This is a genomic window from Acinetobacter sp. Li1LvA2 (assembly GCF_056156705.1).
Genome location: NZ_JBSICF010000002.1, coordinates 230,686 through 346,028, shown reverse-complemented (window position 1 = coordinate 346,028; position 115,343 = coordinate 230,686). Strand labels below are relative to the sequence as shown.

The following is a 115,343-nucleotide window of genomic DNA, read 5'->3' as shown; positions in this document are numbered from 1 at the left end:
GGCATCGACCCTCAAATCATTGCTTTAGCTGAGTTGTATGTGTCACAAATTAACGGCTGTGCTTACTGCTGCGCTTTTCATGCTCAGGAATTAAGAGATATGGGAGTAAGCCAAGAAGTCATTGATAAAATTCCGGGCTATAAACATTCGAATGCCTTTTCAAAGAAACAACATCTTGCTCTTGAACTTGCGGAGGCAGTCACTTTTCTATCTGACAAAATTGAAACTGTAAAAGCTCATTTAACTGAATATTTTAGTGACAGAGAGATTGTAGAGTTAACGACCAGCATTTCGCTCATGGGGGCTTTAAACCGGCTTAGAATCACTTTAGGTGATAAAAGTTAATCTATTCACCTCCTATATGAAAAAAGCCCTAATTATTTGGGGCTTTTAATGATTTTTGAGAAAGTTTAATAAAAATTGAAGCACTATTTTGACGATAAAAATAACTTCTTTTCGATTGCACGACGATTCACCAGCCCTTGCAACCGCTTACCGCCAGCATTAATCCAAACATCAAACTGGTTAGCAGCTTCTTTATAATTACCTAAATTTAAATTTTTGAGTAAGGTCGAGTTTTTAAAAGCCCCGACTCCAATGTTATAAGCTAAAGAGACTAATGCATCGAATTGATTCTGTTTTAAAGGCACAGTTACCGAACTATTTATTGCATGTTCAAATATCTTTAAATCATGCTGCATATAAGCTTTAGCCTGTTCAAGTGTGCATCGGTCTCCTTCACTTACACGCTGACCATTAGGATACCGCGTCGTGCCATATCCAATAGTCCATACCCCAGTACCATCGTCATAAGCACTAAGTTTTAATCCTTCAAAATTACAAATTAGGTTTACACCTTCCAAGCTAAGAGACATCTCATCAACAGCGACACCTATCAATTCATCGCCATGATCAATTGCTGTAGCAATCTGATCCGCTGCTGCATCTTGCTGAGACTTAGCAGTAAAAAATTTGCGGAGATAATCCAATATTTTTTGCATTTAATGCCCTGTTATTTACTTTTTCTCTGTAACCCAAAGCGTAATATACCCTTGAACTACAGGCTGCCCATCCGCTCTATAAGCATTAACTTTTACTTGCATATCTCCAACTTTCCACTCGTCATCAATTGTTGCTACTAACTTAATATCAGAATCTGCCTTCGCTACATAATTTACGCTCATACCTTTAGGTAACCATCTTAAATGTTGAGGTACTGATGCTTCAGCTAATACACCCATGACAAATTCCAGCCCATTACATATGGCAATAACGTGTACAGTTCCGATATGATTTTCGATTGATTTATTTTTTTTGATTGAAGCTTCGCACACGTTCAAATCTAATTTTTGAATCATTGGATTTACAGTCTGAAAATATGGAGCCACTCGGCTAACAACTTTTGATAATAGTGTTAATCCGCCCGGTACATTTTTCAAAGTCTTAAATGCGAGCAGAATATCATTGACCGGTGGAAGTGCTTTATTTTTGATTTTGTTGGTAAATGTAGAAATATAAATACTCATAGTTTTACTTCAATTCGAGAATTAATCATTCAATAAATATATATGTACCTACTTCTACACTCATTGCTTAGTTCTCAATTTTTTGAGTCATTAATGATAATGATTAAATAACCTCGAACGTAGCGTACTGTTTGACTAGAAATCCCAAATATTAAAAATGCCCAATATTGAATTGGGCTTTAAATTATTCTTCAATTTCGATGGGATCACCATCTTCAGGGCGAATGTGACGCTCACCATCATCGGCCGGATCTACACTCGAGCCATCTTTGGTGATGCTGTTATATAACTCATCCTCTTTTTTATCATCGATAAATTCTTCATCGGCAAAATCGAGAGGCTCTTCATCATCGTCAAAATTTAAGGGTTTTTCTTCATCTATCATGAGATTCATCCTCTACTTAACTTGTGTCTTTCCATGCTTAAATAATTAATGGCTACATTCAACCCTAAACAATCATCATTTGTGTAACTGACACTTTAGGATACGTTTTAGTTTTTGGTATTTTCAAGATGGTTCAAAATACTACTAATTTTTAAAAGCAAGTAACCAAAAAGTAGCCCATTAAATATAATGAAAAGACCGACTGTAACCATTTCTTTAGACCAGACTTGAATAATGTCTAAATTATCATTTCTTGTTTCAACTTGCCCATATGACAAAATAAAGGCTATTCCCAAAACAATTCCAAATAAAATTATGCCCCATGCGACAATTGAGGTAGCCTTACTTTCACTATGGGGTTTGCTTACTTGACTCATACTTTTTCATGTCACATTTTAGGACTCATATCAATTTTTTATATTAATTTAAGGCCTATTTAAAGTTTTGTTTATGTTATGTTTTGATAGCAATGTAAGTAATCTTTATATTTTGTTTACCTCTCCATCAACTGTCTTATTTTCAATTTAAGATAATATGTTGCTTTTAATTTTGAAAGAAATCTATATACAATTTTAACTAACTACCTCCGCTGTTTTATAAAATAAAAGAGCAAATTTATATACATTAATAGTTTTAAATTTGCTCCCCATGCTGAAGAAGAACTTACTTATTTAACCTGAAATTTCATATTGAATTTTCTTGCTTGCTTTCTTACTTCAGGGTTTGAAGGCAAAGCAAATGGGCTTGCACGCCAGATTGCCTTTTCAATACTTGTTTTAAATTTTTGTTCTTCTTTATCTAAAAAGATGATTTGCTCAATTTCTCCACTGTCAGTTAAAAATACTTTAACGCTTGCACTCATACCAGCTGAAGACGCTGGAATATCCCATATTTTATAAATTTTCTTTTGATATTGCTTTTTATATTTTTCAGCTTCTGAAGTAATTTTATTATCTGTAACTTGAACAGGTGCAACCTGTTTATGGCCAGTCGCACACCCAACTAATAAAAATAAAGAAGCAATAATAGTGAATTTTTTCATTTAAAATACCTTTTTTCAATAATTAAAATTTAACAGTTTAAATTTAAAAAAACCACCCGAAGGCGGTATTAATCACTGATTATCCCTAGCCAGCAAAGGTAGTAGGTCATCCCGATCTACCTTTGTTTAAATTAATTTTTTATTTTTCTTTAAAAAGGGACTTCGTAACGAAAATTCATATTTGAATTTTCTGGCACATTATAGACATCTTGATCAGTAAAAATTCCATGTTCAGGTGTTTTAAAACTATTAAATGCCTTATTGACTGGAACATTTGGAGCGTTATTTAAATAGTTTTCTTGAGAATTATATGGAGATGAAGCACAGCCAATCAGCCCAAAACCTAATAAAGATATAAGTAGAAATGTCTTCATAAATTTTGACTACCGTTATAAAAGCCACACAACTTAACAAATTGAACAGCTATTGTCACACCGAAACTATTTAGCAATACTTAACAATAATTTTATAAAACTCGCATTAATAAAATGAGTAACTCTATTTAAATCATATAAAATCCATACACCTGGACCATATAACTTTTAAAAACTGGATGTATTAAATAAAGCCTACAGCTCTTAATCTACCCTCGACTTATAACGAATGATCTATTAATTAACGCTTAGATTTTGAGGACGAACATGCGCCTACATTTTATTGTTCATGAAGATTTTGAAGCACCCGGTGCATATGAAATATGGGCTCAAAATAATGACTTCAAAATTACATATTCAAGAGTATATTTAAATGAAGCTTTGCCATCTTCTGCTGAAGATATAGATTTTCTTATTGTGATGGGTGGTCCACAAGATCCAGATACGAGCCCAGAGATGTGCCCTCACTTTAATTCATTAGCTGAACAATCAATTATTAAAAAAGCGATTGAAGCAAATAAAGTAGTTATTGGGGTATGTTTAGGATCTCAATTGATTGGCCAAGCTTTAGGGGCCAAATTTGAGCATAGCCCTGAAAGAGAAATTGGCAAATTTCCAATTATGCTTACAGAATATGGCATAACAAACTCCAAGTTTTCACACTTAGGAAAAATGACCGAAGTTGGTCATTGGCATAATGATATGCCGGGTTTAACTCCCGACGCAAAAATCATTGCTTTTAGTGCAGGTTGTCCAAGACAAATTATTGAATATTCAAAATTAGTGTATGGATTGCAATGTCACATGGAATTAACTACAGAAGTTGTTGAATTGCTGATTCAACACTCAGAAGCCGAGTTAAATCAGGCTCAACATTATAAATTCGTGAATAGTCGTGAAGAATTACGGAATCACAATTACCAAGAGATGAATCAAAACCTCTTTATTTTTCTGGATAAACTGAAAGAAGCATACTCAAAACAACATTAAAAAAATGAGTGTAAAAAGCCTTCTCAACTTGGCTTTTACACTCGTCTATAGATCTTATTATTTACTAGATGATCAAATCCACTCAAAATTTAATCTCCAAAAAAATCAACTTTAATGTTACAATACAGTGATTTACTCAATTTCAATTGGACTTCAAAAGAAATGAATAGATTGTTATTAATTTTTTTATCTTTAAATATTAGTCTTTTTTCTCCCGTAGCTTTTTCTGAAACAAACACATTTCAAATGAAACAAGAATATACCCCTCCTAACTTTAACCAGCATAAGAGCATGCTTGCAGTAAACGCAAATTCTCAAGAACATAAATTTAATGGGCAACCAAAAGAGTTTTCTAATTCTGGTACTAATCATCAAAATGTAGATTTTTTTGAAATTGCAAAACAATATCAGGAAAAGGAAACTAAGCCGTCTTACTCTACTGAAGAAACAGTCAATATGAGTGATCATGAGCGAAGTCTTTACTACATTAGAAATCATGATAATGTTGGCATTCAAAGAGAAATTAATGGTCAGCAGTTTAAGTCGCTAAGACAACAGCGCGATAAAGGCGTGATTTCAAATGATGTATATAAAGAAAAAGTCTACAAAATCTTAAGCCAACCTTCTTTTAGATAATTTAGAAGCCCTCACCAGAGGGCTTTTCTTTAAGCATTAAAGTTTTCGCAAATTTAAGCGAGCATCGACATAAAATATTCTAATAACTTATCTCTTTCATCGATCTTATCTTCACTTAAAAGCTGAACCATTGCCCCATCAATCACAAATAAAAACATGTAGGCGTCTTCAAGTGTAGCGGTAACTTTTACGGTTAAAATCAGCTTATAAATTTCTTTAATGAACCAATTTCGATAGTCAATGACGACCTTATAGGCGGTGGGATAAAGCTTTTCAATTTCAAAAATGGCTTTAAACTGCAAATGGTAAAACCCTTCTAAATCAGCATGTAAAAAGAAAATTTTCTTTAATTTATCGAAAACCATAAGTTCACGGTACGAATGAATAATAGAAAATACCTCGTCTTTTAACGCATCTTTTTGAAAAGTCAGACACATTTCAATAAGTTTTGCTTTAGATGGAAAGCAGTTGTAAAAAGTGGCTTTTGGAATTTGGGCCTCACTAACAATTCGGTCAATCCCGATGTAAAACCCATATTGATTAAATAAGTCTTTTGCTGTGTGGAGCACTCTCAGTGCTCTAAATGAAGCTTCTAAATTTGGCATATTTGTACTATTTAAAATAAATTTTTGTTGTATATAAAGCAGATAGAAATGCCATCACTCTTAAAATGAGCGCTAAAAACAGGCATACGAAAACGACACAAAAGTGGTGTGCTCGCCTATCTCAGGTTTTATTGTTTCTATAATTTTTTAGTCGTAATGATCTAAAGGTGTAGAAAACCTATAGTCGATTAAACCGTTTTAAAAACTGTTTAAATGGTATGAATAGAGAGAATTTGGCAAAGGCCAAGAAATAAGAAGAATTAGTACGCATAGCGGACTCCTAGATGAAATAGAAGTTCTGCCAAATCACTGCTAAATGATTATGGTGGCAGAACGAAGAAGGGTTAGCAGACCAGTCATCTAGGAACCGGCACGCCCGAGGGCGTCCCTCCTCCGTCCTACCGCTACGAAGGGAGACGAACGAGTTCGACACCAAAAAATTGCTCTTTTGATGTCCTAGATGAAAACGGTCTGCTAAAACCGACTGGCAATGTGGCCAGCAGGCAAAGAATAATCGGAGAGGTTTAGGGTGTCAATGTGATATTGGCTAGAAAACGGTTAAATAATTATTGTTTTTCATTAGATTAGAGTATTTAATTATTTAGTAAAAAACTCATTATTAGCTCATCTTTAATTAATATGAACCACTACTTAATAATATATTTCATCAACTACTTTAAAATAAGGATAATTATGTTAGACCTAGACGAAATGAATGGGAATTTTTTTAATTTTGATCATGTAGATACATTCAAGCTAGAACATGATCCTATAATGAATTGCTACAACCTTGTTTTGATTCTATCTAAGGATCTACATGATCTTTCAGCCCCAAAATTCACTGTATGCTTTAACCATATTTCAGATTTAAGTCTCAATGATAGTTTTAGAAATAATTCTCAACAATTCCCTTCTTTAATTATCGAAAAGCATAAAAATCAGTGGGATAATGTTAATTATGAAATCAGACAAGTGGAAGATGAAGACTTAAGTTTCAAATGCAAGAGTTTTACTGCTTTCTTAACTTAATCTCTTATTGGTTCCGCAAAGAACACTGTTTAAGCATACTTACTAAAACAGTGCTCTTTATTCTCTTATATATTTACTCTTTTACTTATTAGACATATTCATCATTTTAGAATGATCCATATTCATCATCTGTGAATGGTCCATTTCGCCCATTTTTGAGTGATCCATTTGAGACATATCTGCCATGTTGCCATGCTCATGATGCATCTGGTCTTGTTGCCCTTTTTCATCATTGTTCATGCTACACGGTTTAGTACATTTTTCTTGCGCTTTAGCGTTTGCCTTGATTTCCGCATTGGTAGCCACTGTTTGCTTAGCATCTGCTGCCCAAGACTGGGTTCCAGTGATTAATGCTCCAACACACATAAGCGTTGTTAAACTACGACGAAATAAGATTTTCATTTTCTAGTCCAAAATTAACTTTATATAAATACCATATAGGCTTCGGGCGGACATCTAGGTGACCTGAAAATGACATTTTTGTAATCTACGTCGAATCATGTATTTATAACGTTATTATATTCTAAATGAATGATATGAGATTTTTTATAAATGAGAATCTTATTGGTTGAAGATGAAATAAAAACAGGTGATTACCTTAAACAAGGTCTATCTGAAGCTGGATATATTACCGACTGGGTCACCGATGGATTATCGGGTAAACATCAAGCTCTTTTAGAAGAATATGACTTAATTATTCTGGATGTAATGTTACCGAAGTTAGATGGTTGGAATATCATTAACGATATAAGGAAAAGCGGCAAAACCATGCCTATTCTTTTCCTTTCAGCTCGTGATCAAATTGAAGACAGGGTTAAAGGTTTAGAACTCGGAGCAGATGATTATCTGGTCAAACCTTTTGCTTTTGCGGAGCTGCTTGCCAGAATAAAAAGCCTACTCCGTCGTGGGCAACAAAAAGAAGATAGCAATCTTATTACGATTGCCGATCTTGAACTTGATTTGCGTAAGCGTCGTGTTACTCGAGCTGGTCAACGTATTGACTTAACCGCTAAAGAGTTTGCATTGATGGAACTATTCATGCGAAGACGTGGAGAAATTTTACCTCGAACGCTCATTGCCTCTCAAATATGGGATATGAATTTTGATAGTGATACCAATGTTGTAGAAGTCGCTATTAAACGCTTAAGAAATAAAATTGATAGTAATTTCACTCCTAAGCTGATCCAGAACATACGTGGAATGGGGTATGTTTTAGAGGTTGAAGATGCCGAATAAACTGTTTAATGCGATCAGTTTTCGTATTGCAATTATTTTCTCTTTCTCTACTGTTCTTATCTTAATGATTATGGGATTGGTCATTCACCAACTCGTCATGCATCATTTTGAAACTCAAGATAGAACTCAATTAGAAGGAAAAATTCAACTTGTAGAAAACTTGCTTGAACAGAATTATCAAAACCCATCTGAATTAAACGTATATTTAAAAGATGCCTTAGTGGGACATCATGATTTAATCGTGCAAATAGAGCGGCCAACTGGTCAAATTATTTTTAGCTCAGCGCCTACCGTGCTTAACAGCAAAACATTAGTAAAATCTAAACATGGCCTGTGGCTTGAGTGGAAAGTTAAAAATAAAATATATCATGGCTTAGTTTATAAAAAGTCTTTTGATCAAAACACTGCTATTCCATCAGCTCGAATTATTGTGGGTATTGATACATCGGAACACCTACATTTTCTAAATGATTTTAGACGTCAGCTCTTATATATCGGCGTTATCGGTACAATTTGTTTGATGCTGTTGGGTTGGGTTGCTGCTTGGCGAGGACTCCGTCCAGTTCAAAAAATGGCAAAGGTTGCCGAAGGTATTTCAGCTCAGCATCTTTCCGAGCGGTTAGAAGTCGACAACACACCAACTGAACTAAGATCACTAGCTATCGCATTTAACGATATGTTAGATCGACTAGAAACAGCGGTAGGAAAACTCTCGGATTTTTCATCTGATCTTGCTCACGAAATTAGAACACCGATTAATAACTTGATGACTCAAACCCAAGTTTGTTTATCGCGTAACCGAGATATCTCAACCTATCAAGAAATTCTATTTTCTAACTTGGAAGAGTTTGAACGTTTAGCCCGAATGGTCTCCGACATGCTATTTCTTGCGAAGGCTGAACACGGCTTACGTATAGCAAACTTACAGCAAGTGAATTTAGTCGAAGAAGTCTCTGCATTATTTGATTTTTATGATGCTATTGCTGCTGAAAAAGGAATGTCACTACAACAAACTGGCCTAGGTTACGTCGAAGGTGACCCTTCGATGTTACGCCGAGCACTTAGCAATCTTTTATCAAATGCAATTAAATATGGAAAATCAGATTCGGTCATCAAAATTAAATGCCAACAGAACATTGATACAACTGTACTCACAATTCAAAATGAAAGCTCGCCCCTATCACAAGAGCAACTCTCTCGATTGTTTGATCGTTTTTACCGTACCGATGCATCCAGACAGCGAGTTGAAGAAGGCACAGGTTTGGGCCTAGCAATTACCAAATCTATTCTTGATGTACATGGCGCTACAATTCAAGCTAGCTACGCTGAGGGACAAATAATTTTTAAAATTATATTTAAAAAATAACTCTATTTCTGATTTCGCGTATTCATTCAAATATTGAATTGAAGTATGTAAGTGGTCTAACTAGAAAATATTACCAAAACAAAAATAGCTTTAATGGCTGCTGCATGCTGAAATTTTAAAAATGACAAAAATGTAATTTTGAAGTCATCCCCCCGTTTCTCTCTATCTTGAATAATAGATCTACAAAGCGTGTGACCATTAAAGCACGTTCTTTATTTTAATTTGGTCATGACTGAATCAAATATTCGTTTTACGAGGATAACAACATGAAGTTTTTTCACAATAAGATGACTGCTCTACGAAACGTTTTAGTAGGAGCGACTCTAGTTGTTGCTGCTTCAAATGTATTCGCACATGTCAGCCTTGAAAGCGCAAGCCCCAGCATTAATGCTGTAGTCGTAAGCCAACCTAAAAATATAACGCTTAATTTTGGTGGCGAAGTTATGTTAATGAACGTCAAGTTACTTGATGCTCAACGTACAGATATCCCTTTAAATTACCAAGTCAGTCATGATTTAAAAAAATCATTTAAATTCGCTGTACCTAACCTGAAGAAAGGAAAATATACCGTAGTCTGGACCACAATGGGAGCCGATGGTCATAACATGAGTGGCGAATACAACTTCACAATTAAATAAACCAGAAAAATAAAAAATCATGATCAACATGCTATTTGCTTTATAGCATGTTGACCTAACTAGAGAAAAAATATGATTTCTGAAATTTGGATATATGCCACATGGTTAATTAAAGTCTTTTTATATCTAGGCGTCTCTTTTGTTATTGGGGGTGCTTTCTGCTATTTCTTGCTTGGTCACTATGTAGAAATTAAAAGAATTATTATCAAATACATCACTATCGGTGCAGGGTTAGGACTAATCTCAAGTGTTTTGGGTTTCTTTATTCTGATTGGTAGTTTTGCCAATACTGGCCTTTCAGGCATGTGGAATAGTAATTATATAACCATACTCATAAGTACCCCTACTGGGCATGCCCATATCATTCGATCAATCGGTTTTCTGCTTTTATTGTTCTTGATGCTCATAAAATTAAGCAGTGGAACTAGCCAGATTTCTAAAATTGAAGGAACAATTTTCGCGCTACTATTAACGCCCATTGTTTTCAGTTTTTCTCAATTAGGTCATGTCACCAATTTACCCTTATTTGCCCAAATTTTACTGTCAACACATGTATTGGCAATGTCTTTATGGATGGGGTCGCTCTACCCGCTATGGAAAACAAGCAAAATAATTAAGGGCTTACCTTTAAAAGAGCGTATGCATCTTTTTGGAAAGATTGCAGCCGTTATTGTCGGAACCTTACTTGCCTGCGGTGCCAGTATTGCCCTGCTTTTGCTTAAAGATTTCAATACGTTGCTCAATACTTCTTATGGTCACGGATTCATTATAAAACTACTTTTTATTCTAGGTATTTTGCTGCTAGCTGCCTTTAACAAATGGTATTTCACCCCTCGCTTACAATATTCAAAATTTGCAAATCAGTTGGGTTATGCCATTTTATTTGAAATGACTTTAGGCCTAGCTATTCTTTTAACCACTAGCTACATCACAACTGTCGTTGGTATTGAATAAAGAGGAAATCTATAACAGATCAGCCTCTATTTAGGATAGTTTTAAATTTAATCATTATAGAGTGAAATCAATAATGATTAAAATTCAAACTACAATTTAGTAATTCAACTTTATTAGATAATATTATTATTTATATAATGTATGTAATTCGAACCATCAAACAATTAAATTTTTCATTAGCCTATTAAACATACAGAGTAAAATCTGTAATATAATGCTAATAAGAAAAAATCGGTAAAATTTAAATAATAATAATTAGTAACTATATATATTAAAAACCAGTTATTTTTGAGTATATCTAACGAATCCAAAAAGAATATTTTAAAGGCCGAGCCTAAATATTTTGATAAATTATGCAATATACAGATCTGTCTGTATAAACATATACCCTTCTTAAATATATTATACTTTAGTCTAATGTTTTTGTGGCGAAATAAAAATAAGATGTCGGCTGGGTAACGAGTGAATAAATAATTACACCCAAAATATCATTAATAAATCAGGAACATAACAATGACTTCGCCTTTAATGAATAATTACCTTAACTTTGCTTCTGGGATTGCCCATCAGCAGTATTTGCCAGCTGAAGAAGGTATTCTTAGAGCATTTAACGATGGTTGCACCCATTGGTATGTGGATGGAAGTTTACATGGGGAAATGGTTCCAGACTGGTCTTCTGAACGAATCGAAAATCTAAATAGCTTAATCAAAAAATATAATGTACAACCTATTTTCCATGGTAACTTCAAAGCACCATTAGGTAGCGATGTTGATTATTTACGAGAAGCAGCCGTTGTATATGTTAAAAAAGAAATTGATATTGCCGCAAAAATTGGGGCACCTTTAGTTATTCACGGTGGTGGTATTGTAGAACCAAAGAAAATTGTATTGGCTAAACAAAAAGCTCTCGATAACTATATTTTATCTGTTAAAGAATTAGCTGAATATGCAGCTGAAAAATCAGTTGATATTTATTTAGAGAATTTATCAAATTATAAAAACTATCGCCCTTTCCATTATGTATTTACTCACATGGAAGAATACGATTATGTTTTTAATAAAATTGATCATAAAAATGTCTATTTCTTCTTAGATGCAGGACACGCAAATGTGGGTGAAGGTGACCCAGTTGCTGTGGTAGACAAATACCATGACAAAATTAAAGGTATTTCTTTTAGCAATAATAATGGTGAACAAGATCAACACTTTAGTATTGGTCGCGGTACTGTAAATTATTCTGACTTTATCGAAACAATTAACCGCCACAATTGGAAAGGTCTTGTTGCCTTTGAGGTGAGAGACAAAACTACTTTAGATTCAGTTAAAGAATTGGCAAGCGCATAAAACTAAAAGCCTTCTGAGGGACATCAGAAGGCTTTTTTAATTTAAATAATTCATTTTTAAAAGGATATATTAAGTGAGTGGTTTACTAGTTTTCATAACAATTGCCTTTCTTACGCTATCTAGCCCAGGCCCTGGCGTTTTATTTACAGTTACAAACTCAATCAATTACGGAGTTCGTACAGCCCTATTTGGAATTATTGGGTTAATTATTGGCATGTTTGTCATTGCGGTCATTTCGGCGAGTGGAGTGGGTTTAATCATTACCAGTAATCCCACTATTTTTACTGTATTAAAATTTGTTGGTGCATTTTATTTAATGTATCTAGGCTATAAAAACTTTGTAAAAACATCACCTTCTCAAGATTTATTAGACACTGAAAAAAGTGAAAAAGCGGTAAGTAAATCTAAATTATTCTATCAAGGATTATTCGCGTCACTTCTTAACCCAAAAACGATTGTTTTCTTTATTGCCTTATTTCCACAATTTATTGATATAAAAGAAAAAATAATAAACCAATTTTTAATACTTTCTTTAACTTTTTGCCTAATCGGGTTCTTAATTCATTTGGTATACGCTAATTTTTCTTCAATTTTTAAAGAAAAAATGCTGTCTGGAAATAACTTTGCCAGATTAAATAAAATCAGTGGCTGTATCTTTTTTATTCTCGCTGTTTTACTGATTACTCAATAAATGAAAAAACAGTTATAAACGCTTTTAAGCTAAAAGCGTTTATCCTTTAAAGTATTTCCGCACTCATCCGACGTCTGTTCTACAAATTTAAGCTTGAAGAGATTGCTGATTTAATCTGGATTGAATCAGCAATCTATATGCCCTGCTTTATAAACCTATTGTTTTAATTTAATTTTATTTAATGTCATACATAAAACTTTTTTATCGGCCTCCTTAAGTTGAGGATGCTGTACAGACCACATATAGCTACAGCTATGAGGTGCTTTGTTATTATTTTTTTTAAGTTCATAGGCAATATTTTTTAAAAGCTCAGTATTTAGTGTACTAATTTTTAAACGTACTTCGGCTAAATCTTGCGGTTTCCAATTGGTTTCTGGACTCGACAACCAGTCTGCGCGATATCGGTACTGAATTGCTTTGGCAACATTCATTTGAGTCACAATAAATGGCTTAACTGTTTCACTATTTAGGCCAAAAGAATCAGCTTCAGAAAGTGATTGATCAAGAACTTTCTTTTCTTGAGTTAAATCTTCAATCGGCAAATGCTGTTCTGCTTTATAACCCGCGACATCTTTCATATAAGATAAACGCTCGTTAATTAAACGAGCAGTTTGATCATATTCATATGCTTGCGCTAATAAAGAAACACACATGAAAACTGCCAACGTACAAACCACTTTAACAGCTGGCTGAGCACTCTTAATTTTTGTCATGTAAATACCTATCGAAATTATTGTTCTGTCGTCATTCCAGATCAGTACTGTATTTTAACAACATGCGAAAGTAAAATTTCAAGATAGGCTGAGTTCTTGGCTCCACGCCGAATCAGGCTGCTGATAGATATGTTGGCACACTTGCTTAACAGATGAAATAAAATGCTGGCTCTGTCCATCCCATTTTTCAACCATGCAATAGCTAATATGAATGCCTTTAGGATGAAACTCTCTAGCTAATGACTGCGCTAAAGCACGAATACCCGCAAACATGCTCTGGCTTAACACATCATAATGAGTCGAGTTGTTAAATGGCGCGCCAAGAAAAATAACAGTGCCCCGCTGCTGCTTTAACATCGGCTTAATCACAGCTTGCGCCACACTCACCGCACTTAAACCTGTGGTCTGCCAATTGTGTTCAATCTCTTCTAAAGATAAAGCCTCAATATTGGGCGAAGATGAAAAATTCGGCTGAAACACACAGAGTTCAATTGTATGTCTTTGATTGGAAATATAACGCACCAAGCTTTTTAAATGATCTGCATTTACTAAGTTCAAATGAACTGCTGTTACGCCATCGTTGATGGAGTGAACTTGGATTTTTTGCACAGCTGAATCATGCACAACTTGATAAAGGTGTAATGGAAATTGTGCGTTTTTATCTAGAACTACAAAATCACGCTCGATTAGATGTAAATCATGACCAGCAACGACAACACAGCCCTGCTTTTTTTGAAATCTCTGACATATTTTTTTTAGCATTTTCGTCTCTCTCAAAATTTTTCTTGGTAAGGGCGTAAATCGAGTTCATGTGTCCAAAGCTTCGGCGTTTGTTGGTAAAGCATCCAATAGTTTTCTGCAATGGCATCAATATTGAGGCCACCTGTGCCACGTGTAAGTCGGGCTAACCGCCCCAGACCAAATAATGCTTTATTTACCCTATCGCCATCGACCATTCCATCAATAATCACATGAGCAATATGTATGCCTTGTGATTTATAAATTTGAGCTAGATTGAGTGCATAAGCCCGCAAAGCTGATTTACTCATGGTAAAAGCTGCGAAAAAAGGTTTCCCTCGCAAAGAAGCGCTCGCACCTGTAAAAATAAGCGTACCGTGGTTTTGATCTTTAAAGATTTTCAGACAGCTTTGAGAAACTAAATAAGCTGATAAAAAAGTGGATTGCCACATTTGCGTAAAAAATGACAGTGGACTTCTTAAAAAGATTGAGGGAATATTTCCCCCCACATTATGAATGACAGCAGTAATACGCTCATTTTGACTAGTGATTGTGTCAAACAAAGCTTGTACTTGTTTTATATCCTCTGCATCTAGGCGAAATGCAACTGCGTCTCCACCTTTCGAATGAATTTCGGCAGCCACTGCTTCAATTTTCTGGAAAGTACGCCCAGCGACATAAACTTTTAAACCTTCTTTTGCAAAGCGATGGCAGACTGCTGCGCCAATACCTTGTAATGCCCCAACGCCAATGACAACTGCACAATCTAATTTTTTATCTGGTGTTGCTAATGTCATGGTCATTTCACCCTGTTTGTTTTTTATACCATAAAGCAATAAACGGACGATCCAAAATTTCTTTACTAAATTTTTTGCTTGTGCGTACCACTTCACCAAGTTGAGCGACCACAGCAATGTCGGCAATGGTCTGAGAGTCTCCAACTAGCCATTCACTTTGCGATAAAACTTGTTCGATACGGTCGAGGTGTCTTCTAAACTCTGCTTCAACATTTTCAGCTTTCATTCGACCTAGACCTTGAAAGAAAAGCTGTGTTTTTAACTCGGCTAAAATAAATCCTTTTACCATTGGTCTTTCATACGCTGGGCGGCCTACGCTGCTAATACGAATGGCTTCTTTTAGAGCTTCTGGGTCATTTACGCGTAAATAGACTTCAAAGAAATAAAGAGATTCATCTGCCCAGTCTTCCCACAGCTCTGCAAGTGCTTTTTGGCTTGGATCTTCTGGATAAAGCCGTGGTGTATCTGGATAAGTTTCTTCTAGATAGCGGGCAATTCGAGTACTGTCTTGAATCCGCTGTCCATTATGGTCAATTACAGGTACCTTGCCCACTTTACTGAGTAAAGGAACTTTAGCCCCCAGAATGCCGTTATAGTTCACTGTTTCAAATGAGATTCCTTTAAATTTCAAAATTCTTGAAACTTTCTGACAAAATGGGGAAATTTCCCATTGATGCAAAATAATATCCGACATTAGTTCACCTTTATTTTAATTGCCTATTTAGCCAACTAGTTCTTTTTTAGAACTAATCAATAAATATACAGAATGTATTTTTAAATCAAACCATTTTTAATGACGAATAAGTTTTAAAATGCCAAAATTAATTGATTTATATCATTTTATGTTTAGCCATTTTTAATGAATATAATTGAAATTACGCGGAACCATGCGACTAAAATAGAACCGCGTATATTTGATAAATTAATAAGTCACCGTAACAACAACACTATCAGAATAAGTGCCTGGTGTACTTGCAATGGAAGTACCTTGCGGAATTTTTCCATAGACTGGCGTAGTTTGAGCGCTACCTGTTCCTGTGCCAGACACTCCACCCGCCCCTCCAACATTAGTCACGCCTCCTGTAGCATCCCAAACCGTACTATAGTTGGAGTCTTTATATAACTGGTAGGGAATAAATTCATTATTGCTATTAATCATACGTCTAAATCCACCCGCTATACGATTGTTTCCATCTCCTAAATAAATGCTATATGGCGTTCCATAATTACAAGTCGAATTTACAGCTCCTTGTGCTGTGTAATCACGCTTGGTTAGGCTAATATCATTTATATTGCCGAAATCTACAGTCGAGGTCGAGTTTAATTGGCACAGACTTGGAACCACAAAATTTGCTGTTAGCAGTGTATCGCCTGAATCCCAGCCACCAAGTAAATCACCACATGACAAACCCAAAAGATCCATATCCCAATACAACCGAACCGAAGCCGTATATGTTCCTTTAGGATAGGCAATGAGTGATCCCGTTCGAGCTGGTACTTTCACATTTACTGAGTAACTCACAATATTATTTGATGCGATTGTTGCTACTGGTCCATACCACACATTAGAGGTTAGATTATTGGTAGAAGACCCCGCTCCACCTACAATTCCGGTTACCGTGTAAGGTAATGAAACATTGTTAATTGCATTTGTGGTTCCCGTAAATACGGTTTTCATACACATGAAATTAGAAATCTGGGGAAGTCCTAAATTCGTGCAAGTAATTGTGCCTGAAAGGTTTACAGTTGCATCACTATTAATATTTGCTGCAGTGTAGGTAAAAGTACTATTAGTAGTTCCGCTTACTGTACAAGCAGCATGTGCTGGACTAAAAAAAGCATAAACGAGATAAAATAAGCAAATGCCTATAAAGTATTTTAAAGACAATGAAAATTTCTTATAGCTCTCTATTTGAGCCTTATTCATAATATTTAATGACATATATAAGGTCCCAATTTCTTAGTTGAGTACTGATTACTGTTATATGTGAAGTCAACTTGGCATGAGCCATGATCCAAAAGATCGACTTCAAGTTTATTTTGCTTTAATAGGTTTGGAATAAATACTTCACCGTCGTAGCCAACTACACCATCTTGCTGACCATTAATATGAACCGTATAACCTGGTAATAACGGTGAATTGTTTGCATCAACAAGTTTGACTAATCCAGAAATGACCTGATGAGCACCAAAGTCAATAAGACCACCTTGGCGATAACCCACCACTGTTTTCTGATCTGTAGACTTCACGCTCCAATTCAAAGGTAGATACGATGGATCTAAATAAATATGGTTTTCCTTATATGGCATGAGGCTTGGAATCAGAAATCTTCCAGAATTATCGGTTACGCCTAAATTTACCCCGCCATTTATAATCTGACTCTTCGGCCCAGCATTGGTCACAACTGCATAGCCCTCACCAATTTCATTAGCCGCAAAAATTCGCCCTGCTGCCGCAACCAATGATCCTGTGGCTGAAAGTGCAACTTGGTCGTTATCCCCAATTCGGTTGTATCGACCAGTTAGGTAAGCTGCACGAGCACGGTAAGAAGCATAGACCGATGCATTGTTTTGATTCGCATCCTGATCGCGCTCAACATAACCTCCCCATCCAAATGAACCGATTTGTGGTTCTGATAAGCCGAATATTTCTTGACGGTAACTCAGCCTGCCACCATCATTAGATACACTTGTAATCGCATTGATTCGGGTAGATGGTGTATAACGCAGCGCAAAGTAAATGCCATAGTCTTTTTGGTGTTCATAATCTTTATACGCTGATGCATAAAAGCCCCAGTTTTTGTTCAGGCTTCCGCTTAAATTGGCAGACACTAATTTATTAGAGTTGTCGCTATATTTGATCTGGTTATAGCCCAGATAAGCACCATAGCCTGCGTAAAAATTATAGTTAATGCCTGCCCTAAAAATCTCATCTGCCAGCGCACTGTAGCTCAGATAGTTCTGTGGTTCAGGAGTCATCTGGTTATCTTTTAAATATCGAACTTGAGACACACGGGCAAGGTCAAAGTAATTATCAAACACTTTGCGGTAGCTGGTATTAAACGAAATATTCTTACTAATGCGTCCTTCTAAACCCACTAGAGCAGAATAACCGTTTTCATCTTTATACTGACTCGCTGCAATATCAGCATTAATCACCCCAAAACCAAACAGGTTCTTGGCAAAACCAGTGCCTAGATTTGATAGGCCATCTGTTGAAGCCTCTGCACCACCGCTTAAGGTCAGCGAGTTGCTGTAGCCATATCGAATCGCACCCGAAGCAAAAGTGGCATCATCATAATCGTTGGAAAACAGTCCGTAGTTATAGCGTGGAACACCGACATCTACTGAGAATTCGTTAATGCCTTTTGCCAAAATTTTGGATGAAAAATAGTAAGCCTGTTTGGTAATGCTCTGCTGACCCGTTGCATCGGTGGTCACAAGTGTGACTTCATTACCTGAAATAAACGGGAGCTGTTTAATGTCAAATGGACCTGATGGCACAAGGCCTGAATAAATCTTTTGTTGGTTAACGTATAAATCTAAAGTTGAAGGAAGTGCGGCTGAGCCAGAAAATTGTGGGAATGCTGAAGTGACAATATCACCTCGTTGAGTATAAGCACTCGACCATTGAAAACCCGCCAAACGTATACTGCTACCCCAGTCAGAACTATTGGAAATAAAGTCCCCTAAGGTATATATCCTGATCTTTTCTGGATCTACGTACTGCCACTTACTCTCCAAGCGCACCCATTTTTCATGGCTATAACTCGTTTCATTACTACCGTTGTATAAAACACCCGAAGAAAAGTTACCGATTGCGCTGTTAAAGATCCCTTCTGCCGAACCTGAAAAAACATTCTCATCATTGGTTACGGTGTTATACAGACTGTAGTTCAGAATAGCCGCGTTTAAGGGCTTCATTTTCAGCAAATGTTGGCTAGTAGCCTGCTGGCCGCTTAAATCGACTGAGTAACCCGTCAACATGTTCGATGGAACTTGTAAATTTAGAGCCTGTTCATTCTCTAGATATTTGAACCGGATTCCTTTTAGTTCATTAATACACAACCATTCGCTATCAGGAATGTACTCATCCATTTTCACTCTTAAAGTTTTTAAGGCACCTGAACGAATATATAGTTTTCCATCCTTAGATTGCTTCGCAGCAACTAAGTCTTCAGAGGCATTAGAATTAATAGAAACATTTAAAAATAATTTAATGAAATTAACATCTTGATCCTGCTCATTCGTCTCTAATTGTGTATATTTATTATTACTACCAACAGATTTAGGAACACTGGGAACTGCAGTATTCGTATGATCTTGTAACTGTTCGGCAAAAGAATATGCAGGAAAATACGTAACACATAAGACACCTATAATGTATTTCATATAAGCCTCTTAAAGTGTGGTTTTCTTACCATTAACTGTTAGAGATACGCTGTATTTATGATTTGGTTGATAGGTAAAGTTACTAATCGAGTAACTTCGCGATTGCTCCGCAAGGATATAACCATTTACGGTATTTACTTTAATGGGGTAACTTTTATTCGCTGTTGTATCAACAAGCATTAAATTATTTAAAAGTGCATGCCGATTTCCAATATTACTAATATTTAAGGAAGGTGCTTCCTGATTTGTATCAATTTTCCAATTCAATTTGGTAATGGCATCTTTATTGACTACAAATACGGGTAAGGATGAGCGCAGTAATACATTTACGCCCTGAGCGGCTTTACGGCTATCAACTGGTTTTGGTAGCTCATCGATAATAATACGATAAGTTTTTTCACCAGAAACAGGTGCTGGATTAATTCTGACTACACGTAAGTTATAAGAATCATTAGACTGTAATTTTAAAAATGGTGGACTAATGGCAATCTCATCTGTAGGTGTTAACTGATCTTGTCCATTTTTTTGAGTCCATTCAAATACGCGAATCTGCAAATCAGTACTTTCATTTGACTGGTTATATAAACTAATTGAAGCAGCATTTTGATTACTTAATATTTCTACATTCACAGGCGAAAGACGGATTGTCGCGGCGTTAATAGAGCTAGATAAAGATAAGAATAATCCCGTAATAATAAAAATATTTTTTTTCATAATTTGCTCAAATATGACTTTTTAATGTATTAGCCCTTTTAAAAGGGCTAATGTATTTTTAATTCATACAAATTAATAAGTTACTGTTACAGTTACACTATCAACATAACTACCTGCGCTTGGCAAAGTTGTACCAGCAGGAATACGGCCATAGACGTTCACTGTCTGAACATTACCAGTCGCAGTCCCACTGTAGGCAGTCGTTGCAATACCTATTGCAGTGGCACGTCCTGTGTCTGAGAAAAGGTTGTAAGGAATATATTCATCGCTAGTGGCTCCACCGATCATACGTCGTTGGGTTGATAAAACATTTTGACCACCATCAAATGACAAAGTCCATGGCACAGTATTATTACAAAGGACTTTAATTGAGGTACCACCTGTCGTGGTGGTATCAGCATCGACATTACTAGTCAGTGAACTTAAAGTACCGAAGTCTAAAACTGCATTTGTTGTCGTTCCGGTTGCAGAGGTATTTAAGACACAACTATTCGTTACGGTTGCCTTAACAGTTAATGTACCGGTTGCTGTAGCTGCATGTGCTGCATTGAGAGAAAATACTCCCGCAACAACTGCTGATAAATAAAAAAAAGTCTTTTTCATGGCCAAAACCTTTTAAACTAAATTGTCGAATTAATAGATATAAAAAATTTAACCCTTATTCTTACAATCATTTTTATTTGACTGCTTTTTTAAAGCTTATTTTTTTATCTACTTTTCATCATAATACATAAAAATAAATAAAATGCATGTTCACGTTATTATTTTTATTTCCAATCGATAAAACAAAGTTACCTAAACTTCCCCTATGGATACAAAAAAACAATATTTACAAAACCTAAATATATGATTAAACTTATTTTAATAAAATTATTAGAAAAAATATTAAGTTAAATTTAAATAAATATTACAGGATTCAGCTCATCTTAAAAAATTAGATACTATTTCTTAATTTATTTATTTTTATATTATTTATCTCTTTAATTTTCATTTTATATTATTTCTTAAAGGTACATCTTCAAAAAACTATTAAATATTATAATTTATACAACAACAAAATGATAAAATTTAGAGCTACACATGAACTACAACAACGATAGTTTTGTTTATTTTAAGCGTTAAATAGCTATTAAATATATAAAAAACAAAGGCCTCTTAAGAAGCCTTTATTTAGTAAATTTAAATAATTAAACGCTTAACATACTATTTAAAGTTTCAGAAACGTTTTTCGATTTCACTTTAGGTTGCAATGCTTGTAAAGCCTGTTGCACGTGAGTACGTTGCGGTTCCGCAAGTGTGTACCAACGTGACAATACCTGTAACAGACGTGAACCTAAAATTGGGTTCTTTTCATCAAGATATTGTGCAAGGTTAATAAAGTGAGCTACACCAAAGCCCCAAGTGTTTTCAGGGTTATTTGATAACCCTCCACTTACCGCGCGAATACGGTTTGGAGTTGTTAAATCATAGTCAGGATGTTGAGTCAGGTACTCGATTGTTTCTGCTGTCGCATGTGGGTTTGCTGCCTGAATCATGAACCATTGATCTAAAGATAAAGCTTCATCTTTAAAACGGTCATAGAAATCAGCAAGTACATCTTGAGCTTGAGGTGCATTTTGCCAAACCAATACACGTAACGCCCCTAAGCGTTCAGACATATTACCAGTGTTTTGATATTGCACGTGTGCAAGTTCAAATGCAGTTTGATCGCCCTGTCGAGCCATCATCATCAGCATAATGTTCTTTAATGCACGCACCCCCATTGCCAAAGAAAATTCTTTTTGCAGATCTGGGTCAAGTGTAAGGTAAGTATCTTTCCAGAATGAACCTAACTCTTGTGCCAAACGATTCAGCAAGGCTTCACGTTTGACATGAATATCAGATGGTGCATAGTTCTGATCAATACGACTACCCAAATAACCTTCACTTGGTACATCAAACAAACGCGATGCTAAAAGCGGGTCACGACCCACTAACTCAGGTAAAGTGCTTTGAATCGCTTGAATGTAAGCATCTGCTGAATGGTCTTCTAGCAAGATACGTTCAAGCAAGGTTTGGGTGGCTTGCCACTGGTTAAAACCATTCGTTTCGTGCTGAATTAAGAATGCTAATTCTTCATCGGTATAATCAAACACAAGATTTACAGGCGCAGAGAAATTACGAAGTAGAGACACCACTGGTTGCTCAGTCACGCCAGTAAATTCAATGCTTGCCTCATCTTGATCGAACAAGTAAACGCCATCTTTAACATCGTTTACGAATAGGCTCTCACTGTGCAATGTATATTGCTCACCTGTTTTCGCATTAAATAAAGCTAAAGCCACAGGAATTGGAACAGCTTTTAAATTTGGGTATTTAGGATGTGCTTTCAGGCTTTGTTTAAAGCTTAAACGGTAAGTTTGTGCTGCTGCATCATATTCACCTTTTGCTTCAAGCTTTGGTGTACCTGGTTGGTTATACCAAGTTAAGAATGCAGATAAATCTACGCCAGAACCCGCTGTTAAAGCAGCAACCCAGTCTTCTACAGTCACGGCTTGGCCATCATGACGGCGGAAATATTCGTCGGTTCCTTGACGGTATTTTTCTTTACCCAACAAAGTCGACATCATGCGGTTAATTTCCGCACCTTTTTCATAGACTGTCGCTGTATAGAAGTTATTAATTTCTACAAAGTGGTCTGGACGTGGCGGATGCGACAATGGACCTGCATCTTCGGGGAACTGATGAGATTTAAGCACAGCGACATCATCAATACGTTGAACCGCAGCAGATTGTAAATCTTCTGAGAAAGATTGATCACGGAATACCGTTAAACCTTCTTTTAAGCAAAGTTGGAACCAGTCACGGCAAGTAATACGGTTCCCTGTCCAGTTATGGAAATATTCATGGGCAATCACAGACTGAACACGCATAATTGCTGCGTCAGTTGTGTATTCTTCATCAGCAAGTACACATGACGTATTAAAGATATTTAAACCTTTATTTTCCATTGCACCCATGTTGAATTGGCTTACCGCAACAATCATATAATTGTCGAGGTCATAGGCACGGCCATAGTGTTCTTCATCCCAACGCATAGAATGCTTTAATGCTTCCATTGCGATATGGCATTTTGGAATGTCTTTCTCAATCGCATAGATTTCTAAAGCAACATCACGCCCTTCAGACGTCGTATAACGATCTTTAAGAACAGCTAAATCACCAATGACACAAGCAAATAAATAGCTTGGTTTTTTAGTCGGGTCTTGCCAGATCGCAAAGTGACGGTTTTCGCCAACTTCACCTGTTTCTAGCAAATTACCATTGGCAAGTAACACTGGATATTTTTTGTCTGCTTCTACACGTGTAGTAAAGACTGAAAGTACGTCTGGACGGTCTGGATAGAACGTAATTTTGCGGAAACCTTCTGGTTCGTTTTGGGTTACAAACAACTCATCGGCTTTATATAAACCTTCTAATTGAGTATTGGTTTCAGGATGAATAATGACTTGTGTTTGTAAAATGACTTCAGCTGGTGCGTTAGTGATCACCAATTGCTCACTATCGAGTGAATATTGTGCAGAAGTAAGAATTTGTCCATTTAACTGAACAGATTGCAACTCAAGATCACGACCAAGTAAAACCAGATCGCCTTCAGTTTGGCGCTTCATCACCAATGTTGAATCAACAATTGTTTTATCGTCATATACTTGAATATCAAGATTAATTGATTCAACTAAAAACGCAGGTTTTTGATAATCTTTTAAATAAACTGTTTGATCTGCCTGAACTGGAGGCTGCGCCGCAATATTCATCTTTATTCCTTATATACTCGTCTAAAACGGCAGTATGAGTCGCCATGAAATATCATACGCCAAGTCATACATACTGTATTTGCTTACCTTTATAAAATTAATGGGACTTCATTGATACATTTCAAATTAGAATCTGGTTTTATTAGCACAGATTAGACCAAATTTACGATAATCGTTGTTTATATAAGCAATCTATACAATAAAAATAAAACACCTTTAGCTTTTAACATTTTTTAGAGTCAGCTTACATTTTGGGCATGGTTCTTGCCTATTTAAATAGACCAATATGGGTATTTCAATAAGAGCAAGAGGTGTCAATATGGAATTAAAAGCACATTTTCATCGTTTAGAAAATATTAAAGCGATTCATGATTTACACGCAGCAGGACTCGATCACAATGTGATTGCAGTGTTCTTAACTGCGGAAGGTATCTCTATGACGACTCAGGAGGTTAGCTCCATTGTGAATACTTACGATGCACTAGGCAAAGTAAAATTACCAAGTAAAAAAGTACAGGCACTTATTAATGCCAAAAAACTTGGACAGAATGATGAGAATTTGCCGTGCCCTGTTTAATCAACAATTTAACTCGAGATGAAGACCTAAAATTCTCACATAGATTTTAGGTCTTTTTATTTTGACAACAAACGGAACTTGCAATCTCAGCCATACACTGTACGGCTGTGTATAATAGCCCCATCATTTTTCATTTTATGTTCGGAGCAAAATGGCCTTACAAATTCTACAGAAACAACTGGATGAAAGTAGCCATTGTCCTCTCTGCCAAGCTTCAATGTACTGGGTAAATGCCGAGCAATTTGAACAAGACGTTCAATTTCATGAATGCAGTCATTGTCAGCATCGCGTATTTAAAGATGAAAGAATGACTTGCCACTGTGATCAGTGTACAAAACAACGTAAAAAGCTTGTACAACAAACCCGCTTACAAGAACAACGCCAATTTAAGTCAAAAGAGCAGCCACAACGCAGTCTGGAACAGCTTAGCTTCTTACATAAACTTTTCTTGCTGAGTCTTTTAGATGAATATGCGCGTGAAGAGATTACTCATGATGAATATATTCATTGGGACAAAGTTAAATACCATCACATCACCCCTAACTGGATGTTTCAGAGCTATTTAATTAAACAGTTGCATAAAGATGGAATTTTGAATGCAAATGATCAAACTGATGATCCACAGTGTTTTCACTTAAATATTCGTTTAGATGGTTATAGCGATCCAAGTTTATTTAGTGTGGCTCAACAGCTACGCAACTGGTTTTATGAAAATTTAAGTGCAGGAATTCCTTTTCGCAGTGCAGACGAAGTGAAAGACGTACTTTTTCAAGTGCTCTATCAAGAAATTATCCAGTTTATGCAGTTCTATTGTCGAACTTGGGGAATCCAAATTGCGGGCAATACAAATTTTCAAAGCTTTTGTTATCGTTTAATGGATTCACTCGCAATTGGACAGATTTATTATCTAGTACAGACTGCGCTCGAATATCTTTATAAGCAAAAAGCCCTACAGCCCCGTAATGATAAATTTATTAACACCAACTTATTAAAGAAAACTTTAGAACAATATCGCGAGAGAGCATTAACTGAGAAGTGGGAAACTTCCATGCTACCTCGTCCCCACAATATTCCTTATAGTAAAATGAGCTACATTCTATTGAACCGTTTCTTAGGTTATGACGAACAGATATTTGTACAACCTGTATGGAAAGCATGGCGAAAAATTGAACCACGTTTAAACTTTTATTCTGTCAAACGTTGTATGCATTGTGGTTCAAATGATTTAACCGTTGATTATGATGCGGCAGATTATGTTTCTTTGATTTGCCAAAAATGTAAGCATCAAGATCACTATTTTACCCACTAAATCTATATCACTTTAGCTGACTAGGGATAATAATATGACATCGACATCTAGTTTGATTGAACAAGTCATTGAAGCTTGGCAAAACATGCAGGCAAAAACGCCTCTTGTGCAATGTATTACCAATAGCGTTGCGGCTAACTATACAGCCAATGTGTTACTCGCTTCTGGTGCTTCACCTGCCATGATTGATAATCCTTATGAAGCAGAAAGTTTTACTAAAATTTCATCAGCTTTAAGCATTAATTTAGGTACTCCCACCTCAGAGCAAATGCAAGCTATGCAAATTTCTGCAAAAACGGCGCAAATGAGTAATATTCCCTGGGTGCTTGATCCTGTGGGCTATGGGCCAGTTTTAGCTTGGCGCAGTCAAATGACAGATGAACTTTTACAGTTTAAGCCGAGCGTTATTCGTGGTAATGCTTCAGAAATCAGTACACTTGCAGGTAATCAAGTTCAATCTAAAGGTGTTGATAGTACCCTAAGCAGTGATGATGCCTATCGACAAGCTTACGCGCTATTAGTACATACCGACTGTATCGCAATTTCAGGTGAATCAGATTACATTTTATCTAAAGAACTAGATGTCGTTATCCAAGTTAACGGTGGAAGTCCCTTACAACCTAAAATTACAGCAACTGGTTGTGCTTTAGGTGCATTAATCGCTGCATATAGTGCGGTAACGACTCCAACCATTGCAGCGCTTTCAGCCCACGTACATTTTGCAATTGCGGGTAAACTTGCTGCCAATCAGGCACAAACCATGGGAAGTTTTAGTACCATTTTTATGGACTATATCCATATGTTAGATGCCAATTTGATTGAGCAATATGCAAATATAAAGCTATTAGGTTTAAAGGCATAACCGCAAGTTATGCCTGTGTCCCACTACTCTTATTTTAAAAGTAAGTAGATATCTGTAATAAGATCACACTCTTTCACATCATGCACAAAGTTATGATAGTGAAAGAAAACTGGATATTCCCCTGCTTCTTCGGGTTGCTCAGGTAACCAGTTTCTAAAGATGTAATAAACACTATCTTTAATCTGGTCGTGACTACCCAAATGTCTTACAGTCGCATAACGACCTGCAGGAATTTCACCTGTTTGTACGCCGTAACTATTTTCGGGTACAGCCTTTTCAATTGAACCAGCAATATCAAATCGAAAATCATCAGACGGAGTCTGTTCAGGGTCAGCAAACGGAATACCATAAGTTCTAGACTTGTTCACAGGCGATAAACCTGTTTCTTTGCGCCAAGCAATAAAACGTGCAGCAGTTTCAAAGACTTTATCTGGACTGCCTAAATGAGACAGATAGGCAATCTTTTCAGCAGAACGCTCAACAATATTTACATTCATTTTTAGCTCACTCTTTGGAAGTGTAAAAACAAACTTCTGGTGCCAAGATTCCCAGTCCGGTTTATCTCTAAAAGCTCGAGGAGTTTGATCAAATGAACGCTTAAATGCACGAGTAAATGCCTCTGGACTGTCAAATCCTGCATGCAATGCAATCTGAATAATCTTAAGATCAGGTTCAAAAGCCAATTGAAAAGAGGCCCGCTTTAAACGAGAAAGTTGAATAAACTTCATCACATTTAAACCAATATGAATGGCAAAAATACGATGAAAATGAAACTTAGATAAAGCCGCAATCTGGCTCAATCGGTCAACATCTAAATCTTCATCTAAATGTCTTTGAATATAATCGCAAACCAGTTGCAGCTTTTGTATATATACAGCCATACATTTATGTCTGTTCATTCGATAGCACTACTTTTACATAGTGCTGATCTCTATTCTTGATCGAAATTGCGATTTTTAGTGTTATACAACTTGCTTGAAATAGTCTTCTCTTGGCATATCGACAAGCTCAACGCACAATTGAATTTCATTATTAAACTCTTGTTGTAAATAATTTTTATTGCTGAGTGCCGTTAATAGCTGATCGCCAATGAGCTGTTTTTGTTCAGCAGTTCTTCCAGACAAAATATAAACTTTTACATGAATATAAGCTTGATCAGCTCCTAAGCCAATCAGGAAAACCTCGTCTTTACGCGCACGGCTTTTAATGTCTTCTGGACTAAATAGCTCTGTCTCAATCAGTGTGGTATTAATTTCTTCAAGTAATTGTTTTGCGTTTAATCCAGTTAAATTATCTGAATAATCAACTACAACGTGCGGCATAGCCACCTCAATTTATGTAATAAGTAATTAAGCCAATTAAACTTTACTCAATAAATAATAAAGCTAATCGAACCTGATCATATCCCATTCGTGGACTAGTTGCTTCAACGATTGGTCTTAGTTTGATCGAACCGTCATCAGAAAAATGATCTGGATTTTGACGTTTTTTCAGCTTCTTATAAATTTTACGAATTTCTTCGACCACTTCTTCACCCGGATGGGCAACCGAAATATCTAGCTTTTGTTCTTTATGAAGTCGGGCCAAATGATTAATGATGGTTGCTGGTGTCAGACCACGCTCATGCGCGATGTCTTCAATTTCATAGCCTTCTTCAAACAACGCACGTGTCTCGTCTAACGTTGCCGTAGCGTAATTTTGCTTTCCACCTTTTGCGAGTTTCTTCTCATTACGAGAAATCTCAGTTTCATTTAAGGTGCCACCACAGTGACGAATAAAGGCTTTGTGCTGAGCAGTTAAATCTACATCTGCAAAGTTGTCTTCAGCTTCTTTAGAAAGTTCCTGGAAACGACGATCAGCTTTTACAGCCAGACTGTCTAACTCTAAAGCTTGCTCGTTAATTCCTAATAACTTAAGACCTGTTAAAGATTTTAAACGCGACAATGCTACATAACCCTGACCTTTTTCGAAGGTATTCGTGAGGTTAATTTCAGCAGCTTCTAAAGTCATGCCTTGGCTTTTATGAATAGTAATTGCCCACGCTAAACGAAGTGGAATTTGCTGAAAACTTGCAATCACTTTACCGGCTTCGTTTTCAACTGACCATGTTTCAGGAGCAACCAGCAAAGTCGTGCCATCAGTTAGTTTTACCTTTGGCAGTAACCCGTTTTCATCATCTTCCTCAAAGCCAATAACTTCGCCTAAACTCCCGTTGATATAACCCATATCAAAGTTGTTTTTAACAAACATGACTTTTGCATGCTTTTTCAGTGTGAGTTCTTCTGGCGCACGAACTGAAGATTTCAAAGTTTCTAATAATTTTTCATTACCATCTAAAACGGCATTGAATTGATGTCCGTCATTATCAATTTCATTTAAGTGCTGATAATTGATATTGTCGACATCCATATTGTGCGTATAAAGACGAGTAAAGGTCTCACCAATATCATGCGAGCGTGATTGACGCAGTGCTTGTAAATGATCTGATTGAATATTCTGCGCACGAATGGCATTTAAAATCTGATTAAGAATTTCATCATCTTGACGGTGTTGTTCCGTTAAATAACATACGCGAAATTTGGCTTCGACCCATGCATCAGACATAAAACAGAACTTGTCACGGTTGGCTTCACTATTACGTCCAACGGGTGGCAACTGAAAGAAATCTCCAGCCACAATGACTTGAATACCGCCAAAAGCTTCATCACTTTCTTTAAAATATTTTAAAACCTGATTGACCAGATTAAGCTGCTTAGCATGCAGCATCGAAATTTCATCGATGACGAGAACTTGCGCATTTTCAAGATGTTCCTTGAGATATTTACGCTCTTTCATACGTTTTAGGTCATCGTCAGTTAACTGATCTTTAATGCCAATGCCCGCCCATGTATGAATGGTCATGCCGTTCATATGTGTTGCAGCAATACCTGTAGATGCCGTAATTGCCACAGGCACTTTACGTGCTTTTAGGTATTGGATGTACTGATTAAGTGTATAGGTTTTCCCTGCACCAGCCGAACCGGTTAAAAAGACATTTTCACCTGCTTTAAGCAGTTTAAGCGCAGTTTCCTGTTTCATAATCTCATAAGTACATCTTCAACAGCCCATAGCTTAACGACTTTCCCGAAAAAATTAAACGAATGCGCCAGAATTTCTGTAAAATACTTATAAATCAATAGCTAACAATAAAATAATATTTGGTAGGTTTTTGGTAGGTAGGAAAATAATCTTCACATCACAATACTAAGGCCATGGTGAGGCTCACCTGTAATAACAAACAATGGATTTATGGAAGAAGGAATCACTCCATGGCTTTTAAAAATATTGCAGATCAAACAAACGGTTTTTATATTCCATGCGTATCACTCTTTGGACCAGGATGTGCTAAAGAAATTGGTACAAAGGCACAAAACCTCGGCGCAAAAAAAGCATTAATTGTGACCGATGAAGGCTTGTTTAAATTTGGTGTCGCAGATCTTATCGCAAACTATTTAACTGAAGCAGGCGTTGCGAGCCATATTTTCCCGGGTGCAGAACCTAACCCAACCGATATTAATGTTCATAACGGTGTAAATGCCTATAACGAAAATGGCTGTGACTTTATTGTCTCTCTAGGTGGCGGTTCATCTCATGACTGTGCAAAAGGGATTGGATTAGTCACTGCTGGTGGTGGCCATATTCGTGACTATGAAGGCATCGATAAAAGCAAAGTTCCAATGACGCCGCTGATTGCAGTCAACACAACGGCTGGTACTGCATCTGAAATGACCCGTTTCTGTATTATTACCAATACAGACACTCACGTAAAAATGGCGATTGTTGACTGGCGTTGTACCCCTCTTATTGCCATTGATGACCCGAAACTCATGATTGCAAAACCAGCTGGTTTAACAGCGGCAACGGGTATGGATGCGTTAACTCATGCAGTTGAAGCGTATGTTTCTACGGCGGCTAACCCAATTACCGATGCGTGTGCAGAAAAAGCGATTACGATGATTAGCCAGTGGCTCCAACCTGCTGTCGCAAATGGTGAAAACATTGAAGCGCGTGATGCAATGAGCTATGCACAGTACTTGGCTGGTATGGCATTTAACAACGCATCTTTAGGTTATGTTCACGCAATGGCTCACCAGTTGGGCGGTTTTTACAACCTACCTCACGGCGTATGTAATGCAATCTTGTTACCACACGTGTGTGAATTTAACTTAATTGCTTGCCCAGATCGTTACGCAAAAATCGCGGAGTTAATGGGTGTAAGAACTCACGGATTAACAGTAATGGAAGCTGCATATGCTGCAATTGATGCCATTCGTAAACTATCTTCATCGATTGGTATTCCATCTGGTTTAACAGAGCTTGGTGTGAAAACCGAAGACCTTGCAGTGATGGCAGATAATGCTCAAAAAGATGCGTGTATGTTGACCAACCCTCGTAAAGCAAACCATGCTCAAGTTGTGGAGATTTTTAAAGCAGCACTTTAATCCTGATGTAATAGCTTGTCCCTCTAGTAAGTCAAATCCCTCCGACCGGTGACTTACTTTTTTAGGGAATACTTAGCTCCAGCGGTATTCCCTTTTTTTAAAACCTATATTCCAACCTTCTCTAAACCTGATTGACAATTCGCCCATTTCATTGAAGGATACTCTGCATGTCTTAATTACAATAGCTCGATAAAAATGAATACATCTTCAGCTAATCAAACTTATGTTCCAGATATTTTAGGTACTGGCTACGAACAGGTAACACTCAACTTTCCTAATGATTACGAAGGAAAAGTTGTAGCTACCTTAGTGCGTAAAAAGGCCGCTCAATCGACTCAAAAAGCCGTGCTATATATTCATGGTTTTTTAGATTATTTCTTTCAAACCGAAATGGCTGAGCAATTCAATGCACATGGTTATGACTTCTACGCACTCGACTTAAGAAAATATGGTCGCTCAAAGCTGCCTCATCAAATTTTTTATAATGTGCTTGATTTAAATGAATACGATGCCGAAATTACACAAGCATTAGAGATTATTGGCAAAGAACAGCACACTCAAGTCTTGCTTGCAGGGCATTCGACTGGCGGTTTGACAGCAACACTTTATGCTGCCCATAACCCAAACCATCCTCTGATTAAAGCGCTTTGGGCAAATAGTCCGTTTTACGATTTTAATTTAAGTTTGGTCGAGAAAAAATTGGGTATCCCTGTACTCAGTCGAGTAGGAAAATATCTGCCAAAAGTTAAATTCCCAAGTCAATTAAACAAATGGTACACCGCGAGCCTTCACAAACAGCTCAAGGGCGAATGGGACTTTAATCTGGACTGGAAACCGACCTCTGCCCCTACTGTTCAACTCAGCTTTCTACATGCGATTCATACAGCACAAAAAGAAATACATCGCGGGGTTAAACTCAATGTTCCCGCACTCATCATGCATTCCCACCAAACTAAAAACCCTAAAAAATGGGGAGCAGATGCGACTCAAAGCGATGTAATTTTAGACGTTAAAGACATTGAAAAATTTGGTAAAAAAATCAAAGGCGATGTCTCTGTTGTCTCTATTCATAATGGATTGCATGATTTAGTGCTTTCGGCCCAGCCAGTACGAGAACAAGTCTATCAACAATTGTTTCAATGGCTGGATCAAAAAATCACTTAACTGAGCTTAGGTGAGTCAAGGTATTTCATCAGCAATTGATGCGCAGGATGTTCGCTCGGAACTAACTCCATAAGACGTTCTACCGCATCGATTGCTTCAGGGAAATGAGCTAAATGCTTGAGTAATAAATCCGTTTCTTGCGTTTTAAAAATCGCATCACTTAAACGTGATTCAAGGCAGTCACGCCATGCGCACAAAAACGGACTTTCAGTTTTTGCCAGAAATACACCTGTGTAAAGCTGCAAAGCCGAGGCTGCATATCCCGCATCCAGTGCTTGTTCAGCTTGTAAAAAATCAGCTTCAACATGCACCAGCAAACGATATGGACGTGAACCAAGTAAACCACCCAAAATATCTCGTAGTTGAGACATTTCAGCTTTAAGCGTACCCATACTGACTTTACGTTCGCCATAGAGCGCCTGATAAAGATGCTCTAAAGTTAAACCATGTGGACATAACGCTAATATGGTTAAAATTTCAATTTGACGCGGTGTTAATAACAAACTTTTGCCATTAAATTTAACTTGTGGCGTCGAAAATGCACGAATATGTAATTGCTGGCGCTGCTGCTCAAGTAGGGCTGACTGAATAATGGATGCACAACGTTCAGCAGCCAATATTCCTAAACTATTATGATTCTTCCAAGTAGTCGACAAATCAACGACACCAAGGGTTTGTTTTGAGTATGGATCAATAATCGGTGCGGCATAGCAAACCCACTCATGAATCGATTCCATATAATGTTCATTTGAAAAAACACAGCTTGATTGTTGAGTTTTTAAAGATAAAGCCAAGGCATTTGTGCCTACAAATTCTTCACGCCACTGACCACCCTGCACAAAATGTACACGTTCAGCAGCACTTTGCATTTGTGCACTTGGGGCAGTCCAGATAATCGTACTGCCAATGTCACCGACAGCAATCACCATTGAAGATTGCTCTGCAATATGACGTAAATCGTTGGCACATTGGCTTAAAGCCATATCTAAAGCATTTTGTGAAGCAGATTTTTTTTCGACTAAAGGAGCCGCAAAACGCTCTTTAGGAATCGCGGCAGAAGCTGATCGTTCCCATGAGCTTGCAATACTTTGGCCGAGTTTGGCAGCATTCTGAGGAGAGAGACTATTTTGCGTGCGCAGTTGATCAATCAACGTCCGTTGCTGCAATAAATCCTTTTTTGTGAACATTTGTAAATTCCTTATATATCCACATTTCTATTCCAACCTTTCTCCAACCTTCTTCTTTATATCCTAATTATACAAAGTACGAAAGTACCTACTGACAGGGTTCTTGTTAGTCTTTAGTCCTAAAAAGCAAAGGAATATTTATATGCGCTATATCGATCCAAATCAACCAGGCTCAAAAGTTCAATTTAAATCACAATACGAAAATTTTATTGGCGGTGAATGGGTAGCACCTGTAAAAGGTGCATATTTTGACAATGTATCTCCTGTTGACGGAAAAGCTTTTACACGTATTCCACGCTCTAGTGCCGAAGATATTGAGCTCGCTCTAGATGCAGCGCACAAAGCAAAAGCAACTTGGAATAAAGCATCACCAACAGTACGCTCAAATATACTTTTAAAAATTGCTGATCGTTTAGAAGCAAATCTTGAAATGCTTGCTGTTGCAGAAACTTGGGATAACGGTAAAGCTGTACGTGAAACGTTAGCAGCTGACCTTCCACTTGCGATTGACCATTTCCGTTATTTCGCTGGATGTATTCGTGCTCAAGAAGGTGGCATCTCTGAAATTGATGAAGATACCATTGCGTATCACTTCCATGAACCACTCGGCGTAGTTGGTCAAATCATTCCATGGAACTTCCCAATTTTGATGGCAGCATGGAAACTTGCACCTGCTTTAGCTGCTGGTAACTGCGTTGTGATTAAGCCAGCTGAGCAAACTCCAGTGGGCATTTTGTTGGTGGCTGAACTCATCCAAGATATTTTACCACCAGGTGTACTTAATATTGTTAATGGTTTCGGTTCAGAAGTCGGCCGACCTTTAGCGACAAACGCACGTATTGCCAAAATCGCGTTCACAGGTTCAACTCAAACTGGACAAATGGTGATGCAATATGCGACCGAAAATATTATTCCAGTCACATTAGAACTTGGCGGTAAATCACCAAACCTTTTCTTTGAAGATATCATGGATAAAGAAGATGACTTCCTAGAGAAAACGCTTGAAGGTTTTGCCATGTTTGCCTTAAACCAAGGTGAAGTATGTACTTGCCCTTCTCGTGCTTTAGTACAAGAAAGTATTGCTGATCAGTTCTTGGAAATGGCTGTCGAGCGCGTAAAACGTATCAAAACGGGTCACCCACTTGATACTGAAACAATGATTGGTGCTCAAGCATCTCTACAACAACAAGAGAAAATCTTACGTTGTATTAACACTGGTCGTGAAGAAGGTGCAGAACTCTTACTTGGTGGTAGTGGCCGTAAAGAAGTAGGCGATGGTTACTATGTTGATCCAACTATTTTTAAAGGTCACAATGGCATGCAAGTTTTCCAAGAAGAAATTTTTGGACCTGTACTTGCTGTAACAACGTTCAAAGACTTTGACGATGCAATTAAAATTGCCAATGACACCATGTATGGTTTAGGTGCAGGTGTTTGGTCACGTTCAGCTCACATTTCTTATCGTGCTGGTCGTGCTATTGAAGCTGGCCGTGTTTGGACAAACTGCTACAACATCTACCCTGCACATGCTGCATTTGGTGGCTACAAGAAGTCTGGTATTGGCCGTGAAAACCATAAGATGATGCTAGATCATTATCAACAAACTAAAAACTTGTTGGTGAGTTATTCAACTAAACCAATGGGCTTCTTCTAAGTTTCGCACCAAGTTGATACCAAACTATCAACACTAGAAAGAAGTAAGATGACTAATTATATAAGAAGCCAGTAATTTAGATTGCTGGCTTCTTTGTATGGTGCCAATAAGCTTGCATTTTTATCATTTGGAATAAAAAAGCTCCATCTACTCACTGAAGTTCTTCATTTAGGCACTGCTTTTGCATTGATAAATACAAACCCACTCGCAGGAGTATTGTATGAATCAACCAGAAACAGCTTCCGTCATTTCTTCAAGCACAGAAGTCTCATCAGCAGAATATTTTGCTCAGCGTCAACTCAAACAAGGTACGGTTGGTTGGTTACTCCTGATTGGTTTAGGCGTTGCTTATGTGATATCGGGTGATTTTGCTGGCTGGAACTTCGGCATAGCCCAAGGTGGTTGGGGTGGCATGTTTATTGCCACTGCACTCGCTGCAATCATGTATCTATGCCTATGTCTTTCTATGTCAGAAATGTCCACCATGATGCCGACAGCAGGTGGTGGTTATAGTTTTGCACGTGCTGCTTTTGGCCCTTTTGGGGGCTATTTAACAGGCACAGCCATTTTAATTGAATACGCAATTGCTCCTGCGGCGATTGCCGTATTTATTGGAGGTTATTGTGAATCTCTATTTGGCATTAATGGTTGGATGATTTACCTCGCCTGCTACGCCATATTTATGGGCATACATCTGAAAGGTGCTGGCGAAGCCTTAAAAATCATGTTCGCAATTACCCTTGTCGCAGCAGTTGCTCTGGTTGTGTTTATTGTCGCAATGATTCCACATTTTAATACACAAAATTTATTAGATATTCCAGTTGGTACAGGTGTAGGCGCAAGCAGTTTTCTACCTCATGGCTATTTAGGCATTTGGGCCGCTGTTCCTTTTGCAATCTGGTTTTTCCTTGCAGTTGAAGGTGTGCCATTAGCGGCCGAAGAAGCGAAAGATCCAGCTAAATCTCTCCCACGCGGTTTGATCGGTGCAATGCTCATCTTAACGGCGTTTGCCATGCTCATTTTATTCTTGGGTGCAGGTGCAGCAGGTGCAAGTACTTTGCAAAACTCAGGTGCTCCTCTCGTCGATGCTCTGGTTAAAGTTTATGGCACCAATACTTGGCTTGCGACCTTTGTAAACTTTGTGGGTTTAGCAGGTTTAATCGCAAGTTTCTTTTCAATTATCTATGCTTATTCCCGTCAAATCTTTGCACTCTCTCGTGCTGGTTACTTACCTACTTCACTCTCTTTAACCAATAAAAATAAAGCCCCTTATCTTGCGATTATTATTCCGGGCATTATTGGGTTCTTACTTTCACTGACCAAAGAAGGCGATTCACTGATTTTAATCGCGGTTTTTGGTGCAACCATTTCTTATGTGTTGATTCTCTTATCCCACATCAAACTACGCCTATCTAAACCCGACATGCCTCGTCCTTATAAAACTCCCGGAGGAATCGTTACTTCAAGTATTGCCTTAATCCTAGCAGTCGCTGCTGTAGTTGCAGGCTTTGTTGTTAATCCAAAAGTTTGGTTTATTGCTGCCGCTATTTATGTCGCATTTATTGCTTACTTTTTACTCTATAGCCGTTATCATTTAGTTAAAGGTACGCCAGAAGAAGAGTTTGCAAATATTAAAGTGGCAGAACAAGAACTATAAAAAAGGATGCAAGTATGAGTTATCGCAATATTATCGCCAATCAACAGTATCACTTTGCTGACTTGAAGACCTTGATGGCAAAAGCAACACCGTTACGTTCTGGCGATGAATTAGCCGGTGTAGCGGCCAGAGACGCAACCGAACATGTTGCGGCACAAATGACTTTGGCCGATGTACCGCTTAAAACCTTTTTAAATGAAGTTGTGGTCGATTACGAAACTGATGAAATTACACGACTGATTATTGATGAACATGATCAGGCTGCCTTTGCCCCTATTTCACACTTTACAGTAGGCGATTTTCGAAACTGGTTACTTGGAGAAGAAGCCACTGCTCAAAGCTTAAAAGCATTAGCTTCGGGTTTGACTCCAGAAATGGTAGCTGCTGTCAGCAAAATTATGCGCAATCAAGATTTGATTTACGTGGCCAGCAAATGTGAAGTAGTCACCCAATTTCGTAACACAATTGGTTTAAAAGGCCATCTTTCTACCCGTTTACAACCGAACCATCCTACCGATGATGTGCTTGGGATTTCTGCCAGTATTTTAGATGGTTTAATGTATGGCAATGGTGATGCCGTGATTGGCATTAACCCAGCGACGGATAACCTGCATAATTTGTCAGAGCTACTGAAATTGCTTGATCATGTGATTCAGGAATATCAGATTCCGACACAATCTTGTGTACTTACCCATATCAGCTCAGGTATTCAACTGGCTGAAAAAAATGTGCCAATTGATTTAATGTTTCAGTCAATCGCTGGCACCCAACTGGCTAATGAAGGTTTTGGAATTTCACTCGATTTACTACAAGAAGGATATGAAGCCACGCTCGCACTCAAGCGTGGAACCATTGGACAAAATGTTATGTACTTTGAAACGGGTCAAGGCAGTGCCTTATCCAGCAATGCACATCACGGCGTTGATCAGCAAACATTAGAAACACGTGCTTATGCAGTGGCCCGTAAATACAATCCGCTTTTAGTGAATACAGTCGTTGGCTTTATTGGTCCCGAATATCTTTTTAACGGTAAACAAATTATACGTGCAGGACTAGAAGACCACTTCTGCGGCAAGTTGCTTGGTGTGCCAATGGGTTGCGACATTTGTTACACCAACCATGCCGATGCCGACCAGAATGATATGGATGTTCTACTTACCTTATTTGGCGCCGCAGGTATTAACTTTATTATGGGAATTCCGGGTTCAGACGATGTCATGCTCAATTATCAAACGACCTCGTTTCATGATGCCCTCTATTTAAGACAACTCCTCGGTTTAAAACCCGCTCCTGAGTTTTCAGCTTGGCTTGAACAGCAAGGTATTTTTAAACAACAAAACTCTCAAATCTGTTGGGCAGACCATATGCCTGACCAATTCTCTCGTCTGCTCATGAACTAGGGAGAACGCCATGAAACTGAACCGTGATATTCAATACCCTTCCTCTACTCATCAAGATCAGTGGGAAAAACTTAAACAGTTTACTGATGCCCGCATTGCTCTGGGCCGTGCGGGTTGTAGTATCCCAACACGGGCCTTACTTGAGTTCCAATTGTCGCATGCGCAAGCAAAAGATGCGGTTTATCAAACTCTGGATGTTTTCTATTTATCAGAGCAATTAGCACAAAGGCAGTTGCAAAGTCTTCATGTTCAAAGCAATGCTCCTAATAAGGAAATTTACCTCAAACGTCCAGATTTGGGGCGCCAGCTTTCAACCCCATCAAAAGGTGCCTTAAATAAGAAATATGCAGAAGAGCCTCAACAATATGACGTTTGTATTGTTGTAGGTGACGGTCTCTCTGCAAGAGCGATTGAAGCGAATGCTATTCCATTCATTACAGAGCTAAATGAACAAATTCAGCAAGAAAACTGGAACCTCGCACCAATTGTACTTGCCACAGGCAGTCGGGTTGCTTTAGGTGATGAGGTTGCTGAGATCTTTAAGGCATCCATGCTTGTGATGCTGATTGGTGAGCGCCCAGGTTTAAGCTCTCCTGACAGTATGGGAATTTACTACACATGGAATGCATATTCAGGCTGTATTGATGCTAAGCGTAATTGTATTTCTAATGTCCGCTCTGCAGGCTTAAGTATTCCAGTTGCGGTACAACGTTTAATGACATTAATGAAAAAATCAAAACAGCTCGGCTTTTCAGGAGTTAATTTAAAAGATGAACATCAACTTTCAGATATAGGTCTTGAGGGAACTCAAAAGCTATTATTTTAAACAGTAGAATATGTTTAGGGATTTATTGATAAATAGATAATCCTTTGCATAACAACATCATTTTAACGAAAAATATCAATTTTCAGGTATTGACGATTTATACAGATATTTTCTTCTTTATATTTATCGCTATACTCCACCTATTGATCTTCTATGAATCATTTGTATGAGCACAACAAACGCCTTCCCAAAAACTATTTATGCCATTCAGCATCTTGCTTTCGAAGACTTAGGTTCATTAGAAGATGTCTTTTATCAACTCGGATTTCGTGTCCGTTATTTTGAGGCAGGTGTTGATGATTTAACCCCTGCTTTTTCACATGAAGGTTTAACTATTATTTTAGGCGGTCCAATCGGAGTTTATGAAACTGACGATTATCCATTCTTAAAAGATGAAATCACTTTACTCAAACAACGTTTAGCAGCTGACAAGCCTACACTTGGTATTTGCCTAGGTGCACAGCTTATTGCTCATGCACTTGGCGCAAAAGTATATGCAGGACATCAAAAAGAAATTGGCTGGGGACCACTGAGCTTAAGCTTACGCGCTAATCAGGTTTTATCTGGTTTGCTTAACAATGTTCATGTTCTACATTGGCATGGCGACACTTTTGATCTTCCTGAAAATGCGGTGTTATTAGCAAGTTCCGATGTTTACACCAATCAGGCATTTGAAGTTGGTAATAATATTCTGGCCTTGCAGTTCCACATTGAAACGACTGAAGAACATTTTGAAAAATGGCTCATTGGTCATACATGTGAACTTCGCCATGCCAATATTTCAATTCCAAAACTTCGCGAAGAAAATCAGCAATATGCTCAAAACCTTGAACATGCTGCTTTTGATGTTATTCAAAAATTTCTTAAACGAATTGGATATAGTGGTTAATCGCTTTTTTATTACTACAAATAAGTTTAAATGCTTTTTTATTAACCAAAAGGTAGAATAATAATCTATCTTTTGGAACATTTTATATTAAATTAAGTGTACTGCTTCACTCTACTTTTCTTCACAAATATAAATAGTTAATCATTATGGAAATCCTGAAATTTATTAAAAGCTTTAATACGGTTAATACCTATTTATCGCTAGCATCTATTCTTCTTATAATCATTGTTCTTTATTTCTACGTGGTTAATCCGGCTTAGCTTATTTGCCAAAGCACCATAAAGCATAATATATGTAAGAAAATAGATATAAAAAAGCCCAACTGAGTTGGGCTTTTTTATATCTGCTATTTGCTCAAAAACATTTTACGCGTCTTATTTTTTCTCAGGCTTAAAGCTATCTTTTAAATCGAGAATACGATTAAACACTGGTTTTTCAGGTGAATGATCGTGTTGATCAGCAACAAAATAACCTTCGCGTTCAAATTGGAAACGATCTTCTGGATTCGCTTGTGCCAAAGCAGGTTCAATTACAGCTTCTAACAGTTGTAATGAATCCGGATTTAAGTTCGCCAAGAAATCATCACCTGTTTCAGGATCTGCTTCCGTGAACAAACGATCATAAATACGTACTTCAGCAGGAATACCTTTTGTTGCAGATACCCAGTGAATTACGCCTTTCACTTTACGGCCTTCAGGGTTTTTACCTAAGGTTTCTGGGTCAATTGAACATTTAAGCTCAATGACTTCACCATTAGCATCCTTAATAACTTCATCACATTTAATGACATAAGCATGGCGTAAACGCACTTCACCGTCAGGAACTAAACGCTTGAAACCTTTTGGTGGTACTTCTTCAAAGTCTTTACGGTCAATATAGATTTCCTTAGTTAAAGGAATCACACGGTCACCCATATCCACGTTTGGATGGCGAGCATGTGTAAGATCCATATCTTCTGGTAAATTAGTTAAAGTCACTTTAAGTGGACTTAAAACAGCCATTCCACGCGCAGCTGTATTTTCCAAAGATTGACGAATACAGAACTCAAGCATTGCAACATCTACAATACCGTCAGTTTTAGACACGCCTACACGCTTACAAAACTCACGTAAGCCTTCTGGTGTGAAACCACGACGACGCATACCCACTACAGTCGGCATACGCGGGTCATCCCAACCATTCACATGACCACCTTCCACCAATTTACGTAATTTACGTTTTGATGTAATGGTATAATCCACATTTAAACGTGAAGATTCATACTGATGTGGAACCGCTTGGGATTTTACCTTTTCTACAATCCAGTCATAAAACGGACGGTGATCTTGGAACTCTAATGTACAAAGGGAATGAGTAATCCCCTCGATCGCATCAGACAATGGATGAGCATAGTCATACATTGGATAGATTTTCCATTTATCACCTGTTTGGTGATGTTCTGAATGCAATACACGGTATAAAATTGGATCACGCATGTGTACGTTTGGACTTGCCATATCAATTTTGGCACGTAAAACAGCTTCACCCTCTTTAAATTCGCCACTACGCATTTTTTCAAAACGCGCAAGGTTCTCTTCAACAGATGCATCACGGTATGGTGAGTTTTTACCCGGTTCAACAAAACTACCGCGGTTTAACTTAATTTCTTCTGGTGATTGTAAATCAACATAAGCATCGCCTTGTTCAATAAGTTGAACAGCCCATGCATATAATTGATCAAAATAACCCGATGCATAGCGCGGTTCACCATTCCAGTTAAAACCAAGCCATTTCACATCATTAGCAATACCGTCAACATACTCTTGTTCTTCAGCATCCGGGTTTGTATCGTCAAAACGTAAATTACATAACCCATCAAATTCTTCAGCTACACCAAAGTTTAGGCAAATTGCTTTTACATGACCAATATGTAAATAGCCATTTGGTTCTGGTGGAAAACGCGTTACGATCTGCTTTGCACGCCCAGCAGCCAAGTCTTCTGTAATGACTTGGCGAACGAAATCTAAGCCAGCCTGTTGTTCTTGCTGCGCAGAATCGACAGAGGCATGAGTATTCGGTGTCGGGTTATTTGGCAGGCTCGAGACAACATCATTAGGCTTCATAGTGTATCAATCACTTCTTTGTAGATAAAATTTCGAAAAATTTAAACGCTATCTTCATTTTTCACAAAGATTTTAACGTTTTTTACTTGCCTTGTAGTTTACAGTTTGCTTATGCTTCTCTCAACCAAAAACCCATGGTCATAAGCCCATGTTTAGGAGATTAATGTAATGAGTTTTCCTCAAGTCGAATTAAACACCAATAAAGGTCGTATTGTTCTTGAACTGAATGCTGAAAAAGCACCTAAAACAGTAGCAAACTTTTTAGAATATGTACGTGACGGTTTTTATGACGGCGTTATTTTCCACCGCGTCATTGATGGTTTCATGATCCAAGGTGGCGGTATGGATGAAAACTTCAAAGAAAAAGCGACACGCGATTCAATTGAAAACGAAGCTGATAACGGTTTAAGCAACGACGAAGGTACGATTGCAATGGCGCGTACTCAAGCTCCTCACTCAGCGTCTGCTCAATTCTTCATCAATGTAAAAAATAACTCTTTCTTGAACCATACTTCTAAAACTGCTCAAGGTTGGGGTTATGCTGTATTTGGTAAAGTTGTTGAAGGTTTAGATGTTGTTGAAGCGATCAAAGGTGTTCGCACTGGCAACCGCGGTTATCACGCTGACGTTCCTTTAGAAAATGTAGTAATCGAATCTGCTAAAATTATTTCTGAATAATTTTAGGATAAAGCTGTGACTTATCTGTTTATCTCAGATTTACATTTGTCACCTGAACACCCTCGACTCGTTCGAGGGTTTTTAGACTTATTGGTGCATTACGAGCATAAAAATACTCAACTCTACATCTTAGGCGACTGGTTTAATGCCTGGATTGGAGATGACTATTTAGCACCATGGCTTGATGAAATTGTTGAGGCCTTAAAAGACTTTAATCAAAAAGGGAATCAGGTCTACTTTCAAGTCGGTAATCGTGATTTTGCGCTTAATCAAGTTTTCCTCAATAAATTTAATGGCGTCTTACTCCCTGACATTTATTCCCTCAATATCGCAGGACATCAATATCGTCTAGAACACGGCGATGCATTATGTACAGATGATATTTCTTATCAAAGATTTAAAAAGATTATTCGAAATCCGCTCTTAGTTGCTCTTTTACGCCGGACTCCTCTCAGTTTTCGCACTAAACTAGTGAATGGCTTTCGCAAAAGAAGCTCCGCTGATAAACAACAAAAAAGCTATGAAATTATGGATGTAAATGAACAAGCTGTTATTTCTGCTTTAGAAGATGTAGATATACTGATTCATGGGCATACTCATCGCCCTTCAATTCATCAGGTACAAGCTAAACAACGAATTGTTCTTGGCGATTGGCGTGAAGACCAGGCTTATATTTTGGAAATTGATCCATCCTCAAATACGCAACAGCTCGAATTGATTGTCTGGAGTTATTAACTAGAAATTAGTCACTTTTTATTTCAACCTTCAATTCTTTAATTTTTTTATTTAAATCAGAATCGTAAATCACACACATGCTGGCAATAAATATAAATTTCCAGTTTATATGTGCATGATCGTGATACTCAATGTATAAAATAAGAAGACTCAATACAAATGTAAGAATAATAAAGGCTTTAACAATTCTAATTTCTCGCAGCTTACTCTTTGCATTTGTTGGCATTAAATCAATCATTTTCAATAAATTACTAAACTTTTATATAAACATTATATTTCTTTATCAAATTACATAGGAAATGTTTTTGAATAAAATAGCGTATGATGGCAAAGATTAAATTCTCTCAATTGCCATAAGATTGATATGGAGCACACCTATGGACCTATTGAATTCTGTTAAAAGTCGCTATACAACAAAAGCGTATGATTCTGAAAAGAAAATTCCTCAAGAAAAAATTAATAAATTATTAGAAATTTTACGTTTTACCCCTTCTTCAGTAAATATTCAGCCTTGGCATTTCGTAGTTGCAGATAATCAGGCAGCTAAAGAGCGAATTGCAAAAGCCTTAACAGGTAAATATGCCTACAACGCTCCAAAAGTACTCGAATCATCACACACACTTATATTTTGCACAAGAACAGATATTTCAGCTGAATACTTAAATCAATTGCTTGAGCAAGATGATTTGAGTGGTCGTTTTAAAGATGAAAAAGCAAAGCTCGGTCAAAAAGATACTCGCCATGGCTATGTTGAATTCTATCGAAATGAGCAGAAAAATTTATTTGGGTGGATGGAAAATCAAACATTTATTGCTTTAGGGCAACTACTTTTTGCTGCGGGTTTAGAAGGAATTGATGCAACGCCAATGGGCGGCTTTGATGAAGATATTTTAAATACTGAGCTTGGGTTAACTGAAAAAGGCCTGCGTAGTTCAGTCATTGTTTCTCTAGGTTATCGCAGTGAAAACGATTTCAATGCCAAATTACCTAAATCACGCCTACCAGATGAAGTTATTTTTACCTATTTATAAAATGAAAATGGTTCAAGAGATTCAACTCTCTTGAACTATAAACTCATTGCCCGAGCTAAACAAAGTACGCCACTGATCCCCAATAAAATACCCAAAGTGGTAGACCATTTTAATTTTTCTTTATATAAAAGAACGCCACTTGCAATTCCTAATAACACAACGAGAATATTCATACTTGCAAAAACAATTGCAGGTGAATTCTTTAAAAGGATATGAGCCTTCACATATAAAGCAATATTTGAAAAATTAAGCACACCTAATACTAATCCAGCGATAGCACTTTTAAGCTGCCATTTTTGGGTTTTCTGCACCAATAAATATGAAATTGATAATATAAAAGATGTAATAAAAATAAGATTCAACGTGAGGGTAAATTGAAGACCTAAACTACTCGTATATTTTAAGAGAATGTCTACCGCGGCATATCCACACCAAACACTTAATAGAGCAACAACTGCTTTTCGAGATTGATGATTCGAAGAAGTATTCATTTGTCCAAATAAGACGAGTAAGACTGCAAAAACTCCTAGACCTATTCCCCACAGCTTTAATGCATTAAATTGCTCATTAAAAATGAAATAAGCTGCGAGTAAAGAAAGTACCACGGAAAGTCGTTGTGCAACCTCAGTTTTAACAATTCCTGCATATTCTAATGATTTAGCTAAACATAGAAAAATACTGGGCAAAATCATTCCTAATGCAACAATTAACCACCAAGGTGTCTTTTCTATTGAAATATGTTGAATATCTGGCTGAAACCACCAAAAGCAAAGAAGACTTGCACTCGCATAATTCCATGCAATCATTTGTAGCGGCTGGTAACCTTTTTTCTTTAAATTTTTTAATAGGATGGACACCAAAACACTACTTAAAGCAGCAGCTAATATTAATAGCATCGATTAAAACTCTATTTATTTAGATATATCAGCCATAATGATCAAATTACGACTGATGTTGAATTAAATATTTTAAATTAATTTATAAATAAACATAAAAAAAGCCAGTCATTATCTGACTGGCTTCTTTTTAGATTTCAATTAACGATTATTTTCGTCTTCTTGACCATCTTCAAATTTAGTATCGTTGTCAAAACCACCTTGATGACCACCGAAACCGCCTTGACCACCGAAACCGCCTTGACCACCGAAGCCACCTTGACCGCCGAAGCCGCCGCCTTGACCACCGAAGCCGCCTTGACCGCCGAAGCCACCTTGACTACCACCAAAGCCACCGCCTTGACCGCCACCAAAGCCACCGCCTTGACCGCCACCGAAACCACCAGTAGGTTGACCACCGAAGCCGCCTTGTGTGCCACCTTGTGCTGGGAAGCCTGTACCTTGCGCGCCTGCTGGGCGTGGGTTACGTGCTGGAACAACAGTTGAAATAGCGTGTTTGTAAACCATTTGACTTACTGTATTTTTTAATAAAACAACATATTGGTCAAAAGATTCAATATGACCCTGTAATTTAATACCGTTCACAAGGAAAATAGAAACAGGGATACGTTCTTTACGGAGAGAATTTAAGAACGGATCTTGTAAAGTTTGACCTTTAGACATTTTTAACTCCAAAAAAAAATTTTTAAATCAGCGCAAAAAAACTATCTTTATTTTTCAACTAAAAATTATAAAAAGACAGTGTGCAAATTTTGCTTTATCCATAAGAGTTTCGCAAGTCTTCTTTCGCCTGCTTTATCGTCAAGTAAGTTTTAAAATCGTGTATTTCTTGCAAAGAACGTAACCACGTATATTGACGTTTGGCAAGTTGTCGTGTTGCAAATAAAGCTTTATCCTCCATTTCACGTTTACTTTTGAGACTTAAGTCACTTTTTAATAGAAATTCTAGTGCTTGTCGATAACCCACTGAACGCATTGAGGGTAAATTTTCATCTAAATCGTATTTTTCAATTAGAGCTTCAACTTCACTCAAAAAACCGATATCCCACATTTTGCTTAATCTTTGCTCAATGCGTTGATGTAATTCTACCCGATCTGGAAGTAAAGCATAATTATGAAATATGTATCGATATGGTACGTTTTTTGGTTGTTCTGCCTGCAATTTCGTAATTGGTTCACCCGTAATCTTATAAACTTCTAATGCTCGAATAATCCTTTGCTTATCAGTCACATTAAATTTTATAGCTGCAGCAGGATCTACAGAAACCAACTCATCATAAACGGCTTGCCAGCCTTCATTTAAACCTTTTTCTTCAATTGCTGCGCGAACTTGAGCATCAGCACTCGGCAAATTACCAGACAACCCTTCTAATAATGCCTTAAAGTACAACATGGTGCCTCCTACCAGAATAGGAGTCTTACCGCGTGAATGCATATCATCAATTAACTTACATGCATCTTCAACAAACTGAGCAGCTGAATAAACTTCAAGAGGCGTAATAATATCAATCAGATGATGAGGATAGAGCGCTTGCTCTTCACGCGTTGGTTTAGCCGTGCCGATATCCATATCTTTATAGACGAGTGCGGAATCAACAGAAATTAGTTCAAAATTTCCACGCTCATATAATTCACATGCCAAAGCGGTTTTTCCGCTCGCAGTTGGTCCCATTAAATTGATGACGGGCAATTGATTTGACATGTAAAACTACTCTCCTCGAGCAAATAATTTATCTAATTGAGATAATGGAAATGCACGCCAAGTTGGCCGCCCATGGTTACATTGGCTCGCAAATTCAGTTTGTTCCATTTGACGGAGTAAAGCATTCATTTCTGACAGGCTGAGTTGTCGATGTGCACGCACTGCTCCATGACATGCCATTCCAGCTAATAACTCGTCTCTCTTTTGAAGTAACCCTTGGGCTTCATCATTTGGATCTAAATCATTTAAAAGTTCTGGAATAAGATTTTCAAAATCTGCTTTTTGTAATATGGCAGGCACACCGCGAACAATAACTTGCTCATCGCCATATAAATCAATTTCCAAACCTAAGCGCTCAAGTTGAGGTTTTAACTCCTCTACCCTGACGGCCTGCATACGGCTAATAGAAATGACTTTAGGTATAAGTAACTGCTGAGATGTCCAAAATTCAGGTTTATCCCAAGCATTTTTCATTTGTTGTAATAAAATACGCTCATGTGCCGCATGCATATCAACAATAATAAGCCCTTCGGTATTCTGCGCTAGAATATAAATTCCATGAAGTTGAGCAATTGCGATACCTAAAGGAAACTCATCAACTTTAGTTACTGGTTCAATATTTTCATTTACTGAAAAAGTAGCAGGTTGGTCACGTAGAGGCGCTAAGTATGTCTTTAACGCATTATTTAATTGAGCAGAACCATTATATTTTGGTGTTTGATCTGCATAGTGAACAGCTTGCGGACGACTAGCGTTAAAATCGGTTAATAACTCTGTTGGTGCGTGCTGAGTCTGTGGTTCACTATCTGAATTTAAAGTTTCATTTGCTCGATGCAATGAAAATTGTTCTTGGTATTTCGGCTGTGGTTGTACTGAATAATCTGATTGTTCATCTACTTTCATCGCTTGAGCTAAATCAGCACTCGCTGTCTGAAATTGCGATAGCGTTTCTTTTGCATAATGCCTTACAAACTCATGCACTTCTCTTTGATTTAAAAAGCGAATTTCATGTTTTGTAGGATGAACATTGACATCAATATTTTCAGGATCGACTTCTAAAAAAAGCAGATAAGATGAATGTTGATGACCATGTAAAATACCGTCATATGCCATACGTAACGCATGCGAAATTGTTTTATCTTTGACAATACGCCCATTTACATAGACATATTGCATATCAGCCTGCGCACGTGCATCAGAAGGATGGCCAAGCCATCCCGATAAACGCATGCTAATACTTTCAGCATCCATCCAATATGCATTTTGTACGAATTGAGAACCTAATAATTGCTGTACTCGCTGAAAACGCAGCTCGCCGCTATCAGCTATAGGTAAATTAATTCTAATATTATCATTATGCTCAAGCACAAAACGTATATCGAAATGTGTTAGAGCCAGACGGCGAACAATCTCTTCGATATGCCCAAATTCAGTGGTTGGTTTTTTTAAAAATTTACGTCGTGCAGGAACATTAAAAAATAAGTCCTGAACACGTATATGGGTTCCCTTTTGAGCAGCAACAGCTTGTACTTCTTGATGATCAAATGCTGTGCCATTTACTTCAACTTGATGGCCAATACCACTTTCATCTTGGCTACTCGTCAATGTCAATCTTGAAACAGCGGCAATCGAAGCAAGTGCCTCCCCACGAAATCCTAAACTTACAATAGCGTGTAAATCTTCTGCCGTTTTAATTTTACTTGTGGCATGACGCATAACAGCTAGTGCTAAATCTTCAGAATGAATACCATGCCCATTATCAATAATTTCTATTAGGGTCGAACCGCCTTGAGCAATTCGCACAATGAGTTCAGTTGCACCAGCATCGATAGAGTTTTCTAATAATTCTTTAACAACAGATGAAGGACGCTCAATCACCTCACCAGCAGCAATCTGGTTGGCTAACGCTGCGTCTAATGTATGGATACGACGTTGTGTTAGCTTTTCATCAGTCATGAAGCTGTTCCTGCAAAGTCTGATACAAATGTTCTGTAGGTAAAGTTAGGGTTACTAAACGGCTCAACTCATCATCTGACTTTTGAATATCAATAATGATATCGGCCTCTGGAATTTCATCGCCACCTTTTGATGGCCATTCAAATAAAAATAATGCGTCTGTGATATCTAAATAATCACGGATTCCCATTAATTCAAGTTCGTACGGATCATTCAAACGATATAAGTCAAAATGAAAAATTTCTTTATTATTAATTTTATAGGGTTCAACGAGTGTATAAGTTGGACTTTTAACAGAGCCCTTGTGGCCCAATGCCTGTAAGAAATAGCGCGTAAGTGTGGTTTTACCCGCACCTAGATCCCCAATTAAATAAATTACACCCGACTGAACATGCTGCGCCAAAGCTTGAGCTAAACGCTCAGTATCTTCTTCATGATTTAAGACCAATTTCAATGAATACGACATAGCACACATAACATGATTCGAAATAATCGATATGATAACATTGCCCTGCCTTAAAAGCCTACTTAAGCCCTAGAAGTTGGCTTTTTTTATATCAATTTTCTTACATATTTACACTTTTTTATGTCTAGTCCGAACGATTTTTTGCCACCTATGATTGATGGTGTAAGCGCAAGCCAAGTCTATCTTCCTGCACACACAAATACTCGAACTATTTATGAGTATCTATGCCAACATTTCCAACATATTAAAGTGCAAGAGTGGCAGGAACGATTTCAAGATGGACTTATTTATGCAGCAAATGGACAAAAATTAACATTAGACAGTCCATATCAAAGCAACACGCATATTTTTTATTATCGCTTTCTTGCATATGAACCACATGTTCCATTTGAACATCGGATTTTATTTGAGAATGATGATTTAGTGGTGGTCGATAAACCCCATTTTTTAACGATTAGCCCGACTGGACAATATGTTCAAGAAACGCTTTTAGTTCGTCTAAAAAAACAAACAGGCAATGAATTTTTAACCCCTATTCATCGTCTAGACCGTGAAACTGCTGGTGTTGTTTTATTTTGCAAACGGGTAGAGTCGCGTGGTATTTATCAACAATTATTTGCAGAGCGCCAAGTCAATAAAATTTATCACGCTGTTGCACCCTATAGAAAAGATTTAAATTTTCCTCAGACATTACATTTGCATTTAGATAAAGGTCATCCTTTTTACACTATGCAAGTTATAGAAAATGCAAAAACAAATACCGAGACTTATATCGAGCTGATCGAGCACAATCAGATTTGGGCAAAATATCGCTTAACCCCAACAACAGGTAAACAGCACCAACTTCGGGTACATCTTAATTACTTAGAAATTCCGATTAAAAATGATCCATTTTATCCATTAGTTCAACATAAGGCTGAAGATGATTTCTCTGAACCATTACAGCTGCTAGCTAAGCACATTTCATTTATAGACCCCCTCACAAAAGAGGGAATGTCTTTTAATTCTGAGTTTGAATTGACATTGTAATGTAACCGTAATGACAAAAAGATTATTTTTTATGCCAAAAAGCATTGAAATTACATTTCGATGGTTTAAAATAAATTCCTAAAAATTAAAATCATTTGGTTTTATTATTCATGCGAAAAACAGAAGTTTATCAGGTTCGACTTGACTCCCAAGAGAAAAAACAGGCCTTTGCTGTTTTTAAACAATTGGGAATTACACCTGCACAGGCGGTACGACTTTTTTTTAAACAGGTCGTACTCACTAAATCTATTCCTTTTGCAATCGAAAATCAGAATATTAATATGGAACAATTATTAAAACTGAGAAAAGCAAAAGCATCTTCATTAAACCAAAATCTATCAACTTTAGCTGAAGATGATGACCATGAAGATTTATTTGAAGAACTTAATGCACTTCTTGGTGAAAGCGACAAAACTTAACACTGTTGCATTTATAAACAAGTTTTAACGTCAAAAAGCTCTTTTTTTCGTTATGCTCTCTTTGTAAAAACATAATGATAAGTTACAAGGAGTGCCAAATGATCGTTAGACGAGCGACTTTTGAAGATTTAGAGCAACTCGCCGTTTTATTTGATGAATACCGCCAGTTTTATGGGGCCTCTTCTAATTTTAATGAATCTCTTCACTTCCTTAAACAACGTTTTGAGAATAGAGAAAGTGTGTTCTTCATTCATATTAAAGACGATAAAATTACGGGTTTTGTTTTACTCTATTTAGGTTTTTCTTCGGTTGCTTGTTCAACTTACTATATCTTAGATGATGTCTATGTTACACCCGTTTTCCGTCGCCAAGGTTCAGCTAAACAGCTCATCGATACAGCAATCTTATTTGCAAAACAAGAGAATGCTTTGCGGATTAGTTTGGAAACTCAAGGCAACAACCATGAATCTCATCGCTTATATGAAAAAATGGGATTCATTCGAGATAGTGAGTTCCAAACTTTCCATTGCTTTCTTAAGTAAGATTTTGAGCGAGCTGTTTTTGTTGTTCAGATAAATAAACCCATTCTCCATCTTCAAGTTCAGGCAAAACCAATTGCCCAATTTGATGGCGATGTAATGCTGCCACCTTATTTCCTACCGCTGCAATCATTCTTTTTACTTGATGATAAACACCTTGATGAATCGTCATAGTTAATTGATGCGTTTCTAATATCTCCACATCAGTTGCAGCAAAAACACCTTTTTCTTGATGCAAACTCACTCCTTGGCTCAACATTTTAATTTGCTCAGGTGTAACCGGATCTATAGTCGTAACATGATAAACTTTTGGAACATGTTTACGGGGATGAGTTAAAGCTTGAAGATATTTACCATCATCGGTCAGTAAAAGTAAGCCTGTGGTATCTTGATCTAAACGACCAATGGCTTGCACACCCCGTTGAATCAATATTTCCGGTAAAAGACTAAACACGCTTTGATGATGATGAGGCTGATGTGAACACTCAAAACCTTTTGGCTTTTTTAGAGCAAGGTAAACTTTTTCTCGATATTGATAAGTTTCCCCAAAAAGAGAAAACTCTAAATTTTCTGGAGAGAATTGCTTCTTGAGATCATCTGCAACCTCTCCATCAATACTTATAGATCCGTTTTTTATTAACTGCTGACAATATTTACGTGAACCAAACCCTTGTGATTGTAAAATTTTTTCCAGCAGCATGAAGTTTTCTCTTTAGAACTAAGCTGTTATTTTAACGTAGTTTCCACTTTTTACTAAACGCTACGAGCAGCTCTTTACACTTACTTCATTCAACTCACACTTTATTCTTCAACTACTCGATAAATATTTTCGTTCTGTTCACTTTCAAATAATAATTCGGTAGTAGGCAAAATAATTTCATTATCAACAATAATATGTTCAATACGTTGGCTCAGCTTTAAAGGCTCATTTTCATGTTCCACTAAATTTTTCTTTAGTTGCGCTTTTGCATCATGAATCTGGTCAAACTGATCTTTGATTTTGATATCAATAATGTCCATAAATCTATCCTGTACTCATGAGTAATGACTATTTTTATATCACACCTTTAAGAAAATAAAACTTTTAACTTGTTAATTTATATAACATTGTTTCCAAGCGTAACCAGAAATTAAAAATCTTTATCATTTATAGATATACAATGATTTTTTATCAAAAATAAGATTTAAAATCAGCTATATCTTTTAAAGCGTTCACATCAACACTCTTAAATATTATACAATTCCACTTATTTGCTTCCTCCGCACTCCCCATGCTTGCCCAATTTGATGTGAATTTAGTTGTTTTACTCGTCCTGCTGATTTGCGGCTTATTAAGTCAAAATGCAGCTGTAACGATTGCAGCAGGTGTGCTCATTGTCGTTAAAATTACGCCATTAAATGAATTTTTCCCCTATATTCAAGCTCACGGTCTTAATTTAGGAATTCTTATTTTAACGATTGGTGTACTTACTCCAATTGCCAGCGGGAAGCTCAGTGGAGAGAGTATTTTAAAGTCATTTATTAGTGCTAAATCACTGGTGGCTATCGCAATTGGCTTATTAGTCGCTTGGTTAGGTGGTCGTGGTGTAAAACTAATGTCAAGCCAACCTGACGTGGTTGCGGGTTTACTGATTGGTACGGTTGCTGGTGTTGCTCTACTTCGTGGTGTACCGGTCGGCCCTCTGATTGCAGCAGGCTTACTCTCTTTATTTATTGGTAAATAAGAAGTCGATATTAAAAAAGGTGCAATTAAGCACCTTTTTAACACTTAGGCTAAATTATTTTTTTAGCCAGAATAATAGGCATTTCGTTTTAAAGAAAACTTTTCTAACTGCTTTAAAAATCCTTCAAAATAACTTTTCTCTTTTTCTTCAGTTCGATAACCCGCATATAAAGTTCGTCTTAAACCTGTAGGAGAAACACAATCTAAACGACGGCTTGTGACCCACCCCTTTTGTTCATATTCATTTACTACCCAATCAGGTAAAGCAGCAATACCTCGTCCACTTGCAACAAGTTGAATAAGCATTTGGGTTAAATCTGTTGTTCGTATTTGCTTAGGCTGAATATTCGCAGGAATGAAAAGTTTAGACATGATATCTAAACGGTGCTTATCAACTGGATAAGTAATTAAAACCTCTTCGGCCAACTCTTGAACTGTAATATTCTCAGCCCGCACCAAAGGATGAGTATTTGATAAGACTAACCGTGATTCGTATTCAAAAATCGGAAAATACTCAATTCCTTTTAATGCAATTGGGTCTGCTGTAATCAGCAAATCAAATTCAGCATTTTGTAAGAGTTCATGCGGATTGGCTTCAAAACCTGAAGCGAAGTCTAAATCTACATCTGGGTATTGCTGGCGATACTGATTTAATAAAGGCATTAACCAGTCAAAACAACTATGGCATTCCGATGAAAAAATAATTCTGCCAGTCTGTCCATGCACAATACGCGTGATATCACTGTGGGTAATCTGAATTTGTGGCAAAACATCATCAGCTAACTTTAATAAGCGCTGTCCAACATTAGAAAAACTAACAGGTCTACTTCGACGATTAACAACTTCTACCCCGTACCAATGATCTAATTCTTTTAATTGATGGGAAATGGCAGATGGCGTTAAACAAAGGTCATTTGCTGCCGAAACTAATGAACCATGCTCGCGTAAAGCAACGAGAGTTTTAAGGTGGCGTATTTCTAACATGGGCACAAGCCTACAAAAAGAGATTTATCTATAAATGCAAAAAGCTCATATTCGCTTTTCCATAAAACTTTCGATAAATCTGCATTAATGAATTTTATTCACTTTAACATAAAATTAGTTAGTTTGTCTCAACATGAATTTTATTTCACTATTTTTGCTTGGGATGAATTTAGGTATCTTTAAAAATGAAGGGAAATTAAAACGATCTCATAAAGTTTTTAAAGTGATTAAAAAAGTATGAAAAACAAAAATAGACCTCATAAAGGTCTATTTTTTAAAACATTAAAAATTACTGTGCTAATACATTTAAGCTAATAATCGTATAACTCTGGTTTTTAGGTTTTACTTTCAAGTTTAGGGGAGCTGTTACTTCTACTAAGTACTCTCCAGCTTTTGGAAATCTAAGCTCAACCTGACCATTCTTTTCTGCCTTAAACTGCTTTACTTGTTTGTCAGTTGCACCCTTTTCTCTTAAATTAACTTCAGCATAAGCTAAAGGCTGGCCCTTTTCAGTTATAGCTAATTTAACTGGTTGAGCAGCTTTAATTTGGTTTGGATGTACGGAGAAACTAACTTTAATCGGTGTATTAGGAAGCTGAATATCTGAAACTTTTCCCTTAGAAAGATAACTCTGCAATATCCACTCACGTGTTACTTGCTCTGGTTTAATTGTTTTTGTTTCAAGGTCAGTCGGAATCAAATATTCACGTTCTGCTTTCGGTGGAGCTTTATCAGCTGGCATATCAAAAAATAGATGCCATTCTTTTTGGTCATATACATATTTTAAAGGATAACTTGCCTGAGTTTGAACAATGTATGTGCCTTCTTCAGGTAGATCTACATCAAAAACAGTTACAGACTTATGTACAGCTTCTGAGTTGATGGTTTTAAGCTCATTTTTAGGTGTAATTACAGTAAGCTTGGCATCCTTTAAAGCATATTCACTATTTAATGCTTCTTCAGCATAACCAGCAATTACAGGTACTTGAGTCTGTTCAGTTTTATAAGCTACAGGTGCTACATAAGGTTCGTGAGCAAAGCCTGTTGTACATATCAATGCAAGGGACGTCATTAGAAATCTATTCATTATTACAAAATCCTGTTGTATGCAAAGTGAAAAAATCAGACAAAATATAAGCGGATACAGTATACACAAATAAAAATAATTCTTATTATCATTCGTTATTTTTTATTATTTATAGATCAAAACGTGAAAATTTAAATTTACCTCATTTAAATATGTAATCATTTTCTCATTAATTTAGTTTTTTATTATTCTGTTCTCTTTTCCCTTATACTTCTCTTTTTTGTGTCTTTCCTCAACTTATTATGGCGTCCCCACAATCTCCTCTTTCTACACATCAACACTATTCACTCTTTTTAGCAATTTTCTCTCTCGCTGTAGGTGGTTTTTGTATTGGAACTACCGAATTCGTCGCAATGGGACTGATTCAAGAAATTGCAAATAACTTAAATATTACTGTACCTGAAGCTGGTCACTTTATTAGTGCTTACGCATTAGGTGTAGTTATTGGCGCTCCTATCATTGCTATTCTCGGCGCCAAAGTACCTAGAAAAACTTTATTACTTTGCTTAATGCTTTTTTATGGTGTAGCTAATGCCTTTACCGCTTTAGCTCATACCCCCGAAACTGTTTTAATCTCACGTTTCATTGCAGGTTTACCACACGGAGCATATTTTGGAGTTGGTGCATTAGTTGCAGCAGAACTCGCTGGCCCATCAAGAAGAGCTTCTGCAGTTGCCCAAATGATGATGGGTCTTACAGTCGCAACTGTAATTGGCGTTCCTCTCGCGACGTGGTTAGGTCAAAATTTTGGCTGGAGAGCTGGTTTTGAGTTTTCAGCAACCTTTGCTTTCGTCACTTTAATTGCTGTTGGCTTTTTTGTACCCAATATTCCAGTCCAAGCTACTGCCAGTATAAAAACAGAATTAGCTGGTCTTAAAAATATCAACATGTGGTTAACACTAGCAGTAGGTGCTATCGGTTTTGGAGGCATGTTTTCTGTTTATAGCTATGTCTCACCAATTTTGACTGAATATACAAAAGTTAATATCCAAATTGTCCCTATCGCTTTAGCTATCTGGGGTATCGGTATGGTTATTGGTGGCTTAGCAGCGGGATGGCTTGCAGATAAAAACTTAAACAAAACGATTGTAGGTGTATTAATTAGTTCAGCAATCGCTTTTGTTGTTGCCAGTTTCTTAATGAGTAATATCTATAGTGCTATCGCTTCATTATTTTTGATTGGTCTCACCGTAATGGGATTAGGCGGAGCATTACAGACTCGTTTAATGGATGTAGCAGGTGATGCTCAAACACTAGCAGCGTCACTCAACCACTCTGCCTTTAATATGGCCAATGCATTAGGTGCATTTTTAGGTGGATGGGTACTCAGCCACCAAATGGGTTGGATCGCGCCAATCTGGGTAGGCTTTGTTTTGAGTCTCGGTGGTCTTATCATTTTACTTATTGCATTTGCTGTTGAAAAAGCCAGTAAGTAAATTTAATCAAAGAAAATGCTAACTTATTATTTCTAATCAGTTAGCTTTCCACCACAGTGTGGGCAATAACATTTTTTCTCTCTAACAGACTCTTCCTGTTCTAATACTTTTTCTCGCATAATTTGAACAATCAGGTTATGCGCCTGCTCTTTGGGTAGACCAACTTTTTGACGGATTCGTTCTATTTCAACTTCATCATGTAAAATATCAATACCTCGTACTTGAAGTAATTCACGAAATTCTTGCTCTAGCCTTTGATTACGCTGGTTAAGTTCATTTGCAAGCCCCGATGCCAAAATACCAGCTGGTAAAGCCGCAATACCAACACCCAAAATTGTAATGAGTGCCCCCAATAACTTTCCTAAACTTGTCACTGGTGTTACATCGCCATAACCCACTGTGGTTAAAGTCACTACAGCCCACCACATAGATTTAGGTATTGAACTAAAAGCTTCTGGCTGAGCCTTGTTTTCAACCACATAAATTCCAGAAGCGGTCATAATAATCATAATGATTAAAATAAAGATAACAGCCTGAAAAGAACCTTTCTCACGTTTGATCACGCATAACAATATCTGTAGTGAGATAAAATACCGCGTTAATTTTAATAAGCGTAGTAAACGTAAGATTCTGAGCATACGAAGATCAATTCGTACAAAGAAATTGAGATAGGCAGGTAAAATTGCCATCAAATCAATAATTGCTTCTCCGCTTTTCATCCAGTTCAAGCGAATTTTCCATGCAGATTGTGTCGTATCTCGATCTGCAACACTCCACAGTCTTAATAAATATTCAATACTAAAAATTGCAATTGAAATAACTTCAAAATAGTCAAACCAAACACGATAGCTTGTGTACAAATCATTTACTGTTTCTAATAAAACGGCAGCGACATTACCAACAATTAAAACAACTAAAAAATAATTAATACATCTACTTACCGTAGTTTCATAGTCATGATTATGAAGATTATTATAGAAAAACTTACGCAATCCCTTCAACGCTGAATTTTGCATATTGATCTGACCACTTGATATTGAAGATATAGTAAGCTCTCGCTGCCTATTCACCAATACGGTCTTTAATAAATTTTCCTTAACTCGCTTCGGTAATTAGATTTTTATATTTTTCTACTTCAGCTCGCCGCTACACATCGGAATTCATTTTCTTTCCACCACATCACATCATAGATTCCCGGATGTGATTTTAAGATAATATTTATATAATTTTGCAGCACCATAATATGATGGGTAATATCAATTTTTCGAAATAAAAATTTTCTTAAAATAGGTGTATTGGGTGAAATAAAAATTGCGAATCCATTTCTATATTCTTCATAGACACTTATTCCAAGATACATCGTTATTTCAGGCAATGGAATTTCAATTTGCCATCCCCAATTTTCACTATATAGTTCTACATTTAAATGATATCTATTTCTCAATATACTAAAAATATATTGCGCGATGTCTTCAGTTTTTTGAACTAAAATCCCTCCTTCGTTAGAGTGCATTTTTTGTTCACATAGTTGATAATCATCAAATTTAAATTCAACTATTGTCTTTAGCATTCTCAAATTCCCTATATAAAATACCCATATTTTTTTTAATTATTTTTAAGTTCGTTTAATTATTTTAAAACAAAAAACCAGTTAATTACTACTATTATATTCAATTTTATATACATAAAATTTTAAAATGATACATTTAACATTTTTAAATAAACTCATGACTCATTTCACGCTTTCAATAAAATTAATAATTCAGAAAGACCAATTTTTATCCAATATTATATCTAAGTTATTTTATTTAATAATTTTTTAAACCTTTTATACATTAATCTAAATATATAATTTATTTTTTGATCATTAACATTTTCTAAAAATTAGTATTAGAATATATTAATTCAATTAGAAGTCTTTATCGCTTTTTTTAAAATTAACCATACTAAGTACTATTTATTAGACTGATATCTATACAGAGAATTTATCAATCTAGCATCAATTTTAGAGTTAAAATTTCAGAAAAACTTAACAAATTAGATTTAAATTAAGAAATATTTAACTTAAAAGAATGACTTTTTCATAGAAATGAAAGTTAGTACTTATCGCTTGTGATTTTTTGAATTCTTGAATCATTTAATCGATAATAGAACTTTAATACTTATGTCTTTAGCGATTTACTCATAAAGAGCTTTAACTTTTAATCATATGAAAACAAGGGGAAATTACATGGGATTTAAAGCCCTCCCTACACTTATTTCTTTATTTATTACATTGTTAATCTGGTTCGTTATTCCTGTACCAAATGGTGTTGATCCTGATGCTTGGCATTTGCTAGCAATGTTTGTCGGTGTAATTACCGCAATCATTGGTAAAGCGATGCCAATTGGTGCCATTGCCGTAATTGCAATAACTTTAGTCGCTATCACTGGGGTGACTAACACAAGCCCAAACGGTGCAATTCAAGATGCCCTTAGTAGCTTTGCTAACCCACTCATCTGGTTGATTGGTATTTCCATTATGATCTCTAAAGGTTTGCAAAAAACCGGATTGGGTGCACGGTTAGGGTATTTATTTATCGCAGTTTGGGGTAAGAAAACCATTGGGATTGGCTATAGCATGGTACTTTCAGAACTCATTCTCGCCCCTGTAACGCCAAGTAATACGGCTCGTGGTGGCGGAATAATTCATCCGATTGTACTGGCAATTTCTACTAGTTATGATTCTGATCCTGCTAAAGGTACCGAAGGTCGGATGGGAAAATATCTGTCATTGGTTAACTACCAAGCCAACCCGATTACCTCTGCAATGTTTATTACGGCAACTGCCCCTAACCCATTAGTCGTTGATTTAGTGGCAAAGGCGACCAATAGTGAAATTTCTTTAAGTTGGAGTACTTGGGCTCTGGCAATGTTACTGCCGGGTTTGATTGCATTAATTATTATGCCTTTGATTATGTATTTGATGTATCCACCCGAAGTCAAAGAAACGCCTAATGCAGCTCAGTTTGCTAAAAGTAAATTAAAAGAAATGGGCCCAGTCAGTAAAAATGAAATCATCATGCTTAGTGTATTCGGTATTTTATTGATGCTATGGGCAGGGATTCCCGCCATGATTTTGGGCTCTGCTTGGGCTGTTGACCCAACAACAACTGCCTTTATTGGTTTAGGATTATTGCTACTTACAGGTGTTTTAACTTGGGATGATATTCTTACGCAAAAGAACGCATGGGATACAATTACTTGGTTCGCTGCATTAGTCATGATGGCGACTTATTTAAATAAGCTCGGTTTAATCACGTGGTTTTCGAGTGTTTTAGAAACCAGTATTGGTCATTTAGGGCTAAACTGGATGCCTGCCTGTTTATTGTTAATGCTTGCTTATCTGTATGCACATTATATGTTTGCTAGTACCACGGCACATATTACTGCAATGTTTGCAGCCTTTTATACGGCAGGACTTGCACTTGGTGCACCGCCAATGCTCTTTGCTTTAATAATGGCAGCAGCTTCTAGCATTATGATGACATTAACCCATTATGCGACTGGCACTTCCCCTGTTGTGTTTGGCTCAGGCTACACCACACTCGGTGAATGGTGGAAAGCTGGCTTTGTCATGAGCGTGGTTAATATCATCATCTTTGTGGTGATTGGCGGACTTTGGTGGAAAGTGTTGGGGTATTGGTAGAATTTTTTTAGTTTAAAAAAAGCCCCTTGTGATGGGGCTTTTTCATATATTTTTTAAAAAATACTAAATTATATCTGCAATTAATCGGGCTTAATATCATAAACCCAATTCCGTGCTTGTTGGTCTGTTGTAGTTTCGCAGACGTAGTAATCTTGATCCCATGAGTCTGGATGGAAGATTTCCTTTTTGTGGTAGGTTACTTGTTTGTTATTTTCGACACAAACAAAGCTGTCCCCTTGGTCTTTAACAGCAGAACCGTTAAGAAATCCACCAATACATAAGAAGCGGGATTGTTTTGCCATTTAGTTGAATCAACTTTTTAAATCACTCATTTTCAATAATTAAATGATGGATTGATTGAATTGTAAAGCCAAAATTACTGGACCATATTAATTAAAATTATTAGATAGGCATAGCTCAGAACTTACTACAATTTTTTTGATTTAAAACTTGGCATTAAAATTTAGATTAATTAGAAATTATTTCAAAAAAATAAGGGCTGATTAATCAACCCTTATTTTTAGCTAAATTAACAAATTAAGTTAACTGAGCCGCTTGGATTTTCTTAGTATCAACTTGATCAGCTTCTTTAGTATATTCGCTCATCTTGTCGAAGTTTAAGTATTTGTAGATGTCAGCAGAAGCGCTGTCGATTTGCGACGCGTACTGTTGATATTCTTCTGGGCTTGGTAATTTACCAAGAACCGCAGCTACAGATGCAAGCTCAGCAGACGCTAAGTAAACGTTTGCACCTTGACCTAAACGGTTAGGGAAGTTACGAGTAGAAGTCGATACACATGTTGTGTTCGGCGCTACACGTGCTTGGTTACCCATACATAATGAACAGCCTGGCATCTCTGTACGCGCACCAGCACGACCATAGATATTATACAAGCCTTCTTCCATTAATTGGTGCTCGTCCATACGAGTTGGTGGAGCCAACCATAAACGAGTAGACAATGAACCACCAGGTACTTTATCAAGTAACTGACCAGCTGCACGGAAGTGACCAATGTTCGTCATACAAGAACCGATGAATACTTCATCAATTTTGTCGCCTTGAACGTCAGAAAGAAGTTTCGCGTCGTCTGGATCGTTCGGGCAGCAAAGAATTGGTTCTTTGATGTCAGCAAGATCGATTTCGTAAACTTTTAAGTATTCTGCATCAGCATCAGCTTTTAACAAGCTTGGGTTGTCTAACCACTTCTGCATGTTTTCAGCACGGCGCGCCATAGTACGAGCATCGCCATAACCTTCTGCGATCATCCACTTCAACATGGTGATGTTAGAACGTAAGTATTCAGCAACTTTCTCTTCAGAAAGTGTGATTGAACAGCCAGCTGCAGAACGTTCAGCAGAAGCATCAGAAAGTTCGAATGCTTGCTCAACAGTTAAGTCATTTTCCATTTCTGACAAATCGATCTCAAGGATACGACCAGAGAAGATGTTTTTCTTACCTTTCTTCTCTACAGTTAAGTCACCCGCTTGAATTGCGTAGTAAGGAATTGCATGTACAAGGTCACGTAAAGTGATACCAGGTTGCATTTTACCTTTGAACTTAACAAGTACAGACTCTGGCATATCAAGTGGCATAACACCAGTTGCAGCTGCGAACGCAACAAGACCAGAACCCGCTGGGAAAGAAATACCGATTGGGAAACGAGTATGTGAGTCACCACCAGTACCTACTGTATCTGGAAGTAACATACGGTTTAACCAAGAGTGGATAATACCGTCACCTGGACGTAAAGATACACCACCACGGTTCATGATGAAGTCAGGTAATGTATGGTGAGTTGTTACGTCAACTGGTTTTGGATACGCAGCAGTGTGACAGAAAGACTGCATCACTAAGTCAGCTGAGAAGCCCAAACACGCTAAGTCTTTTAACTCATCACGAGTCATTGGACCTGTTGTATCTTGAGAACCAACAGTTGTCATTTTAGGTTCACAGTAAGTACCCGGACGGATACCTTGACCTTCAGCTAAACCACATGCACGACCAACCATTTTCTGAGCTTGCGTGAAGCCTTTGCCAGTGTCAGCAGGTTGTACAGGTGTACGGAACAATGTAGAAGGTGCAAGACCTAATTCTTCACGTGCTTTAGTAGTTAAACCACGACCAATGATCAAGTTAATACGACCACCAGCACGTACTTCGTCTAAAAGTACTGGAGTTTTAAGTTCTGCTTCTGAAATTTGTACGCCATCTTTAAAAGCAGTTACTTTTGCAGCAGCGTGGTCAATTTTCAATACAACTTCGTCGCCCATGTTCATGTTAGCAACGTCGATTTCTACAGGTAATGCACCTGCGTCTTCCATTGTATTAAAGAAAATTGGAGCGATTTTAGAACCTAAGCACACACCACCATCTTTTTTGTTTGGAATGTGTGGAAGTTCGTCACCGAAGAACCAAAGTACAGAGTTAGTTGCAGATTTACGAGAAGAACCTGTACCAACAACGTCACCAACATAAGCAACTTGGTTGCCTTTCGCGATGAGTTCTTTGATTTGGCTTAATGGACCAACTTCACCTGGTTTTTCAGGGTTGATACCATCACGCTCGTTTTTCAACATTGCATTTGCATGTAATGGGATATCTGGACGGCTCCAAGCATCTTGAGCTGGAGACAAGTCATCAGTATTTGTTTCACCAGTTACTTTGAACACAGTGATTTTGATTTCTTCTGGAACATCAGGACGGCTAGTGAACCATTCTGCTTCTGCCCAAGATTGTAAAACAGCTTTAGCCGCAGCGTTACCAGCTTTTGCTTTATCTGCTACGTCATGGAATGCATCAAATACAAGAAGTGTTTTCTTTAATGCTTCAGCAGCTAGGTTTGCAAGTTCAGCATCGTCAAGAAGCTCAACAAGTGGTGCTACGTTGTAACCACCAAGCATTGTGCCAAGTAAGTAAACTGCACGTTCTTTAGAAACGAGTGGTGAAGTTGCTTCGCCTTTTGCAATCGCTGCCAAGAACGCTGCCTTTACGTAAGCTGCTTGGTCAACACCTGCAGGAACACGGTTTTCAAGCAAATCAACCAAGAACGCTTCTTCGCCTGCTGGTGGATTTTTTAATAGTTCAACAAGCTGAGCTGTTTGAGCATCATCAAGTGGCTTCGGTGGGACTCCGAGTGCGGCACGTTCTTCAACGTGTTGGCGGTAAGCTTCTAGCACGGTGTTCATTCCTCTTTTTTTGAAAAATTACTTGCAAATTCCAGCTTTCTTAAAAAGCTTCACAAGTAATATGGACTACAAAAGTTTACTAGAGTTCAAGGTAAAAGTTAATGAAAACGGGGTGTTTCTCCGTGATGCCCATTATTTTGTATCTAAATACCCATGTATAAATAACGAACAAATTAGCCAAATTTGGATTATTTTTGAGCAAAAACACCCCTCAAGAGAGGAAATTCAATAACCTTACACAATTAGAACGATTTATATTTTGGCATTTTGTCATGAGGCGTTATCAAACATTCATCCATCGCTTGCTTTCTAACTTTTTCTTGGAGTGCTTGAGAATCTTTAGTTAGTTCTTCTTTTGGAATTGCATAGACTTTGTCAATAATATTAAGAATGAACTTTTTGGTAATGTCATCTTCAATTTTATTTGCATGCTCAACGGCCTGAGTTTTTTCAATTGCTTGCTGACGGTCAAAAACAATACTTCTAGCCGCATTTCCTACGCTAGTACAAAAGCCATGCCATTGCTCTTCAGGTGTTAATGGTTTCTTTTCTGAACAACCAACAAAGAATAAACTCACTGCAATTAATAAAATCTTTTTCATCATTTCACTACACTAATTATTGCTGCCCATATCATACGGAAAATCATCATTTTTGCAAAAACAGTCAAAAAAACCGAGATGATTTCCCCTCGGTCTTTTTTATATCAAGCATTAGAAATGCTAGTTTGAGTTAATTAAAAAATTTGATATCAGTCGGTGTTGATATTTTTGCTGCATCACCAATGGGTTTTAAGGTGCCTTTGTTGGCATCAAAACGGAACAAGCTAATGTTATTACTATAAACATTGGTTACATACAGATATTTACCCGATGCATCGAATGAGAAAGCACGTGGTTCAATTCCGTTGGCGTTATAAACTACTGGTTTAGCTAGCAATCCATTCTGCTGAATTTTAAATACCAAAAGTTTGTTGTCTGCCCCTCTGTTAGCAGCAATCACATATTTGCCATTTGGACTGAGGATAATTCCACTCGCGCTTTTAAATTCAGGTGTTTTGTCTTCGTGAATTAGTTTTAGCTCAGCCACTTTTTTCAAATGACCATCTTGCACATTAAATGTCACAATTTCGCTTCGCATTTCTGCGGTAACGTACACATGTTTGCCATTTGGTGAAAAGACCATATGACGCGGGCCAGAACCATGCCTAAAAGTCACATCTCGGCTATTGTCTGCTTGAAGTGGTTGAGGTTTATTCGGGTTATAGTGAAAAGTATAGACTTTGTCATTTCCAAGATCGCTCGCATATAGATACTTACCATCTGGACTAAATGTGGTCGAATGTGCATGACCACTGTCCTGCCGACCTTTGACGTGACCAGAACCCTCGCTAAAAACAATATTTTGTACTTTTTCACCTAAATGGCCGTTTGGCAAAATTGGAAAAACAGCTACCCCACCACGACCTTTATCAAAAGCCGAATAGTTCGACACAAATAGGAATTTGCCATCTAAACTGATTGATGCGTGTGTTGGATGTCCACCATGGCTATCCACTGTGTTCAACACATCCACCTTTCCATTTTGAATTGATAACGCAGTCACTGCCCCTTCATTTTCTTCATTAGTGGTATAGACAAAGCGGCCATCTTTCGATTTCACAATCCAAGAAGGGCTTTTCATTTTCAAGGCACTAACAGGAGTTAAGGTTCCATCACTGTTCACTTTAAGCTGGTACAAACCTTCACTGGCTTGTTTTGGTTTTTGCGCAAGTGGTGCGTTAGGGATCGATGTCCATGTTCCTACTAAAGCAATTTGTTGTTGTGCAGCATTTACGGTAGAGCCCCATCCAAATGACAAAAGCGTCATCGACAATGTTGCAGTTAACTTTTGAATTAGCCCACGATATTTAGTATTTGTATCGTTTTCCTTATCATATTTAATTTCAACAGAAGTATCTATTTTCACTGGTATATCCTTGGAAAAAACCACCTTATTTGCACTTATCAACAAGGTATTATCAATTTAGTTTCATTTAATGATTCTGAAAACTAATTTATAAAATAGTAATTTTCAAGTGAGTTTTCTTTAATTAAAAGCCTCTGCAAGCTTTAGTTCTTTTAAGAGAATTGAGGCTCTATATCAATAAATATTCAATTTTTTTAATTCATATAAAAGTGCTTAAAATAAAAGCCCACTAAGAAGTGAGCTTTTATTTCGTTATTACTGGAGATTAATCAAATCATTATAGGTACTAAGATACTTTCTAATGTTTAATTTCCGTCTGCTAGAAGCGCCAGTTATAGAATAAATCGATCGCTCTTTCCAAAGACTGACTTGCTTCTAAGTATAAACGTCGATTCATTTGATAACGTAAAGTCAGCTTGTTCACTGGGGTGAATACGCCAACACCATAACGAATAAATAGATCAGGTGTGATATAGCCCGTTAAGCTCACCTGTGTGTCTTCACCCGTACCTTGTGCATCTAAAGCTAAGCCACTCAAACCAAAAGTACGTCCAATCTGATTCGTTAAAGCACGTGTACCACCTAAGCCCATACTAATCCCTGCGGCAGCAATGGTGTTATTTACATCGGACTTAAATCCTTCTGCATTACTTAAACCACTTGAACCTTCATTAATACGACCCGTAACGAGTGCATTTAATGCTTCTTGCTCAGATAGTCCGGCATCATTGTAAACCTGAATGTTTGGCGATGTTGCAGTACCTGTAACACGTACCCCAACCATACTGCCCTGAACATTTTTATTTGCATCGATATCTAAAGTCGGATTAGCCAATGGACCATTAAAACGCGCAATTGCTCGATTCAAATCTAAACTTTGTCCGTAGGCTTCGATTTTCACTTTTTGACTGACACCAATTGCTCCATTCGCTCGCATTGCAGTCTCGTAGCCACGTTGGCTTAAATTTAAACGACCAACTAATGGAATATTACTGTTGAAGCCTTGGAATATCACTTGGTTTCCAATATTAACAGCAATATCAGCTCGAATATCCCAAGGTTTAGCAGCTCGTAGAATTGCAAGCGGATCTTGGCCTTGTCGAACTATGCGGACATCTGATGAAGTATTAATCACTGGAGCAGTTGTTTCTGGCATTGAAATACGTGCACGAGGAACATCTACCGATCCTTTTAAGCTTAAACGCTTATCGAAAGGATACATATCAAGTGTAAGGTTTGGATTAGCAATTGCAGTAATTAATGGAGCCTGACGTACAAGTAAATTATCACCTTTGAGGTTTAATTGGAGACGCGGCGAATCTTTCCATTCAAAACTACCTTTTAAAAGCCCTACACCTTGACCGCTGTTAAACGCACCATCAATTGTTGCCATGTCCTGACGAATTGATGAGTAAACCTGAACATTCGTTAAATTAACTGGAAGCGAAATCATACTGATTGCGCCATTTTTCAAACGCATTTCACCAGTAAATTGTGGCTGAGTTAATGTACCGTTGACTTTACCAGCTAAGGCTAAGGTTCCACTCAGTTTGCGGACATCTTGAATAAATGGTTTTAATACTTTTAATTGAACATCATTAAAAGCGACTTCACCATGCATTGGCATTGATGGCTGGAATGGATTGATAATGACGTTCGCATAACCCGTACCAATATCAGGTGTTTTCACATCAACACGGAATAACAGTCCTTCAGATACACTTTTTGCAATCACACCCAGCTCATCATAAGCCAGAGTCGTTGCAGGGTCTTGAGGATCTTCAGCAGCTAAACCAATTTCACCTTTACGCGTAATTAAACGTGCATCAAGTTTTGGATGTCCACCATTTACCCACGCTGCCTTGGCATAACCATTTAGCTGCCCAGTCATTGCCAAGCCTTCGGGCATAAATGCCGCGAAGTCACTTAAATCCATGTTTTGAGTTACAAACGAAATATTACCGCGAGCCTTACTTACTCGTACTGGCTGATCAAAACAGAGCTGGCTATTCGCACTTTGCCAACAATGTTGACCTACATATAGCTCAGATCTTGCAGAAGAATAAATCACTGGAGCATTTTGATTTTGTGCCAGACGAATACGTCTTGAATCAAAACTTCCTTTTTGGATTTGACCTAACCAATCATTGTTCTGGTTAAACCCACCTGCCAACTGAACATAGAACTTTGAAATACTATTATTGCCAAGTACTTTCAATAAATGCGCTTTTCTCGTTCCTGTCAAATTCACTTCCGCAGATTGAATTTGTCTATTTCCACTACGCAAATTATCTAATTTTGCGGTTAATTGAGTTGGCGTTGTTTCCGATGTCGGAAGTTCACCCTGAATACTTAATCTCTTCACACTCACTAAAGTATTAAAAGCAAAATCATCTACTGCGATATTTGCTGTTGCTTTTAAACGTGGCTGTGATTGTACATTCAGATCCCCATAAGCTCGACCGCGTAATCCTGGGTATAACTCGTAAAGTGCTGGTGCATTGAGCTTAATTTTTAGATTTTGAGCATTACCTGTCGCCTGTAGCTGATTCTGCCCATAGACTAAAAATAAATTATTTGCTTCAAATTGCTGAGGTAAAAAGCCGTTTTGGTTAGAGTCCATCAATAAAGATAGATTCCCCTTACCTCGAACAGGTTTATTATTTATAAAACCAGCAAGATTCAATTGTTGAATATTAATTCGTTTTAAATGATCTGACCAAACCCCTTGGGTTTTCAGATTACCTGAAAGTTCACCTTTTACAGCTGAGGTAAAATATTGAGGTTTAAAGCGCACCAATGAACTATTAATATCCCATGCAATGCGATCTTTCAAATTTACAGAACCCGTTGCATAGATTTTCCCAGCGACACCATCATGCTGTAACTGGTTAATTCGAATAAAATCTGGTGTACCCGCTATAGAAAACTTCAATAAACCATTTGCCTGTTTTAGGGCTTTTAAAGATCCATCATAATTAACTGCAAAGCCTTTAAAGCCACCACCAGCTTTTACATCATGGAATAATAATGCTGCGGTACTTTTCCCACCCAAACTCACAGTCTCTTGACCGGCTTGAGCCAGTCGACCAGTTAAATCAATTTTCTCAAATTGAATGATTTGCTGATTTGGTTTAGCAAAACCATTTGCTTTAATCGAACCATTTAAAAGATTAACAGGTGCTGCCGCATGAATACTTTGTGGATTAAAATCTTTTGCATTTAATAATGCATTCCAAACCAACTGACGTTTTTCAGTCGGAAGAAACACTTTAGTCTGACCAGTTAAGCTACCTTTTTCAGCAGCAAAACTAAAATTGGGAACATTTAAAACGTTATCTTTAACATTCAGATTGGCTAGATATTGTCCTGCTGGCAATAAAGTTTTTTCATGCTGATATACTTTTGTCGCAACTTTAATATCTTGCTGACCATCACGTAACGTTAAATCGACCTGACCACTATCACTACTTAACCACCCAATATAAGGCATTGCACGATCTATTTTCGTCCAAGCTACATTCATGAGCATTGGTTGAGGTTTATTATTTTTTTCAGGAGCCTGATTAAACTTAAGCTTCCAAGATTCATAACGGTCAAAATCAACGTTAGCAAATAATTCAGTACCTTTTTCTAAAGAACCGGTTGAGGCAACAGCGGCATCTAAACTTGGTGGTAAAAAGTCTTGTACAACCTGAGGAATGGCTTTGTCTTTAGGGTTAATATGGTCTAAACGGCCTTTAATATCCCAAGTAACATGATCTTTCCAGCTGACTAATCCTTTTAGGTTAACAGCACCTTTCATGACTTGGCCATTAAAATCAGTGATATTCAACTGATGAACCAAATCAGTATTCATTAAAGCGTTGTATTGACCTTCAGGTAAATTCTCACCTTTTAAATCTGTATCAACTGCCAAATTAAGTTGTTTAATATCACCTTGAAACTTGATTACACCATTTTTTGCAAATAATTTTTGTTCAACCAATAAAGGTAAGTGATAATTTTTTAGTAATAATTCACCTTGCATTGGAACTTCATCACGAACAGGATGCAATACCACCCAACCCGTTAATAAATCGGGAGTTGTTGTTGCAACCCCAGCTTTTAAAGTATCCAAACTTCCGCGTGCTACGACTTTAATATTTTGAATATTTAAACTTTTTAAAGATGGGATTCTTAAATCTGCTGTAGCATCTAATGGATATTTACCACTGAAATCCATTTTTCCTGTGGCATTGTGGACTGAAAGATAGCCCATATCCATACTGGATTTTTCAAATTCCAGTTTAGTCTCTGACCAAAGTGCATCTTGCAAATGTACATCATGAAAATTTACATCTGAGGTTGCTAGCTTAATTTCTAAATGATCAACATCAGCTTCATCGACACGTAGAACAAATGGCAATTTAATTGGCTTAAATTCGAATGCCTTACCAGACGGCGGAGTTTTATTAATAATACGTAAATTACGCACATCTGCATGGCTTAAATGCACTTCTTTTTCTAATAATAAAGAGCGCCAACCTAAGCCTACGTCAGCTCTGTCTAATGAAACATCAACTTCCGTTAATTGCACCAAAACATTCTTAAGAATAATTCCGCGCAGTAAGTTTCCGCCTTCGTATTCATATTTAATTATTTTCTGAGCTTCTAAAACCCGATCTAATAAAAAACGACTTCCACGATCTGTTGACATCATGATGACTAAGGAAGACGCTAATAATAAAAATATGATCAATATCGTCAGCAGGAAACTACGCAAAATGCGCCGCTTCTTAGGTGAGCGAGGTGCCGAAGTTGGCTGCTGTTCTACATCCGCCATAAAATAAACCTAATAAAATTTTATTTTTAAAGTTGTGGGCCTATAAAGAAATGTAAACGAATCGGATGGTTTTCATCTGAAATACCCGATGCGACATCTAAACGGATTGGTCCGATTGGAGACTTCCAGCGAATTCCAACTCCAACGCTATAAGCTGCTGGATTATTAAAGTCTTTATCATAGGCATTACCAAAGTCTGAGAAAACAGCAGCACGCCAACCATCCTTAAACTGATAGTTATATTCTAAAGAACCTACAGCCAAAGCTTGTCCCCCAATTTTATATCCATCTACTTCTGGGGAAAGACTCTTATAGTCAAAACCACGAATTGTCTGGTCACCACCAGTAAAGAATCGAAGATTGTACGGAACTTTGTCAAAATCGTCGGTAAAAATGTAGCTAAGGTCAGATCTCCCAACGAATTGATGATCATCATTTTCACCAAGAGAATAAATAAATCTCCAACCTGCACTTGCAATAGCCATATTGGCATCGGAAAGCAAGCTCTCGCTACCTAATTCTAGTTTATAGGTTTGTTTAAAAGCTTTCGTTGGGTTTAACCGTGTATTACTCGAAGTTTTAGAGGTTTCATAACTAAATAATAATGCTTCTTGCTCAGATGCAGCTGTTTTAAACGCATCTGGTAACTCAGAAATATCAACATCCCCTTGTTGAGTTAAACGGTCTAAACGATAGCGAACACCAATAGTATGTTGCCAGTTCCCTAGTGGACGTTTGATTACCCGTTCACCACCTACAACAGCAGATTCGGTTAACAGACTTACATCTGGACCAATATCATCACGAGTTTCACGCTCATATCCACCCACGATGTTAAAATAGTCATTTAACGGATGCTTATAGGGAATACTATATCGGCCATCAATAGATTGACGAATTTGTGAGACTTCTAAGTTGGCATCAAAAGAATGACCGTATTTATTGACAATAGAGCGGCGATACTGACTACGTAAACGTGCACCGGTATCGGTCCCATAACCAATACCCGTTTCTAAACTATTTAGCTTATCTGCATTTAAAGTCACAATGACTGGAATTCTTTTCGTTTCACGGGCTTGAGCTTGTAAACGATCTTGTTCAGCTTCTTTGTCATCCTGCTGACTTGGAGCACTTTGCAACATTGCTGTTTGAGGTTCTCCCTCTTTTACTTTTTGTGTTCCAGCAAACTGTTTTTCATCTACTACATTTTGTGTAACTTCTTTATTATTAGATGTGGCTAATTGACGTGCTTTGGCAAGTTGTCTTTCTTCAGGTGAAAGTAAATTAGATTCGTCCACATCGATATTTTGCTCATCGACTAAAGCTTGCAAATCTGGTGGTAGTTCAAGTGGCTTTTCAATTGGATCGGGTTTGATGCTATCAACTAAGGTGTAGTTAAAATAACGAGAGTTGGTTAGGTTATTTGCCAAAGTATTTACACGCCAAAATGCATAGTCATCACCCTCTTTCCAAGGGGCCATACTTTCTAAAATATTTTGGTTCAAAGGTAAGGGTTTCGATGGATCGCTCATGCGAAACTCAACCTTATCTAATTTATAGCGCTCACCTGTTTCGTAGCGCAAATTGATATCAGCCTTGTTTTCTGGCTGACTCACTTTCACATCGTGCAGTCGCCAATAAGCATCAAAATAACCGTTATCAGTGGCTGCGTTAACAATTCTGGTTTTAGTGGTTTCATATAAACCATGGTTAAAGATATCCCCAACATCCTGATCAGGAATTAAGCGAATAACCTGAAACTGAGGGCGTTTTTCACCAGCACCAGTAAATTCGATATTTTGCTCATTAATTCGCACTGGTTCATTGGGGGTAACCTTAACGCGAACCCGGCTCGGACTTAATTTTTCAAATTTAAACTCAGCATTATAATAACCCACTGCTTGAGCAGCCTGATTACTTAATGTTCTGAGCTGAGGTAAAGCCGCATTAAAATCTTCGAATGATTCTTGGGTGAAGGTTGATAATTTCCCTTTAATATTTTTAGCCAGTGCATCTGAAGCACCGTCCACATCTGCACTAATACGCGGCACTTGTTCCATCGGAATTGCACGTGGTGGGCGGACTTTATTTAAAATACGTTTAAAGAAACCAGCTTGCTCAGGTGGCTGCTCAGCCTCTGGAGTTAACTCAGGTAAAGTTTTTCCCGTTTCATTTGCTTCGACTACAATCTGACTATCAGATTTAATCTCTTGCATAAGCTGATCAATATTTACAGGCGCTTGATTAATCTGATTTAACTCAGACTGAGTTGCATCACTGACTGTAACTTCGGGTAGCTTCTGAGTACCATTTTGGAAGTTTTGCGCCTCACTTTTAGCTTCTTCAGCGACTTTATAAATCTCGTTTGCCATGTTTTGATCAACAGGCATTTCCGGTAAATCATCAAGATTATCAAGCGTAATTGGCTTAAATTCGTCAATTTGATTTGGAAATTGTTCTTGTTGTTGCAATATAGCCAAGCTATCTTGTTGTTGCTGCGCTTGAGTCACAAGTGTAGCAATATCTGTTATAGGAGCAGTTGTTTGCTGATTCATTGGAACTAATTGTTCAGTCGACGCATCAGGCACCGTTTGATTTAAAGTTGAAGTGTTACTCTCAACTGAGGTTTGAGCAAAACTTGGCGTTACACAAACACTTAACAACAAGCTGCTACAAATAAGTTTAGGAATCCCCTGCATTTTTAAAATTAAATGCATAGAATGAGAGAGAGTTGACTGTTTAAACTTAATTTTAGAAGGCATAGAAAACTCTAGACTTATTTTTTAATAAAACGCACCAAGGTAAGTGTAAAACTCACTCAAAACCATTGATTTTTCATTTAATCAAGCGTTAAAAATATCATACATGGTTTTCGATGCAAATTAACACTCGGTCACATTTTTTTATAAAACACAATGAAGTTTGCACATGATGAAACAAGATGAGCACCTGATGACCTCACGTCGGTTTGTACCGATGTTTTTTACCCAGTTTTTTGGCGCATTAAATGATAACGTTTTTAAGCAAGCTTTATTATTGGTGATTACTTATGGATGGATTCAGCAACAATCTGCTCCTGTAAGCACACTTAATAATTTGGCAGCCCTCTTATTTATTTTGCCGTATTTCTTTTTTTCGGCAACTGCTGGGCAAATTGCAGATAAATATGAGCGTTCTCAACTCGTCCGTGGCATTAAAATTTTAGAAATCATCATTATGCTCATCGGTACTGCTGGTTTCATGTTGGGTCACTTATGGCTACTTCTTTTCGCTTTATTTTTAATGGGTACACATTCGACATTCTTCGGTCCCATTAAATACGCAATTTTGCCTGAAATTTTAAAACCACAAGAATTAATGTCTGGTAATGCTCTGTTTCAGTCGGGCACATCAATGGCAATTTTATTCGGGATGATTTTAGGTGGTGCTGTAATTGCATCATCACATGGGAACTTATTGTGGATTAGTCTTACTGTTGTAATTATTGCTTGCATTGGCTATTTATGTAGTCGCTTCATCTTGCCACAGAAAGTTGCCGCGCCTGACTTAGATATTGATTGGAATTTCATTCGTACCAGTTTCCAAACGATCAAGTATGCCAAAAGCTTACCGTTAGTATTTACTATTTTGCTAGGCAACTCATGGTACTGGTTTTATGGAGCGACTTATTTAACGCAAATTCCACAGCTTACTCAACAAAATCTGCATGCATCAGAAAATGTGGTCAGCCTTTTGCTTACTTTCTTTTCAGTCGGTATTGGAGTCGGGTCTCTTCTTTGTCGTAAAATTGGTGGCTCAGAAATTAATATTAAAATGGTACCAATTGGTGCGATTGGTCTTACCCTTTTTGCGCTTTACCTTGCTGCCAGTTTAGCTTTTGTACCCGAAAGAACTGGCGCATTACTTACATTAAAAGATATTTTTACCCAAGGTTGGGTTTACTATCACGTCATGATTGCGGTGACTTTACTGGGTATTAGTGGCGGTTTTTATATTGTTCCTTTATATGCCATGATGCAGGCTTATTCACCACGTTCACATCGCGCTCGTGTTGTAGCAGCAAACAACATTTTAAATGCCGTTTTTATGGTTTCATCTGCAATTTTTTCAATCTTAATCTTAAGTGTTTTAAAAATTGATATTAAAATACTCTTTATTATTACAGCTGTACTTAGTGCAATCTTTAGTATTTGGCTTCTAGCACGTCTAAAACCAATGCTTGCCACAGCACATCTTTCTTTGGAGGACTAATTTATGCGCCACTATACTGGAATTGATCAGCTCATTAACTCTTTTGATCAAGCATTACGTAGTCTTGTTCCGGGTGCAACCGCAGCACAGCGCCAAAATCCAGCCGAATCGGTTGAAGCAAAACTAGGTGTAGAAGATGCTCGTCATGTTGCAGGCTTAATGCGTGTTAACCATAGTGGTGAAGTATGCGCACAAGCTCTTTATCATGGACAAGCATTAACGGCGAAATTGCCAAATGTACGCAAAGAAATGCAACAAGCAGCAATTGAAGAACAAGATCATTTAGCGTGGTGTGAAGTTCGTTTAAAAGAGCTAAATAGTCATACCAGTTTATTAAACCCAATTTGGTATGGGCTTTCGTATGGCATGGGCGCACTTGCTGGTATTGCGGGTGACAAATATAGCTTAGGTTTTGTGGCCGAAACTGAACGTCAAGTCAGCCTTCATTTACAAGATCATTTAAACCAGCTACCTGCTCAAGATGATCGTTCTCGTAAAATTTTAGAGCAAATGAATGAAGATGAATTACATCATCGCCATACAGCGCTTGAGGCAGGTGGTGTTGAATTGCCATATGCAGTAAAAATTACGATGACTGCTATTTCAAAGCTAATGACAAAAACTAGTTATTATCTTTAAAAAAAAAGATTGATCCAAATCGGATCAATCCTTTTTAAAATATTATTTTAAGCCGTGATCGTATTTAAAACGCTCGATATCTCGAATTGAGTTCCAATAGTTTCGATTAATACGGTCACGATCATTTTGTAGTTCTCTTAAAAGCTTACGATAACGTTCACGCTCTTCTGGCTTTAATTTTTCGTTATAAGCACTGTCAGAATATTGCTTAAACTTTTCGTCATAACGATCATATTCATTTTTTGCATTATAGTAATCGGAAGCTGCCTGATAATACGGTCTTAAACGATTACGCTGCTCGACTGGGCACACATTGATATTGCCACTACCTTCTAAAGCACTATAAAAAATATTTGTTGGCTGACAATAATACCCTAGACCTTCTTTATACCCACGTTCATATGACTTTTGATCTGGAACAATATTGGCTTTTCCACATGCTTTGTAATATTGATCTAAACGTGGCGACGAACCTTTTGAACCATCTTTCTCACCCACTAATGACCAATTCGCAGTCTTACATTCTTCTACGCTCATTGCAGCACAACCTGAAAGGCTGATTGCTAGAATGGCTAAACCGATATTTTTCATATTAAGAGAACTCAAAAATAAATTAAAAAAACGCAAAAATAAAATTCCTGTAAACACCCTAAAAGGTCCTGCTCTATTCAAGACTTCAAAAATAAGTGATTCACTGGATAAGTCTTAAGTTTAAATCAGTTTGACTATCTCACCAAATTGAAAGGTCATAATTCTTAATATTATTTAATTAAAAAAATCAAATTCGCAGAAATTTGCTCACTCTTAAACGACCTTTATACACTAATTTTACTTAAAACAATTACCTCAAAAATTAATTACAAGTTTATGATTATTAAAATAAAAGACTAAAACCAATCATAAATTACTCTTTAATCATTTTACTCTTTTTTTACGCGATTAACTTCCAAGGCTAAGGTAGGATTTTAGCTAAATAACCACCAAGGTTTTTTTATAATGAGTACGCATATTTACCCAAGTTTAAACTTACAAAATCCTTACTTTAAGGCATTTAAAATATCAGATGATTTTATTCCACCGATACAAGCAGGTATTTTCCAACCAGATCTTTTTTTGAAAGAAGTTGATGAATACTTAAATTTATATCCAAATACCCAACACATTGATATTTGTCTGCACGACTTAAACGGACATATTCGTGGGAAACGGATTGATGTTAAAAGTTTAAATAATCTCTCTAATGGATGCTATTTTCCACTTTCTGTTTACGCCATGAGCCTTGATGGAAAAGTGATTGAAGAAACAGGTTTAGGAAAATATATTGGTGAACCAGACAGACTTTGCCTGCCCATTTTAGGCAGCTTGCAACCCAACGCATTATCCCCTGAATTGAATGCTCAGCTTTACCTATCCATGCAAGAAGAAGATGGCTCAGATTGTCATTATGAACCACGCAATATATTAAAAAAATTATTAAATCAGTTACATGCTACCAATTACTTTCCTGTTATGGCGGCCGAACTAGAGTTTTACCTTTTCTCACCTAAGCATCAGTCTAAAACCCGCATAGAAAACCAATGTTTCGATATAGATGCACCGAATAACTATCAGCAAGTCCTAGATGAAGTTGAGAAAGCAGCCCTACTTCAATCTATTGAAATTACCGCTATTGTTGCGGAGTCATCACCTGGACAATATGAATTAAACCTCCAACACAGCCATGATATTTTAAAGCTCTGCGATCAAATTAATGCTTTAAAAAGAATTGTAAAGCAAGTCGCAAGAAAGCATGACTTAACTGCTTGTTTCATGGCAAAGCCCAACTTAGCAAAAGCTGGTAGTGGCATGCATTTTCATATGAGCATGCTTAATCAATACCATGAAAATATATTTAGTGCAGAAGAAGAAAAAGATGAGCTTTCCGTCAAATTACTAAACGCGATTAGTGGACTCATTGAGTTAATGCCTGCATCTATGGCGATTTTAGCGCCTAATATTAATTCTTATAGACGTTTTAAAATTGGTCATCATGTGCCATTAGAAGCCAACTGGGATACCAATAATCGTAATGTCGCAATTCGCATTCCATGCTCAGATCTAAAAAATCAACGTTTAGAGTATCGGGTTGCTGGAGCTGACTGTAACCCCTATCTGGTGACAGCGACTATTTTAGCTGGCGTGTCTTATGGCTTATCTCATAAGTTACCACTGCCAAAACCTGCACATCTTTTAAAATTTCAAGATGAGCATATTTTATTAGCCAACAACCAACCAGAAGCCTTAAAAATATTTAAAGGAAGTCTTATTTTAAAAGGATATTTAGGGGCCGACTTTGTAGAGCATTGGTACACAGTGAAACAAGCTGAATATCAAAACATTTACAGCCAAATGACTGAAGCAGAACAACATTGGGATATTTAAATAAAAAAAGCTAAAAGATAAAAACCACTTTGCAATCCCTTAGGGAGAAATACCCTAAGGTTTTTTTATATCTCATTAATGATTCTTCTGTTGAGCTAAAAAACGTAATCCAACACCAGGTTCAGTAGCAATATAGCGTGGTTGAATCGCGTTATCCCCCAACTTACTACGTAACTTCCCCACCAAAATACGTAAATAGTGAGTATCTTCCTGATGGGTTGGCCCCCATAGTTCTTTTAAGAGCTGTGGCTGTGTTAAAAGCTGTCCTTGATAGCGCATTAATAACGTCAAAAGTTGAAACTCTTTTCGAGTTAAGGTAATTGCCTGTTGCTCAACCCAAACCAAACGTTGCGTGACATCGACTTTAAGATAACCATCGTCATAAATATGTGCTTCTTGTTGGATTGGTTGATTTCTTAAGATGACGCGAATGCGCGCCAAAAGCTCTTGCACACTAAAAGGCTTGGTCATGTAGTCATTTGCACCAGCATCTAGCAAAGCAACTTTTTCGTATTCATCAGCGCGTACAGATAACACAATAACGGGAACATTCGACCAACTACGTAATTCTTGAAGGACTTCTTTACCATCTAAATCGGGTAAGCCTAGGTCAAGAATAACTAAGTCGGCACCTTGGGTCGCCAAAGTTTCTAAGCCTTTGTAACCCGTTTCGCAGAGCGTGGTTTTGTATTTTTGTGTTCTTAAGGCGATGTCTAAAAATTTACGGATTTGAGGCTCATCATCAATAATCACAATACGTGTTTCTACAGGTGATGTTTCTGAAGTTATCATGACTTTACAACTTATTCTTTTACTGGATGAATGGGTAATCTGATTTGAATTAAAGTACCTTTATTTTGACGCCCTGAAAATGCTTCTATTGTACCCATATGAGCACCAATAATCGCTTTTACGATTGTTAAGCCTAAACCTGTACCAAACTTTCCACGGTCTCCGCGCTCCATGGTGTAAAACATATCAAAAATGCGGTTTCTTTCGTCTTCAGGAATTCCTGCACCTCTATCTTCAATTTCTATTTTTACTTCATTCTCTGATGAAAGATGAGCACGAATCATGACTGGTTCATCTGGAGGTGAAAAGTTTGCTGCATTTTCAAGTACATTAAAAATAGCTTGTTCTACCAAAGCTGGGTGAACATACAAACTTATGGTTTGCTCAGGTAATTCAACCGACACTTGCGTATCTGGTTTATAGCGCTTTAAACGGCGGGTTGCAGAACCAATTAATTCATCCGCACCAATCCAGTCTCTTTTTAAAGATAGACCTTCATGCCCCAAACGTGTCATATCAAGTAGGTTTTGAATATAACGGTCTAAGCGTTCGCCTTCTAAATGAATGGTTTCGAGTAAATCCTGTTGGTCTTGTTCTGACATATCCGCTTTAAAATGGGCAAGTGTGTCTGCTGCACCAATAATAGAAGCAAGCGGTGAGCGTAAATCATGCGATACCGAAGATAATAAAGCAGAACGTAATCGCTCTGTTTCACTGGTGACTTTTGCTTGTTCTAGCTCATTGACCAATTGGGTTCGAAGTGCTGCCTGTGCAATATATTCAATTACACTTTCCGTCAGTTTCTTTTGCTCAAAATTTAGAGAAGCCACATCATCCTTAAAATAAATTCCCACTATACCTAGGCTATTTTTTTGTTCTAAAAGAGGTAAAAACCACCAGTTTGACTGACTCAGAGTATCGGTAAAACGCCCACATGGCTGCTTGTGTTTCAAACACCATTCTGCGGCTACTTTTTCTTTATCATTTAGCTCAATATCAGATGAAATTACCTTATCTCGAATAGAAATCCACACTTTAGTTTGTAGTTGTGTTTCTAAAGTCATACGTCCTGTTTGCATGACTTCTTCAAGGTTTACTGCACTAGAAAGCTTACGTGCCAAGTCTTGCATTACCGTAGTGTAGGCATTCGCAGCTTTTAAGGATAAAACTTGCTGGCGTAACTGAGAAGCCAAACGCCCGGCAATTAAAGCTGCTGCAAAAAAAGCCACAACGGTGACTACCCCTTGGTGTGCTGAAATCTGAAAGGTATAACGTGGTGCAATAAAGAAAAAATTATAGGCCAAGAAACATATTAAGGCTGCCACTACGGCAGCTAACATTCGAGTCTTAGTTGCAACAATTAAAACAGAAATAATAAAAATGACAGAGAAGTCTTCAATACCAAATAGAACTTCGGCGAAGTGAGCTAGAAAAATGCTACCGCACGTCACAGCTAAAACAAAAATGCTTTCTTTTAATGATAAAAATGAAGGTTTTTCGAGCTGATTAATCTTTTTAGTACCCTGTTCTGGGTGCAAAATGGTTAAAGCAATCGAGTTTTCTTGATTTAATAATTGCTGAGCTAAATTTTTCTTAAATAACTTTAACCACCATGGTGAAATACTTTTACCAATGACTAGATTCGAAATTCCTCGGTCAACGGCGGCATCCATTAACACTGACGCAACTCGATGCCCATATAAAACCTCGGTTCGACCACCGAGTTGTCGAGCCAACTCAAAGGCGCGGTCAATCTCAATGTATTCTTTTTTATAAGAACTAACTGAACTCTGCCCAAAGTCCAAATTTTTAGCGACATTCACTACAGTCCACGCAGCCCCATAACGTTCTGCTAAACGACAACCTGCCCGTACTAAATATTCAGAAGAATCTTGTCCGTCTATCGCAATCATCAATTCATTTTGTAAAGATATAGATTTCAAACCCTTTGAGGCATAACTCTCTTTTAAGTCTGAATCGACATGCTCAGCAACGCATTGCATTGCGAGTTCACGTAATGCTGTTAAATTTGAAATGCTAAAAAAGCCTTGTAATGCCAGATTTGCTTGCTCTGGCACATAGACTTTTCCTTGATGGAGCCTTTCAATGAGTTCACTGACGGGTAAATCAATTAAGCGAATGTCTCGAATACGATCAAATACCCGATCTGGTACCGTTTCATTTACTCGAACGCCCGTAATCTGGTACACCACATCATTTAAGCTTTCTAAATGCTGAATATTAATAGTCGTAAATACATCTATACCTGCGTCTAGCAATTCATTGACATCTTGCCACCGTCGCTCATGACGACTATTTGGGACGTTACGATGAGCCAACTCATCAACCAACACAATTTCTGGATGCCTCAGCAAAATAGCATCTAGGTCCATTTCTTCTAATGTATGCCCCTGATATTGCATTTCCTTTCTAGCAATTTCAGGTAAGCCTTCCAAAATTTTTAGAGTTTCTATTCGTCCATGAGTTTCAACAATGCCTACAACAACATCTGTACCCTGTTGAAATAACTCTTTGGCGCGGGCAAGCATGGCATAGGTTTTTCCAACACCCGGTGCCGCACCTAAAAAGACCGTTAGTCGACCGGCTTGATATCTATTCACATGATTTAATAAGGCCTCAGCCTGATTTTCGCGATTGCTTTGCACTTGATATCATCCGGTAAACTAACAACTTTATTTTTAAGTTAATGTGTAGATTGTAATTGATCTAAAGCGATATTCAGCTGTAATACATTAACACGTGCTTGCCCCAATACACCAAACTGCTTCGGTTCAATATGCTTTTGCAAAAGCTCTTCCACAATCTTAGGGTCTAAATGACGCGCTTGAGCCACTCGAGCCACCTGTAACTGAGCAGATTCAGGACTAATATGCGGATCGATACCACTCCCCGATTTAGTCACCAAATCACTTGGAATTGGTGTATTACCTGTGTGATCTTGTTTTTTCACCGCAAGAATCTGAGCATCAATTTGTTGCTGTAGCTCAGGATTAGTACGCGCTAAGTTTGTACCTGCCATAGCCATCGGGTCATAAGCGACTGCTGAAGGACGTGGGTGAAAATAAGCCTCTCCAACAAATGGCTGAGCAACTAACTTTGACCCTAAAGTTTTATGGTCTATTTCAATCAAACTACCATTGGCCTGATTATTAAATAAAACCTGTCCCGCGCCTGTAGCGATAGCACTATAAACTGCACCGCAACCCACCAGAGCAAAAATTAATAAACCCAAAGATGCTCTTAAGGTCTGACCTAAATTTGCTTCTGAATTTTGTGCATAAGTTTTCATTTCAAACTCCAGATTACAAACCAAATAATTGAACAATCACTACATCAATCGCTTTGATGGCAATAAATGGTAAAACCACCCCACCCACCCCATAAATCAACATATTTCGACGTAGTAACTGAGTTGCAGTTGAAGGTTTAAATTTCACGCCTCGAAGTGCAATTGGAATTAATAGCGGAATAATAATCGCGTTAAAAATTAGTGCAGATAAAATCGCGCTGCTTGGACTTGCTAAGTGCATCACATTCAATACTTGCATTTGTGGAATCGCAGCAGCGAACAATGCAGGCAAGATGGCAAAGTATTTAGAGACGTCGTTTGCTAACGAAAATGTTGTTAAAGCACCACGGGTAATCAGCTGCTGTTTCCCAATCTCAACCACAGCGAGTAGTTTGGTTGGGTCAGAGTCTAAATCGACCATATTGCCAGCTTCTTTTGCAGCTTGTGTACCTGAGTTCATGGCTAAGCCAATATCGGCTTGTGCTAGTGCTGGTGCATCGTTGGTTCCGTCACCGACCATCGCAACTAAACGGCCTTGTTGTTGTTCTGTGCGAATACAAGCCAATTTGTCTTCTGGTTTTGCTTCGGCAATATAGTCATCTACACCAGCTTCAGCAGCAATGGCGGCCGCAGTTAATGGGTTATCACCTGTAACCATAACGGTTTTGATGCCCATTTCTCTTAAGCGTGCAAAACGTTCTTTAATGCCGTGTTTAATCACATCGGAAAGTTCAATCACACCCAGTACATGATGTTGATTTGCGACAACCAATGGTGTTGCACCTTTTTTAGCAACTTGTTCAACACGTGCTTTTAACTCTAAATCTTGAGAATAATCTTCATCTACAAACTTCAAGATCGCATCTAAAGCACCTTTACGAATTTGGTCACCATTCGGTAAATTCACACCAGAAATTCGAGTCGAAGCACTAAAAGAAATGAATTCGGCTTGCTCAGGTTCTTGCTGTTTTAAACCTTGTTCTTTTGCTAATTTAACAATCGATTTCCCTTCTGGTGTCGGGTCGGCAAGCGAACTTACCCAAGCAGCAGCTCTCAACTCCGACTCGGTTACTGAAGTTAAAGGATAAAAAGAAGTCGCTTGACGGTCACCATAAGTAATGGTTCCTGTTTTATCGAGTAAAAGCACATCAATGTCACCTGCAACTTCTACAGCTTTACCTGATTTCGCCAAAACATTGGCCTTGAGCGCGCGGTTCATCCCCGCAATACCAATCGCAGGTAACAAACCACCAATCGTTGTAGGAATTAAGCAGACCAATAACGCCACGAGCACAACTGGATCAAGTTCAATATGCAAATACTTGGCAATAAATGGCAAGCTAATCACAACAATTAAAAATGTGATTGTCATCACCATTAACAGGAAGCCAAGCGCAATCTCATTTGGTGTTTTTTGGCGATTTGAGCCTTCAACCAAAGCAATCATACGGTCTAAGAAACTTTGACCAGATTCAGCAGTCACTTGCACAACAATACGATCTGTCAGAACTTTGGTTCCGCCAATAACACCTGAACGATCTGTTCCAGCTTCACGTAACACAGGTGCTGACTCACCTGTAACAGCTGATTCATTAATAGTGGCAAAGCCTTCTACAATCTCACCGTCGGCTGGAACAAGCTCACCTGCATGTACTTCAATAAAATCATTTAAATGAAGTTCAGTAGCTGCAACTTGAGTCGCTTGACGGTCTGTCAAAGAGTTGAGTCTTCGAGCTGTTAAATTTTCTCTTGCTGCACGTAATGAAGATGCCTGTCCACGACCTCTGGCCTCTGCAACTGCTTCAGCATAGTTAGCAAATAAAATGGTAATAAACAGAATTGCTGTAACCGCGAAACCAAATAACAGCGTGGTGTAACCCAAGATTGTACTAATGCCTGTAACTACTGTTCCAAGCCATACGATTGCCATCACAGGATTTTTAATTGCATGCTGCGGTAGCAGTTTCACAAATGCATTTTTCCAAACTTCAAAATTTGGCACTGCCATGGTTTGTGTATGGCTATTTACATGAGTTTGTGTATTCATTTTCACTCGCCTCCTTAGCCTTTAACCAACAAAAGTTGATCGGCAATAGGCCCAAGGACAAGAACTGGCATAAATTGTAATAAGGTAAGCAACACAACAATCGTAATCAGCGTTAAAGCAAAGGTTGGAGTTTCAACCTGAAGACTACCTGCTGTTTCGGGTGCTTTTCTTTTTGCTGCTAAACGTGTTGCAATCATTAATGGCAAAATTAAGGTTGGAAAACGTCCTAACAGTAGAGCGATACTACAAGTAACATTCCACCATACAGTGTTGTCTCCAAGACCTTCAAAACCTGAACCATTGTTGGCAAATGCAGAGACATATTCGTAGAACACTTGGCTAATACCATGTGGTCCCGGATTACTAATTCCAGATATGCTTGGAACGCTGAGGCTTAATGCGGTGAATGCAAGAATGACTAAAGGTTGAATCAAGATAATAATCGCGAGCAATTTAATTTCTGCTGCTTCAATCTTACGTCCAAACAATTCAGGGGTACGGCCTGTCATTAAACCTGCAATAAATACTGCAAGTAACAGATAAATCATAAACTGTTGCAGACCACAGCCCACACCACCCCAAATCGCATTAATCAACATGTTGATGAGTTCGACTAAACCAGTAAGCGGTGCAGAAGAATCATGCATCATATTGACCGAACCGTTATTCACCTGTGTAGTAAGCGCTGCCCAAACTGATGATGCAGCTGGTCCAAATCGTTGTTCTTTACCTTCCATTACGGCAAGTTGAGATGCTGTCGATGACATACTCTCAGACCAGACAGCCGCTGCACCTGAAATAATCGACATGAAAAGCATGCTGCCAAACACAAAGTAAGCAAACTTTTTACGCTGGGTAAAATGCCCAACCATAAAAATCACGGTAAGCGGAATGAGTAATATCGCAATCATTTCTAATAAATTAGAAAGCGGTGTTGGATTTTCTAAAGGAACACTACTATTTGGACCATACCAACCACCACCATTACTACCCAATTGCTTAATCGCTACCATTGGTGCAACTGGTCCTAAAGGAATTTTTTGGGTTTGAACTGTATTGGCTTTATCAATCAGCTGTACTTCTGGCCCGCATTGGAAAGTTGCTGGTACACCTTGGCTGTTAAGCAATAAAGACCAGACAAAACAGAGCGGAAGCAAGAATCGGACTGTAGGGCGAATTACATCTGCCCAATAGTTTCCAATTAAAATTTGATCTGGTTGCTCGGCAACATCGGCTGCAATATGGCTTGGGCGCTGATAAAAGAAAGCTCTTAAGGTCGCGACCACCAAAGCCAGCCCCATCATTGGAGTAATGACTTGTAAGCCCACAATACCTGTCATTTGCGACAAATAAGATAATTGAGCTTGCCCAGAATAATGCTGTTGATTGGTATTAGTTAAAAATGAAATAACCGTGTGTAATGCTAAATCCCAACTCATATTTGGTGCATGATTTGGATTTAATGGTAGCCATGCTTGTGTCATAAAAATAGCAAAAACGGCTACAGCTAGAAAAACACAGCTAACAACAAATGCTAGAGAATATTGTTTCCAGTTCATTTGTTGTTGTGGAGATATGCCTAACAAGCGATAAACAGGATTTTCAATCCAGCGAAATAATCCATCGCCCACCATCGGCTGATTTGTCATCACTTTGGATAGATATTTACCGAGGCACCATGCTAGAAAAATAGCAATAAATAAAACAAGTATAAGTTCTAACATGGCTATTCTCCTCTATACCCCTTGGCTTGATTTGCCAAACTGGAAATAAGGAGAGATGAAGAAATATCATTTGTTTTAAGTCCGCATAAGACAATGCCAGACTGATGCAAGATGCGCATTTGAGAATTTATAAGCATCTTTATTGTCCTGAAATAACACTAATTTAGTGAATTTCAGTATGGATAAAATGCCCGTAAATTCTCTATTGAGGAAATTAAAGACCGCGTAAAGTTTGCGTAAAATTTAGTTTGAAAGCCTTTAAACTTTAAAATTAACAACTGGATAAAGCATGCTATCAGCCTTTAAGGTTTCACAAGGCCAAAGTTCATATAAAGGAATTTTTACATCAAGCGCCAAAGGTAATTTTTTAGAATTAAATTGCATATGGTCCAGATTAGTTCCCCATGCAATTAAATCTACATCTAAAGAAATATGATGTGATGGACGAACACGCCCCGAATCTGACTCGAGTTGCTTTAAAAAAGATTCAATTTGGTCACACGATAAAGTGCTTTTTAATAGACATGCTGAATTCCAATAATCATCTCCAATACCATCTCGGCATGGAATTTGATAAACAGATGAAAACTGCACTTTCCCCAATGTTGCCAATTGCATATAAGCAAAAGTAAAGTGCTGATCTGCGTCTAAATTACTCGCTAGGGCGAGCGCAAAAATTGTTTCTGGTGCGTTCAAGACGAATTCCTACAGCATTAGCTTCTGCAATGATGGCGGGCTTACTGATGGTTATGGTAATTTTTTCAATTGTTGGAAAGGTTTCAAACAAACATTTCAAAACAAGATGTGCTGCATGTTCAATTAATTCAGGTTTAGCTTGTTGAATGGTTTGAGCCGATAACTCACAAATCTGGGCATAGTTGAGTGTGTCTTCAAGTTTGTCAGACTCTGCTGCTCGGCTCAAATCATTATGGATGGTTAAATCCAACATTAAAGGTTGAATAATTTGTCTTTCCCAGTTGAAACAGCCAATCACTGTCTCAACCTTCAAGCCTTCAATAATAATGGCATCCATAAATTTAAACTGACCTTAGTGCTTTAACAACGAAGCAGGTTCCATATTTTGAACCATTTTCAAACGTTGGTCTGCATAAATATCAGTATATGGTGCGAGTACGCGCATAAAACGATCGAAATAAAGCATTTGCTTAAATAACAAGGCAAAATCTCGAGGGAATTTAATGCCGTGGCGCTCACCAACCCCTACCATATCCATCATGATATCGTTTAAATCAGCTGGATTTGAAGCGAGAATTTGTTGAGGGTCAGACATTAATACGCCATTAAATAAGCGCTCTAAATCTTGTGCCAATACATCAACATCAACTTTGTTATGAGTCATACCCATTTTCAGCATATTTTCAGCCATTGCCTGATAATCAGTTTTTTGCAATGCATCCATAAAGGCCATACATGCTGTCCAAACTTCTGGCTTTAACTGCCCCACAATACCGAAATCGATAAAACCAATTCGACCATCTTCAAGCAACATTAGGTTTCCAGCATGTAAATCTGCATGGAAGCTCTTGCATAGCATTAAACTACCAAACCATGTATTCATGGCAGTAATCAGTACTTGCGATGGATCTTTAGCATATTGTTTTACAACACTAAAGTCAGTCAAAGACACGCCGTATAAACGCTGCATGGTCAAGACACGGCGCGTAGAAAACTGATGATAAACTTTAGGTGCAGTCGCAGCTTTATTTTGTGAAATGTTCAGATATTCCACAAAATCATCTAAGTTTTGTGCTTCTTCAATGAAATCGACTTCACGAACCATACGGCTTTTAATTTCATCAACAATTTCGGAAAGAGCAGCAAATTTGATTTTTGGTACTGCACGTTCAAGTAGCTTGGCAGCCCAATGCACCACACTTAAATCTGTATATAAAATAGTTTCAACGCCAGGCTTTTGTACTTTAATAACAACATCTTCACCTGTGGTCAGCTTAGCGGCATGAACCTGAGCAATTGAAGCAGAAGCTAATGGCTTTTCATCGATATAGCTAAAAATCTGGCTTAAATCACGCCCTTCAAACTCAGATGCAAGCACACCTTGAATATAACTAAATGGGAGTGTTGGGGTCTGGTCTAAACAACCTTGAAATTCTTCTACATATTCTCGTGGGAAAAGCGATGGAGTACTCGCAATAAACTGACCAAGCTTAATATAAGTTGAACCAAGCGACTCAAAAGTCTCTCGCATGAGTTTGGCATTACTTGGTTTTTCAGTTGCGTATTTAATTCCAGCTTTGGCCGCAACCACTGCTGTTTCACCAATGCGGACGACGGAACGTAACCCATCAAACAAAATATTTTTTTTCATATTTCTTCAAAACCAAATCATTCAGGTTGAGTGTAGCAAATTTTGTTTCATTTACTGATTAGCTTGCCTGACAAAGTGGGCAATTTACATCTTTATCAAAACTAACAATACGTTGTGTCATATTTAAACCATCCCACAATAATAGTTTCTGCTTTAAAGGTACACGATTTAAACCTAAATACAGCAATGTGTGATGTGATTGTAATGATGCTATCATTACAGGAGTAGTTGCAAGTACCCCTGATTCTGCACAGCGAAGGCCTTCATTACTATGTTGTTCTTTCGGAAAAAGGCATTCATAACACGCTGAATCTCCTTCAACCATAAACATTTGTGCCTGAAAACCAATTGCTGAAGCACTAATTAGTGCGACCTGATGCTTCTTACAAGCTGCATTTACTAAATAGCGAGTTGTAAAATTATCACATCCATCTAAAACCACATCTTGGTGTTCAACAAGTCTATCAATGTTATGTTCATCTAAACGTTCGTTGTAGTATTCGACACAGATATAAGGGTTAATTTTCTGTAAACGTTTAGCCAAAATTTCTGCTTTATAACGTCCGATATCTTCATGACCAAATGCAATTTGACGCTGTAAATTACTTATCTCAATCGTATCTGCATCAATCAGTGTAATTTTCCCAACTCCTGCTCGCGCAAGTAGCTCTGCACTGCTACAGCCTATTCCACCCGCACCTACAATCAGCACATTAGCAAGTTTGAGTTTTTCCTGAGCTTCAATATCCCATCCATCAAGTAAAATCTGACGGCTATAGAGATGCATTTCTTCATCACTTAACTCTACAAAATCGATATCTTGAAGCTCGGTCACTTGTTAATCCTTTCACTTAGAAGCGAAATGATTTTATGATTAAGTCAATCATTATGAAAGCTATAAAATAGAAACAAGTTTTTTATTCTTATAAAGCTTGTTTGGTAGCATTACATCTATGAAGCTTTCTGCAACAATAGAAATATCTATTTTCTTTATTACTTAGGCTAAATATGACGCAATCATATATTGCACCAGTAGAGTTAGAAAAAGCTTATCGCCTGTTAAATCATGGTCCAACTGTCCTTGTTTCTGCTCAGCATGGTGACGACTGTAACGTGATGGCTGCTGCTTGGGCATGTGCCTTAGAGTTCAAACCAGCCAAAGTGTCTGTGGTTCTCGACAAAAGTACTAAAACTCGTCAGCTTGTTGAACAAAGTGGTTATTTCACCCTACAAGTTCCCTGCTATGCACAGCTTGATATGACCAAGCAACTTGGAACCATTAGTAAGTTGGATGACGCTGAAAAGCTTGAGCACTGCGGAGTAGAGCTATTCTATCAAGAAGACCTGAGTAGCCCGCTTGTATCAGGTTGCATTGCATGGCTTGTCTGTAAACTTATTCCAGAACCCCATAATCAGTCTGCTCATGATTTATTTATTGGTTCTGTTGTGGGTGCATGGGCAGATAGCCGCGTTTTTAGAGATGGACACTGGTATTTTCAAGATGCACCGAAAGAACTTCGAAGTCTGCACTATATTGCTGGAGGAACCTTTTATTTAATTGGTGAAGAAGTCAAAGCACAGCTTTAATCAAAAAAAACTGGCTTTACTTAAATTTCTGAATTTCATCGAATCGAATTCAACCTAGAAAATTTCTGCTCAATGGTAAAAGACCGCATAACAATTGCGGTCTTTTGCAGTCAGTAACTATTTTTTAAAATCTCGTATTTAAACTTGAGCAACTTCACGAGCAATCACCAAACGTTGAATATCCGAAGCCCCTTCATAAATCTGGCTTACACGAACATCACGATAAATTCTCTCTACAGGGAAATCACTTACGTAGCCATAACCGCCATGAATCTGAATCGCATCCGAACATACTCGTTCAGCCATAGTAGACGCAAATAGCTTTGCCATTGAAGCTTCTTTTAAACAAGGCAATCCCGCATCTTTTAAAGTTGCAGCATGTAAAACGAGCTGATGTGCAGCTTCAATCTGGGTTGCCATATCGGCTAAACGGAAACTCACTGCCTGATGTTGGACTAACTCTACACCAAAAGCTTTGCGTTCATTTGCATATTGCACCGCCGCATCAAAAGCAGCTCTTGCCATTCCAACAGATTGAGCAGCAATACCAATACGTCCAGCTGCTAAATTAGATAATGCTATTTTATAACCTTCGCCCTCTTGCCCTACCAAATTTTCTAACGGAATTCGACAGTCCTCAAAAGTAATGGTCGCTGTGTCTGAAGCATGTTGGCCCATTTTGTCTTCAAGTCGAGTCACAAAATAACCTTGCGTGTTCGTCGGCACAAGAAAGCACGAAATGCCTTTTTTGCCAGCTTGTTTATCTGTAACCGCAAACACCAAAGCCACTTGGGCATTTTTACCACTGGTAATAAATTGTTTTACGCCATTTAAAACCCAATGGTCACCATCGCGCTTAGCTTTACATAAAATTGCGCTCGCATCGGAACCGACATGAGGCTCAGTTAAACAAAAACATCCTAGCCATTCACCAGATGCAAATTTTGGCAAATAGGTTTGTTTTTTGCTGCTCTGAACCATACGCGAGCGTAATACCGCAAATCAATGAATTTTGAACACTTACGATAGTCGAAATAGCACCATCACCTGCGGCAATTTCTTCGATTGCAAGCACCAAAGATACATAATCCATTCCCGCACCGCCCCATTCATTTGGAACGGTCATCCCCATAGCACCTAGTGCACCTAAATCTTTTAATTCCTGAGCAGGAAACTCATGGGTTTTATCGCGATGTGCGGCTGTTGGTTTTAACTGATTCTGCGAGTAGTTACGCATCATTTCCTGAACCATACTTTGCTCAGCATTTAGAATCATTTCAACATCCTTATTTTTATTATTTTGCTGCCATACGAATTGCACCATCCAAACGAATAACTTCACCATTTAAGTAAGAGTTTTCAGCAATATGCCCAACTAAACGAGCAAATTCTTCGGGTTTTCCTAAACGAGATGGATATGGCACCATTTGTCCTAAAGCATCTTGAACATTTTGTGGCATGCCCTTAAGCATGGGGGTTTCCATAATCCCTGGCGCAATGGTCATAATGCGAATAGCATGGCGCGCAAGCTCACGAGCAATCGGCAATGTCATGGCAACAATAGCGCCTTTAGAGGCTGAATACGCAGCCTGACCAATTTGACCGTCAAATGCCGCAACGGAAGCGGTGTTAACAATGACACCACGGTCCTCTTCGCCTGCTTCGACCGTATTTTTACTCATTGCATCTGCTGCAAAACGCAGCATGTTAAATGTACCTGTGACATTAATATTTAAAGTTTTTGCAAATAACCCCAAATCATGAACACCCTCACGGCCAACCACTTTAGCAGAAGGTCCAATCCCAGCACAGTTCACTAAACCATGCAAATGACCATGTTTAACCAATACATCTTTAAAGAACTGTTCAGCAGCAACTTCATCGGTTACATCAAGTTTTACGAAGTCTGCGTGTGGCCCTAGTTGTTTCGCCTGCTGCTCGCCTGCTTCTACATTCATGTCAACCAACGTGACTGAGGCCCCTTGTTGAACTAGATATTCAGCTGTAGCAGCACCTAAGCCAGAGCCACCACCAGTAATCACGAAATGTTTTCCTTGAATTTTCATTATTTACGATCCTATAGAAATATTCTTTAAACTTAGTAGTGAGAGTAAAAGTTGTTGTTTTCCGATACAATTTCAAAAAGCCTCAAAATGCTTGCAGCTTTTGATCAATCCAAATTTTAAATATGAAATATTTCACTTGAAATATATGAAGAAAATATGAGTCTTTGACATGGTTGTCCAATCTTCTTTAAGTAAAGGCACAATTTCGATTGCACTAGTACATGAAGCACTGAGTGCGGCTTATGCCAAAGGCCTAAATACACAAATAATTCTCAATAAAGCAGGCATCCCCACTGAATTACTGATGTCTCCAAAGGCTCGTGTGCCTGTTACGACATATGCCCAATTATGGATAGAGCTTGCCAACGCCATGAACGATGAGTTTTTTGGTATGGATAGCCACCCTATGCGTCGTGGCAGCTATAAGTTATTGACTAAACTTGTCAGTACGGCCGAAACTTTAGAAAAGGCACTCCATGATATTTTAAAGTTTTTTAACTTTGTGCTTGATGACATGCATGGAGAACTCATTCGAGATCAAGAAAAAGCTTATTTGGTGATTCATGATCAAAAACAACCTAAACGCATGTTTACCTATGCAACCTTTTTAATATTAGTACACGGACTTATGTGCTGGTTAGTAGACCAACGAATTGGTTTAAATAATATTAGAGTACGTTGTCCTAAACCGAACGATATTCAAGATTATCTCGTACGTTTCGGTGAAGATATTCAATTTAATGCCGAGATAAATCGAGTTGAATTCGATGCTCATTACTTAGATATTAAAATTAAAAAAGATAAAAAAGCGCTTTATGATTTTTTAGAACAAACGCCGCAAAATCTTTTAGTTCGCTTTAAAAATGAAAATGCCTTGAGCGTTCTTATTCGTCGCCATTTATTAAAACTCCACCCCGCGCAATGGCCCGAACTCAAAGATGTTGCAAAACAACTCAATATTTCAGAAGCCACCATTCAGCGCCGACTGAAACATGAAGGTATGAGTTATCAACAAATTAAAAATGAAATCCGCTGTGATATTGCGATTGAACGTTTAAGTAAAAGCAATGATTCAATACAAGACATTAGTGAAGACTTAAATTTCCAAGACCCAAGTGCTTTCCACCGTGCCTTTAAAAAATGGACTGGCGTCAGTCCAGGTGCGTATCGGGAAGCGACCTTTAAGTCTATAGATTAAATCGTTCTTATTTTATTGATAATGAAGCCAACGTAACCCGATCATTTTGGCCATAGTCTTGAATGGTTTTAATTTCACTAAAACCATGCTCAGCAAATATATTTCGAACAGCTTGCCCCTGATCATAACCATGCTCTAGTGCAATCCAGCCTTGTGGTTTTAACCAGTTTTTCCCTTGAGCGATAATAATTTCAATATCAGCCAGTCCCTGATGATCTGCAACCAATGCACGGCGTGGCTCTGTTGCCAAAGCTTGCATGTGTTCATCTTCAGGGTCAATGTACGGCGGATTAGAAACAATTAAATCAAATTTTTGTGGCTCAAGTGCTTCAAACCAAGCGCCACAAGCGAATTTTACACGTTGCAAATTATGAGCTAGTGCATTTTCTTTTGCGACTTCTAAAGTAGGCGCATAAATATCAGTTGCTGTGACGGTCCAAGTTGGACGTTCACTCGCTAACGCAAGCGCAATTGCACCTGTCCCCGTTCCCAAATCAACAATATTTGCAGTATTTGGCAAATTTAGATTTAAAACGGTTTCAACTAAAATTTCAGTATCCGGACGTGGCACCAAAGTATCAGATGTTACTTTTAAATCGAGCGTCCAAAAAGGCTGTGAACCCGTCACGTAAGCTAAAGGTTCACCATTTTGAATACGTTCAAGACCTGCCAAGTAGTCTTGCTCTTGTTGGGTTGTTAACTCTTGCTCAAGTCTAAACTTTAATTCAAGCGAATTTATTTTTAGAAAATGCTCAAGTAACCAAGCATTTTCTTGTCGTTCATAACTGTCAGGCTCACCACGAATTGTAAGCGCTTGAGCAATATTCATTAGCCGCCATTTTCCTGTGCAAGCATCGCTAACTGATCTGCCTGATATTCACGGTGTAAGCTATCAAGCAACTCAGTTAAATCGCCTTCCATAATCGCGTCTAACTTATATAAAGTCAGGTTAATACGATGGTCAGTCATACGCCCTTGTGGGTAGTTATAAGTACGGATACGTTCCGAACGGTCACCAGAACCCACTAAATCACGACGCATTTCAGAAGTTGCTGCATCAGCTGCTGCACGTTTGGCATTTTCTAAACGCGATACCAAAAGAGCCATCGCTTTAGCTTTGTTTTTATGCTGTGAACGTTCTTCTTGGCACTCAACCACTGTACCCGTTGGGATGTGGGTAATACGCACTGCCGAGTCAGTTTTGTTAATGTGCTGACCACCTGCACCTGACGCACGGTAAGTATCAATACGTAAATCTGCCGGATTAATTTCAACGTTGGTATCGACATCAATTTCAGGCAAGATCGCAACTGTACATGCTGAAGTATGAACGCGCCCTTGTGATTCAGTTGCAGGAACACGTTGCACTCGGTGAGCACCACTTTCAAATTTTAAGCGACCGTAAACGCCATCACCATCTACGCGGCAAATGACTTCTTTAAAACCACCATGCTCGCCTTCATTTTCAGAAAGAACTTCAATACGCCAACCTTGTGTCTCGGCATATTTACTGTACATGCGGAATAAATCACCAGAGAAAATTGCAGCCTCGTCACCACCCGTTCCAGCGCGAATTTCTAAATAAGCTGCATTAGAGTCATTTGGATCTTTTGGAATCATTAAAATATTGAGCTGGCTTTCTAACTCTACAAGCAAATCTTTATTTGCTTGAATTTCTTCTTCTGCCATATCTTTAAAGTCAGGATCAGACTTCATCATTTCAGCAGTTTCAATATCTTCTTCTGCTTGACGGTATTTGCCCCAAACTTCGGTAATTTCAGATAAATCACTATGTTCGCGAGACAATTTACGGAAACGTTTGTTATCGGAGATGACTTCCACATCTGCAAGCAACGCGGTAAGTTCTTCATGTCGATCACAGAGTTGATCAAGTCGTAAACGGAGTGACGCTTTCATAAGAGGAAATATCTCAAAAGTCCAAAAAGCTTATCGAATGCTATATAAATAGAAGATAAGCAAAATCGTAAAATAGCGCATAGTTTACAGATTATGGCGCTTAAATGACATATATAATCAGCCAATTCATCAACTTTCACCGTAAGTAACGGCTGAACGATATAATGATTTCAGATGAGGTTTATTTACTCGCCTATAATTTAGCTTTCTCTATAAAAAAATAATAAGCCACGTTTTTCACTCAACTGGTAATAGAGGCTTTATTTATAAAACCTCTATTATCTGGTCTATTTATTTTAATTTTTCTAATAATGTTTTACCGACAAGAACAGCCGAGGCTGGATTTTGTCCAGTAATAAGTTCACGATCCACCACCACATTTGGAGTCCACGCAGTTGTATTACTTTGATATTTACCCCCAATTGACTGTAATGCCGTTTGTGGATAGAACTTCATTTCACCACCTTTTAACAAAGCTTTTGCTTGCTCTTCTTCTTGATTGCTAATCACCGTCATCCGATAATTTTTATAAATCCATTCACCAGTTTTGACTGTTTTACCTTGTTCTAGTTGACCAACTACTTCCGAGGCATTAGGTAAAGTTGACATTAAAGCGATAGGACCATGGCAAACCAATGCGGTAGGTTTTCCAGCTTTATGAAAAGCCGTGAGGACTTTGCCGAGCTGTTTATCTTTTAATAAGTCTTGCATGGGCGCATGTCCACCCGGAATATAAATCGCATCAAACTTATCAAACCCAATTTGCTCAATGCGAGACAAACTCAAAACTGGAGAATCTTGAGCAGATGTTAACTTTAGATCATGCAATAAACCTGCATATTGCTTTAACGCTTTTTCATCTTGGTTAAAATACATTGCACTATTTGATGACTCATCTAAAGTCGGAGCTTTCCCATGAGGGGTCGCAAAAGTTACTGTGTGACCTGCATCTAAAAGCATTTTTGTAGGCTGCATCAATTCATTAAGGTAAAAACCTGTTTTAAAAACCTGATTATTCTTTAGCTCTAATTGGGCTTCATCAGACAACACAACCAATACATGAGCTGCATTTGCACTTAACGCTGCTGAAGCGGTAATCATTGCAAACATTATTTTATTTAACATCTTCATTATTCGACCTTCATTCCAAGCATTTGCTGGATTTATAACTGGGATGGCTATATTCTATTTTTACCCCAGAGGTAGAAAAACAACTCCGTTTACAAATCTTTTTTGCGTTTGAGGACAAAATGTCTCGTCAATTTGATCATCTTGCCGATGTTGAAGTGTTTTTAATTGTAGCTGAGAAGCTTTCTATTAGCGCAACTGCAATTCATTTGTCTACGACGCCTTCAGTCATTAGTAGAACAATTACACGGCTGGAGAAAAAATTGGGTATCCAGTTTTTTAGAAGAACGACTCGCCATCTGAGCTTGACGGAAGCAGGCCAACTTTATTACGAAAAAATGCAGCATGCTTTTCAGTTAATTGACCATGCAGAACGTGTAATTCAAGGCGAACAACTGCAAATTTCTGGGAAAATCAAATTAAGTGTTCCTACAACGTATGGTCACTATCGTTTACCACCCTTACTAGAAAAATTTCTTTTGCAATATCCGGACATTCAAATTGAAATCAGTATTTCTAATCGAAACGTTGATTTAATTGCTGAGGGATTTGATTTAGCTATTCGTCAAGGACATCTTCCAAATAGCTCTTTTGTGGCTCGACCTTTAGAACAAGCACCTTTAAAACTTGTTGCCTCACCCACTTATTTAAAGCGTATGGGTATTCCAAAAACGCTAGAAGAATTAAATCATCATCAGTGTATAGCCTTTGAGTTACCCAGTAATGGCAAGGTCACTCCGTGGTTCCTTAAAGATATAGATCAGGAAATTCAGTGGATACCAACAAATCGGATTTTAGTAAAAGAAGATATTTTAGGAGTCGTGTCTCTTGCTGAAAATGGACTAGGGATATGCCAGAGTTACGACTTTATTGTTAATGAAAAAATTCAACAAGGAACGCTACAGCCTTTACTTGAACGATATGCAGGTCACACACGCCCTTTCTCTTTACTATATGCACAACATAAACATATGTCTTCTGCGACAAGAGCTTTGATCAATTTTCTCTGTTCAGATCGTGAGTAATCAACTCATTAAAATTAAATGAGATTCATATTTATTTATATGGGTATTAAATATTCTATTTTAATAGAAAACATACAAACCAGACACTAAACTACAATAATGAATTGATGGTTCTCCATATTTTGAGAAACGTGTTTTGTTACATTTGCCATAACAAAAGATATAGCGTCCTGCTGCTAAGGACACGGAGTAGAAAATGAAATTAAATGCTTGGTTATGTAGTGCTGTTTTAGCAACTTCTATGGTTACTGTAGCTCATGCTGACAACACAACACATGTAGCAGCTGCTTCTGCTCTAGGTAGTGTCGCTGGTACTGCAATTGGTAAAAGCATGGGCGGTACTTCTGGCGCAACAATTGGTGCTGCTTTAGGTGGTGCTGGTGGTGCAGCTGTTGCAAGTGATCGTCGTCACCGTACAGAATCCGCAATTGGCGGCGGTTTAGGCGGTGGTGCTGGTTATACCGTTGGTAAAAGTATGGGTGGTACAAACGGTGGATACATCGGTGCCGCTTTAGGTGCGGCAGGTGGTGGTGCTTTAGGTAATAAAATTTCTAAAGACCGCGATTATGACCGATCTTCTAAACACTGGAAGAAAAAACACCGTCGTCATCATTAATTAAATTTGATGAAACGACTCTAAGCACCTTCGGGTGCTTTTTTATTAGCATCAACAAATATTCATTACCTCTCCTTTGCTCAGGATTTATCCATAAATTAATAGAAACAATACAAACCGACACAAAACACTCGTATCTCCGTTTGGCTTCTCCATAATTATCACGAAATTTTTTATTACATTTACTTCAAGATAAAAATACTGTCCTTTCAGTAAAAAGGACATGGAGTTCCAAGATGAAAATGAATATTTGGTTAGCTAGTGCAGTACTTGCAACATCGTCTATTGTGACAGTTGCACATGCAGATAATGGTACGCGTGTTGCTGCAACATCTGCTTTAGGTAGTGTAGTTGGTACAGCAATTGGTAAAAGCATGGGTGGCACAACAGGCGCAACCATTGGTGCTGCTTTAGGTGGTGCTGGTGGTGCAGCCGCAGCGAGTGACCGTCGCAATCGTACCGAAGCTGCGATTGGTGGTGCTTTAGGTGGTGGTGCTGGTTATACCGTCGGTAAAAATATGGGCGGTACCAACGGAGGCTATATCGGTGCAGCAGTAGGTGCTGCGGGTGGTTCAGCCCTAGGTCGTAAAGTTTCTGAAGATCGTAACTACGATGATCGCTATGATCGTGGTAGCCGTTACGATCGAGATGATCGTAGATATGATGATGGTGACCGTCGTTATTATAAAGGTGGTCGTCACCGCCACGACAATGGCTTACACCGTGGTTGGTATAAAAATCGCTAATTCACATATGAAACAAAAGAGCACCTTCGGGTGCTTTTTTTATTAAAAGGTAAAATTTAATATCGAAAAAAAACGATATACATTATCCCTTATATATCGTAGTATTTCGATATATCCCTATTCGAGAATATCGCATGCGATCACTTCAAGATACCAAGTTTTCAATTTTAGAACTTGCTCCCATTCGTAATGATAAAACCATCGAATTTTCGTTACGTCACGCATTAGAGTTAGCACAACATGCAGAGAAACTAGGTTTTGAACGTTTCTGGCTTGCAGAACATCACAACATGGATGGAATTGCGAGCTCTGCTACAGCGGTTTTACTCGGTTTTATTGCAGCACATACACAACATATTCGTTTAGGTTCCGGCGGCATTATGCTTCCTAACCATGCTCCTTTAGTTGTCGCAGAACAATTTGGAACACTTGCTACATTATATCCAAACCGTATTGAACTTGGCTTAGGCCGTGCTCCTGGTACAGATCAACTTACCATGCGAGCTTTACGTCGTGGTCATCAAGAAACAGAAGATCAATTTCCAAAAGATGTTGTCGAAATCTTAAAATATTTTGGTGCCCCTCAGGCCGGGCAAAAGATTATTGCAACGCCAGGGCAAAATACCCATGTTCCTGTTTGGTTACTTGGATCTAGTCTTTTTAGTGCGCAACTGGCGGCAAAACTTGGACTTCCCTACTCATTTGCATCTCATTTTGCACCACGTATGTTAGGTCAAGCGATTCAGCTCTATCGAGAGAACTTTGAGCCTTCTGAGTACTTAGATAAGCCTTATGTTTCAATGGGTGTGCCTGTTGTTGTGGCAGATACAGATGAGGAAGCTCAGTTCTTAGCAACGAGTGCGTACCAACGTGTATTAGGTTTAATTCGTGGCGAAAGTTTAAAGCTTAAACCACCAGTTGAATCAATGCAGGGATTATGGAATACAGCAGAACAGCTTTCTGTTGAAAATTTCTATGCAATGGCTCAAATTGGTTCTGTAGATACAGTTCGCTCTGGTTTACAAAAACTTTTAGCGACATACGATGTTGATGAATTTATTTTCACATGCGATGTATACGATACAGGTAAACGTTTAGAAAGCTTTACACAACTAATGAACGTAAAAACAGGACATTAAACTCCGCTTCGCATGCCCATACTTGAATTGATTTCGAGTATGGGATGACCATCTATCTGAAAAGACTTTACCCCAACTTCCTGCTTGGTTATTTATATTAAAACGATAAAAACATCATGACTTAAAAACCAAAAGGACTTTTGGAAAAATGAGTATTAATATTAAAAATAACACTTCAAAATCAGTAATTTTTCAAAATACCTCTCAAGATTTTGAAGACTTTACTGGTCAAGTGATTTCATCAACCTCAATTAAAGAATTTGATTTTTCACATTCATCTGTCGCGATTATTGGTACAAATCAAGATACCGTGACCCATCTTGAAAAAATCTGTCAACAAGCAAAATTTGTGACCGTATTTCAAATCACACCTCACTTTATTTTACCCCACAGTCAAATGGGCACAAATAAGTTAATTACCCATCCTCTCATTATCAAAAACCGGAGATTATTTAACAATCGAGTAAAAAGTCTTTTGGCTTTACGTTTTCTTGATACTCAAGTGAGTGAAACATGGCTTAAGCGCCTTTTAACACCCAATATGGCAACGGCTAAAAAGGTATTTTTTAAATCTGATAGTTATTATGCGGCACTCCAAAAATCCAACTGTAAATTACAAACTTGGCCGATTGTTAAAGTTAACCATAAATCAATTCATAGTATGGACGGCATAGAACAACCTGTTGATATCATCATTAGAACAACCGCATAAAAATAAAAAAAAGCATGGTTTTTAAGCCATGCTTTTTTATTTACTCATACTTTTGCAAATTGCCATGATCATCGTAATGCAAAATGACACGTTGTTTCTTTTGCAATTCACTTAACATCTCGGAACTAACCGAAAATTGGGCAGCTAACAGTTCAACAGAACTATTAGGCGCCTTAGCTCTTCGGTCCTCGCCACTAAACCTAATCCAGTTATAACTCGCCCATAAAATTAAAATGAGCGCACTAATTCCAATGAGCAAAGCTAAATGTAATAAAGTCTTAACTTCTGATATATGGTCAACCCAGACATAATCATAAATTAAGTGTCCTTCAAAAACCCATAAAAATAGTGAAACCAATGGAAACAACAACCACATCAAACAAAACCAACCGATGGTTTGTAATGTATAATTTGCCGTTTTATTTTTGACGTATTCTGGCTGGTCAATATATTCAGGGATATCTAACGTTTCGATATCCTTATTTTCCTCAAGTTTCATGGGTTATCTCCACGGAAGCCTCGGTCTGGGCTTACCCAGCGGGCACGTTTTTTAGTGTTAAATAAAGTCTTTGGTACCGCAACAACACTTGTGAACAAAGTCAGTAGCCAGAAAAATAACGGATACCAAATGACCCAAAAATAATTTCTAAAGAAGCGGCTACGGTCATAGCGTTGATCAATCCACAGACTCACCAAAAACTGGATTAAACATGTGCCACCGAGTATTACACCGTACCACTGTGGCATAAGCGTTTTGATCTGCCATTGCTGAGGCAACTCAATAAACAATCCCACAAAAAATAGCGTAAAGATCAGAATCATGACATAAGACCAGATAATACTGACTAGTGCCTCAATCATGACTGGCCACATTCTGCGAACACGAAGTTTGAACATTTGTGGAATATATTCTATAAGAACCTCTACCCCACCTTGAGCCCAACGAAGGCGTTGCTTCCATAACCCTTTAAATGTCTCAGGCATATAGATATAACAAAGCGCTTGTGGAATATACTGAATATCCCAATGGTCGAGCTGTAGCTTCCATGAAATATCAATATCTTCGGTAATTTTATCATCTGACCAAAAACCGACTCGAACGAGTGCTGTTTTACGAAATGCCGCAATCACACCCGATACTGTAAAAATACGACCATATGTACGCTGCGCACGTTTAATCAAACCAATAATCGAAGAAAACTCACCAACCTGTAATTTTCCTAAAATACTAGATCGGTTTAAAATTCGTGGGTTGCCCGTTACAGCACCAATTCGCGGGAAGTTAATAAATGGCTGCATTAACCAAAGTACGGCGTGCGGATGTAACAATGCATCGCCATCAATACAAACAAGATATTCGTATTTACTCACCAATACTCCAGATCTTAAAGCTACGGCCTTACCCTGATTTTCTGCTAAGTGCACAACCCGAAGTCGTGAATCTTGTGCTGACAATTCATCTAGAATTTCAACTGTCCTGTCACTACTTCCATCATTAACGGCGATCACTTCAAAATTAGGATATTTGGTTTGCAGTGCATAACGAATTGTTTGGCGTACTTGGGCTTCTTCGTTAAAACACGGAATGATGATACTGCATCCTTCGCTGGTCGGTTCAGGAAGTGCTTGTTCGCGGTATTCTCTTTTAAAGAAGAACCAAAGTCCCCCTACCATCCATGTCCAAGCCATCAGTAAGGGATATAAAAAGGCAAAAGCAAATAGAATATCAAGTAATACTCTCATTACTTTTTCCCCTCTACCAATTCAGCAAAAGGCTGATACATCACAGGACTAGCATTCAGACTAATTGGATTATACAAATATTGATGAACATCTTTTGATTTTTCAAAGTCATAGCCATCGATACCAAATTTCTGGATTCCTACTCGCTGAATCGAAAAAAGTCCTTGCTGTACTTCTTCCCAAGCAGTTTTTTGCGAGTTTTCTGGTAATTCTAAAGTCAGCATTATTCTTTGCTTATCATTTTCATTAAGTGTATTTAAAAGCATTAGCAACTCATTAAATTGCTTTTTCTTACCAATCACATCGAACTTCAAATTGACTAAATCATGTTGTAATAAAAGCGTTTTGATAAGCTCAGGTAGCTTTTCCACATGATCTAAATCAGGTGTAAGTAATAAACTAAACTGCGCCTGATTACTCATATTTAAATAAGGTTTGACCGCTTTTTTAGTCATTTGACTCAGTTGTGCGAGCTGTTTTGATTGCTCAATACAACTGTTTTCTTGCACTGTTATTTTTTGCATTGCGCAGTTTAAAGCTGTTCCCGCATTGAGCTGAACACCGCTTAAATTACTGTTAAAGCGTGCGATATCTTTAGCCAAATCTACTGTTAAAAATGGCTTATCTCTTTTAGGATAAGCTGGCAGTTCTAATATTACCGATTGACCTGCCCGAGTTTGAGCCTGCCATAAACTACGGTTTAAAATATCCTGTTGAACAGGCATTTTATCTGTAGGGAAATAAGCAACATCGTATTGCCCATCTCCATCTTTATCTTCCAAAGGCTTTAAGATTAGAGCATTGTTTTTTAGGCTATATAGTTTTGATAACAACTGCCCTAGTTTTTCATCGGTCTGAGCATTTTGTTGAGCTGCTAATTGCTTTAAATCCATACTCACAAAATGACGTGGTTGCTTAAATAAATCTGACTCTTCAAAGTTCAAAATATTTAACATGCCTTCGGTGAGCTGTTCAGCTGTAGGGTTACCTATAACCAAGCTACGCTTGAAAGTTGAATCATTCACACGATTCATACCATCACGCCCCAAACTGAAAGAAAACTCAAAACCGGCTTGCTGCGCTAGTTTTTCCAGTTGCTCATTCACAGCGCCATAAGGCCAAATAATTGCTTTCGGATTAACACCAACTTCTTTTTTCAAAACAGCGTAGGATTTTTTCAAATCCTGCAAAATACGTTGTTGATATTCTGCATCAGTTTCATAACGTGATTGCGATTTTAAATAGGTATAAGAAGTTGCAGCCGGTTGCTCATTGCCTTGAGGATTGGCCAATACACCATGATGCAAATCATCACTATGGCTTGCAAACTCGGCTAACCCCGATGCTTGCATTTCACGAACTTGAGCCCAGTTCACCAAGTTACCCTGCCCATAAGCTTCATAACCTGCCTGAGTATTGCCATTTAACCAACTGGTTGGAAGAGCAAAAACTGCTGGAATTTTATATTGCTTAAGTAAAGGAAATACTCGGCTATAACTACTCAACGCACCATCATCGAAGGTAAGTAGAATAGAGTTATGAGGTAATTCTTTACTTTGCTTACGCGCCTCTTCAATATCTTTCAGACGAATTGGTTTCCAATCAGACTGACTGAGCCAATCAAGAAATTGCGCCAGATTATTAGTCTGAATCGCATAAACATCACGGTCGCCTTCCTTTAGTACGTCATCTCTCACATCATGAAAAGTTAAAGAAACCGTATGATTTTTTGGTAGTTCAGTTTCAATGCGGGCATGAGAAAACTGTACGGGTAATAATGTTGAAGCAAACACACAGCTCAACATTTTTAACTTCATATTATTCATTAAAAACGCCCTTCAAATCCAAAAATACCGTAGGTATGTTGTTCATCATGACCGTCGTATGGATGGTATTGCCAACCAATTCCATAATTAAGTTGCCAGGTCCGTGAGAGCTGCCATTGATGTTGATATTGCAAAGAATATGTTGGTCGAGCTGAGTAATCTGCTTGTTTATAAAGCCCGACTCCAGCTTCAAAATGCTGCTTAAATGAGCGTTCATATTCTCGCCAAGTGATCCAGTCATGGCTTAAATTCAACTCAGCACTGTAGTGATTGCTTGGGCTAAAGTAAGCTGTCTGATCTTGGCTATTACTGCCATAAAATCCACGAACGGTTCCGTAGGTAATATGGTGAGGCGCATCAAATAATCGCTCGCGCCAAAAAGTAGAAAATTCTTGTTGTTTATTACCATCGCTTATATCGGTTAAGCCATAACTCGCCCCAATTTGACGTGACTCATCTTTTTGCCATGTCAAAGCGGCACGGTAAGCTTGCCCATCCTCACCAGCGTCAATTGCCTGCAATGGAATATTAGCTTGACTGTCATATTGCAATTGATATTGCCAGTGGTCGTTTAACCATTGCGACCAATCAAGACGGACCCCTGCTTGTCCACCATCTGTACTTTGCGACAAAATTGCCGACAACGCCTTACGGTTTGCTTGCCACTCAGCACCGACGCCATAACGTTGGTCATGCACATCACCAAAACGATATTCTCCGAAACGATCTTGATGCCAAGCAAATAGGCGATAATTATCTTTAATCCACGGGCTATTAAGACGAGTTTCCATTTCACGGTCTTTTAAACCATTTTGCCCACTCACAGAATCGCTATTCTCTGCTTTACTTTGGCCCCAAGTTGTTGAGTGCGAGATGGTTGCTCTATCACGATCGTCTAACTCTTTTCGACTTTTAACTACACCGCTATCTTCAGGATAATATTGCAAAAGAGTTTCTGTGCTTTTGCGCCACTCAGGAATATCCCCTAACGCCTGAGCATTTTGCATCTGGTTAATTCGAGTATCTTTAGCAACTGGTGTTAAGCCATTTAAACGATCAATTGTTTGTTTGGACTGTAAAGGTTTATCTCTCCAACGCTCAACACGAGCTAAATTATTAATTAAACCTTCGTTGGCAGGTGCAAGATCTACTTGTTTCTGGAAATGTTTTTCTGATTGATCCAAATGATTTGCATAAGCTAAATGCATACCTTGTAAAGCAATATAATCATCACGATCAGGGTGGCTCGATTTATCCACCCCTTTGGCTTGACTATATTTATACGTAGGGATTAACCGATCAACATCACTTAAAAGTTGTTCAGCTTCTTTATATTTTTCTTGTTCAATATAAGAATAATAAAGCCCCGTATATACCGTCATATCTGAATAGTTTTTTTCAGTCAGTAAGGTTTTAAAAGCAAGCTCAGCTTGTTGCGGCTGTCTTTCAGCCAAATAGCTATCAGCTATTGCATGACGAATATAGGCAGGTAGTTTTTCTAGAGGTACATTTAATTTAGTAAATTGATCTAATACCGTACGGCTACGTCCGCGGAAATCTAATGCATATATATAGTCATAATGGAATCTTAAATAATTAGGATCTGACGGTTGAATCAAAGGCTGCATTTGCTCGCCTTGCTTTAACACAGTATCAAGCTCAGCAAAAGCTTCACTATCTGCCATGCCTTCCCGATTCAAATATTTATAACGAGTAATTGCGTTATTTACACGTTGAGAAAATTCACTGACTTGTAGCCAGTGTTGCAACGATTCTGTTTGTGGATTTTTATCGCTGGCAAGCAATAACTGCTGAGCCTTGTTATAGGCCCCTACAGCCGCTAAGTCGTAACTGTATTCTTGTAAAACTGCGAAAGACTTCGGCTGCTGCTCATATGCTTGTTCAATTACAGATAAAGCATCTACAGGCGAATTGATAAGTCGATATGCATAGGCGATTTGTACAAGTTGATCAGTCTTCAGATTTTTAGTATTAATCTTTGCTAACTGTACTTTGCTATTTACAACATCTTTAGCTTCAGCATATAAAACTGCTAGCAAAATCTGTCCATCAGGCGTTTTTTGAATATTAAATTTATTTGACCAAGCAATCGCATCTTTAAAGTGTTTAAAATCACGTAAATTACGTATTAAAGGTAACTGTCCATATTCTGGAAAAGTAACTAAATTAATATTCGCTAAATGCTGAGAAAAAGTTACTAGATCTTTTTTTTCATTTGACATTACAACTAAATAATCAGCTAGCAATTTTTGATCATGCGGATAGGTTTTTAGCAATTGATCTAGTTGCAATATTGCTTGGTGAGTTTGTCCAGTTTTGTAAGTATGAATAGCTTGCTCTCGCAATTCATCCATTTGAGCGGCATATAAATTAAGTGGCAAGATATATACCAATGAAAAAACACATTTTTTTAGCATTTTGATAATCGGATAGTCCCATATCGAGGTGGGAAAGTATAATTAAAATCAAAAACTAATCACACAATACAAAAATAGTGTGATCTATTTATCACTTTTAAGTATTTGATGTATTTTTACATGATTTTTAAAAATATTTAGAAAAATTAATTAATTAGAATTTTTAAACTCACTCAAATATATACATTTCTTTTCAATACTCTTATTTTATTTCACAATTGGATCATAAAAACCTTACAGGCTGATAACCAATAAAAACGTTTTAATAACTTTTTGTTTTATATTTAAAACTTTTATTTTTCTCATGTTTTATATTTAAAACCATTCAATTTAATCACAAATAAATATATATAAATTGAATGGTTAAAATAAAGGTTTGACTAAATTAACCAATACGACGTTTTAATCCTGTCATTTGTAAAACGCGCGTTGAAATTTCTTCAATCGACATTTCCGTCACGTTTAAATATTTAATCCCTTCTGAAATATAGATTCCTTCAATTGCTCTAAGTTCCATTTGGCATTGACTAAAACTTGCATAGCGACTATTTGCCTTACGCTCACTGCGAATCGCAACTAATCGCTCAGCATCAATCATTAAACCAAACAATTTACTGCGATGCGGTCTTAGTACTGCTGGCAAACGGTTATCATCCAAATCTTCTTCTGTTAAAGGATAGTTTGCAACACGGATACCGAATTGAAGAGATAAGTAAATAGAAGTTGGAGTTTTACCCGAACGAGAAACGCCAATTAAGATTAAATCCGCTTTATCATAATGACGAGTACGCGCTCCATCATCATTATCAAGCGCAAAATGAACAGCATCAATACGAGCTTTATAAGATTCAGAATCGGTTACGGCATGTGTCTGCCCAACTAATGTCGTAGGAGGCGTACCTAACTCTTGTTCTAATTTGCTGATTAAACCTTCAAACACATCAAGATTAACTGCTTTAGCGGTATTAATGATTTCTCGTACGTGTGGATCAACTAAAGTGTCAAAGACTAAAGGTAGACAACCATCTTTGGTTTGACATCTATTAATTTCAATCACAACATCCATTGCCGCTTCTTCAGTTGTAATATACGGCATGATATGAATATCAAAATCAACATTGGGAAATTGTGCTAATAACGAATGTCCAAGAGTCTCGGCAGTAATTGCAGTTCCATCAGAAATAAAAAAAACGCTCCGTCTAAACTGTTTACTTTCTGACATTAAAATTCTCCTTAAACATTTGTCTTAGTGCTATATAATCTTTATAGTAAACTGATCTTACATGACTGTCGCTTAGTATAATTCTCAACTAAGCACTTTATTTTTATAATTTCATGCCAAGATAGACATTAATACTGCAAAAGTGGAGTGAAAACTTTGGAAGCGCGCGTAATCGGTCTAGAAAAATTAGGGAAACACGATGTCGAACTCGTAGGTGGGAAAAACTCATCTTTGGGTGAAATGATCAGCCATTTATCAAATGCTGGTGTATCGGTACCTGGCGGTTTTGCAACTACTGCTGATGCCTATCGTGAGTTCTTAGATCAAAGCGGTCTTAACGCTCGAATTCAAGCAGAACTTGCTCAACTCAACGTCGATGACGTAAATGCTCTTGCAGAAACAGGCGCTAAAATTCGTCAATGGATTGTAGAGACTCCACTCACTGCAGCCCTAGAACAAGAAATTCGCGCCGCTTTTACAACTCTTTCTAACGGCAACCCAGAAATCGCGGTTGCCGTTCGTTCATCTGCAACTGCTGAAGATTTACCAGATGCTTCATTCGCAGGTCAGCAAGAAACTTTCTTGAATATTCGCGGTATTGATAACGTTCTTATTGCGATTAAAGAAGTATTTGCTTCTTTATATAATGACCGCGCGATTTCTTACCGTGTACACCAAGGTTTTGACCATGACGTTGTTGCACTTTCTGCAGGTGTTCAGCGTATGGTTCGCTCAGAAACTGGCGCTGCGGGTGTAATGTTTACACTTGATACTGAGTCTGGTTTCCGCGAAGTTGTATTTATTACAGCATCTTATGGTTTAGGTGAAATGGTTGTACAGGGTGCAGTTAACCCAGACGAATTTTACTTATCTAAACCATTATTAAATGCTGGTAGACATTCAGTTTTACGCCGTAACCTTGGTTCAAAACACCAGAAAATGATTTATGGTGAAGAAGGTTCTGCTGGTAAATCAGTTGTTGTTGTTGATGTTGAAAAACAAGAGCGCCAACAATTTGCTTTAAATGATCATGAGTTACAAGAGCTAGCTAAACAAGCGCTTATTATTGAGCAGCATTACGGTGCGCCAATGGATATCGAATGGGCAAAAGATGGCGATGATGGTCAAATTTACATTGTTCAAGCTCGCCCTGAAACAGTAAAAAGCCGTCAAAATGTAGGCACAATGGAGCGCTACCTTCTTAAACAAAGAGGTACTGTTCTTTGTGAAGGCCGTTCAATTGGTCAACGTATTGGTTCTGGTAAAGTCCGTATCATTAATTCAATTAAAGAAATGGACAAAGTTCAAGAAGGCGACGTTCTTGTATCAGATATGACCGATCCTGATTGGGAACCGGTAATGAAGCGTGCGGCGGCAATTATTACTAACCGCGGTGGTCGTACATGTCACGCGGCAATTATTGCACGTGAACTTGGTGTACCTGCTATTGTAGGCTGTGGTAACGCAACAGAAGTATTGACTGATGGTCAAGAAGTAACTGTTTCTTGTGCTGAGGGTGACACTGGCTTCATTTACGAAGGTGCTTTAGATTTTGAAGTTCAACGTAACTCAATTGAATCTATGCCTAAGCTATCGTTCAAAATTATGATGAACGTAGGTAACCCTGACCGCGCGTTTGACTTTGCTCAAATTCCAAATGAAGGTATTGGTCTTGCTCGTCTTGAGTTCATTATTAACCGTATGATCGGCGTGCATCCTAAAGCCCTACTCAACATTGATAGCCTACCGCGTGAAACTCGTGCTGCGGTTCTAACTCGTACTGCGGGTTATGCTTCACCAGTAGATTTCTATGTTGAAAAATTGGTTGAAGGTATTGCGACTCTTGCTGCTGCATTCGGTGACAAGCCTGTTATCGTTCGTATGTCTGACTTCAAATCAAATGAATATGCAAACTTGATTGGCGGTAAGTTATACGAGCCTGAAGAAGAAAACCCGATGCTAGGTTTCCGTGGTGCAAGCCGTTATGTATCTGATAACTTCCGTGACTGTTTCGAATTAGAATGCCGTGCACTTAAAAAAGCTCGTGATGAAATGGGTTTAACCAATATTCAAATCATGATTCCTTTTGTACGTACTGTATCTGAAGCAAAACGCGTTATTGAGTTACTTGCACAAAATGGTTTGAGACGCGGTGAGAATGGCTTAAAAGTAATCATGATGTGTGAATTACCAACTAACGCTTTGTTAGCTGAACAGTTCCTAGAGCATTTTGATGGCTTCTCTATTGGTTCGAATGACTTAACTCAGTTAACCCTAGGTCTTGACCGTGACTCAGGTATTGTTTCACACCTATTTGACGAGCGTGATGCAGCAGTTAAAGCACTTCTTTCAATGGCAATTCATGCGTGCCGTAAAGCGGGCAAATATGTAGGCATCTGTGGTCAAGGTCCTTCAGACCATCCAGATCTTGCAAAATGGTTAATGGAACAAGGTATTGAGTCTGTTTCTCTTAATCCAGACTCAGTTTTAGATACATGGTTCTTCCTTGCTGAAGAAAAAATCAAGCAAATCTAATATGTTATAAAAAAAGGCCCATCCGTGGGTCTTTTTTCATCTTTAGAATAGAGAATTTTTATTTATGCAAATTTACTTGGCACGTAATAATCAACAAGCTGGGCCTTACACCTTAGAACAAGTAAATCAAATGTTGGCTAGCCAACAAATTTTGTTAACTGATTTAGCTTGGCATGAAGGCATGACAGAATGGAAAGCTTTAGGAGAATTAACCCAAGGTAAACTTGTATATCAACCTATCGGTTATTCTGCACCTGTCATAAACACAAACAGCTCACCTAACGAAACTATTCGTCAAATTCGTGTAGAACCTAAAATTCACGAACTTGCCTCTATTCCATCTCGAGCTTTGGCAAAAATTATTGACTTATTGCTTTGGTTACCAATAGCCGCAATTCCGTCTTTTTTCTTTAATGAATCTCAGTATAAGCAATTATTTGAATTGCAAAAACAAATGCAATCAGCTGAAGTTGCTTCAACTAAAGCAGCAGAGCTACAACATCAACTTTTTACTTTAATTCCTATTGAAGCTTGGCATTCTATGCTTGTTTACGTCGTAATCATGCTTGCAATTCAAGCCTTTCTTTTAACAAAATATGGGCAAAGTATAGGTAAGAAAATTGTTGGAATTAAAATTGTAGATGCCGAGAGCAATGGTAAAGTTAATTTAACTCGCATCTTCTTATTAAGAAGTATTGTTTTCATCATACTCAACTTGTTGTTTATGCCTATTAGTACAATTATTGACTACGCTTTTGCATTAGGGCAAAAGAGACAGGCACTACATGACAAAATTGCAAGAACAAAAGTGATCAAATGATAGTGAATGACTCATTCATTTAAGGTCTAAAAAAAAAGGAGGCACCTCGCCTCCTTTTTTCTATAGAGAGTTGATATTTAAATAAAAGCTCCATATAGATTGGATACCCTACAAAAAAAATCGGGTTTTAAAACAATTATTTCAGACTACTTTATGTATAGCTTAGTTTGTCGATATGAGGCATAATGCCCTACAACGTAGCGGTGTCATATAATTGAGAAGTCTAAATTTAAGGATTAGCGTTCTCAATCATGCGACACTTTAATCGCTATCCCATATTTAATTAGGGAATGGGACTCTTCACCGAGGTTGTAAAATGAGACAAACGATTTTAGCTGTATTGTCTTTATCAACGCTTGCCGCACTTTTGACTGGGTGTGGTGGTGATATGGTACTTCTAAACTCTAAAGGTCCAGTTGGTCAAGGTCAAAGTGACCTTATGATGACTGCGATCTATTTAATGTTACTTGTGGTGATTCCTTCAATCATCATGGCATTATGGTTTGGTTGGAAATATCGCGCGTCAAATAAAGATGCAGACTATAAACCTACATGGGCACACTCAACTACAATTGAAGTTGTAGTATGGGGTATCCCTGTCATTATTATTGGTATTCTAGCTTGGTTAACTTGGTGGGGTTCCCACAAGTATGACCCATACCGTCCTTTAGAATCAGATAAAGCTCCTTTAACTATTCAAGTTGTTGCAGAACAGTTTAAGTGGATCTTCATTTATCCTGAACAAAACATTGCAACTGTTAACGAAGTACGTTTCCCTGAAAAAACTCCGTTAAGCTTTAAAATCACCTCTAACTTTACAATGAACTCATTCTTCATTCCACAGTTAGGCGGCCAGATTTATGCAATGGCAGGTATGCAAACTCACCTTCATTTGTTAGCAAATGAAACTGGCGTATATCGTGGTTTCTCTTCTAACTACTCAGGTTACGGTTTCTCTCAAATGCGTTTCAAGGCGCATAGTGTTACAGAGCAACAGTTCAACGAATGGGTAGCAGCTGTAAAAGCGGGTAATGGTTCTACTATTAATCCAGAAGCAGTTCAAAAAACTACGCTTGACCAAGCTGAATTAGCAACCTTACGTGATGGTGACCGTTCTAAGCACCAGATCGAGCATTTAGTAAATCGTGCTAAAGCTGCTGGTGATCAAGAAGCGCTTGCTAAAGCTGAAGCTATGAAACCGTTCCCGACTAAGCCACACCCTGTGACTTATTACTCTTCAGTTGAACCACAATTGTTTGAAACAATTATCAACCATTATATGAGTAACTATCATGGTGTTGACCACTCTGCTGCGCATGCAACAGCTGAACACGCTGCTCAAGGGGAATAAGACATGGATATGATTTTTGGTAAACTGGGTTGGGACTCTATCCCGACAGAGCCAATCGTGCTTGTCACCATGGTCCTTATGGCACTTGGTGCAATTGTTGTGCTTGGCGGTATCACCTATTTCAAAAAATGGGGATACTTGTGGAATGAGTGGTTTATTACGGTAGACCATAAAAAAATTGGTATCATGTACATTCTTGTATCTGTGGTCATGCTTTTGCGTGGTTTCGCCGATGCAATTATGATGCGTCTACAACTTTTCCTCGCTAAAGGCGGCGGCGAAGGTTATCTACATCCAGACCATTACGACCAGATCTTCACCGCACACGGTGTAATCATGATCTTCTTCGTAGCAATGGGTCTTGTTGTTGGTATGATGAACATCTCTGTACCATTACAGATTGGTGCTCGTGACGTTGCATTCCCATTATTGAACTCTTTAAGCTTCTGGTTATTCGCTGGTGCTGCTGGTTTGATGATGCTTTCACTTGTATTAGGTGAATTTGCTGCGACTGGTTGGATGGCTTACCCTCCTCTGTCTGGCATTCAATATTCTCCTGGTGTAGGTGTTGACTACTATATCTGGGCACTTCAGGTTTCTGGTCTAGGTACGCTTTTATCTGGTGTTAACTTCTTCGTTACCATCATAAAAATGCGTGCACCTGGCATGAAATTAATGGACATGCCTATTTTTACGTGGACTTCACTTTGTACGGCTGTATTAATCATTGCATCGTTCCCTGTATTAACAGGTACACTTGCAATGTTAACTCTAGACCGTTACTTCGGTTTCCATTTCTTCACAAATGAGCTTGGCGGTAGCCCAATGCTTTATGTGAACTTGATCTGGACATGGGGTCACCCTGAAGTATATATCTTAGTATTACCAGCATTTGGTCTATACTCAGAAATCGTTGCAACCTTCTCTCGTAAAGCGTTGTTCGGTTACAAGTCTATGGTGTATGCAACTATCGCGATTACAGTTCTTGCGTTCGTTGTATGGCTTCACCACTTCTTTACCATGGGTGCTGGTGCGAACGTTAACGCGTTCTTCGGTATCATGACCATGGTTATTGCGATTCCTACTGGTGTGAAAATCTTCTCTTGGTTATTCACCATGTATAAAGGTCGCATCACCTTTACTACTCCAATGTTGTGGACGCTTGGCTTCCTTATTACATTTGGTATCGGTGGTTTAACTGGTGTACTTATGGCTGTTCCACCTGCGGACTTCCTTGTACACAACTCATTATTCTTGATCGCTCACTTCCATAACGTAATTATCGGTGGTGTGGTGTTTGGTATGTTTGCCGGCATCATTTACTACTGGCCAAAAATGTTTGGTTGGAAGCTCAATGAAGCATGGGGTAAAGCTGCGTTCTGGTTCTGGTTCTTCGGTTTCTATTTTGCATTCATGCCACTTTATATCCTTGGTTTCATGGGTATGACTCGTCGTTTGAATACATATGACAACCCAGAATGGGATCCTTACCTTGCAATTGCATTATTTGGTGCTGTTCTCGTTGCGATTGGTATTGCATGTTTCTTAATGCAAATCATTGTTGGTTTCTTACAACGCAAAGACAACATGGACCTTACAGGCGATCCATGGGATGCACGTACGCTTGAATGGGCGACTTCTTCCCCTGCTCCGTTCTATAACTTTGCGCATGAACCAGATGCAAGCGGTATTGACCGTTTCTGGACTGACAAAGAAAATGGTGTAGCATACGCACGTAACACTAAATATGAAGACATCCACATGCCGACTGATCGTGCTGCTGGTTTTGTCATTGCAATGTTCATTACTCTTCTTGGCTTTGCACTCATCTGGCATATTTGGTGGCTCGTTGTTGTTTCATTCGTTTCAGCTGTTGTTAGCTTGATCGTAAGCTCATTCACTAAGAATGTTGATTACTACGTTCCTGCTGCTGAAGTTGAGCGTATTGAAAACGAACGCTATGCTTTACTTGAAAAACACTTGAAGAAGGACTAAGGAAATGGCTGAAGTACTTCATCACGACAACCACGGCCACGATGGTCATCATGAACATGATGATACTGACTTAACGGTCTTTGGTTTCTGGACATACTTGATGAGTGACTTGATTCTTTTCGGATCACTCTTCATTGCGTTCGCTGTATTAAGCAGTCATATTCCACCAGGAACTCCAAGTGCATATGACCTGTTCCATGATTCATTAGGCTACGTTTTAACTGAAACATTTGCCTTATTGATTTCATCGGTAACTTTCGGTTTTGCTGTACTTGCATCTTATAAAAAGAATGTAAATCAAGTTATTACTTGGTTATTTATTACATTCCTTTTTGGTGCAACGTTCATTGGAATGGAGCTTTATGAGTTCCATCACCTTGTAGAAGAAGGTCATGGTCCAACTCACAGTGCATTCTTATCATCGTTCTTTACTTTGGTTGGTACACACGGTATCCACGTAACTTCTGGTTTAGTGTGGATGTTGGTATTGATGTATCAAATCAAAACTAAAGGTTTGACATTACCGAATACACGTCGTCTAGCTTGCTTAAGCTTGTTCTGGCACTTCCTTGACATCGTTTGGATCTGTGTATTCAGCGTCGTTTACTTACTGGGAGTTCTCTAATGAGTAGTCATGACCATAATGCTGCAGGTGCGTCACACGGTAACTTTAAGCAATACACTGTTGGATTTATCCTTTCTGTTATCCTCACCATCATCCCGTTCGGGATGGTGATGGCGGGTGGTTTCAGTCGTGGCATCTTAGTTACAGTAATTGCTATCGCTGCTGTTGCTCAGGTTCTTGTACAACTTGTGTACTTCCTACACATGAATACATCATCTGAACAACGCTGGAATATGATTGCATTCATCTACACAATCTTATGTATCGCTGTGCTTTTAATCGGTTCTGTGTGGATTATGAATTACCTTCACTACAATATGATGATCTAAACTGATTGTCATGTTGAAAAAATATCTATTCCTGACTAAACCAGGAATTCTCTTCGGTAATTTCATTACCACCTTAGGCGGCTTTTTCTTAGCCGCCCAAGGCTCTATAGACATCTTATTATTACTACTCACCTTACTTGGAACAACTTTAGTTGTCGCTTCTGGTTGTGTTGTAAATAATGTGATAGACCAAGACATCGACACAAAAATGCAGCGCACGCAAAACCGTGCATTAGTCAAAAAAACCATCTCTCCTACTGTTGCACTTATATATGCATTTGTTCTTGGACTTATCGGTTTTAGTATTTTGTGGTTTGGTGTAAATGCTTACGCTTTCTTGTTTGCAATGATTGGTTTTATTGTCTATGTCGGTT

106 protein-coding genes and 1 pseudogene (2 of these 107 only partly in view) are annotated in these 115,343 nt (G+C 38.0%); 47 read left to right on the top strand and 60 right to left on the bottom strand.

Translation table 11 applies throughout. From position 1 onward, the window contains the following. A protein-coding gene (locus ACS604_RS06220; protein ID WP_174731734.1) for a carboxymuconolactone decarboxylase family protein crosses the window boundary here: on the top strand, positions 1-345 show its 3' portion. 72 nt of this gene lie to the left of the window's left edge; 345 of the gene's 417 nt are visible here — the last part of the coding sequence; its start codon lies off the left edge, out of view; the stop codon is at positions 343-345. 83 nt (positions 346-428) lie between these two features. Here the strand turns inward: ACS604_RS06220 and ACS604_RS06215 are convergent, their stop codons facing one another. The 6 genes from ACS604_RS06215 to ACS604_RS06190 all read right to left on the bottom strand — a co-directional run bounded on the left by ACS604_RS06215 (position 429) and on the right by ACS604_RS06190 (position 3,327). Beyond that, positions 429-1,001 carry a lysozyme gene (locus ACS604_RS06215; protein ID WP_174731737.1) on the bottom strand — a complete coding sequence of 191 codons (573 nt, stop codon included), beginning with the start codon at positions 999-1,001 and terminating at the stop codon, positions 429-431. Positions 1,002-1,016: 15 nt separating this feature from the next. Then, positions 1,017-1,526, bottom strand: coding sequence for a hotdog fold domain-containing protein (locus ACS604_RS06210; protein ID WP_174731741.1), 510 nt, complete (start codon positions 1,524-1,526; stop codon positions 1,017-1,019). Positions 1,527-1,710: 184 nt separating this feature from the next. Then, complete coding sequence (locus tag ACS604_RS06205) at positions 1,711-1,911, bottom strand: hypothetical protein (RefSeq protein ID WP_004791647.1); 201 nt, start codon at positions 1,909-1,911, stop codon at positions 1,711-1,713. 107 nt (positions 1,912-2,018) lie between these two features. Then, positions 2,019-2,288 (bottom strand): hypothetical protein, encoded by a 270-nt coding sequence (locus ACS604_RS06200; RefSeq protein WP_151963079.1) that lies wholly within the window; start codon positions 2,286-2,288, stop codon positions 2,019-2,021. 290 nt (positions 2,289-2,578) lie between these two features. After that, entirely contained in the window at positions 2,579-2,953 is a 375-nt protein-coding gene (locus tag ACS604_RS06195) for a TonB C-terminal domain-containing protein (protein ID WP_238612967.1), read from the bottom strand. 149 nt (positions 2,954-3,102) lie between these two features. Beyond that, a complete protein-coding gene (locus tag ACS604_RS06190) occupies positions 3,103-3,327 on the bottom strand; it encodes a hypothetical protein (RefSeq protein WP_238612969.1) in 225 nt (74 codons plus the stop codon). 267 nt (positions 3,328-3,594) lie between these two features. Between ACS604_RS06190 and ACS604_RS06185 the strand changes: the two genes are divergently transcribed. Continuing rightward, positions 3,595-4,317, top strand: coding sequence for a type 1 glutamine amidotransferase (locus tag ACS604_RS06185; RefSeq protein WP_474770800.1), 723 nt, complete (start codon positions 3,595-3,597; stop codon positions 4,315-4,317). Positions 4,318-4,431: 114 nt separating this feature from the next. After that, positions 4,432-4,953, top strand: coding sequence for a hypothetical protein (locus tag ACS604_RS06180; RefSeq protein ID WP_474770798.1), 522 nt, complete (start codon positions 4,432-4,434; stop codon positions 4,951-4,953). A 53-nt stretch (positions 4,954-5,006) separates the two neighbouring features. Here the strand turns inward: ACS604_RS06180 and ACS604_RS06175 are convergent, their stop codons facing one another. Continuing rightward, the gene (locus tag ACS604_RS06175) at positions 5,007-5,558 is read right to left on the bottom strand and encodes a TetR/AcrR family transcriptional regulator (RefSeq protein ID WP_474770797.1); all 552 of its coding nucleotides are present in this window, start codon (positions 5,556-5,558) and stop codon (positions 5,007-5,009) included. Positions 5,559-6,251: 693 nt separating this feature from the next. Here ACS604_RS06175 and ACS604_RS06170 point away from each other — a divergent pair. Then, on the top strand, positions 6,252-6,587 hold the full coding sequence (locus ACS604_RS06170) for a hypothetical protein (protein WP_312823915.1): 336 nt from the start codon (positions 6,252-6,254) through the stop codon (positions 6,585-6,587). 81 nt (positions 6,588-6,668) lie between these two features. Here ACS604_RS06170 and ACS604_RS06165 read toward each other — a convergent pair whose 3' ends face one another. Beyond that, positions 6,669-6,989: a hypothetical protein gene (locus tag ACS604_RS06165; protein ID WP_174730853.1), complete on the bottom strand. Its 321-nt coding sequence runs from the start codon at positions 6,987-6,989 to the stop codon at positions 6,669-6,671. Positions 6,990-7,139: 150 nt separating this feature from the next. On the opposite strand from ACS604_RS06165, the gene ACS604_RS06160 reads away from it, so the two are divergent. The 6 genes from ACS604_RS06160 to ACS604_RS06135 all read left to right on the top strand — a co-directional run bounded on the left by ACS604_RS06160 (position 7,140) and on the right by ACS604_RS06135 (position 12,816). Further along, positions 7,140-7,823: a heavy metal response regulator transcription factor gene (locus ACS604_RS06160; protein WP_199964340.1), complete on the top strand. Its 684-nt coding sequence runs from the start codon at positions 7,140-7,142 to the stop codon at positions 7,821-7,823. Then, the gene (locus tag ACS604_RS06155; RefSeq protein ID WP_312823914.1) at positions 7,813-9,189 is read left to right on the top strand and encodes a heavy metal sensor histidine kinase; all 1,377 of its coding nucleotides are present in this window, start codon (positions 7,813-7,815) and stop codon (positions 9,187-9,189) included. Before ACS604_RS06160 ends, ACS604_RS06155 begins: the two co-directional genes overlap by 11 nt. Before the next feature lie 266 nt (positions 9,190-9,455). Beyond that, positions 9,456-9,827, top strand: a complete 372-nt coding sequence (locus tag ACS604_RS06150; protein ID WP_174730863.1) for a copper resistance CopC family protein — start codon at positions 9,456-9,458, stop codon at positions 9,825-9,827. Between the two features lie 72 nt (positions 9,828-9,899). Continuing rightward, positions 9,900-10,781, top strand: a complete 882-nt coding sequence (locus tag ACS604_RS06145; RefSeq protein WP_474770793.1) for a copper resistance D family protein — start codon at positions 9,900-9,902, stop codon at positions 10,779-10,781. A 513-nt stretch (positions 10,782-11,294) separates the two neighbouring features. Then, positions 11,295-12,125, top strand: a complete 831-nt coding sequence (locus ACS604_RS06140) for a sugar phosphate isomerase/epimerase family protein (protein ID WP_353156275.1) — start codon at positions 11,295-11,297, stop codon at positions 12,123-12,125. 73 nt (positions 12,126-12,198) lie between these two features. After that, positions 12,199-12,816: a LysE family translocator gene (locus ACS604_RS06135; RefSeq protein ID WP_474770790.1), complete on the top strand. Its 618-nt coding sequence runs from the start codon at positions 12,199-12,201 to the stop codon at positions 12,814-12,816. A 155-nt stretch (positions 12,817-12,971) separates the two neighbouring features. Here ACS604_RS06135 and ACS604_RS06130 read toward each other — a convergent pair whose 3' ends face one another. From ACS604_RS06130 to pepN, 9 genes are all read right to left on the bottom strand, one after another. After that, on the bottom strand, positions 12,972-13,529 hold the full coding sequence (locus ACS604_RS06130) for a chorismate mutase (protein WP_474770788.1): 558 nt from the start codon (positions 13,527-13,529) through the stop codon (positions 12,972-12,974). A gap of 78 nt (positions 13,530-13,607) precedes the next feature. Then, positions 13,608-14,291: an SDR family NAD(P)-dependent oxidoreductase gene (locus tag ACS604_RS06125; RefSeq protein WP_474770786.1), complete on the bottom strand. Its 684-nt coding sequence runs from the start codon at positions 14,289-14,291 to the stop codon at positions 13,608-13,610. Between the two features lie 11 nt (positions 14,292-14,302). Then, positions 14,303-15,064 carry an SDR family NAD(P)-dependent oxidoreductase gene (locus tag ACS604_RS06120; RefSeq protein ID WP_474770784.1) on the bottom strand — a complete coding sequence of 254 codons (762 nt, stop codon included), beginning with the start codon at positions 15,062-15,064 and terminating at the stop codon, positions 14,303-14,305. A 7-nt stretch (positions 15,065-15,071) separates the two neighbouring features. Beyond that, complete coding sequence (locus tag ACS604_RS06115) at positions 15,072-15,758, bottom strand: glutathione S-transferase (protein ID WP_443273229.1); 687 nt, start codon at positions 15,756-15,758, stop codon at positions 15,072-15,074. A 228-nt stretch (positions 15,759-15,986) separates the two neighbouring features. Then, positions 15,987-17,006 carry a Csu type fimbrial protein gene (locus tag ACS604_RS06110; protein ID WP_151963089.1) on the bottom strand — a complete coding sequence of 340 codons (1,020 nt, stop codon included), beginning with the start codon at positions 17,004-17,006 and terminating at the stop codon, positions 15,987-15,989. After that, a complete protein-coding gene (locus ACS604_RS06105; protein WP_474770782.1) occupies positions 16,997-19,456 on the bottom strand; it encodes a fimbria/pilus outer membrane usher protein in 2,460 nt (819 codons plus the stop codon). Before ACS604_RS06105 ends, ACS604_RS06110 begins: the two co-directional genes overlap by 10 nt. Positions 19,457-19,465: 9 nt before the next feature. Beyond that, the gene (locus ACS604_RS06100; protein WP_151963091.1) at positions 19,466-20,170 is read right to left on the bottom strand and encodes a fimbrial biogenesis chaperone; all 705 of its coding nucleotides are present in this window, start codon (positions 20,168-20,170) and stop codon (positions 19,466-19,468) included. A 72-nt stretch (positions 20,171-20,242) separates the two neighbouring features. Further along, a complete protein-coding gene (locus ACS604_RS06095) occupies positions 20,243-20,773 on the bottom strand; it encodes a Csu type fimbrial protein (protein ID WP_174732942.1) in 531 nt (176 codons plus the stop codon). Between the two features lie 584 nt (positions 20,774-21,357). Next, positions 21,358-23,964, bottom strand: coding sequence for an aminopeptidase N (pepN, locus tag ACS604_RS06090; RefSeq protein ID WP_474770780.1), 2,607 nt, complete (start codon positions 23,962-23,964; stop codon positions 21,358-21,360). 319 nt (positions 23,965-24,283) lie between these two features. Here pepN and ACS604_RS06085 point away from each other — a divergent pair, with 319 nt between their 5' ends. The 3 genes from ACS604_RS06085 to thiM all read left to right on the top strand — a co-directional run bounded on the left by ACS604_RS06085 (position 24,284) and on the right by thiM (position 26,712). Further along, on the top strand, positions 24,284-24,541 hold the full coding sequence (locus ACS604_RS06085) for a hypothetical protein (protein WP_474770777.1): 258 nt from the start codon (positions 24,284-24,286) through the stop codon (positions 24,539-24,541). A 151-nt stretch (positions 24,542-24,692) separates the two neighbouring features. Next, on the top strand, positions 24,693-25,850 hold the full coding sequence (locus tag ACS604_RS06080; protein WP_474770776.1) for a hypothetical protein: 1,158 nt from the start codon (positions 24,693-24,695) through the stop codon (positions 25,848-25,850). A gap of 34 nt (positions 25,851-25,884) precedes the next feature. Then, complete coding sequence (gene thiM / locus ACS604_RS06075; RefSeq protein ID WP_440202373.1) at positions 25,885-26,712, top strand: hydroxyethylthiazole kinase; 828 nt, start codon at positions 25,885-25,887, stop codon at positions 26,710-26,712. 29 nt (positions 26,713-26,741) lie between these two features. On the opposite strand, the gene ACS604_RS06070 is transcribed toward thiM, so the two are convergent. The 3 genes from ACS604_RS06070 to ACS604_RS06060 all read right to left on the bottom strand — a co-directional run bounded on the left by ACS604_RS06070 (position 26,742) and on the right by ACS604_RS06060 (position 29,790). After that, positions 26,742-27,593 (bottom strand): AraC family transcriptional regulator, encoded by an 852-nt coding sequence (locus ACS604_RS06070; RefSeq protein WP_440202432.1) that lies wholly within the window; start codon positions 27,591-27,593, stop codon positions 26,742-26,744. Between the two features lie 81 nt (positions 27,594-27,674). Further along, entirely contained in the window at positions 27,675-28,034 is a 360-nt protein-coding gene (locus ACS604_RS06065) for a 5-carboxymethyl-2-hydroxymuconate Delta-isomerase (RefSeq protein WP_440202372.1), read from the bottom strand. A 43-nt stretch (positions 28,035-28,077) separates the two neighbouring features. Continuing rightward, on the bottom strand, positions 28,078-29,790 hold the full coding sequence (locus ACS604_RS06060; RefSeq protein WP_151963094.1) for an AAA family ATPase: 1,713 nt from the start codon (positions 29,788-29,790) through the stop codon (positions 28,078-28,080). A gap of 230 nt (positions 29,791-30,020) precedes the next feature. On the opposite strand from ACS604_RS06060, the gene mdh reads away from it, so the two are divergent. Then, positions 30,021-31,193: an iron-dependent methanol dehydrogenase gene (mdh, locus tag ACS604_RS06055; RefSeq protein WP_004791599.1), complete on the top strand. Its 1,173-nt coding sequence runs from the start codon at positions 30,021-30,023 to the stop codon at positions 31,191-31,193. A 195-nt stretch (positions 31,194-31,388) separates the two neighbouring features. Further along, on the top strand, positions 31,389-32,357 hold the full coding sequence (locus ACS604_RS06050; RefSeq protein WP_474770773.1) for an alpha/beta hydrolase: 969 nt from the start codon (positions 31,389-31,391) through the stop codon (positions 32,355-32,357). Here the strand turns inward: ACS604_RS06050 and ACS604_RS06045 are convergent. Beyond that, entirely contained in the window at positions 32,354-33,544 is a 1,191-nt protein-coding gene (locus ACS604_RS06045) for a helix-turn-helix domain-containing protein (RefSeq protein WP_004791596.1), read from the bottom strand. The two genes, ACS604_RS06050 and ACS604_RS06045, sit on opposite strands and share 4 nt — an antisense overlap. 142 nt (positions 33,545-33,686) lie before the next feature. On the opposite strand from ACS604_RS06045, the gene exaC reads away from it, so the two are divergent. The 6 genes from exaC to ACS604_RS06015 all read left to right on the top strand — a co-directional run bounded on the left by exaC (position 33,687) and on the right by ACS604_RS06015 (position 40,230). Next, positions 33,687-35,198: an acetaldehyde dehydrogenase ExaC gene (gene exaC, locus ACS604_RS06040; RefSeq protein ID WP_474770770.1), complete on the top strand. Its 1,512-nt coding sequence runs from the start codon at positions 33,687-33,689 to the stop codon at positions 35,196-35,198. Positions 35,199-35,418: 220 nt separating this feature from the next. After that, positions 35,419-36,855, top strand: a complete 1,437-nt coding sequence (gene eat, locus ACS604_RS06035) for an ethanolamine permease (RefSeq protein ID WP_440202369.1) — start codon at positions 35,419-35,421, stop codon at positions 36,853-36,855. A gap of 14 nt (positions 36,856-36,869) precedes the next feature. After that, the gene (locus tag ACS604_RS06030) at positions 36,870-38,255 is read left to right on the top strand and encodes an ethanolamine ammonia-lyase subunit EutB (protein ID WP_474770768.1); all 1,386 of its coding nucleotides are present in this window, start codon (positions 36,870-36,872) and stop codon (positions 38,253-38,255) included. A 10-nt stretch (positions 38,256-38,265) separates the two neighbouring features. Then, the gene (eutC, locus tag ACS604_RS06025; RefSeq protein WP_474770765.1) at positions 38,266-39,081 is read left to right on the top strand and encodes an ethanolamine ammonia-lyase subunit EutC; all 816 of its coding nucleotides are present in this window, start codon (positions 38,266-38,268) and stop codon (positions 39,079-39,081) included. A gap of 166 nt (positions 39,082-39,247) precedes the next feature. Next, positions 39,248-39,970: a glutamine amidotransferase gene (locus tag ACS604_RS06020; RefSeq protein WP_005306584.1), complete on the top strand. Its 723-nt coding sequence runs from the start codon at positions 39,248-39,250 to the stop codon at positions 39,968-39,970. 146 nt (positions 39,971-40,116) lie between these two features. Continuing rightward, a complete protein-coding gene (locus ACS604_RS06015) occupies positions 40,117-40,230 on the top strand; it encodes a hypothetical protein (RefSeq protein WP_227556118.1) in 114 nt (37 codons plus the stop codon). Between the two features lie 114 nt (positions 40,231-40,344). Here ACS604_RS06015 and ACS604_RS06010 read toward each other — a convergent pair whose 3' ends face one another. Continuing rightward, entirely contained in the window at positions 40,345-42,072 is a 1,728-nt protein-coding gene (locus tag ACS604_RS06010) for a glutamine--tRNA ligase/YqeY domain fusion protein (protein WP_474770760.1), read from the bottom strand. Between the two features lie 168 nt (positions 42,073-42,240). On the opposite strand from ACS604_RS06010, the gene ACS604_RS06005 reads away from it, so the two are divergent. Beyond that, positions 42,241-42,750 (top strand): peptidylprolyl isomerase, encoded by a 510-nt coding sequence (locus ACS604_RS06005; protein WP_004791583.1) that lies wholly within the window; start codon positions 42,241-42,243, stop codon positions 42,748-42,750. 15 nt (positions 42,751-42,765) lie between these two features. Further along, positions 42,766-43,485 carry a UDP-2,3-diacylglucosamine diphosphatase gene (locus tag ACS604_RS06000; RefSeq protein ID WP_174741891.1) on the top strand — a complete coding sequence of 240 codons (720 nt, stop codon included), beginning with the start codon at positions 42,766-42,768 and terminating at the stop codon, positions 43,483-43,485. Positions 43,486-43,492: 7 nt separating this feature from the next. On the opposite strand, the gene ACS604_RS05995 is transcribed toward ACS604_RS06000, so the two are convergent. Next, positions 43,493-43,723 (bottom strand): hypothetical protein, encoded by a 231-nt coding sequence (locus ACS604_RS05995; RefSeq protein ID WP_174741889.1) that lies wholly within the window; start codon positions 43,721-43,723, stop codon positions 43,493-43,495. A 139-nt stretch (positions 43,724-43,862) separates the two neighbouring features. Between ACS604_RS05995 and nfsB the strand changes: the two genes are divergently transcribed. After that, entirely contained in the window at positions 43,863-44,516 is a 654-nt protein-coding gene (gene nfsB / locus ACS604_RS05990; protein ID WP_474770758.1) for an oxygen-insensitive NAD(P)H nitroreductase, read from the top strand. Positions 44,517-44,551: 35 nt separating this feature from the next. On the opposite strand, the gene ACS604_RS05985 is transcribed toward nfsB, so the two are convergent. From ACS604_RS05985 to tsaE, 5 genes are all read right to left on the bottom strand, one after another. Continuing rightward, positions 44,552-45,412 carry an EamA family transporter gene (locus ACS604_RS05985; protein ID WP_474770755.1) on the bottom strand — a complete coding sequence of 287 codons (861 nt, stop codon included), beginning with the start codon at positions 45,410-45,412 and terminating at the stop codon, positions 44,552-44,554. A gap of 141 nt (positions 45,413-45,553) precedes the next feature. Then, positions 45,554-46,075: an RNA chaperone Hfq gene (hfq, locus tag ACS604_RS05980; protein WP_004791573.1), complete on the bottom strand. Its 522-nt coding sequence runs from the start codon at positions 46,073-46,075 to the stop codon at positions 45,554-45,556. A gap of 94 nt (positions 46,076-46,169) precedes the next feature. Then, positions 46,170-47,114: a tRNA (adenosine(37)-N6)-dimethylallyltransferase MiaA gene (gene miaA / locus ACS604_RS05975; RefSeq protein WP_049836982.1), complete on the bottom strand. Its 945-nt coding sequence runs from the start codon at positions 47,112-47,114 to the stop codon at positions 46,170-46,172. A 6-nt stretch (positions 47,115-47,120) separates the two neighbouring features. Continuing rightward, positions 47,121-49,070, bottom strand: a complete 1,950-nt coding sequence (gene mutL / locus ACS604_RS05970; protein WP_174759387.1) for a DNA mismatch repair endonuclease MutL — start codon at positions 49,068-49,070, stop codon at positions 47,121-47,123. Beyond that, complete coding sequence (gene tsaE, locus ACS604_RS05965; RefSeq protein WP_174732331.1) at positions 49,063-49,536, bottom strand: tRNA (adenosine(37)-N6)-threonylcarbamoyltransferase complex ATPase subunit type 1 TsaE; 474 nt, start codon at positions 49,534-49,536, stop codon at positions 49,063-49,065. The genes mutL and tsaE overlap by 8 nt, the downstream gene beginning before the upstream one ends. Positions 49,537-49,656: 120 nt before the next feature. Here tsaE and ACS604_RS05960 point away from each other — a divergent pair, with 120 nt between their 5' ends. From ACS604_RS05960 to ACS604_RS05950, 3 genes are all read left to right on the top strand, one after another. Beyond that, positions 49,657-50,565: a pseudouridine synthase gene (locus ACS604_RS05960; RefSeq protein ID WP_474770751.1), complete on the top strand. Its 909-nt coding sequence runs from the start codon at positions 49,657-49,659 to the stop codon at positions 50,563-50,565. 110 nt (positions 50,566-50,675) lie between these two features. After that, positions 50,676-50,984 carry a type II toxin-antitoxin system RelB/DinJ family antitoxin gene (locus ACS604_RS05955; RefSeq protein WP_151963107.1) on the top strand — a complete coding sequence of 103 codons (309 nt, stop codon included), beginning with the start codon at positions 50,676-50,678 and terminating at the stop codon, positions 50,982-50,984. A 98-nt stretch (positions 50,985-51,082) separates the two neighbouring features. Then, entirely contained in the window at positions 51,083-51,526 is a 444-nt protein-coding gene (locus ACS604_RS05950; RefSeq protein WP_174732695.1) for a GNAT family N-acetyltransferase, read from the top strand. On the opposite strand, the gene ACS604_RS05945 is transcribed toward ACS604_RS05950, so the two are convergent. Together ACS604_RS05945 and ACS604_RS05940 are read right to left on the bottom strand one after the other, a co-directional pair. Further along, positions 51,519-52,223: a pseudouridine synthase gene (locus ACS604_RS05945; protein ID WP_474770747.1), complete on the bottom strand. Its 705-nt coding sequence runs from the start codon at positions 52,221-52,223 to the stop codon at positions 51,519-51,521. The genes ACS604_RS05950 and ACS604_RS05945 overlap by 8 nt on opposite strands. 101 nt (positions 52,224-52,324) lie before the next feature. Beyond that, on the bottom strand, positions 52,325-52,543 hold the full coding sequence (locus ACS604_RS05940) for a hypothetical protein (protein WP_016140601.1): 219 nt from the start codon (positions 52,541-52,543) through the stop codon (positions 52,325-52,327). A gap of 251 nt (positions 52,544-52,794) precedes the next feature. Here ACS604_RS05940 and ACS604_RS05935 point away from each other — a divergent pair, with 251 nt between their 5' ends. Continuing rightward, the gene (locus ACS604_RS05935; protein WP_262445380.1) at positions 52,795-53,247 is read left to right on the top strand and encodes a DUF441 domain-containing protein; all 453 of its coding nucleotides are present in this window, start codon (positions 52,795-52,797) and stop codon (positions 53,245-53,247) included. Between the two features lie 62 nt (positions 53,248-53,309). Here ACS604_RS05935 and ACS604_RS05930 read toward each other — a convergent pair whose 3' ends face one another. Next, positions 53,310-54,230, bottom strand: a complete 921-nt coding sequence (locus ACS604_RS05930; RefSeq protein ID WP_002122195.1) for a LysR family transcriptional regulator — start codon at positions 54,228-54,230, stop codon at positions 53,310-53,312. Between the two features lie 289 nt (positions 54,231-54,519). Then, positions 54,520-55,317, bottom strand: a complete 798-nt coding sequence (locus tag ACS604_RS05925; RefSeq protein ID WP_474770741.1) for a DUF4198 domain-containing protein — start codon at positions 55,315-55,317, stop codon at positions 54,520-54,522. 242 nt (positions 55,318-55,559) lie between these two features. Here ACS604_RS05925 and ACS604_RS05920 point away from each other — a divergent pair, with 242 nt between their 5' ends. Next, entirely contained in the window at positions 55,560-56,753 is a 1,194-nt protein-coding gene (locus tag ACS604_RS05920; protein WP_151963110.1) for an MFS transporter, read from the top strand. 32 nt (positions 56,754-56,785) lie between these two features. On the opposite strand, the gene ACS604_RS05915 is transcribed toward ACS604_RS05920, so the two are convergent. Both ACS604_RS05915 and ACS604_RS05910 read right to left on the bottom strand, forming a co-directional pair. Beyond that, positions 56,786-57,769: an ion transporter gene (locus tag ACS604_RS05915; RefSeq protein WP_049836989.1), complete on the bottom strand. Its 984-nt coding sequence runs from the start codon at positions 57,767-57,769 to the stop codon at positions 56,786-56,788. 119 nt (positions 57,770-57,888) lie between these two features. Further along, a complete protein-coding gene (locus ACS604_RS05910) occupies positions 57,889-58,323 on the bottom strand; it encodes a hypothetical protein (RefSeq protein ID WP_353156193.1) in 435 nt (144 codons plus the stop codon). Positions 58,324-58,983: 660 nt separating this feature from the next. Between ACS604_RS05910 and ACS604_RS05905 the strand changes: the two genes are divergently transcribed. Beyond that, positions 58,984-60,441: a DASS family sodium-coupled anion symporter gene (locus ACS604_RS05905; protein WP_474770737.1), complete on the top strand. Its 1,458-nt coding sequence runs from the start codon at positions 58,984-58,986 to the stop codon at positions 60,439-60,441. 80 nt (positions 60,442-60,521) lie between these two features. Here ACS604_RS05905 and ACS604_RS05900 read toward each other — a convergent pair whose 3' ends face one another. From ACS604_RS05900 to ACS604_RS05875, 6 genes are all read right to left on the bottom strand, one after another. Continuing rightward, positions 60,522-60,743 (bottom strand): hypothetical protein, encoded by a 222-nt coding sequence (locus ACS604_RS05900; protein WP_474770734.1) that lies wholly within the window; start codon positions 60,741-60,743, stop codon positions 60,522-60,524. A 235-nt stretch (positions 60,744-60,978) separates the two neighbouring features. Continuing rightward, the gene (locus tag ACS604_RS05895; RefSeq protein ID WP_004791533.1) at positions 60,979-63,618 is read right to left on the bottom strand and encodes a bifunctional aconitate hydratase 2/2-methylisocitrate dehydratase; all 2,640 of its coding nucleotides are present in this window, start codon (positions 63,616-63,618) and stop codon (positions 60,979-60,981) included. 251 nt (positions 63,619-63,869) lie between these two features. Next, the gene (locus tag ACS604_RS05890) at positions 63,870-64,232 is read right to left on the bottom strand and encodes a hypothetical protein (protein ID WP_111854240.1); all 363 of its coding nucleotides are present in this window, start codon (positions 64,230-64,232) and stop codon (positions 63,870-63,872) included. A gap of 127 nt (positions 64,233-64,359) precedes the next feature. Then, positions 64,360-65,595 carry a lactonase family protein gene (locus ACS604_RS05885; protein ID WP_474770730.1) on the bottom strand — a complete coding sequence of 412 codons (1,236 nt, stop codon included), beginning with the start codon at positions 65,593-65,595 and terminating at the stop codon, positions 64,360-64,362. Between the two features lie 319 nt (positions 65,596-65,914). Next, positions 65,915-70,420: a translocation/assembly module TamB domain-containing protein gene (locus ACS604_RS05880; protein ID WP_474770729.1), complete on the bottom strand. Its 4,506-nt coding sequence runs from the start codon at positions 70,418-70,420 to the stop codon at positions 65,915-65,917. Positions 70,421-70,446: 26 nt separating this feature from the next. Next, complete coding sequence (locus ACS604_RS05875; RefSeq protein WP_474770726.1) at positions 70,447-73,182, bottom strand: autotransporter assembly complex protein TamA; 2,736 nt, start codon at positions 73,180-73,182, stop codon at positions 70,447-70,449. Between the two features lie 166 nt (positions 73,183-73,348). Between ACS604_RS05875 and ACS604_RS05870 the strand changes: the two genes are divergently transcribed. After that, positions 73,349-74,671: an MFS transporter gene (locus tag ACS604_RS05870; protein WP_081399493.1), complete on the top strand. Its 1,323-nt coding sequence runs from the start codon at positions 73,349-73,351 to the stop codon at positions 74,669-74,671. 3 nt (positions 74,672-74,674) lie between these two features. Beyond that, positions 74,675-75,310 carry a 2-polyprenyl-3-methyl-6-methoxy-1,4-benzoquinone monooxygenase gene (gene coq7, locus ACS604_RS05865; RefSeq protein ID WP_004791519.1) on the top strand — a complete coding sequence of 212 codons (636 nt, stop codon included), beginning with the start codon at positions 74,675-74,677 and terminating at the stop codon, positions 75,308-75,310. Between the two features lie 42 nt (positions 75,311-75,352). Here the strand turns inward: coq7 and ACS604_RS05860 are convergent, their stop codons facing one another. Further along, positions 75,353-75,901 carry a DUF2799 domain-containing protein gene (locus tag ACS604_RS05860; protein ID WP_004791516.1) on the bottom strand — a complete coding sequence of 183 codons (549 nt, stop codon included), beginning with the start codon at positions 75,899-75,901 and terminating at the stop codon, positions 75,353-75,355. A 405-nt stretch (positions 75,902-76,306) separates the two neighbouring features. Between ACS604_RS05860 and ACS604_RS05855 the strand changes: the two genes are divergently transcribed. Beyond that, a complete protein-coding gene (locus ACS604_RS05855; RefSeq protein ID WP_474770723.1) occupies positions 76,307-77,731 on the top strand; it encodes a glutamine synthetase family protein in 1,425 nt (474 codons plus the stop codon). A gap of 75 nt (positions 77,732-77,806) precedes the next feature. Here ACS604_RS05855 and ACS604_RS05850 read toward each other — a convergent pair whose 3' ends face one another. From ACS604_RS05850 to ACS604_RS05810, 9 genes are all read right to left on the bottom strand, one after another. After that, positions 77,807-78,523 (bottom strand): response regulator, encoded by a 717-nt coding sequence (locus tag ACS604_RS05850; RefSeq protein WP_353156165.1) that lies wholly within the window; start codon positions 78,521-78,523, stop codon positions 77,807-77,809. An 11-nt stretch (positions 78,524-78,534) separates the two neighbouring features. Next, positions 78,535-81,189: an ATP-binding protein gene (locus ACS604_RS05845; protein WP_474770720.1), complete on the bottom strand. Its 2,655-nt coding sequence runs from the start codon at positions 81,187-81,189 to the stop codon at positions 78,535-78,537. A 38-nt stretch (positions 81,190-81,227) separates the two neighbouring features. Then, the gene (gene kdpC, locus ACS604_RS05840) at positions 81,228-81,833 is read right to left on the bottom strand and encodes a potassium-transporting ATPase subunit KdpC (RefSeq protein ID WP_174739860.1); all 606 of its coding nucleotides are present in this window, start codon (positions 81,831-81,833) and stop codon (positions 81,228-81,230) included. 13 nt (positions 81,834-81,846) lie between these two features. Further along, a complete protein-coding gene (gene kdpB / locus ACS604_RS05835) occupies positions 81,847-83,886 on the bottom strand; it encodes a potassium-transporting ATPase subunit KdpB (RefSeq protein ID WP_474770717.1) in 2,040 nt (679 codons plus the stop codon). Positions 83,887-83,894: 8 nt separating this feature from the next. Continuing rightward, positions 83,895-85,604, bottom strand: a complete 1,710-nt coding sequence (gene kdpA / locus ACS604_RS05830) for a potassium-transporting ATPase subunit KdpA (RefSeq protein ID WP_474770715.1) — start codon at positions 85,602-85,604, stop codon at positions 83,895-83,897. A 258-nt stretch (positions 85,605-85,862) separates the two neighbouring features. Beyond that, positions 85,863-86,300, bottom strand: a complete 438-nt coding sequence (locus tag ACS604_RS05825) for a 2-amino-4-hydroxy-6-hydroxymethyldihydropteridine diphosphokinase (protein ID WP_107880948.1) — start codon at positions 86,298-86,300, stop codon at positions 85,863-85,865. Continuing rightward, positions 86,257-86,637, bottom strand: a complete 381-nt coding sequence (gene folB / locus ACS604_RS05820) for a dihydroneopterin aldolase (protein ID WP_474770712.1) — start codon at positions 86,635-86,637, stop codon at positions 86,257-86,259. The genes ACS604_RS05825 and folB overlap by 44 nt, the downstream gene beginning before the upstream one ends. Before the next feature lie 15 nt (positions 86,638-86,652). Next, the gene (locus ACS604_RS05815) at positions 86,653-87,951 is read right to left on the bottom strand and encodes an ABC1 kinase family protein (protein WP_474770709.1); all 1,299 of its coding nucleotides are present in this window, start codon (positions 87,949-87,951) and stop codon (positions 86,653-86,655) included. A 58-nt stretch (positions 87,952-88,009) separates the two neighbouring features. Continuing rightward, entirely contained in the window at positions 88,010-88,786 is a 777-nt protein-coding gene (locus tag ACS604_RS05810) for a HesA/MoeB/ThiF family protein (protein WP_274569202.1), read from the bottom strand. A 173-nt stretch (positions 88,787-88,959) separates the two neighbouring features. Here ACS604_RS05810 and ACS604_RS05805 point away from each other — a divergent pair, with 173 nt between their 5' ends. Then, positions 88,960-89,538 (top strand): flavin reductase family protein, encoded by a 579-nt coding sequence (locus ACS604_RS05805; protein WP_474770707.1) that lies wholly within the window; start codon positions 88,960-88,962, stop codon positions 89,536-89,538. 138 nt (positions 89,539-89,676) lie between these two features. On the opposite strand, the pseudogene ACS604_RS05800 reads toward ACS604_RS05805, so the two are convergent. Beyond that, a pseudogene (locus ACS604_RS05800) lies at positions 89,677-90,814 on the bottom strand (acyl-CoA dehydrogenase family protein). A 19-nt stretch (positions 90,815-90,833) separates the two neighbouring features. Continuing rightward, positions 90,834-91,604: a 3-hydroxyacyl-CoA dehydrogenase gene (locus ACS604_RS05795; RefSeq protein ID WP_474770704.1), complete on the bottom strand. Its 771-nt coding sequence runs from the start codon at positions 91,602-91,604 to the stop codon at positions 90,834-90,836. Between the two features lie 169 nt (positions 91,605-91,773). On the opposite strand from ACS604_RS05795, the gene ACS604_RS05790 reads away from it, so the two are divergent. Continuing rightward, positions 91,774-92,802, top strand: coding sequence for an AraC family transcriptional regulator (locus ACS604_RS05790; protein ID WP_474770701.1), 1,029 nt, complete (start codon positions 91,774-91,776; stop codon positions 92,800-92,802). 7 nt (positions 92,803-92,809) lie between these two features. Here ACS604_RS05790 and prmC read toward each other — a convergent pair whose 3' ends face one another. The 3 genes from prmC to ACS604_RS05775 all read right to left on the bottom strand — a co-directional run bounded on the left by prmC (position 92,810) and on the right by ACS604_RS05775 (position 95,850). Beyond that, entirely contained in the window at positions 92,810-93,631 is an 822-nt protein-coding gene (prmC, locus tag ACS604_RS05785; protein WP_474770698.1) for a peptide chain release factor N(5)-glutamine methyltransferase, read from the bottom strand. Continuing rightward, positions 93,631-94,719 carry a peptide chain release factor 1 gene (gene prfA / locus ACS604_RS05780; protein WP_174739291.1) on the bottom strand — a complete coding sequence of 363 codons (1,089 nt, stop codon included), beginning with the start codon at positions 94,717-94,719 and terminating at the stop codon, positions 93,631-93,633. The genes prmC and prfA overlap by 1 nt, the downstream gene beginning before the upstream one ends. Positions 94,720-95,010: 291 nt before the next feature. Further along, positions 95,011-95,850: a type 1 glutamine amidotransferase domain-containing protein gene (locus ACS604_RS05775; RefSeq protein WP_440202349.1), complete on the bottom strand. Its 840-nt coding sequence runs from the start codon at positions 95,848-95,850 to the stop codon at positions 95,011-95,013. A gap of 119 nt (positions 95,851-95,969) precedes the next feature. Between ACS604_RS05775 and ACS604_RS05770 the strand changes: the two genes are divergently transcribed. The 5 genes from ACS604_RS05770 (at position 95,970) to ACS604_RS05750 (ending at position 100,085) form a co-directional block, all read left to right on the top strand. After that, positions 95,970-96,872 (top strand): LysR family transcriptional regulator, encoded by a 903-nt coding sequence (locus tag ACS604_RS05770; protein WP_474770695.1) that lies wholly within the window; start codon positions 95,970-95,972, stop codon positions 96,870-96,872. Between the two features lie 196 nt (positions 96,873-97,068). Beyond that, the gene (locus ACS604_RS05765) at positions 97,069-97,488 is read left to right on the top strand and encodes a glycine zipper domain-containing protein (protein WP_004791486.1); all 420 of its coding nucleotides are present in this window, start codon (positions 97,069-97,071) and stop codon (positions 97,486-97,488) included. A gap of 236 nt (positions 97,489-97,724) precedes the next feature. Beyond that, positions 97,725-98,234 carry a glycine zipper domain-containing protein gene (locus ACS604_RS05760; RefSeq protein ID WP_174728358.1) on the top strand — a complete coding sequence of 170 codons (510 nt, stop codon included), beginning with the start codon at positions 97,725-97,727 and terminating at the stop codon, positions 98,232-98,234. 134 nt (positions 98,235-98,368) lie between these two features. After that, a complete protein-coding gene (locus ACS604_RS05755; RefSeq protein ID WP_474770692.1) occupies positions 98,369-99,373 on the top strand; it encodes an LLM class flavin-dependent oxidoreductase in 1,005 nt (334 codons plus the stop codon). A 148-nt stretch (positions 99,374-99,521) separates the two neighbouring features. Next, positions 99,522-100,085 (top strand): NAD(P)/FAD-dependent oxidoreductase, encoded by a 564-nt coding sequence (locus ACS604_RS05750; RefSeq protein ID WP_004791480.1) that lies wholly within the window; start codon positions 99,522-99,524, stop codon positions 100,083-100,085. Between the two features lie 40 nt (positions 100,086-100,125). On the opposite strand, the gene pgaD is transcribed toward ACS604_RS05750, so the two are convergent. The 5 genes from pgaD to ppsR all read right to left on the bottom strand — a co-directional run bounded on the left by pgaD (position 100,126) and on the right by ppsR (position 107,314). After that, complete coding sequence (pgaD, locus tag ACS604_RS05745) at positions 100,126-100,584, bottom strand: poly-beta-1,6-N-acetyl-D-glucosamine biosynthesis protein PgaD (RefSeq protein ID WP_474770690.1); 459 nt, start codon at positions 100,582-100,584, stop codon at positions 100,126-100,128. After that, complete coding sequence (pgaC, locus tag ACS604_RS05740) at positions 100,581-101,828, bottom strand: poly-beta-1,6-N-acetyl-D-glucosamine synthase (RefSeq protein WP_474770688.1); 1,248 nt, start codon at positions 101,826-101,828, stop codon at positions 100,581-100,583. The genes pgaD and pgaC overlap by 4 nt, the downstream gene beginning before the upstream one ends. Beyond that, the gene (gene pgaB / locus ACS604_RS05735) at positions 101,828-103,654 is read right to left on the bottom strand and encodes a poly-beta-1,6-N-acetyl-D-glucosamine N-deacetylase PgaB (protein WP_474770685.1); all 1,827 of its coding nucleotides are present in this window, start codon (positions 103,652-103,654) and stop codon (positions 101,828-101,830) included. The genes pgaC and pgaB overlap by 1 nt, the downstream gene beginning before the upstream one ends. Then, positions 103,654-106,092 carry a poly-beta-1,6 N-acetyl-D-glucosamine export porin PgaA gene (pgaA, locus tag ACS604_RS05730; protein WP_474770683.1) on the bottom strand — a complete coding sequence of 813 codons (2,439 nt, stop codon included), beginning with the start codon at positions 106,090-106,092 and terminating at the stop codon, positions 103,654-103,656. Before pgaA ends, pgaB begins: the two co-directional genes overlap by 1 nt. 385 nt (positions 106,093-106,477) lie before the next feature. Then, complete coding sequence (gene ppsR / locus ACS604_RS05725) at positions 106,478-107,314, bottom strand: posphoenolpyruvate synthetase regulatory kinase/phosphorylase PpsR (protein ID WP_004791471.1); 837 nt, start codon at positions 107,312-107,314, stop codon at positions 106,478-106,480. A 147-nt stretch (positions 107,315-107,461) separates the two neighbouring features. On the opposite strand from ppsR, the gene ppsA reads away from it, so the two are divergent. From ppsA to cyoE, 7 genes are all read left to right on the top strand, one after another. Beyond that, the gene (gene ppsA, locus ACS604_RS05720; RefSeq protein WP_171065147.1) at positions 107,462-109,849 is read left to right on the top strand and encodes a phosphoenolpyruvate synthase; all 2,388 of its coding nucleotides are present in this window, start codon (positions 107,462-107,464) and stop codon (positions 109,847-109,849) included. 64 nt (positions 109,850-109,913) lie between these two features. After that, positions 109,914-110,669, top strand: a complete 756-nt coding sequence (locus tag ACS604_RS05715) for an RDD family protein (RefSeq protein WP_004791466.1) — start codon at positions 109,914-109,916, stop codon at positions 110,667-110,669. A 316-nt stretch (positions 110,670-110,985) separates the two neighbouring features. Further along, positions 110,986-112,020: a ubiquinol oxidase subunit II gene (gene cyoA / locus ACS604_RS05710; RefSeq protein WP_004791463.1), complete on the top strand. Its 1,035-nt coding sequence runs from the start codon at positions 110,986-110,988 to the stop codon at positions 112,018-112,020. Between the two features lie 3 nt (positions 112,021-112,023). Beyond that, positions 112,024-114,015: a cytochrome o ubiquinol oxidase subunit I gene (gene cyoB, locus ACS604_RS05705; protein ID WP_004791462.1), complete on the top strand. Its 1,992-nt coding sequence runs from the start codon at positions 112,024-112,026 to the stop codon at positions 114,013-114,015. Positions 114,016-114,019: 4 nt separating this feature from the next. Next, entirely contained in the window at positions 114,020-114,640 is a 621-nt protein-coding gene (gene cyoC / locus ACS604_RS05700; protein ID WP_005306751.1) for a cytochrome o ubiquinol oxidase subunit III, read from the top strand. Then, positions 114,640-114,969 carry a cytochrome o ubiquinol oxidase subunit IV gene (locus tag ACS604_RS05695; protein WP_004643325.1) on the top strand — a complete coding sequence of 110 codons (330 nt, stop codon included), beginning with the start codon at positions 114,640-114,642 and terminating at the stop codon, positions 114,967-114,969. The genes cyoC and ACS604_RS05695 overlap by 1 nt, the downstream gene beginning before the upstream one ends. Positions 114,970-114,979: 10 nt before the next feature. Continuing rightward, on the top strand, positions 114,980-115,343 hold the beginning of the coding sequence (gene cyoE, locus ACS604_RS05690) for a heme o synthase (RefSeq protein WP_004791458.1). The gene runs 515 nt beyond the window's last position; 364 of the gene's 879 nt are visible here — the first part of the coding sequence; the start codon lies at positions 114,980-114,982; the stop codon falls past the right edge of the window.

Coding starts and splice junctions, on each gene's coding strand:
- ACS604_RS06215 (WP_174731737.1), bottom strand. CDS start 1,001: ATGCAAAAAATATTGGATTATCTCCGCAAATTTTTTACTGCTAAGTCT.
- ACS604_RS06210 (WP_174731741.1), bottom strand. CDS start 1,526: ATGAGTATTTATATTTCTACATTTACCAACAAAATCAAAAATAAAGCA.
- ACS604_RS06205 (WP_004791647.1), bottom strand. CDS start 1,911: ATGATAGATGAAGAAAAACCCTTAAATTTTGACGATGATGAAGAGCCT.
- ACS604_RS06200 (WP_151963079.1), bottom strand. CDS start 2,288: ATGAGTCAAGTAAGCAAACCCCATAGTGAAAGTAAGGCTACCTCAATT.
- ACS604_RS06195 (WP_238612967.1), bottom strand. CDS start 2,953: ATGAAAAAATTCACTATTATTGCTTCTTTATTTTTATTAGTTGGGTGT.
- ACS604_RS06190 (WP_238612969.1), bottom strand. CDS start 3,327: ATGAAGACATTTCTACTTATATCTTTATTAGGTTTTGGGCTGATTGGC.
- ACS604_RS06185 (WP_474770800.1), top strand. CDS start 3,595: ATGCGCCTACATTTTATTGTTCATGAAGATTTTGAAGCACCCGGTGCA.
- ACS604_RS06180 (WP_474770798.1), top strand. CDS start 4,432: ATGTTACAATACAGTGATTTACTCAATTTCAATTGGACTTCAAAAGAA.
- ACS604_RS06175 (WP_474770797.1), bottom strand. CDS start 5,558: ATGCCAAATTTAGAAGCTTCATTTAGAGCACTGAGAGTGCTCCACACA.
- ACS604_RS06170 (WP_312823915.1), top strand. CDS start 6,252: ATGTTAGACCTAGACGAAATGAATGGGAATTTTTTTAATTTTGATCAT.
- ACS604_RS06165 (WP_174730853.1), bottom strand. CDS start 6,989: ATGAAAATCTTATTTCGTCGTAGTTTAACAACGCTTATGTGTGTTGGA.
- ACS604_RS06160 (WP_199964340.1), top strand. CDS start 7,140: ATGAGAATCTTATTGGTTGAAGATGAAATAAAAACAGGTGATTACCTT.
- ACS604_RS06155 (WP_312823914.1), top strand. CDS start 7,813: ATGCCGAATAAACTGTTTAATGCGATCAGTTTTCGTATTGCAATTATT.
- ACS604_RS06150 (WP_174730863.1), top strand. CDS start 9,456: ATGAAGTTTTTTCACAATAAGATGACTGCTCTACGAAACGTTTTAGTA.
- ACS604_RS06145 (WP_474770793.1), top strand. CDS start 9,900: ATGATTTCTGAAATTTGGATATATGCCACATGGTTAATTAAAGTCTTT.
- ACS604_RS06140 (WP_353156275.1), top strand. CDS start 11,295: ATGACTTCGCCTTTAATGAATAATTACCTTAACTTTGCTTCTGGGATT.
- ACS604_RS06130 (WP_474770788.1), bottom strand. CDS start 13,529: ATGACAAAAATTAAGAGTGCTCAGCCAGCTGTTAAAGTGGTTTGTACG.
- ACS604_RS06125 (WP_474770786.1), bottom strand. CDS start 14,291: ATGCTAAAAAAAATATGTCAGAGATTTCAAAAAAAGCAGGGCTGTGTT.
- ACS604_RS06120 (WP_474770784.1), bottom strand. CDS start 15,064: ATGACATTAGCAACACCAGATAAAAAATTAGATTGTGCAGTTGTCATT.
- ACS604_RS06115 (WP_443273229.1), bottom strand. CDS start 15,758: ATGTCGGATATTATTTTGCATCAATGGGAAATTTCCCCATTTTGTCAG.
- ACS604_RS06110 (WP_151963089.1), bottom strand. CDS start 17,006: ATGTCATTAAATATTATGAATAAGGCTCAAATAGAGAGCTATAAGAAA.
- ACS604_RS06105 (WP_474770782.1), bottom strand. CDS start 19,456: ATGAAATACATTATAGGTGTCTTATGTGTTACGTATTTTCCTGCATAT.
- ACS604_RS06100 (WP_151963091.1), bottom strand. CDS start 20,170: ATGAAAAAAAATATTTTTATTATTACGGGATTATTCTTATCTTTATCT.
- ACS604_RS06095 (WP_174732942.1), bottom strand. CDS start 20,773: ATGAAAAAGACTTTTTTTTATTTATCAGCAGTTGTTGCGGGAGTATTT.
- pepN (WP_474770780.1), bottom strand. CDS start 23,964: ATGAATATTGCGGCGCAGCCTCCAGTTCAGGCAGATCAAACAGTTTAT.
- ACS604_RS06085 (WP_474770777.1), top strand. CDS start 24,284: ATGGAATTAAAAGCACATTTTCATCGTTTAGAAAATATTAAAGCGATT.
- ACS604_RS06080 (WP_474770776.1), top strand. CDS start 24,693: ATGGCCTTACAAATTCTACAGAAACAACTGGATGAAAGTAGCCATTGT.
- thiM (WP_440202373.1), top strand. CDS start 25,885: ATGACATCGACATCTAGTTTGATTGAACAAGTCATTGAAGCTTGGCAA.
- ACS604_RS06070 (WP_440202432.1), bottom strand. CDS start 27,593: ATGGCTGTATATATACAAAAGCTGCAACTGGTTTGCGATTATATTCAA.
- ACS604_RS06065 (WP_440202372.1), bottom strand. CDS start 28,034: ATGCCGCACGTTGTAGTTGATTATTCAGATAATTTAACTGGATTAAAC.
- ACS604_RS06060 (WP_151963094.1), bottom strand. CDS start 29,790: ATGAAACAGGAAACTGCGCTTAAACTGCTTAAAGCAGGTGAAAATGTC.
- mdh (WP_004791599.1), top strand. CDS start 30,021: ATGGCTTTTAAAAATATTGCAGATCAAACAAACGGTTTTTATATTCCA.
- ACS604_RS06050 (WP_474770773.1), top strand. CDS start 31,389: ATGAATACATCTTCAGCTAATCAAACTTATGTTCCAGATATTTTAGGT.
- ACS604_RS06045 (WP_004791596.1), bottom strand. CDS start 33,544: ATGTTCACAAAAAAGGATTTATTGCAGCAACGGACGTTGATTGATCAA.
- exaC (WP_474770770.1), top strand. CDS start 33,687: ATGCGCTATATCGATCCAAATCAACCAGGCTCAAAAGTTCAATTTAAA.
- eat (WP_440202369.1), top strand. CDS start 35,419: ATGAATCAACCAGAAACAGCTTCCGTCATTTCTTCAAGCACAGAAGTC.
- ACS604_RS06030 (WP_474770768.1), top strand. CDS start 36,870: ATGAGTTATCGCAATATTATCGCCAATCAACAGTATCACTTTGCTGAC.
- eutC (WP_474770765.1), top strand. CDS start 38,266: ATGAAACTGAACCGTGATATTCAATACCCTTCCTCTACTCATCAAGAT.
- ACS604_RS06020 (WP_005306584.1), top strand. CDS start 39,248: ATGAGCACAACAAACGCCTTCCCAAAAACTATTTATGCCATTCAGCAT.
- ACS604_RS06015 (WP_227556118.1), top strand. CDS start 40,117: ATGGAAATCCTGAAATTTATTAAAAGCTTTAATACGGTTAATACCTAT.
- ACS604_RS06010 (WP_474770760.1), bottom strand. CDS start 42,072: ATGAAGCCTAATGATGTTGTCTCGAGCCTGCCAAATAACCCGACACCG.
- ACS604_RS06005 (WP_004791583.1), top strand. CDS start 42,241: ATGAGTTTTCCTCAAGTCGAATTAAACACCAATAAAGGTCGTATTGTT.
- ACS604_RS05995 (WP_174741889.1), bottom strand. CDS start 43,723: ATGATTGATTTAATGCCAACAAATGCAAAGAGTAAGCTGCGAGAAATT.
- nfsB (WP_474770758.1), top strand. CDS start 43,863: ATGGACCTATTGAATTCTGTTAAAAGTCGCTATACAACAAAAGCGTAT.
- ACS604_RS05985 (WP_474770755.1), bottom strand. CDS start 45,412: ATGCTATTAATATTAGCTGCTGCTTTAAGTAGTGTTTTGGTGTCCATC.
- hfq (WP_004791573.1), bottom strand. CDS start 46,075: ATGTCTAAAGGTCAAACTTTACAAGATCCGTTCTTAAATTCTCTCCGT.
- miaA (WP_049836982.1), bottom strand. CDS start 47,114: ATGTCAAATCAATTGCCCGTCATCAATTTAATGGGACCAACTGCGAGC.
- mutL (WP_174759387.1), bottom strand. CDS start 49,070: ATGACTGATGAAAAGCTAACACAACGTCGTATCCATACATTAGACGCA.
- tsaE (WP_174732331.1), bottom strand. CDS start 49,536: ATGTCGTATTCATTGAAATTGGTCTTAAATCATGAAGAAGATACTGAG.
- ACS604_RS05960 (WP_474770751.1), top strand. CDS start 49,657: ATGTCTAGTCCGAACGATTTTTTGCCACCTATGATTGATGGTGTAAGC.
- ACS604_RS05955 (WP_151963107.1), top strand. CDS start 50,676: ATGCGAAAAACAGAAGTTTATCAGGTTCGACTTGACTCCCAAGAGAAA.
- ACS604_RS05950 (WP_174732695.1), top strand. CDS start 51,083: ATGATCGTTAGACGAGCGACTTTTGAAGATTTAGAGCAACTCGCCGTT.
- ACS604_RS05945 (WP_474770747.1), bottom strand. CDS start 52,223: ATGCTGCTGGAAAAAATTTTACAATCACAAGGGTTTGGTTCACGTAAA.
- ACS604_RS05940 (WP_016140601.1), bottom strand. CDS start 52,543: ATGGACATTATTGATATCAAAATCAAAGATCAGTTTGACCAGATTCAT.
- ACS604_RS05935 (WP_262445380.1), top strand. CDS start 52,795: ATGCTTGCCCAATTTGATGTGAATTTAGTTGTTTTACTCGTCCTGCTG.
- ACS604_RS05930 (WP_002122195.1), bottom strand. CDS start 54,230: ATGTTAGAAATACGCCACCTTAAAACTCTCGTTGCTTTACGCGAGCAT.
- ACS604_RS05925 (WP_474770741.1), bottom strand. CDS start 55,317: ATGAATAGATTTCTAATGACGTCCCTTGCATTGATATGTACAACAGGC.
- ACS604_RS05920 (WP_151963110.1), top strand. CDS start 55,560: ATGGCGTCCCCACAATCTCCTCTTTCTACACATCAACACTATTCACTC.
- ACS604_RS05915 (WP_049836989.1), bottom strand. CDS start 57,769: ATGCAAAATTCAGCGTTGAAGGGATTGCGTAAGTTTTTCTATAATAAT.
- ACS604_RS05910 (WP_353156193.1), bottom strand. CDS start 58,323: ATGCTAAAGACAATAGTTGAATTTAAATTTGATGATTATCAACTATGT.
- ACS604_RS05905 (WP_474770737.1), top strand. CDS start 58,984: ATGGGATTTAAAGCCCTCCCTACACTTATTTCTTTATTTATTACATTG.
- ACS604_RS05900 (WP_474770734.1), bottom strand. CDS start 60,743: ATGGCAAAACAATCCCGCTTCTTATGTATTGGTGGATTTCTTAACGGT.
- ACS604_RS05890 (WP_111854240.1), bottom strand. CDS start 64,232: ATGATGAAAAAGATTTTATTAATTGCAGTGAGTTTATTCTTTGTTGGT.
- ACS604_RS05880 (WP_474770729.1), bottom strand. CDS start 70,420: ATGGCGGATGTAGAACAGCAGCCAACTTCGGCACCTCGCTCACCTAAG.
- ACS604_RS05875 (WP_474770726.1), bottom strand. CDS start 73,182: ATGCCTTCTAAAATTAAGTTTAAACAGTCAACTCTCTCTCATTCTATG.
- ACS604_RS05870 (WP_081399493.1), top strand. CDS start 73,349: ATGATGAAACAAGATGAGCACCTGATGACCTCACGTCGGTTTGTACCG.
- coq7 (WP_004791519.1), top strand. CDS start 74,675: ATGCGCCACTATACTGGAATTGATCAGCTCATTAACTCTTTTGATCAA.
- ACS604_RS05860 (WP_004791516.1), bottom strand. CDS start 75,901: ATGAAAAATATCGGTTTAGCCATTCTAGCAATCAGCCTTTCAGGTTGT.
- ACS604_RS05855 (WP_474770723.1), top strand. CDS start 76,307: ATGAGTACGCATATTTACCCAAGTTTAAACTTACAAAATCCTTACTTT.
- ACS604_RS05850 (WP_353156165.1), bottom strand. CDS start 78,523: ATGATAACTTCAGAAACATCACCTGTAGAAACACGTATTGTGATTATT.
- kdpC (WP_174739860.1), bottom strand. CDS start 81,833: ATGAAAACTTATGCACAAAATTCAGAAGCAAATTTAGGTCAGACCTTA.
- kdpA (WP_474770715.1), bottom strand. CDS start 85,604: ATGTTAGAACTTATACTTGTTTTATTTATTGCTATTTTTCTAGCATGG.
- folB (WP_474770712.1), bottom strand. CDS start 86,637: ATGGATGCCATTATTATTGAAGGCTTGAAGGTTGAGACAGTGATTGGC.
- ACS604_RS05815 (WP_474770709.1), bottom strand. CDS start 87,951: ATGAAAAAAAATATTTTGTTTGATGGGTTACGTTCCGTCGTCCGCATT.
- ACS604_RS05805 (WP_474770707.1), top strand. CDS start 88,960: ATGACGCAATCATATATTGCACCAGTAGAGTTAGAAAAAGCTTATCGC.
- ACS604_RS05795 (WP_474770704.1), bottom strand. CDS start 91,604: ATGAAAATTCAAGGAAAACATTTCGTGATTACTGGTGGTGGCTCTGGC.
- ACS604_RS05790 (WP_474770701.1), top strand. CDS start 91,774: ATGGTTGTCCAATCTTCTTTAAGTAAAGGCACAATTTCGATTGCACTA.
- prmC (WP_474770698.1), bottom strand. CDS start 93,631: ATGAATATTGCTCAAGCGCTTACAATTCGTGGTGAGCCTGACAGTTAT.
- prfA (WP_174739291.1), bottom strand. CDS start 94,719: ATGAAAGCGTCACTCCGTTTACGACTTGATCAACTCTGTGATCGACAT.
- ACS604_RS05775 (WP_440202349.1), bottom strand. CDS start 95,850: ATGAAGATGTTAAATAAAATAATGTTTGCAATGATTACCGCTTCAGCA.
- ACS604_RS05770 (WP_474770695.1), top strand. CDS start 95,970: ATGTCTCGTCAATTTGATCATCTTGCCGATGTTGAAGTGTTTTTAATT.
- ACS604_RS05765 (WP_004791486.1), top strand. CDS start 97,069: ATGAAATTAAATGCTTGGTTATGTAGTGCTGTTTTAGCAACTTCTATG.
- ACS604_RS05760 (WP_174728358.1), top strand. CDS start 97,725: ATGAAAATGAATATTTGGTTAGCTAGTGCAGTACTTGCAACATCGTCT.
- ACS604_RS05755 (WP_474770692.1), top strand. CDS start 98,369: ATGCGATCACTTCAAGATACCAAGTTTTCAATTTTAGAACTTGCTCCC.
- ACS604_RS05750 (WP_004791480.1), top strand. CDS start 99,522: ATGAGTATTAATATTAAAAATAACACTTCAAAATCAGTAATTTTTCAA.
- pgaD (WP_474770690.1), bottom strand. CDS start 100,584: ATGAAACTTGAGGAAAATAAGGATATCGAAACGTTAGATATCCCTGAA.
- pgaC (WP_474770688.1), bottom strand. CDS start 101,828: ATGAGAGTATTACTTGATATTCTATTTGCTTTTGCCTTTTTATATCCC.
- pgaB (WP_474770685.1), bottom strand. CDS start 103,654: ATGAATAATATGAAGTTAAAAATGTTGAGCTGTGTGTTTGCTTCAACA.
- pgaA (WP_474770683.1), bottom strand. CDS start 106,092: ATGCTAAAAAAATGTGTTTTTTCATTGGTATATATCTTGCCACTTAAT.
- ppsR (WP_004791471.1), bottom strand. CDS start 107,314: ATGTCAGAAAGTAAACAGTTTAGACGGAGCGTTTTTTTTATTTCTGAT.
- ACS604_RS05715 (WP_004791466.1), top strand. CDS start 109,914: ATGCAAATTTACTTGGCACGTAATAATCAACAAGCTGGGCCTTACACC.
- cyoA (WP_004791463.1), top strand. CDS start 110,986: ATGAGACAAACGATTTTAGCTGTATTGTCTTTATCAACGCTTGCCGCA.
- cyoB (WP_004791462.1), top strand. CDS start 112,024: ATGGATATGATTTTTGGTAAACTGGGTTGGGACTCTATCCCGACAGAG.
- cyoC (WP_005306751.1), top strand. CDS start 114,020: ATGGCTGAAGTACTTCATCACGACAACCACGGCCACGATGGTCATCAT.
- ACS604_RS05695 (WP_004643325.1), top strand. CDS start 114,640: ATGAGTAGTCATGACCATAATGCTGCAGGTGCGTCACACGGTAACTTT.